The 115,343-nt window shown below is 35.4% G+C and carries 130 protein-coding genes, 3 pseudogenes, 4 riboswitches and 1 other annotated feature (2 of these 138 running past the window's edge); of the genes and pseudogenes, 37 read left to right on the plus strand and 96 right to left on the minus strand.

Annotation, left to right across the window (positions count from 1 at the left end; translation table 11 throughout):
- From sat to ILT06_RS09340, 5 genes are all read right to left on the minus strand, one after another.
- A protein-coding gene (gene sat, locus ILT06_RS09320; protein WP_064476660.1) for a sulfate adenylyltransferase crosses the window boundary here: on the minus strand, window positions 1-380 show its 5' portion. It extends 757 nt beyond the left edge of the window; the window shows 380 of its 1,137 coding nt (coding positions 1-380); the start codon lies at window positions 378-380; the stop codon falls past the left edge of the window.
- Window positions 381-418: 38 nt separating this feature from the next.
- Window positions 419-1,123 (minus strand): phosphoadenylyl-sulfate reductase, encoded by a 705-nt coding sequence (locus tag ILT06_RS09325; protein WP_064476661.1) that lies wholly within the window; start codon window positions 1,121-1,123, stop codon window positions 419-421.
- Between the two features lie 86 nt (window positions 1,124-1,209).
- Window positions 1,210-1,353: a YezD family protein gene (locus tag ILT06_RS09330; protein WP_000116163.1), complete on the minus strand. Its 144-nt coding sequence runs from the start codon at window positions 1,351-1,353 to the stop codon at window positions 1,210-1,212.
- Window positions 1,354-1,425: 72 nt separating this feature from the next.
- Window positions 1,426-1,534: riboswitch (SAM riboswitch) on the minus strand.
- Between the two features lie 117 nt (window positions 1,535-1,651).
- A complete protein-coding gene (gene lysA, locus ILT06_RS09335; RefSeq protein ID WP_064476662.1) occupies window positions 1,652-2,968 on the minus strand; it encodes a diaminopimelate decarboxylase in 1,317 nt (438 codons plus the stop codon).
- Between the two features lie 178 nt (window positions 2,969-3,146).
- Window positions 3,147-3,328, minus strand: a riboswitch (Lysine riboswitch).
- An 89-nt stretch (window positions 3,329-3,417) separates the two neighbouring features.
- A complete protein-coding gene (locus ILT06_RS09340; RefSeq protein WP_001228833.1) occupies window positions 3,418-3,813 on the minus strand; it encodes a DUF3888 domain-containing protein in 396 nt (131 codons plus the stop codon).
- Window positions 3,814-4,066: 253 nt separating this feature from the next.
- On the opposite strand from ILT06_RS09340, the gene ILT06_RS09345 reads away from it, so the two are divergent.
- Together ILT06_RS09345 and pssA are read left to right on the plus strand one after the other, a co-directional pair.
- Window positions 4,067-5,953: an LTA synthase family protein gene (locus tag ILT06_RS09345; protein WP_088048383.1), complete on the plus strand. Its 1,887-nt coding sequence runs from the start codon at window positions 4,067-4,069 to the stop codon at window positions 5,951-5,953.
- Between the two features lie 182 nt (window positions 5,954-6,135).
- Entirely contained in the window at window positions 6,136-6,837 is a 702-nt protein-coding gene (pssA, locus tag ILT06_RS09350; RefSeq protein ID WP_000285422.1) for a CDP-diacylglycerol--serine O-phosphatidyltransferase, read from the plus strand.
- A 29-nt stretch (window positions 6,838-6,866) separates the two neighbouring features.
- Here the strand turns inward: pssA and ILT06_RS09355 are convergent, their stop codons facing one another.
- From ILT06_RS09355 to ILT06_RS32870, 21 genes are all read right to left on the minus strand, one after another.
- Entirely contained in the window at window positions 6,867-7,838 is a 972-nt protein-coding gene (locus tag ILT06_RS09355; RefSeq protein ID WP_048544909.1) for an NAD(P)-dependent oxidoreductase, read from the minus strand.
- A gap of 147 nt (window positions 7,839-7,985) precedes the next feature.
- A complete protein-coding gene (locus tag ILT06_RS09360; protein ID WP_222655027.1) occupies window positions 7,986-8,162 on the minus strand; it encodes a DUF4025 domain-containing protein in 177 nt (58 codons plus the stop codon).
- 67 nt (window positions 8,163-8,229) lie between these two features.
- On the minus strand, window positions 8,230-9,249 hold the full coding sequence (locus ILT06_RS09365; RefSeq protein WP_064476665.1) for a histidinol phosphate phosphatase domain-containing protein: 1,020 nt from the start codon (window positions 9,247-9,249) through the stop codon (window positions 8,230-8,232).
- Window positions 9,250-9,262: 13 nt separating this feature from the next.
- A complete protein-coding gene (gene hisI, locus ILT06_RS09370) occupies window positions 9,263-9,586 on the minus strand; it encodes a phosphoribosyl-ATP pyrophosphatase (protein ID WP_064476666.1) in 324 nt (107 codons plus the stop codon).
- 10 nt (window positions 9,587-9,596) lie between these two features.
- Window positions 9,597-9,902 (minus strand): phosphoribosyl-AMP cyclohydrolase, encoded by a 306-nt coding sequence (gene hisI / locus ILT06_RS09375; protein WP_016088718.1) that lies wholly within the window; start codon window positions 9,900-9,902, stop codon window positions 9,597-9,599.
- Window positions 9,899-10,657 (minus strand): imidazoleglycerol phosphate synthase cyclase subunit, encoded by a 759-nt coding sequence (gene hisF / locus ILT06_RS09380; RefSeq protein WP_064476667.1) that lies wholly within the window; start codon window positions 10,655-10,657, stop codon window positions 9,899-9,901. Before hisF ends, hisI (ILT06_RS09375) begins: the two co-directional genes overlap by 4 nt.
- Window positions 10,651-11,370, minus strand: a complete 720-nt coding sequence (gene hisA / locus ILT06_RS09385) for a 1-(5-phosphoribosyl)-5-[(5-phosphoribosylamino)methylideneamino]imidazole-4-carboxamide isomerase (RefSeq protein ID WP_088048381.1) — start codon at window positions 11,368-11,370, stop codon at window positions 10,651-10,653. Before hisA ends, hisF begins: the two co-directional genes overlap by 7 nt.
- On the minus strand, window positions 11,343-11,972 hold the full coding sequence (gene hisH / locus ILT06_RS09390; RefSeq protein ID WP_000560364.1) for an imidazole glycerol phosphate synthase subunit HisH: 630 nt from the start codon (window positions 11,970-11,972) through the stop codon (window positions 11,343-11,345). The genes hisA and hisH overlap by 28 nt, the downstream gene beginning before the upstream one ends.
- Window positions 11,973-12,557, minus strand: a complete 585-nt coding sequence (gene hisB / locus ILT06_RS09395) for an imidazoleglycerol-phosphate dehydratase HisB (protein WP_001206365.1) — start codon at window positions 12,555-12,557, stop codon at window positions 11,973-11,975.
- Entirely contained in the window at window positions 12,557-13,846 is a 1,290-nt protein-coding gene (hisD, locus tag ILT06_RS09400) for a histidinol dehydrogenase (RefSeq protein ID WP_088048380.1), read from the minus strand. Before hisD ends, hisB begins: the two co-directional genes overlap by 1 nt.
- Window positions 13,847-13,857: 11 nt before the next feature.
- Window positions 13,858-14,493 carry an ATP phosphoribosyltransferase gene (gene hisG, locus ILT06_RS09405; RefSeq protein ID WP_001244476.1) on the minus strand — a complete coding sequence of 212 codons (636 nt, stop codon included), beginning with the start codon at window positions 14,491-14,493 and terminating at the stop codon, window positions 13,858-13,860.
- Window positions 14,469-15,731, minus strand: coding sequence for an ATP phosphoribosyltransferase regulatory subunit (gene hisZ / locus ILT06_RS09410; protein ID WP_064476670.1), 1,263 nt, complete (start codon window positions 15,729-15,731; stop codon window positions 14,469-14,471). Before hisZ ends, hisG begins: the two co-directional genes overlap by 25 nt.
- A 308-nt stretch (window positions 15,732-16,039) precedes the next feature.
- Window positions 16,040-16,621: a 3-isopropylmalate dehydratase small subunit gene (leuD, locus tag ILT06_RS09415; RefSeq protein ID WP_064476671.1), complete on the minus strand. Its 582-nt coding sequence runs from the start codon at window positions 16,619-16,621 to the stop codon at window positions 16,040-16,042.
- The gene (gene leuC / locus ILT06_RS09420; protein ID WP_064476672.1) at window positions 16,599-17,993 is read right to left on the minus strand and encodes a 3-isopropylmalate dehydratase large subunit; all 1,395 of its coding nucleotides are present in this window, start codon (window positions 17,991-17,993) and stop codon (window positions 16,599-16,601) included. Before leuC ends, leuD begins: the two co-directional genes overlap by 23 nt.
- The gene (gene leuB, locus ILT06_RS09425; RefSeq protein ID WP_064476673.1) at window positions 17,993-19,057 is read right to left on the minus strand and encodes a 3-isopropylmalate dehydrogenase; all 1,065 of its coding nucleotides are present in this window, start codon (window positions 19,055-19,057) and stop codon (window positions 17,993-17,995) included. Before leuB ends, leuC begins: the two co-directional genes overlap by 1 nt.
- 77 nt (window positions 19,058-19,134) lie before the next feature.
- Complete coding sequence (gene leuA, locus ILT06_RS09430) at window positions 19,135-20,655, minus strand: 2-isopropylmalate synthase (protein ID WP_064476674.1); 1,521 nt, start codon at window positions 20,653-20,655, stop codon at window positions 19,135-19,137.
- A gap of 1 nt (window position 20,656) precedes the next feature.
- Complete coding sequence (gene ilvC / locus ILT06_RS09435; RefSeq protein ID WP_141669146.1) at window positions 20,657-21,673, minus strand: ketol-acid reductoisomerase; 1,017 nt, start codon at window positions 21,671-21,673, stop codon at window positions 20,657-20,659.
- 20 nt (window positions 21,674-21,693) lie between these two features.
- On the minus strand, window positions 21,694-22,203 hold the full coding sequence (gene ilvN / locus ILT06_RS09440; protein WP_000822948.1) for an acetolactate synthase small subunit: 510 nt from the start codon (window positions 22,201-22,203) through the stop codon (window positions 21,694-21,696).
- Window positions 22,200-23,900 carry an acetolactate synthase large subunit gene (gene ilvB / locus ILT06_RS09445; RefSeq protein WP_222655028.1) on the minus strand — a complete coding sequence of 567 codons (1,701 nt, stop codon included), beginning with the start codon at window positions 23,898-23,900 and terminating at the stop codon, window positions 22,200-22,202. The genes ilvN and ilvB overlap by 4 nt, the downstream gene beginning before the upstream one ends.
- A 73-nt stretch (window positions 23,901-23,973) precedes the next feature.
- Window positions 23,974-24,201, minus strand: a binding site (T-box leader).
- A gap of 17 nt (window positions 24,202-24,218) precedes the next feature.
- Window positions 24,219-25,115 carry a branched-chain-amino-acid transaminase gene (ilvE, locus tag ILT06_RS09450; protein ID WP_064476677.1) on the minus strand — a complete coding sequence of 299 codons (897 nt, stop codon included), beginning with the start codon at window positions 25,113-25,115 and terminating at the stop codon, window positions 24,219-24,221.
- Between the two features lie 141 nt (window positions 25,116-25,256).
- Complete coding sequence (locus tag ILT06_RS32870) at window positions 25,257-25,463, minus strand: hypothetical protein (protein WP_048561401.1); 207 nt, start codon at window positions 25,461-25,463, stop codon at window positions 25,257-25,259.
- 68 nt (window positions 25,464-25,531) lie between these two features.
- On the opposite strand from ILT06_RS32870, the gene ILT06_RS09455 reads away from it, so the two are divergent.
- Together ILT06_RS09455 and ILT06_RS09460 are read left to right on the plus strand one after the other, a co-directional pair.
- On the plus strand, window positions 25,532-25,771 hold the full coding sequence (locus ILT06_RS09455; protein WP_000752504.1) for a DUF3911 family protein: 240 nt from the start codon (window positions 25,532-25,534) through the stop codon (window positions 25,769-25,771).
- Window positions 25,772-25,897: 126 nt separating this feature from the next.
- The gene (locus ILT06_RS09460; protein ID WP_000101010.1) at window positions 25,898-26,137 is read left to right on the plus strand and encodes a YkuS family protein; all 240 of its coding nucleotides are present in this window, start codon (window positions 25,898-25,900) and stop codon (window positions 26,135-26,137) included.
- Window positions 26,138-26,488: 351 nt separating this feature from the next.
- Here ILT06_RS09460 and ILT06_RS09465 read toward each other — a convergent pair whose 3' ends face one another.
- Both ILT06_RS09465 and ytfJ read right to left on the minus strand, forming a co-directional pair.
- A complete protein-coding gene (locus tag ILT06_RS09465) occupies window positions 26,489-26,578 on the minus strand; it encodes a hypothetical protein (protein ID WP_000608225.1) in 90 nt (29 codons plus the stop codon).
- 108 nt (window positions 26,579-26,686) lie between these two features.
- The gene (gene ytfJ, locus ILT06_RS09470) at window positions 26,687-27,154 is read right to left on the minus strand and encodes a GerW family sporulation protein (RefSeq protein ID WP_064476678.1); all 468 of its coding nucleotides are present in this window, start codon (window positions 27,152-27,154) and stop codon (window positions 26,687-26,689) included.
- Between the two features lie 203 nt (window positions 27,155-27,357).
- Here ytfJ and ILT06_RS09475 point away from each other — a divergent pair, with 203 nt between their 5' ends.
- Window positions 27,358-27,750: a hypothetical protein gene (locus ILT06_RS09475; RefSeq protein WP_002007169.1), complete on the plus strand. Its 393-nt coding sequence runs from the start codon at window positions 27,358-27,360 to the stop codon at window positions 27,748-27,750.
- Between the two features lie 33 nt (window positions 27,751-27,783).
- Here the strand turns inward: ILT06_RS09475 and ILT06_RS09480 are convergent, their stop codons facing one another.
- Window positions 27,784-29,127: a TrkH family potassium uptake protein gene (locus ILT06_RS09480; protein WP_000454120.1), complete on the minus strand. Its 1,344-nt coding sequence runs from the start codon at window positions 29,125-29,127 to the stop codon at window positions 27,784-27,786.
- A 993-nt stretch (window positions 29,128-30,120) separates the two neighbouring features.
- Between ILT06_RS09480 and ILT06_RS09485 the strand changes: the two genes are divergently transcribed.
- Entirely contained in the window at window positions 30,121-31,356 is a 1,236-nt protein-coding gene (locus tag ILT06_RS09485; RefSeq protein ID WP_064476695.1) for a dicarboxylate/amino acid:cation symporter, read from the plus strand.
- A 22-nt stretch (window positions 31,357-31,378) separates the two neighbouring features.
- On the opposite strand, the gene ILT06_RS09490 is transcribed toward ILT06_RS09485, so the two are convergent.
- Window positions 31,379-31,534 carry a hypothetical protein gene (locus tag ILT06_RS09490; protein WP_000184929.1) on the minus strand — a complete coding sequence of 52 codons (156 nt, stop codon included), beginning with the start codon at window positions 31,532-31,534 and terminating at the stop codon, window positions 31,379-31,381.
- 136 nt (window positions 31,535-31,670) lie between these two features.
- Window positions 31,671-32,090 (minus strand): MarR family winged helix-turn-helix transcriptional regulator, encoded by a 420-nt coding sequence (locus tag ILT06_RS09495; protein WP_000081442.1) that lies wholly within the window; start codon window positions 32,088-32,090, stop codon window positions 31,671-31,673.
- 162 nt (window positions 32,091-32,252) lie between these two features.
- On the opposite strand from ILT06_RS09495, the pseudogene ILT06_RS09500 reads away from it, so the two are divergent.
- Window positions 32,253-32,683: pseudogene (locus ILT06_RS09500) on the plus strand (regulatory YrvL family protein).
- A 33-nt stretch (window positions 32,684-32,716) separates the two neighbouring features.
- Window positions 32,717-33,304, plus strand: coding sequence for a thioredoxin family protein (locus ILT06_RS09505; RefSeq protein ID WP_002070995.1), 588 nt, complete (start codon window positions 32,717-32,719; stop codon window positions 33,302-33,304).
- Between the two features lie 29 nt (window positions 33,305-33,333).
- On the opposite strand, the gene uppP is transcribed toward ILT06_RS09505, so the two are convergent.
- Window positions 33,334-34,128 (minus strand): bacitracin resistance undecaprenyl-diphosphatase, encoded by a 795-nt coding sequence (uppP, locus tag ILT06_RS09510; RefSeq protein WP_064476696.1) that lies wholly within the window; start codon window positions 34,126-34,128, stop codon window positions 33,334-33,336.
- Window positions 34,129-34,309: 181 nt separating this feature from the next.
- Between uppP and ILT06_RS09515 the strand changes: the two genes are divergently transcribed.
- The 3 genes from ILT06_RS09515 to ILT06_RS09525 all read left to right on the plus strand — a co-directional run bounded on the left by ILT06_RS09515 (window position 34,310) and on the right by ILT06_RS09525 (window position 36,086).
- The gene (locus tag ILT06_RS09515; RefSeq protein ID WP_088048378.1) at window positions 34,310-35,674 is read left to right on the plus strand and encodes an MATE family efflux transporter; all 1,365 of its coding nucleotides are present in this window, start codon (window positions 34,310-34,312) and stop codon (window positions 35,672-35,674) included.
- A 70-nt stretch (window positions 35,675-35,744) separates the two neighbouring features.
- Entirely contained in the window at window positions 35,745-35,918 is a 174-nt protein-coding gene (locus ILT06_RS09520) for a hypothetical protein (RefSeq protein ID WP_000343561.1), read from the plus strand.
- A gap of 18 nt (window positions 35,919-35,936) precedes the next feature.
- Window positions 35,937-36,086 carry a hypothetical protein gene (locus tag ILT06_RS09525; RefSeq protein WP_064476699.1) on the plus strand — a complete coding sequence of 50 codons (150 nt, stop codon included), beginning with the start codon at window positions 35,937-35,939 and terminating at the stop codon, window positions 36,084-36,086.
- Window positions 36,087-36,149: 63 nt separating this feature from the next.
- Here ILT06_RS09525 and ILT06_RS09530 read toward each other — a convergent pair whose 3' ends face one another.
- The gene (locus ILT06_RS09530) at window positions 36,150-36,668 is read right to left on the minus strand and encodes a hypothetical protein (RefSeq protein WP_064476700.1); all 519 of its coding nucleotides are present in this window, start codon (window positions 36,666-36,668) and stop codon (window positions 36,150-36,152) included.
- Window positions 36,669-36,751: 83 nt separating this feature from the next.
- Between ILT06_RS09530 and ILT06_RS09535 the strand changes: the two are divergent.
- Window positions 36,752-37,653, plus strand: a pseudogene (locus tag ILT06_RS09535) (aminoglycoside phosphotransferase family protein).
- 2 nt (window positions 37,654-37,655) lie between these two features.
- On the opposite strand, the gene ILT06_RS09540 reads toward ILT06_RS09535, so the two are convergent.
- The 5 genes from ILT06_RS09540 to ILT06_RS09560 form a co-directional block, all read right to left on the minus strand.
- Window positions 37,656-37,817 carry a hypothetical protein gene (locus tag ILT06_RS09540; protein WP_016088745.1) on the minus strand — a complete coding sequence of 54 codons (162 nt, stop codon included), beginning with the start codon at window positions 37,815-37,817 and terminating at the stop codon, window positions 37,656-37,658.
- 98 nt (window positions 37,818-37,915) lie between these two features.
- Window positions 37,916-38,689: a hypothetical protein gene (locus ILT06_RS09545; RefSeq protein WP_088048377.1), complete on the minus strand. Its 774-nt coding sequence runs from the start codon at window positions 38,687-38,689 to the stop codon at window positions 37,916-37,918.
- Window positions 38,690-38,713: 24 nt separating this feature from the next.
- Window positions 38,714-39,160: a flavodoxin gene (locus ILT06_RS09550; protein ID WP_000041146.1), complete on the minus strand. Its 447-nt coding sequence runs from the start codon at window positions 39,158-39,160 to the stop codon at window positions 38,714-38,716.
- The gene (locus tag ILT06_RS09555; RefSeq protein ID WP_016088748.1) at window positions 39,153-39,329 is read right to left on the minus strand and encodes a hypothetical protein; all 177 of its coding nucleotides are present in this window, start codon (window positions 39,327-39,329) and stop codon (window positions 39,153-39,155) included. The genes ILT06_RS09550 and ILT06_RS09555 overlap by 8 nt, the downstream gene beginning before the upstream one ends.
- Before the next feature lie 226 nt (window positions 39,330-39,555).
- Entirely contained in the window at window positions 39,556-40,725 is a 1,170-nt protein-coding gene (locus ILT06_RS09560) for an amidohydrolase (protein ID WP_098103454.1), read from the minus strand.
- Between the two features lie 328 nt (window positions 40,726-41,053).
- Here ILT06_RS09560 and ILT06_RS09565 point away from each other — a divergent pair, with 328 nt between their 5' ends.
- From ILT06_RS09565 to dltD, 5 genes are all read left to right on the plus strand, one after another.
- Window positions 41,054-41,200, plus strand: a complete 147-nt coding sequence (locus tag ILT06_RS09565) for a teichoic acid D-Ala incorporation-associated protein DltX (RefSeq protein ID WP_000440293.1) — start codon at window positions 41,054-41,056, stop codon at window positions 41,198-41,200.
- Window positions 41,201-41,212: 12 nt separating this feature from the next.
- Window positions 41,213-42,727, plus strand: coding sequence for a D-alanine--poly(phosphoribitol) ligase subunit DltA (dltA, locus tag ILT06_RS09570; protein WP_000770515.1), 1,515 nt, complete (start codon window positions 41,213-41,215; stop codon window positions 42,725-42,727).
- A complete protein-coding gene (gene dltB, locus ILT06_RS09575; protein ID WP_088048375.1) occupies window positions 42,724-43,890 on the plus strand; it encodes a D-alanyl-lipoteichoic acid biosynthesis protein DltB in 1,167 nt (388 codons plus the stop codon). Before dltA ends, dltB begins: the two co-directional genes overlap by 4 nt.
- Before the next feature lie 68 nt (window positions 43,891-43,958).
- A complete protein-coding gene (gene dltC / locus ILT06_RS09580) occupies window positions 43,959-44,198 on the plus strand; it encodes a D-alanine--poly(phosphoribitol) ligase subunit DltC (protein ID WP_000807310.1) in 240 nt (79 codons plus the stop codon).
- On the plus strand, window positions 44,195-45,370 hold the full coding sequence (gene dltD, locus ILT06_RS09585) for a D-alanyl-lipoteichoic acid biosynthesis protein DltD (protein WP_088048374.1): 1,176 nt from the start codon (window positions 44,195-44,197) through the stop codon (window positions 45,368-45,370). The genes dltC and dltD overlap by 4 nt, the downstream gene beginning before the upstream one ends.
- 17 nt (window positions 45,371-45,387) lie before the next feature.
- Here dltD and ILT06_RS09590 read toward each other — a convergent pair whose 3' ends face one another.
- Window positions 45,388-46,485: an NAD(P)H-dependent flavin oxidoreductase gene (locus ILT06_RS09590; protein ID WP_142289429.1), complete on the minus strand. Its 1,098-nt coding sequence runs from the start codon at window positions 46,483-46,485 to the stop codon at window positions 45,388-45,390.
- Between the two features lie 112 nt (window positions 46,486-46,597).
- On the opposite strand from ILT06_RS09590, the gene ILT06_RS09595 reads away from it, so the two are divergent.
- Window positions 46,598-47,518 (plus strand): S66 peptidase family protein, encoded by a 921-nt coding sequence (locus tag ILT06_RS09595; protein WP_088048372.1) that lies wholly within the window; start codon window positions 46,598-46,600, stop codon window positions 47,516-47,518.
- A 27-nt stretch (window positions 47,519-47,545) separates the two neighbouring features.
- Here the strand turns inward: ILT06_RS09595 and ILT06_RS09600 are convergent, their stop codons facing one another.
- The 3 genes from ILT06_RS09600 to ILT06_RS09610 form a co-directional block, all read right to left on the minus strand.
- The gene (locus ILT06_RS09600; protein ID WP_088048371.1) at window positions 47,546-47,944 is read right to left on the minus strand and encodes an SseB family protein; all 399 of its coding nucleotides are present in this window, start codon (window positions 47,942-47,944) and stop codon (window positions 47,546-47,548) included.
- An 85-nt stretch (window positions 47,945-48,029) separates the two neighbouring features.
- Window positions 48,030-48,584, minus strand: coding sequence for a cysteine hydrolase family protein (locus tag ILT06_RS09605; RefSeq protein ID WP_142289428.1), 555 nt, complete (start codon window positions 48,582-48,584; stop codon window positions 48,030-48,032).
- 10 nt (window positions 48,585-48,594) lie between these two features.
- On the minus strand, window positions 48,595-49,008 hold the full coding sequence (locus ILT06_RS09610; RefSeq protein WP_098103456.1) for a carboxymuconolactone decarboxylase family protein: 414 nt from the start codon (window positions 49,006-49,008) through the stop codon (window positions 48,595-48,597).
- Window positions 49,009-49,131: 123 nt separating this feature from the next.
- Between ILT06_RS09610 and ILT06_RS09615 the strand changes: the two genes are divergently transcribed.
- Window positions 49,132-49,584 carry an Lrp/AsnC family transcriptional regulator gene (locus tag ILT06_RS09615; RefSeq protein WP_001175492.1) on the plus strand — a complete coding sequence of 151 codons (453 nt, stop codon included), beginning with the start codon at window positions 49,132-49,134 and terminating at the stop codon, window positions 49,582-49,584.
- A 100-nt stretch (window positions 49,585-49,684) separates the two neighbouring features.
- A complete protein-coding gene (locus ILT06_RS09620; RefSeq protein WP_000707104.1) occupies window positions 49,685-49,867 on the plus strand; it encodes a DUF3913 family protein in 183 nt (60 codons plus the stop codon).
- 29 nt (window positions 49,868-49,896) lie between these two features.
- Here ILT06_RS09620 and ILT06_RS09625 read toward each other — a convergent pair whose 3' ends face one another.
- The 12 genes and pseudogenes from ILT06_RS09625 to ILT06_RS09680 all read right to left on the minus strand — a co-directional run bounded on the left by ILT06_RS09625 (window position 49,897) and on the right by ILT06_RS09680 (window position 59,764).
- Complete coding sequence (locus tag ILT06_RS09625) at window positions 49,897-50,910, minus strand: CPBP family intramembrane glutamic endopeptidase (protein ID WP_222655029.1); 1,014 nt, start codon at window positions 50,908-50,910, stop codon at window positions 49,897-49,899.
- Between the two features lie 194 nt (window positions 50,911-51,104).
- Window positions 51,105-51,881, minus strand: a complete 777-nt coding sequence (locus ILT06_RS09630) for an ABC transporter permease (protein ID WP_088048367.1) — start codon at window positions 51,879-51,881, stop codon at window positions 51,105-51,107.
- Complete coding sequence (locus ILT06_RS09635) at window positions 51,881-52,783, minus strand: ABC transporter ATP-binding protein (protein ID WP_000528799.1); 903 nt, start codon at window positions 52,781-52,783, stop codon at window positions 51,881-51,883. The genes ILT06_RS09630 and ILT06_RS09635 overlap by 1 nt, the downstream gene beginning before the upstream one ends.
- A 14-nt stretch (window positions 52,784-52,797) precedes the next feature.
- Entirely contained in the window at window positions 52,798-53,592 is a 795-nt protein-coding gene (locus ILT06_RS09640; protein ID WP_064476713.1) for a hypothetical protein, read from the minus strand.
- Complete coding sequence (locus ILT06_RS09645) at window positions 53,589-54,287, minus strand: ABC transporter ATP-binding protein (protein ID WP_064476714.1); 699 nt, start codon at window positions 54,285-54,287, stop codon at window positions 53,589-53,591. The genes ILT06_RS09640 and ILT06_RS09645 overlap by 4 nt, the downstream gene beginning before the upstream one ends.
- Window positions 54,284-54,664 carry a GntR family transcriptional regulator gene (locus ILT06_RS09650; RefSeq protein ID WP_000687513.1) on the minus strand — a complete coding sequence of 127 codons (381 nt, stop codon included), beginning with the start codon at window positions 54,662-54,664 and terminating at the stop codon, window positions 54,284-54,286. The genes ILT06_RS09645 and ILT06_RS09650 overlap by 4 nt, the downstream gene beginning before the upstream one ends.
- 216 nt (window positions 54,665-54,880) lie before the next feature.
- The gene (gene nrdF / locus ILT06_RS09655; protein ID WP_048561423.1) at window positions 54,881-55,849 is read right to left on the minus strand and encodes a class 1b ribonucleoside-diphosphate reductase subunit beta; all 969 of its coding nucleotides are present in this window, start codon (window positions 55,847-55,849) and stop codon (window positions 54,881-54,883) included.
- Window positions 55,850-55,942: 93 nt separating this feature from the next.
- Window positions 55,943-56,893: a ribonucleotide reductase large subunit gene (locus ILT06_RS09660; RefSeq protein WP_306461252.1), complete on the minus strand. Its 951-nt coding sequence runs from the start codon at window positions 56,891-56,893 to the stop codon at window positions 55,943-55,945.
- 382 nt (window positions 56,894-57,275) lie between these two features.
- Window positions 57,276-58,403, minus strand: a pseudogene (locus ILT06_RS09665) (ribonucleotide reductase N-terminal alpha domain-containing protein); the annotation flags it as partial.
- Entirely contained in the window at window positions 58,390-58,749 is a 360-nt protein-coding gene (nrdI, locus tag ILT06_RS09670) for a class Ib ribonucleoside-diphosphate reductase assembly flavoprotein NrdI (RefSeq protein WP_000634376.1), read from the minus strand. The gene nrdI and the pseudogene ILT06_RS09665, both read right to left, overlap by 14 nt.
- 476 nt (window positions 58,750-59,225) lie before the next feature.
- Window positions 59,226-59,543: a hypothetical protein gene (locus ILT06_RS09675; RefSeq protein WP_000502200.1), complete on the minus strand. Its 318-nt coding sequence runs from the start codon at window positions 59,541-59,543 to the stop codon at window positions 59,226-59,228.
- 26 nt (window positions 59,544-59,569) lie between these two features.
- Window positions 59,570-59,764, minus strand: a complete 195-nt coding sequence (locus ILT06_RS09680; protein WP_000344283.1) for a hypothetical protein — start codon at window positions 59,762-59,764, stop codon at window positions 59,570-59,572.
- A 244-nt stretch (window positions 59,765-60,008) separates the two neighbouring features.
- Here ILT06_RS09680 and ILT06_RS09685 point away from each other — a divergent pair, with 244 nt between their 5' ends.
- The gene (locus tag ILT06_RS09685) at window positions 60,009-60,587 is read left to right on the plus strand and encodes a GNAT family N-acetyltransferase (RefSeq protein WP_088048366.1); all 579 of its coding nucleotides are present in this window, start codon (window positions 60,009-60,011) and stop codon (window positions 60,585-60,587) included.
- 35 nt (window positions 60,588-60,622) lie between these two features.
- Here the strand turns inward: ILT06_RS09685 and ILT06_RS09690 are convergent, their stop codons facing one another.
- Together ILT06_RS09690 and ILT06_RS09695 are read right to left on the minus strand one after the other, a co-directional pair.
- The gene (locus ILT06_RS09690; RefSeq protein WP_088048365.1) at window positions 60,623-61,225 is read right to left on the minus strand and encodes a histidine phosphatase family protein; all 603 of its coding nucleotides are present in this window, start codon (window positions 61,223-61,225) and stop codon (window positions 60,623-60,625) included.
- Between the two features lie 88 nt (window positions 61,226-61,313).
- Window positions 61,314-61,469, minus strand: a complete 156-nt coding sequence (locus ILT06_RS09695) for a hypothetical protein (protein WP_064476896.1) — start codon at window positions 61,467-61,469, stop codon at window positions 61,314-61,316.
- Window positions 61,470-61,732: 263 nt separating this feature from the next.
- Between ILT06_RS09695 and ILT06_RS09700 the strand changes: the two genes are divergently transcribed.
- A complete protein-coding gene (locus ILT06_RS09700; protein ID WP_001165081.1) occupies window positions 61,733-61,918 on the plus strand; it encodes a YkvS family protein in 186 nt (61 codons plus the stop codon).
- Window positions 61,919-61,973: 55 nt separating this feature from the next.
- Here the strand turns inward: ILT06_RS09700 and queF are convergent, their stop codons facing one another.
- The 4 genes from queF to queC are packed head-to-tail and all read right to left on the minus strand — an operon-like array spanning window position 61,974 to window position 64,352.
- Window positions 61,974-62,471 (minus strand): preQ(1) synthase, encoded by a 498-nt coding sequence (gene queF / locus ILT06_RS09705; RefSeq protein WP_064476718.1) that lies wholly within the window; start codon window positions 62,469-62,471, stop codon window positions 61,974-61,976.
- Between the two features lie 18 nt (window positions 62,472-62,489).
- Entirely contained in the window at window positions 62,490-63,206 is a 717-nt protein-coding gene (gene queE / locus ILT06_RS09710) for a 7-carboxy-7-deazaguanine synthase QueE (protein WP_088048363.1), read from the minus strand.
- Window positions 63,199-63,690 (minus strand): 6-carboxytetrahydropterin synthase QueD, encoded by a 492-nt coding sequence (gene queD / locus ILT06_RS09715; protein ID WP_000368411.1) that lies wholly within the window; start codon window positions 63,688-63,690, stop codon window positions 63,199-63,201. Before queD ends, queE begins: the two co-directional genes overlap by 8 nt.
- Window positions 63,690-64,352 carry a 7-cyano-7-deazaguanine synthase QueC gene (queC, locus tag ILT06_RS09720; RefSeq protein ID WP_000711595.1) on the minus strand — a complete coding sequence of 221 codons (663 nt, stop codon included), beginning with the start codon at window positions 64,350-64,352 and terminating at the stop codon, window positions 63,690-63,692. Before queC ends, queD begins: the two co-directional genes overlap by 1 nt.
- A gap of 93 nt (window positions 64,353-64,445) precedes the next feature.
- Window positions 64,446-64,489: riboswitch (PreQ1 riboswitch) on the minus strand.
- Window positions 64,490-64,696: 207 nt separating this feature from the next.
- Here queC and kinB point away from each other — a divergent pair.
- Complete coding sequence (gene kinB, locus ILT06_RS09725; RefSeq protein ID WP_064476719.1) at window positions 64,697-65,905, plus strand: sporulation sensor histidine kinase KinB; 1,209 nt, start codon at window positions 64,697-64,699, stop codon at window positions 65,903-65,905.
- An 11-nt stretch (window positions 65,906-65,916) separates the two neighbouring features.
- Here the strand turns inward: kinB and ILT06_RS09730 are convergent, their stop codons facing one another.
- The 4 genes from ILT06_RS09730 to ILT06_RS09745 all read right to left on the minus strand — a co-directional run bounded on the left by ILT06_RS09730 (window position 65,917) and on the right by ILT06_RS09745 (window position 69,108).
- Window positions 65,917-66,033, minus strand: coding sequence for a DUF6254 family protein (locus tag ILT06_RS09730; protein WP_000038254.1), 117 nt, complete (start codon window positions 66,031-66,033; stop codon window positions 65,917-65,919).
- 100 nt (window positions 66,034-66,133) lie between these two features.
- On the minus strand, window positions 66,134-66,667 hold the full coding sequence (locus ILT06_RS09735; RefSeq protein ID WP_087979889.1) for a DinB family protein: 534 nt from the start codon (window positions 66,665-66,667) through the stop codon (window positions 66,134-66,136).
- Between the two features lie 139 nt (window positions 66,668-66,806).
- Window positions 66,807-68,501 carry a M3 family oligoendopeptidase gene (locus tag ILT06_RS09740; protein WP_064476721.1) on the minus strand — a complete coding sequence of 565 codons (1,695 nt, stop codon included), beginning with the start codon at window positions 68,499-68,501 and terminating at the stop codon, window positions 66,807-66,809.
- A gap of 160 nt (window positions 68,502-68,661) precedes the next feature.
- Window positions 68,662-69,108, minus strand: a complete 447-nt coding sequence (locus ILT06_RS09745; protein WP_000203340.1) for a MarR family winged helix-turn-helix transcriptional regulator — start codon at window positions 69,106-69,108, stop codon at window positions 68,662-68,664.
- 194 nt (window positions 69,109-69,302) lie between these two features.
- On the opposite strand from ILT06_RS09745, the gene ILT06_RS09750 reads away from it, so the two are divergent.
- The gene (locus tag ILT06_RS09750) at window positions 69,303-70,799 is read left to right on the plus strand and encodes a DUF3149 domain-containing protein (protein ID WP_098103315.1); all 1,497 of its coding nucleotides are present in this window, start codon (window positions 69,303-69,305) and stop codon (window positions 70,797-70,799) included.
- A gap of 29 nt (window positions 70,800-70,828) precedes the next feature.
- On the opposite strand, the gene ILT06_RS09755 is transcribed toward ILT06_RS09750, so the two are convergent.
- Window positions 70,829-71,110 carry an aspartyl-phosphate phosphatase Spo0E family protein gene (locus ILT06_RS09755; RefSeq protein WP_000495533.1) on the minus strand — a complete coding sequence of 94 codons (282 nt, stop codon included), beginning with the start codon at window positions 71,108-71,110 and terminating at the stop codon, window positions 70,829-70,831.
- 373 nt (window positions 71,111-71,483) lie between these two features.
- Here ILT06_RS09755 and ILT06_RS09760 point away from each other — a divergent pair, with 373 nt between their 5' ends.
- Window positions 71,484-72,254: a divergent polysaccharide deacetylase family protein gene (locus ILT06_RS09760; protein ID WP_064476723.1), complete on the plus strand. Its 771-nt coding sequence runs from the start codon at window positions 71,484-71,486 to the stop codon at window positions 72,252-72,254.
- A 67-nt stretch (window positions 72,255-72,321) separates the two neighbouring features.
- On the opposite strand, the gene cbpA is transcribed toward ILT06_RS09760, so the two are convergent.
- The 11 genes from cbpA to ILT06_RS09815 all read right to left on the minus strand — a co-directional run bounded on the left by cbpA (window position 72,322) and on the right by ILT06_RS09815 (window position 84,853).
- On the minus strand, window positions 72,322-72,945 hold the full coding sequence (gene cbpA, locus ILT06_RS09765; RefSeq protein ID WP_064476724.1) for a cyclic di-AMP binding protein CbpA: 624 nt from the start codon (window positions 72,943-72,945) through the stop codon (window positions 72,322-72,324).
- Window positions 72,946-73,069: 124 nt separating this feature from the next.
- A complete protein-coding gene (locus tag ILT06_RS09770) occupies window positions 73,070-73,699 on the minus strand; it encodes a class II aldolase/adducin family protein (protein WP_064476725.1) in 630 nt (209 codons plus the stop codon).
- Between the two features lie 248 nt (window positions 73,700-73,947).
- Complete coding sequence (locus ILT06_RS09775; RefSeq protein WP_222655030.1) at window positions 73,948-76,248, minus strand: NEAT domain-containing leucine-rich repeat protein; 2,301 nt, start codon at window positions 76,246-76,248, stop codon at window positions 73,948-73,950.
- Window positions 76,249-76,678: 430 nt separating this feature from the next.
- Window positions 76,679-77,461 carry a DeoR/GlpR family DNA-binding transcription regulator gene (locus ILT06_RS09780; protein ID WP_000117658.1) on the minus strand — a complete coding sequence of 261 codons (783 nt, stop codon included), beginning with the start codon at window positions 77,459-77,461 and terminating at the stop codon, window positions 76,679-76,681.
- A 40-nt stretch (window positions 77,462-77,501) separates the two neighbouring features.
- A complete protein-coding gene (locus ILT06_RS09785) occupies window positions 77,502-78,686 on the minus strand; it encodes a saccharopine dehydrogenase family protein (RefSeq protein WP_064476727.1) in 1,185 nt (394 codons plus the stop codon).
- A complete protein-coding gene (gene phnW / locus ILT06_RS09790; protein WP_064476728.1) occupies window positions 78,683-79,780 on the minus strand; it encodes a 2-aminoethylphosphonate--pyruvate transaminase in 1,098 nt (365 codons plus the stop codon). The genes ILT06_RS09785 and phnW overlap by 4 nt, the downstream gene beginning before the upstream one ends.
- A 15-nt stretch (window positions 79,781-79,795) precedes the next feature.
- Window positions 79,796-80,590: a phosphonoacetaldehyde hydrolase gene (phnX, locus tag ILT06_RS09795; RefSeq protein WP_064476729.1), complete on the minus strand. Its 795-nt coding sequence runs from the start codon at window positions 80,588-80,590 to the stop codon at window positions 79,796-79,798.
- A 21-nt stretch (window positions 80,591-80,611) separates the two neighbouring features.
- A complete protein-coding gene (locus tag ILT06_RS09800; RefSeq protein ID WP_142289427.1) occupies window positions 80,612-82,369 on the minus strand; it encodes a putative 2-aminoethylphosphonate ABC transporter permease subunit in 1,758 nt (585 codons plus the stop codon).
- Window positions 82,370-83,371: a putative 2-aminoethylphosphonate ABC transporter ATP-binding protein gene (locus ILT06_RS09805; protein WP_064476731.1), complete on the minus strand. Its 1,002-nt coding sequence runs from the start codon at window positions 83,369-83,371 to the stop codon at window positions 82,370-82,372.
- Window positions 83,372-83,395: 24 nt separating this feature from the next.
- A complete protein-coding gene (locus ILT06_RS09810; protein ID WP_088048360.1) occupies window positions 83,396-84,472 on the minus strand; it encodes a putative 2-aminoethylphosphonate ABC transporter substrate-binding protein in 1,077 nt (358 codons plus the stop codon).
- A gap of 228 nt (window positions 84,473-84,700) precedes the next feature.
- A complete protein-coding gene (locus ILT06_RS09815) occupies window positions 84,701-84,853 on the minus strand; it encodes a hypothetical protein (RefSeq protein WP_000240799.1) in 153 nt (50 codons plus the stop codon).
- Window positions 84,854-85,000: 147 nt separating this feature from the next.
- On the opposite strand from ILT06_RS09815, the gene ILT06_RS09820 reads away from it, so the two are divergent.
- Window positions 85,001-85,336 (plus strand): DUF3905 domain-containing protein, encoded by a 336-nt coding sequence (locus ILT06_RS09820; RefSeq protein WP_002070938.1) that lies wholly within the window; start codon window positions 85,001-85,003, stop codon window positions 85,334-85,336.
- 38 nt (window positions 85,337-85,374) lie between these two features.
- Here the strand turns inward: ILT06_RS09820 and ILT06_RS09825 are convergent, their stop codons facing one another.
- The 5 genes from ILT06_RS09825 to phaR all read right to left on the minus strand — a co-directional run bounded on the left by ILT06_RS09825 (window position 85,375) and on the right by phaR (window position 90,583).
- A complete protein-coding gene (locus ILT06_RS09825; protein WP_001204688.1) occupies window positions 85,375-86,724 on the minus strand; it encodes a TrkH family potassium uptake protein in 1,350 nt (449 codons plus the stop codon).
- 23 nt (window positions 86,725-86,747) lie between these two features.
- On the minus strand, window positions 86,748-87,941 hold the full coding sequence (locus ILT06_RS09830; protein ID WP_064476734.1) for an NAD(P)/FAD-dependent oxidoreductase: 1,194 nt from the start codon (window positions 87,939-87,941) through the stop codon (window positions 86,748-86,750).
- Window positions 87,942-88,035: 94 nt separating this feature from the next.
- On the minus strand, window positions 88,036-89,121 hold the full coding sequence (gene phaC, locus ILT06_RS09835; RefSeq protein ID WP_000206842.1) for a class III poly(R)-hydroxyalkanoic acid synthase subunit PhaC: 1,086 nt from the start codon (window positions 89,119-89,121) through the stop codon (window positions 88,036-88,038).
- 82 nt (window positions 89,122-89,203) lie between these two features.
- Entirely contained in the window at window positions 89,204-89,947 is a 744-nt protein-coding gene (locus tag ILT06_RS09840) for an acetoacetyl-CoA reductase (protein WP_000250411.1), read from the minus strand.
- A gap of 153 nt (window positions 89,948-90,100) precedes the next feature.
- The gene (gene phaR, locus ILT06_RS09845) at window positions 90,101-90,583 is read right to left on the minus strand and encodes a polyhydroxyalkanoic acid synthase subunit PhaR (protein ID WP_000566955.1); all 483 of its coding nucleotides are present in this window, start codon (window positions 90,581-90,583) and stop codon (window positions 90,101-90,103) included.
- A gap of 198 nt (window positions 90,584-90,781) precedes the next feature.
- Between phaR and phaQ the strand changes: the two genes are divergently transcribed.
- The 7 genes from phaQ to ILT06_RS09880 all read left to right on the plus strand — a co-directional run bounded on the left by phaQ (window position 90,782) and on the right by ILT06_RS09880 (window position 96,252).
- The gene (gene phaQ, locus ILT06_RS09850; RefSeq protein ID WP_000903018.1) at window positions 90,782-91,234 is read left to right on the plus strand and encodes a poly-beta-hydroxybutyrate-responsive repressor; all 453 of its coding nucleotides are present in this window, start codon (window positions 90,782-90,784) and stop codon (window positions 91,232-91,234) included.
- Window positions 91,235-91,276: 42 nt separating this feature from the next.
- Window positions 91,277-91,801: a polyhydroxyalkanoic acid inclusion protein PhaP gene (gene phaP, locus ILT06_RS09855; RefSeq protein WP_000448584.1), complete on the plus strand. Its 525-nt coding sequence runs from the start codon at window positions 91,277-91,279 to the stop codon at window positions 91,799-91,801.
- Between the two features lie 101 nt (window positions 91,802-91,902).
- Window positions 91,903-92,346 carry a MaoC family dehydratase gene (locus ILT06_RS09860; RefSeq protein WP_001067917.1) on the plus strand — a complete coding sequence of 148 codons (444 nt, stop codon included), beginning with the start codon at window positions 91,903-91,905 and terminating at the stop codon, window positions 92,344-92,346.
- Window positions 92,347-92,493: 147 nt separating this feature from the next.
- Entirely contained in the window at window positions 92,494-92,679 is a 186-nt protein-coding gene (locus ILT06_RS09865; RefSeq protein ID WP_000241212.1) for an alpha/beta-type small acid-soluble spore protein, read from the plus strand.
- Window positions 92,680-92,793: 114 nt separating this feature from the next.
- Window positions 92,794-94,113: a TrkH family potassium uptake protein gene (locus ILT06_RS09870; protein ID WP_088048358.1), complete on the plus strand. Its 1,320-nt coding sequence runs from the start codon at window positions 92,794-92,796 to the stop codon at window positions 94,111-94,113.
- A 38-nt stretch (window positions 94,114-94,151) separates the two neighbouring features.
- Window positions 94,152-94,317, plus strand: a riboswitch (yybP-ykoY riboswitch).
- 90 nt (window positions 94,318-94,407) lie between these two features.
- Complete coding sequence (locus tag ILT06_RS09875) at window positions 94,408-95,202, plus strand: TerC family protein (protein WP_000383306.1); 795 nt, start codon at window positions 94,408-94,410, stop codon at window positions 95,200-95,202.
- A gap of 198 nt (window positions 95,203-95,400) precedes the next feature.
- Window positions 95,401-96,252, plus strand: a complete 852-nt coding sequence (locus ILT06_RS09880; RefSeq protein ID WP_000893044.1) for a formate/nitrite transporter family protein — start codon at window positions 95,401-95,403, stop codon at window positions 96,250-96,252.
- Window positions 96,253-96,279: 27 nt separating this feature from the next.
- Here ILT06_RS09880 and ILT06_RS09885 read toward each other — a convergent pair whose 3' ends face one another.
- The 9 genes from ILT06_RS09885 to ILT06_RS09925 all read right to left on the minus strand — a co-directional run bounded on the left by ILT06_RS09885 (window position 96,280) and on the right by ILT06_RS09925 (window position 104,437).
- A complete protein-coding gene (locus ILT06_RS09885) occupies window positions 96,280-96,546 on the minus strand; it encodes a cyclic-phosphate processing receiver domain-containing protein (RefSeq protein ID WP_316250393.1) in 267 nt (88 codons plus the stop codon).
- Between the two features lie 59 nt (window positions 96,547-96,605).
- A complete protein-coding gene (locus ILT06_RS09890; protein ID WP_098102703.1) occupies window positions 96,606-97,328 on the minus strand; it encodes a prepilin peptidase in 723 nt (240 codons plus the stop codon).
- Between the two features lie 112 nt (window positions 97,329-97,440).
- Window positions 97,441-98,151: a LutC/YkgG family protein gene (locus tag ILT06_RS09895; RefSeq protein WP_000147205.1), complete on the minus strand. Its 711-nt coding sequence runs from the start codon at window positions 98,149-98,151 to the stop codon at window positions 97,441-97,443.
- A complete protein-coding gene (locus ILT06_RS09900) occupies window positions 98,151-99,572 on the minus strand; it encodes a LutB/LldF family L-lactate oxidation iron-sulfur protein (RefSeq protein WP_154131604.1) in 1,422 nt (473 codons plus the stop codon). The genes ILT06_RS09895 and ILT06_RS09900 overlap by 1 nt, the downstream gene beginning before the upstream one ends.
- Window positions 99,573-99,588: 16 nt before the next feature.
- Window positions 99,589-100,308, minus strand: coding sequence for a (Fe-S)-binding protein (locus ILT06_RS09905; protein WP_000869144.1), 720 nt, complete (start codon window positions 100,306-100,308; stop codon window positions 99,589-99,591).
- Window positions 100,309-100,476: 168 nt separating this feature from the next.
- Window positions 100,477-101,166, minus strand: coding sequence for a FadR/GntR family transcriptional regulator (locus tag ILT06_RS09910; RefSeq protein WP_254913065.1), 690 nt, complete (start codon window positions 101,164-101,166; stop codon window positions 100,477-100,479).
- 228 nt (window positions 101,167-101,394) lie between these two features.
- A complete protein-coding gene (locus ILT06_RS09915; RefSeq protein WP_098102702.1) occupies window positions 101,395-102,795 on the minus strand; it encodes a sensor histidine kinase in 1,401 nt (466 codons plus the stop codon).
- Between the two features lie 3 nt (window positions 102,796-102,798).
- Entirely contained in the window at window positions 102,799-103,470 is a 672-nt protein-coding gene (locus tag ILT06_RS09920) for a response regulator transcription factor (RefSeq protein WP_064476740.1), read from the minus strand.
- Window positions 103,463-104,437 carry a YncE family protein gene (locus ILT06_RS09925; protein ID WP_103655957.1) on the minus strand — a complete coding sequence of 325 codons (975 nt, stop codon included), beginning with the start codon at window positions 104,435-104,437 and terminating at the stop codon, window positions 103,463-103,465. Before ILT06_RS09925 ends, ILT06_RS09920 begins: the two co-directional genes overlap by 8 nt.
- Window positions 104,438-104,573: 136 nt before the next feature.
- Between ILT06_RS09925 and ILT06_RS09930 the strand changes: the two genes are divergently transcribed.
- The 4 genes from ILT06_RS09930 to ILT06_RS09945 all read left to right on the plus strand — a co-directional run bounded on the left by ILT06_RS09930 (window position 104,574) and on the right by ILT06_RS09945 (window position 109,835).
- A complete protein-coding gene (locus tag ILT06_RS09930) occupies window positions 104,574-105,689 on the plus strand; it encodes a CdaR family transcriptional regulator (protein ID WP_098102700.1) in 1,116 nt (371 codons plus the stop codon).
- Window positions 105,690-105,805: 116 nt separating this feature from the next.
- Complete coding sequence (gene glcD / locus ILT06_RS09935; RefSeq protein ID WP_064476743.1) at window positions 105,806-107,218, plus strand: glycolate oxidase subunit GlcD; 1,413 nt, start codon at window positions 105,806-105,808, stop codon at window positions 107,216-107,218.
- On the plus strand, window positions 107,215-108,543 hold the full coding sequence (locus ILT06_RS09940; protein ID WP_064476744.1) for a (Fe-S)-binding protein: 1,329 nt from the start codon (window positions 107,215-107,217) through the stop codon (window positions 108,541-108,543). The genes glcD and ILT06_RS09940 overlap by 4 nt, the downstream gene beginning before the upstream one ends.
- Before the next feature lie 464 nt (window positions 108,544-109,007).
- Window positions 109,008-109,835 (plus strand): CAP domain-containing protein, encoded by an 828-nt coding sequence (locus ILT06_RS09945; RefSeq protein ID WP_064476745.1) that lies wholly within the window; start codon window positions 109,008-109,010, stop codon window positions 109,833-109,835.
- A 39-nt stretch (window positions 109,836-109,874) separates the two neighbouring features.
- Here ILT06_RS09945 and ILT06_RS09950 read toward each other — a convergent pair whose 3' ends face one another.
- The 6 genes from ILT06_RS09950 to potD form a co-directional block, all read right to left on the minus strand.
- A complete protein-coding gene (locus ILT06_RS09950) occupies window positions 109,875-110,480 on the minus strand; it encodes a DUF1648 domain-containing protein (protein ID WP_064476746.1) in 606 nt (201 codons plus the stop codon).
- A gap of 91 nt (window positions 110,481-110,571) precedes the next feature.
- Window positions 110,572-111,495, minus strand: coding sequence for an RluA family pseudouridine synthase (locus ILT06_RS09955; RefSeq protein WP_064476747.1), 924 nt, complete (start codon window positions 111,493-111,495; stop codon window positions 110,572-110,574).
- A 100-nt stretch (window positions 111,496-111,595) separates the two neighbouring features.
- A complete protein-coding gene (locus ILT06_RS09960) occupies window positions 111,596-112,012 on the minus strand; it encodes a hypothetical protein (protein WP_000490295.1) in 417 nt (138 codons plus the stop codon).
- A 101-nt stretch (window positions 112,013-112,113) separates the two neighbouring features.
- A complete protein-coding gene (locus ILT06_RS09965) occupies window positions 112,114-114,306 on the minus strand; it encodes an MMPL family transporter (RefSeq protein WP_098102698.1) in 2,193 nt (730 codons plus the stop codon).
- A 110-nt stretch (window positions 114,307-114,416) separates the two neighbouring features.
- Window positions 114,417-115,064, minus strand: a complete 648-nt coding sequence (locus ILT06_RS09970; protein WP_064476749.1) for a phosphatase PAP2 family protein — start codon at window positions 115,062-115,064, stop codon at window positions 114,417-114,419.
- A 59-nt stretch (window positions 115,065-115,123) separates the two neighbouring features.
- A protein-coding gene (potD, locus tag ILT06_RS09975; protein ID WP_064476750.1) for a spermidine/putrescine ABC transporter substrate-binding protein PotD crosses the window boundary here: on the minus strand, window positions 115,124-115,343 show its 3' portion. It continues 830 nt past the right edge of the window; the window shows 220 of its 1,050 coding nt (coding positions 831-1,050); its start codon lies beyond the right edge, outside the window; its stop codon occupies window positions 115,124-115,126.

Genomic DNA, 115,343 nt, shown 5'->3' on the forward strand with positions numbered 1-115,343 from the left:
GCCTCATCCGTCGTTTTATATACAAGTAACGCTTCTTTTTCTTTATCTGGTACAAAAATATCTTCTATTTGAATGACACCATATATATTTCCATCACTGACAAGCTTTACTTCCTCTCCAATTTTTAGACTCTCTGCTACTTCTTCTGTTACCGGTAATGTAATGGGGATACTCCAAACGCTCCCATTAGCTAAACGAATCGTTTCTACGACCGAATCGTAATCTTTCTTTCCTAAAAAACCTGTAAGTGGGCTATATCCCCCTGTCGCTAATAGCTCTAAATCACTTAATGCAATGTTGTCTAGTTGAATTTCTTTTTTAATTTGTGATACGTCATATGTCTCGTCTATTCGATTTATTAATTCGTTTCTTGTACTCATTTTCAGTACCCTCTCTTAGCTTTATTTTCAAATTCATCTTATTGGTAATGAAGACCACATTCTGTTTTCACTTTCCCGGCCCATCTACCATCTCTCGAATTGCCACCCTCTCCTACAGGTAACGTACATTTCTCACACCCAATACTTGGATATCCAACATCATGCAGCGGGTTATACGGCAAGCTATGTTTGTATACATATCGCCACACTTCTTTCCACGTCCAATGAATGAGTGGACAAACTTTAATAGATTGAAAGCGATGATCTTGATTTATAAACTTTGTATGCTTACGTGTTTCTGATTGTTCCCTCCTTAAGCCCGAAATCCACGCTTTTTCCGCTGCTAATGATTTTTCTAACGGTAAAATTTTTCTAATTTTACAACAAAGGTTCGGATTACTTTCCCATAATTTCTCACCATGTAACTTCGCTTGTTCATCAAGCGTAAGTTCCGGCTGTTTTTCTATAATATTTAATGAAGGAAATCGTTCCCGCACTTTTTGAATTAATTCATACGTTTCTCGAAAATGAACATTTGTATCTAAAAATACAACTTTAGCAGATGGATTTACTTGGTTTATAAGATGCAGTAATACCATCCCTTCCACTCCGAAGCTACATGCGTATACAATTTCACTTTTATATTCTTTATAAGCCCAACTTAATACTGATAGCGCGCCTTTCGTTTCATCTTCTTCTGAAAATGAAACATTATTTTCTTCCCACGTTTCATACGTCAACATGTTCTTTCCCCCTGTAAAAGCAAAAAGACGGTTTTAACCTAATATAATAGGTTAAAACCGCCTCTAGTTTTTCTAGTCAGCGCTTTTTACTTTAAACGTACCTTTTCACTTTTCTCTAATTGAATGACTTTCCCATCTTGCACAACAATTGTAATTGAACCATATTTCATATCAGCAAGCATCGCTTGAATTTTCTCAGATACTTCCTCAAAATGTTCCCGTACACTCACGCGAACAGCCCCCCTTTTTATTCATAAAAAAAATCTTTCCCATTTCGAAAAGACTGTTCGGTAATATATTTTACCTTATCTTTCAAAATGGATTCCATTTTGCTGGATTTAGCACCTTGCTTTCTATAAGCAGGTTGCCGAGCTTCGTCGGGCCAGTTCCCTCCGCTTCTCTTGATAAGCTTTGTATTTGTATTTTATCACAATTCTGATTTTTTTCAATCCTAGTTTTCCGATATATTTTAATTATTTTATTTTATAAAAAAGGAATTGCCCATCCGAACAACTCCTTTTTCCTCATTTAAACAAGTTCTTTAATACGTATGCGATCGTTCCCAATAATATTTTCATATGTTTCGCGCTCTACAACAATTTGTGATGTGCCGCCTTTCGCGAAGACGACAGCTGGTCTACGAATCCGATTATAATTATTCGCCATCGAGTACCCATATGCCCCTGTACAAGAAATTGCTAGTAAATCGGCAGCAGCAACTTTCGGTAGAGTAATATCCCAAATTAACATATCTCCACTCTCACAGCACTTCCCAGCAATCGAAACAAGTTCCTCATTCTCATCATTCCCTCGATTCGCTAACATCGCTTCATAACGAGCGTTATATAAAGCAGGTCTTAAATTATCAGTCATCCCACCATCCACTGATACATATTTCCGAATACCAGGAATGTCTTTCACAGATCCGACTGTATAAATTGTCGTTCCAGCATCCCCTACAATACTACGGCCTGGTTCAACCCATATTTCTGGAAGCGGATAATTACATACCGTAAATTGTTCCCTCACCGCACTTGTTACAGCTCGCACATATGTCTCAAGAGTTAATGGTGTATCTGACTCTGTGTAGCGTATTCCGAATCCTCCGCCTACATTTAATACTTTTACTACATAGTTCGCGCGCTCTCTCACTTGTTCTAAAAATTGATGAAGAACTTCAATCGCTCGAACAAATCCAGCCGTTTCAAATATTTGTGATCCGATATGTGAATGAATTCCTAACACATTATAATTTGATTTTTGTAAAGCAAACTCAATTGCTTGCATCGCTTGACCATTTGACACGCCAAATCCAAATTTCGAATCATCTTGACCTGTTGTAATATATTCATGTGTGTGCGCCTCTACTCCAGGCGTTACACGGATTAATATGTTCACAAATTTCCCATGTTGCACTGCTAAATCATGCAAAATTTCTAATTCTAAGAAATTATCTACGACAAAACAACCAATATTCGCCTGCAGAGCCATCACGATTTCTTCTTCTGTTTTATTATTGCCGTGAAAATGAATGCGCGATGCTGGAAATCCTGCTTGAAGCGCAGTATATAATTCTCCTCCAGAAACAACATCTAATGACATATTCTCTTCACGAGCTACTCGGCACATCTCCATGCACAAGAACGCCTTGCTTGCATATGCTACTTGATAAGAGAAACCACTTTCTTTAAACGCACGATGAAACGCACGGCACTTTCCTCGAATTGACTCTTCATCGTATACATAAAGTGGTGTTCCGTATTGTTTTGCTAGCTGCGTCGTATCGCACCCTCCAATTTCTAAGTGTCCTTGCCCATTGATTCGGCTTGTGCCGTGTAAATACATTTGAATTCCTCCCTTATTTCCTCTAAAACTCATAACCCCAATCTTCTATTCATTGCAGCACGCTTTTAGATAGACAAAAAACGCGCGGAACAATGTTCACACGCGTTTCTTATTAGGAAAAATATATAGAAAAAATAAACGAGTTGTTATCTCCTCAAAATAAGAAACCGCATCAACATCTCCAAATAGCTCTCCATAAAATAAATATTATGACAGTACTACATTTATTCAATGCAGTCCCAATATATGAATAAGGTGGTTATTCATATATTTCGGCAATAGTCCCTTTCAACCTATGATCACAGATTCCATTAAATCTCCCATAGCTTACTCTTTCCTATCGCGGCCTCTACCTTTGAGAGTAGATGAGGTAAGTCTATTTAATTTTCAAACATCTAATTGTTGCTATTAACAATACCAAAGGACCATTTTATTTGTCAAACAATTTTTTATATTGTTTTTTTACAGTTTAATTTCGTATCATTTGGTAAGCGCTTTACTGAAATCTTTGACACTTCCCATTCGCCTTCTTCATTATTAAATGTAATCGTTACCTTCTCAAATGGTGGAGCAATTTTCCCAGCAACTCGTTCATACTTCGTTACTTCAATACTTGCTTGAAATAAATATGTACCGCTATACACTTTTTTTAAACTAATAATTTTAGGACATTGATAAGGCTTCAAGCTCCCATATTGTTTTTCAATTGCTTTATTTATTTTCGGAAATAAAACAGAATAAAGGGCATCTTCCATAAGAGGTGCATCATATTGGGCTACCGACACACTCGGTGAAGCAAAAAGTATAACACTACTGCATACTATAAAATATAATAATTTTCGCATTATAACCTCCGTATTATTACACGATTCTTCTGCGCACGATAATTATCATACATAGAAACTCCGTTTTATTGTCTCCCACTGCCCTTTTTCTACTCAATTATTATAAAAAAGTCCACAACTCTCTTTTATTTTCGTATAATGATACTCATAGTATAATAAACATAATAACAAAGGACTGTTCGTATATATAAAATGAGGCGCTAATCAAACCGGCTCACAAGAACTGTCATGCTTTTTAGGAGAGGAGTATATTATGCTACAACGTCTGTTTCCAAAACTGCGATTTGCACTCGTTGCAGTCGTTTTATTATGGATAAAAACATATATTGTGTACAAGCTAGCATTTGATATTAAAATTGATAACTTCTTTGAAGAATTTATGCTTTTTATTAATCCACTAGCTGCGTTACTTTTATTTTTCGGTTTTGCTTTACTTGCATCTAAGCACCGAAACCGCATTATAGTTGGAATCAGTTTTATACTGTCCTTTATTTTATTTGGAAATGCAATGTTTTATGGGTTTTATAACGATTTCGTTACGTTCCCAGTTTTATTTCAAACAAATAATATGGCTGATTTAGGGACAAGTATAAAAGAACTCTTTACGTACAAAACATTACTTTTATTTGCAGATGCAATTATTTTAATGTTTCTTTCACGTAAATTCCCAGCATTTTGCGACAAGACGCCACTTTCTCGCTCTGAGAAGCGAACTTTCTTTAGCGGTGTAACAGCTCTATTAGCACTACAAATTGCCGTTTCAGTTATTTATAAGCCGCAAATGTTCTCACGCTCATTTGATCGTCAAACTGTCGTGAAAAATTTAGGCTTATACACATATCATCTATTTGATATTACACTTCAATCTAAATCTTCGGCTGAACGTGTATTTGCAAGTGGTGACGGGTTCTCTGAAATTAAAAACTATACAGACTCAAAAGATAAGCAAGTTGATAAAAACTTATTTGGAGCTGCAAAAGGTAAAAATGTCATTTTGATTTCAATGGAATCTACACAAAGTTTTGTTATTAATAAAAAAATAAATGGAAAAGAAATTACTCCATTTTTAAATGAATTTATTAAAGATAGTTTTTATTTCGATAACTTCTATCATCAAACCGGACAAGGTAAAACTTCTGATGCTGAATTTATCGTTGAAAATTCACTTTATCCGCTAGACCGCGGTTCTGTATTCTTTACTCACGCAACAAATGAATATACAGCTACACCAGAACAATTAAAAAAATACGGATATTCTTCTGCTGTCTTCCATTCCAACGATAAAACGTTTTGGAATCGTGATGTAATGTATCCTGCACTTGGATATGATCGTTACTTTAATTTAAATGATTACGTAGGCATAGAACAAATGTCTGTCGGTTGGGGATTAAAAGATAAAGAGTTCTTTGAACAATCGATTCCAAAGCTAAAATCTTTACCACAACCGTTCTATACAAAATTTATTACTTTAACAAACCATTTTCCATTTCTTCTAAATCCAGAAGATCAATATGTTGATGAGTTTAATTCGGAAAGTGGTGTTGTAAACCGCTACTTCCCAACCGTTCGTTACACGGATGAAGCTCTGAAATTATTTATTAAACAATTAAAAGAGGAAGGACTGTATGATAATTCCGTTATTGTCATTTATGGAGATCATTACGGTATTTCTGAAAACCATAATGCAGCTATGGCTCAGTTCCTTGGGAAAGACGCTATTACACCGTTTGATTCTATGCAATTACAACGCGTCCCTCTCATTATTCATGTACCTGGTCAAGAAGGAAAAGTCATTTCTAAAGTATCTGGTCAAATTGATATTAAACCAACGCTACTTCATTTACTTGGTGTTAAAACAAATCAATCAGTTGAATTTGGAACTGACCTATTTATTAAAGAAGAAGATCCACTTATGGTAATGCGTGATGGTAGCTTCGTTTCGGAAAACTATGTTTATACAAAAAACATGTGCTATAAACGAAATACAGGTGAAGAAGCGGACATTTCATTATGTCAACCAAATATTGAAAAAGCAAAAACTGAATTGAAACTTTCCGACAAACTCATTTATGGAGACTTATTACGTTTCGACCCTAACAATCGTTATAAAACCGGAACAATGACAACGAAATTTGAATAGCACCAGAAGCAACTTTTATAAAAGTTGCTTCTTTTTTTACTTATTTTTCAAATCATTCCGCTATGAAATCTTTCACAAATTGGGAATTTTTTTCGTATGAGGAAGAAATTTATGGTATGATAAAATAAGTAAAATTTCATAAACTAATTAAGAATTTATTACAGAAAGCAAGGGATCAGATTTTGTATAGAGCAGCTATTCCAAACTTATTTACGCTCGGAAATTTATATAGTGGATTCTTATCAATCGGCTATGCATCTTTAGGATATTATAAATCAGCTGCTATTTTAGTACTTATCGGGATGATGTTAGATAGTCTTGATGGACGTGTTGCTCGTTTATTACGTGTTGATTCACAAATGGGAAAAGAGCTTGACTCGCTGGCGGATGTCGTAACATTTGGTGCAGCACCTGCTGTTCTCATGTATTACACATCTTTCTCCAATTACGGAATCATCGGACTATACATAGCGGGACTATTCCCTCTTTTCGGAGCATACCGTTTAGCACGATTTAATGTAACACCATCTTCTACTTCAATGAAATATTTCACTGGCGTACCGATTACAGCAGCGGGAGGGCTTGTTGCTTTCTTAACATTATTTTCACATACCATTCCAAAAATCGTTCTTATTACAGTATTTGTAACGTTCGCATTTTTAATGGTGAGCCGCATTCGTATCCCAAGTTTAAAAGATGTACCAATTCCACGATATAGCATCATTATTACACTATTTCTAGTTGGAATCATTATAACAATGTACCAAACAGGGTTCGGTAATTTTTCTGTTTTCTTATTCATTGCTATTCCACTATATATTTTGTATATGCTATCTCAATTTCTCAGACAAAGACCGTCTAAAAGAGCAAATAAAGAAAAATAAGAAACCTTCCGATTCCGGAAGGTTTCTTTTTATTTTGTAACTACTACTTTTTGATTTACAGGTGTTACAGGCTCTTCCCCTTTTAATACGGCTAAAATATTTCTTACTGCCATTTCAGCCATCGCATCACGCGTTTCGAACGTTGCATTTCCTACGTGAGGAGCAAGTACTACATTCTTTAATCCTTTTAGCTCTTCTGTAATTTTCGGTTCAAATTCAAACACGTCAAGAGCTGCTCCTTCAATTTCATTCGTTTTTAATGCATGAGCAAGTGCCGCTTCATTCATAATTGGTCCACGTGAAGCATTTACAATATACGCTGTTTTCTTCATCATTTTAAACTGTTCATCATCAATCATATGATGCAATTTCGGATTATAAGCACAATTAATTGTAATAAAGTCTGCTGTTTGTAATAATTCTTCCAATGTTACATATGTTGCTTCCAGTTCACTTTCAGCTTCAGGCTTTCGATTTGGTCCTGTATATAAAACATTCATTCCAAACGCTTTCGCACGCTTTGCAACTGCCTTTCCGATTTCTCCAAGACCAATAATTCCAATTGTTTTACCGTGTACTTCACGGCCTAAGAAAAATAATGGTGCCCATCCATTAAATCCAGTTGTACGACATAATGTATCGCCTTCAGGAATTCTACGTGCAGCTGCTAAAAGAAGTGCAAATGTTAATTCTGCTGTCGCTTCAGTTGATACTTTCGGTGTATTCGTTACCGCAATCCCTTTTTCTCCGGCATACGAGTAATCAATATTATCGTAACCAGCACCGTAGTTTGCAACAATCTTCAAATTAGGTGCCGCATCAATAACTTCTTTTGTCACCTTTGTAGAAAGTAGACTTAACAATGCATCTTTATCTTTTACACGATCTGTTAATTCATCTAAAGAAATTAATGCATCTTTATCATACATTTCTACATCATGATCCTTTAATAGTTCTAATCCGATTGCTGGAATTTTCCCTGCTACTAATATTTTTGCCACTACTAACACCTCTTCTATAAAAAATAAGATATCTCTTATCTTTCATTGTAAGAAATCCACCTATAAAAACCAAGGAATTTGATCATAGTTTTGAAAATCGACATTTTTTCCCCATAAGAAAAGAGGAGATCCATCTCTCCCCTTTTCTTACGCTTTCTCTTGCGATTCTTGTCCAAGCTTTGCATCGATCGTTCCCTCTGCAACTGTATCGCTAATTTGTTCCTCAATAACTGATTGAGATGTAGCATTCGTTTCAGAAGTATAAGCTTGTTGCTGTGCACCTTGTACATCTTGTACATTTTGTTTATTTTGTTGTTTCACCATTTCTTACCCTCCTTCTTATTCTTTCTTATTTTGAACAAAAAGGGTGGTTTTCATCAAAAAATCGTGATCATTTTGAAATTGTTACTTCTTCTTCCAGTAATCTCATCGTTCTTACTCGTTTCGTAAATGTAGCTATGTGAGAAATATCATGATTACGTAACGTCTTTATATTCTCTGCCACATATTTTCCTAAATCATTCGGATAATGAGCATCTGAGGAGAGAGTAACTGGAACGCCATACTTAGCTAATACTTGTAAATATAGCGGACTTGGACACATTTCGCGTACAGGATAGCGATAGTACAATCCTGCATTTATTTCCGTTGCCGTATTTGTTTCTACTAACGCACGCGCAATTTCCTTATAATATGAAAGTTGTTCATTTTCATCTAACCGATAATTAAATACTTTTATGTTATCAAGATGAGCTATAATATCAAATAAATTAGAGCGAACTGTACACTCAACCGTTTTGAAAAACGTATCATATAAAGCATATAAGTCATGTTCTTTAAAATATTCTTTCGTATCTGGATTATCAAATCCCCAGCCATTTAAAAAATGAACAGAACCAATTACATAATCAAAATCTCCTAATGCGAGTAAAGATTGTAATTCTTGTTCACCACCAATAAAATAATCCGCTTCAATTCCAAGTTTTAGCATCACGCCTCGTTTACTCCATCGTTCTTTCGCCTCTTCAATTGTCTTTGTAAAATCATGCAGTGACGCTACCCTTACTTGACCTAACCATTCCTTCTGTAAACGACCAAGCCCTGAATCACTTATATCGACATATCTTTCATAGTATTCTTTCGCTTCATAAAAACGGTATAAATGATCGACAATACCAACTTCTTTTATACCTTTTCGCAAAGCTTCTTCTAAATATAAATCAATCCATTTCGTTGTAAATGGCCCTTCTTTCACACGTCTTTGCAGGTGTTCTTGTGTTTTCACAAGCCATTCCATAGAATGTTTTTCTTCTTTAAGCGGTTCATAATGTTGCAATGCTTCATTTATTTTAGCTAGCCATCCTATTGAATATGGCCCTTCTTCTAAATGAATGTGATAATCCACCTTCATCTACATTTCCCCCTTATAATGTATCTATTTCACTTCTGTCCCCTACTCGCGAAAGCTTCCCATTTCTTTCTGTCACTTCCTCCATAACATCTTCTAATGATATATTTTTTTCAGCTAATAAAACAAAGCAGTGATACAATACATCAACCATTTCTTTCACTAATTCTTTTTTGTCATTATTTTTAGATGCGATAATTACTTCCGTGCATTCTTCACCAATTTTCTTTAAAATTTTATCTTCTCCTTTTGAAAATAAATAATTTGTATACGATTCAGGAAGTGGATTTCCCTTTCGTTCTTCAATTGTTTCAAATAGTAATTTAAAGGCATTTTCCATATGTATCCCCCTATATAATTTTGTAGTGAAAACATGTTTTCTCTCCTGTATGACAAGCAGGTCCCACTTGCTTTACGACAACAACAATTGAATCTTGATCACAATCTAAATAAAGAGATTGCACATATTGGACATTTCCTGATGTTTCTCCTTTGTTCCATAACGATTGTCTTGAACGAGAATAAAACCATGTTCTTTTCGTTTCTAGCGTTTTTTCATATGCTTCTTCATTCATATAAGCTAGCATTAAAACTTCTTTTGTCCCTTCTTCAATTACAACTGCTGGTAATAATCCTTTTGAAAAGTTAGGTTTCATAACCGCACCTCAACATTTGCATTTCTTAATTTTCTCTTTACGTCCTGCACTGTCGCCTCACCATAATGAAAGATGGATGCCGCAAGTGCTGCATCAACTGTTGTCTTTTGAAAAACTTCTATAATGTGATCAACATGACCACATCCGCCTGACGCGATGACTGGTACGGAAACGCTTTTTGAAATTTCTTCTGTTAAACGAAGATCATACCCGTTTTTCGTTCCATCTGCATCCATACTCGTTAACAAAATTTCGCCTGCCCCTAGCTCGGCAACGCGTTTTGCCCATCCGATTGCATCCATACCCGTATCAACTCTTCCGCCGTTCACATAAACATTCCACTTTTCTTCTGCTACTTTTCTAGCATCAATTGCTACGACAATACATTGTGAGCCAAAGTGTTCTGCCCCTTCTTCGATTAGCTTTGGATTTCCCACTGCCGCTGAGTTGATTGAAACTTTATCCGCTCCAGCTCTTAGTAAATTGTACATATCTTTAACACTTGAAATCCCCCCGCCAACTGTAAGAGGAATAAATACTTTCGAAGCTGTTTTTTCTACAACATCTATAATTGTTTTTCGTCCTTCATGCGTTGCCGTAATATCTAAAAATACAATTTCATCTGCTCCCGCCTCATTATATAAAGCGGCTATTTCAACAGGATCACCGACGTCTTGTAACCCTATAAAATTTACACCCTTTACGACTCGGCCCTCTTTCACATCTAGACATGGAATAATGCGTTTCGCTAACATAACTTTGTTACCTCTAGCACTTCTTCTAAATCAATCGTTTTCTCATAAAGAGCCTTACCAATTATGACGCCGTATATATTCATATCATTTAATTTTTTCACATCTTGAATAGATGCCACTCCTCCAGAAGCAATAAGACGAATGCTCACGCTTTTTTGTAGTAACTCCAATTGCTCTAAATTCGGCCCTGCAAGTGTCCCGTCTTTCGAAATGTCTGTAAACACAATCGTTTGAACACCTACATTCTCCATTTGCTTCGCTAAATAAATGTAAGAAATTTCAGACACATCAAGCCAGCCTCTCGTTGCTACGAAACCATTTTTCGCATCAATTCCAACAATGATTTTCTCTTTATATAGAAGAACTGCTTCTTCTAAAAATTCCTTATCATAAAGAGCAGCTGTTCCTAAAATCACTTTATCTACACCTACTGACAATAACTTCTCTACCGCTACAAGTGATCGAATTCCGCCTCCAACTTGCACAGGAATACGTATTGCCTTGCAAATTCTTTCAATAACGAGCAAATTTACTGACTCGCCAGCAATTGCACCATCTAAATCAACAATGTGCAACTTTTTCGCTCCCAATTTTTCGAATATAATCGCTTGCGCAACCGGATCTTCATTCATTACTGTTTCTTTACTAAACTCTCCTTGATAAAGTCTAACGCATCGCCCCTCTTTTAAATCGATAGCTGGGAAGATTTCCATGCCTCTACCACCCCTTTGAAATTTTTCAACATTTGCATTCCAATGTCACCGCTTTTTTCAGGATGAAACTGTGCGCCGTATATATTTCCTTTTGCTACAAAACCAGGTACTTTCACTCCATATTCACTTATCCCATACACAATTTCATTTGGACAATCTGCATAATAAGAGTGAACATAATATACGAAAGAACCGTCCTCTACTCCATTCCAAAGTGCTATTTCTCCCTCTTTCTTTAACTCATTCCATCCCATATGTGGAATTTTATAAGGAACCTTTAACTTTCGAATAACACCTGGCAATAAACTTAATCCGTTACAGTCTTGTAGTTCCTCACTTTTTTCAAATAAAAGCTGCATCCCTAGGCAAATGCCCAGAAGCGGTTTTCCTGAACTCCCGACTTCTTTTAATACACGCACTAAATTTTTTTCTTCCAATACATCCATCGCTTTCGGAAATGCACCTACTCCTGGTAAGATTACTCCATCACTTCTAAAAATCTTTTCTTTATCACCCGTTACGATGTACTCTGCTCCAATATATTGTAATGCTTGTTCCACACTGCGAATATTTCCCATTCCATAATCTATAATAGCAATCAATTACAACATCCCTTTCGTGGAATTTACACCAGTAATGCTGGCATTTCTTTCGACTGCTTCTCTAAGCGCTCTACCAAACGCTTTAAATAACGCTTCAACTTTGTGATGTGTATTGCTTCCGTATAAAATGCGAGCGTGTAATGTAATATTGGCAGCATGAGCAACTGCTCTAAAAAATTCTTCTGTTAGTTCTGTATCAAAATCCCCTAGCTTCGGATTCGTTAATTCTCCTTGAAACACAATATATGAGCGCCCGCTAATATCAATTGCGACAAAACCTAAAGATTCATCCATCGGTACATATGCGGAGCCATAACGGTTAATCCCCTCTTTATTTTGCAATGCTTCTTTCAAACAATTTCCGAGTACAATTCCAACATCTTCAACTGTATGATGCGCATCAACGAATACATCGCCTTCCGCCTCCACTTGTAAACCGAATCTTCCATGCCTTGCAAATAAAGTTAGCATATGATCAAAAAATCCAACTCCCGTTTGTACAGAAACGTTCTTGCCTTCATCAAGCTGTAAACTTAATTTTATTTTTGTTTCTGTCGTCTCACGTATTTGACTGCACTCACGCATTATTCTTCCTCCTCAAATCTTATTTGAATTGCTCTCGCATGCGCATGTAACCCTTCTTTATTGGCAAGTTCTACAATATGATGTTGTACATCTCTTAACGCTTCCTCCGTATAAGACAGAAAGCTTGATTTTTTCACGAAATCATCGACTGATAACGGTGAGAAAAACCTTGCCGTTCCACTTGTCGGTAACACGTGATTCGGTCCTGCTAAATAATCACCGAGCGGTTCCGGTGCATATGAACCAAGAAAGATAGATCCTGCATGTTTCACATAAGCTAGAGCATTCATCGGTTCTTTTATATGTAACTCTAAATGTTCTGGAGCGATTTCATTCGATAATTGTAGCGCCTCATCTAAAGAAGGAACGATAAAGATAGCTCCATTTCTATTTATCGATTCACGTGCAATTTCGCTTCTTGGTAATGTTTCTAACTGTCTTTCTATCTCTCTTTCTACTTCTTTTGCTAACTCTATATTCGTTGTAATACAAATTGCTGTTGCTCTCTCGTCATGTTCTGCTTGTGATAATAAATCAGCAGCGATATATTTTGCATTACCGGTTTCATCAGCAATAACTACAATTTCTGACGGTCCAGCAATCATATCGATATTTACTATTCCGTATACTTCTCGTTTCGCCAGAGCGACGTACAAATTTCCTGGTCCAACTATTTTATCCACTTTTGGAATCGATTCCGTCCCATATGCTAAAGCAGCAATTGCTTGCGCACCACCTATCGTATAAATTTCATCTACTCCTGCAAGGCTTGCAGCAACTAAAATATGTGGATCAATTCCCCCTTGCCTTGGTGGTGTTACCATTACAATTTTTTTCACACCTGCGAGTTTTGCTGGCAATACATTCATTAATACTGATGAAGGGTACGAAGCCGTTCCGCCCGGTACATATACCCCTACATTTTCTAAAGGCCGAATGATTTGTCCTCTAATGATACCTTTACTCGCGCAATCGAATATAGATTGCCTTTTTTGCTTTTCGTGATACGAAATAATGTTTTTCTTCGCCTCTTGTAACGCTTCTAAAAATGAATGTTCTACAAACATACCCGCTTGTTTTATTTCTTCTTCACTTACACGAAACGCTTTAGTCTCCACACCATCAAACTTTTTTGTATAAAAAGATAGAGCCTCATCCGTACTCTTCCTTACATTTCGAACGATTTCACTTACACTTCTTTGAACAGTTTCTTCTATTATATTAGCGTTTTCTCGTAGCAATTTTATTTTCGATAACGCCTTTTGAAAATCTTCACAAACTATCTCCATTACAAGTCCCCCTATTTTCCTGACAAAATTTCTTGCTCCATCATATTTACAATACTGAATATTTCGTCTTTTTTAGTTTTTAATGCAGCCTTATTTACAATCATTCGAGCAGATATAGAACACATTTCCTCAAATACAATGAGCCCATTTTCTTGTAATGTTTTTCCTGTTTCCACAATATCAACAATTGCATCTGCCAATCCAAGAATAGGAGCAATTTCTACAGAACCTTCTATTTTGATAATTTCTACATCCTCCCCTTTATCATGAAAATAGTTAGAAGTAATATGTGGATATTTCGTCGCAATGCGTTTCTTTCGGTAGCTCTTCGGATTATACGTAGGAATAGAAGCAACACAAAACTTACACACGCCCACTCCTAAATCCAACATTTCGTAAATATCTTTCTCATTTTCCATTAAAATATCTTTTCCAACGACCCCAATATCAGCTACTCCATGTTCTACATAAGTAGCAACATCTACTGCTTTCACTAAAATAAATGAGATATCTGTATTTTTACTTTGAAAGACAAGCTTTCGTCCTTTATTTTTGAGCTCCGAACAATCAATCCCAATCTGCTCAAAGAGCGGAATCACATGTTTTTCTAATCTTCCTTTCGTTAACGCAATTTGAATGTTACGCATGAAGTTTCTCCTTCTTTCTGGACTACCCATTTCTCTTTCCATACATATTCCACTAATGATTCGTTCTTTGCCTCAACGACCGTTACTATTTGATTTTTTCTTGCAAATTGAAAGGTGTCGTTTACATTAGAGAATAAGGATAGCTCTACTTTTTTTCCGTTCTTTTGAAGCAAATTTCGTAATCTTTCCGCTTCTGCTAATCTATTTAACTCATAATGAATAATAATATCTATTCCTTTTCGTTCATATGGTTCTTGTTGCTCTTGCAGCGCCTTCACAATTTGATTGACTTGCACCGCGAGTCCAACAGCCGGCAGCATCTCTCCAAAATTTCCAATTAACTCATCATATCTTCCGCCACTAACAATTTCTTCTCCAATTTCATATATATACCCTTTGAAAATAACTCCCGTATAGTAATCTAAATGTTGGATCATACCTAAATCAATTGATATGTAAGATCCATAGCCTAGTTTTTCAATTGCTTCATATATTTCTTTCACTCTTGCAATCGCCATTTTCATTTCATTACTTGAGGCGAGTTTTTCTGCTTCCTCAATCACTTCTAAATTCCCAAATAGCCTTGGTAATTTCTCAAGTAATCTTACTGTTTCATCACATTGATCTAATTTCTTTTCTCTAATAAAATTTGATAGAGCCGCATAATTTTTACTTTCAATGTATGTCCTAAGTACTCTCTCTTCTTCCTCATGAATGGAGAGTTTTTTTACAATACATTTATATAACTGCACTTGCCCAATCTCTATTGTAAAAGATTGCACCTTCACCTTTTGAAGTGATTGAATGACGCTTATGACGCATTCAATTTCAGCTCTTACGTTATCAATCCCTATAATTTCAATACCACTTTGTACAATTTCATTATATTTTCCAGTAAGGGACTCATTCGCCCGAAATACATTCCCGCCATACGTCAGTTTAAGCGGCGTATCCCACCTCTGCGTTCCCATCACTCTCGCTAAAGGAATTGTCATATCTGGACGTAACACGATAATCCGTCCTTTTTCATCAAAAAATTTATACATCTTTTCTTCATCTATCGGTCTATTTTGAAAAGCAAAAACATCATAAAATTCAATTGTAGGTGTCCTTATTTCCTCATAACCTCGCCCTAAAAAAGTACGTCTTAATTTTTGCTCCACTTCTTCAATTAACGTACATTCTTCGAATAAATAGTCTCTCGTTCCATTTGGGTTTGCCCGTTTCCATTTTGTCATCTAAATTCTCACACCTTTCCCTTTCTAATGTATGCCCATTTCATTCACCTAAACCGAAAATAAAAAGAGCCTTGTAGACAAAATACCTACAAGGCTCTTTAGTAGAGTGTAGGTACAACGGGAATAACCCTTGTGCCTACACGTTTTCACGCTAGGTTCAAGGGCTTTATGTATGATGATGTAGTTGTGTAAGCATTTTAATAGATTGCATGATATTCATAATACTTACTCCCTTTCTCCTCTGATTTTTACATAGTATATAATACTTAATTCTGAATGTAAATACATTTTGAACATTCCGTTATTTCTTAATATAAAGTTACTTTCCTTTCATACTCTACAATTTCTTGTTCATATTGCATCGTAATACTAATTTCGTCTAGACCATTTAATAATTTCTCTTTCCACATTTTCTCGATCGTAAAATGAAATCTGTGCGTACTCGTTGTAATTACCTCATTCTCTAAATCTACTTCTATTTGTTCTCTCGCATCCGTTTTGGCAAGTTGTTCTCGCATTTCTTTATCCATTACAATTGGTAACATACCATTTTTCATACAATTCATATAAAAAATATCTGCAAACCCGCCGGCGATAATAACGCGAAAACCATAATCAGCAAGCGCCCACGGAGCATGTTCTCTTGAAGAACCGCAACCAAAATTATCACCTGTAATTAATATACTTGCTCCTTTTCTATTTTGTGCATTAAGCGGAAAATTAGGGTTTTCATGGCGGTTATTATCATAACGCCATTCATCGAATAAATATTTTCCAAATCCCGTCCTTTCAATTCTCTTTAAGTATTGCTTCGGAATAATTTGATCTGTATCAATGTTATCATTCATCAGTACTGCAGCAGTACCTTTATGAATACGAAATGGCTCCATCATAACTCTCCTTTCTAGTATCAACAAAATGACCGTATAACGCAGCTGCTGCCGCCATTGCTGGGCTAACTAAATGTGTTCGTGCCCCTTTTCCTTGTCTTCCTTCAAAATTACGATTTGAAGTCGAAGCACAATGTTCTCCTTCAGGTACTTGATCTGGATTCATTCCAAGACACATTGAGCATCCAGGTTCTCTCCATTCAAATCCAGCTTCTTCAAATATGTGATGTAGCCCTTTTTGCATCGCAGCTTCCCTTACTCTTTTCGATCCAGGTACAACGAGCGCTCGCACACCTTCTTTTACCTTTCTCCCTTTCACAACAGATGCAGCAATTTCTAAATCAGAAAGCCTGGAATTTGTACAAGATCCAATGAAAACATGCTGAACAGGAATGTCATACGTGCTTTGTCCAGGGCTTAATCCCATATAAGAAAATGCTCTTTCGTCATTTGCATCCTGCTTTTCTGGCAATTTTTCATCAATACGAACACCCATACTCGGGTTGGTTCCCCACGTAACGTACGGTGCTAAATCCGTCACATCTATCGTAATATGTAAATCATAAATTGCATCTGAATCTGTATAAAGTTCAGACCATTTCTTCTCGAATGTTTCAAAGTCATTCGGTGCATATTTACGTCCTTTTACATAAGCAAATGTTTTTTCATCTGGTGCTATAATACCAGCCTTTGCTCCTCCTTCAATTGCCATATTACAAAGCGTCATTCTCTCTTCCATCTCCATAGCCTCAATCGTCTCTCCGTAAAATTCCATTACATATCCAGTTCCAACTGCTACACCGTACTTTGAAAGGAAATGCAAAATAATATCTTTTGCGTAAACACCTTTCTGTAATTTTCCTTTTAACTCAATACCCATCGCTTTCGGCTTTCGTTGCCATAACGTTTGCGTTGCCAATACATGCTCCACTTCACTCGTACCAATGCCAAATGCTAGCGCGCCAAACGCACCATGCGTTGCTGTATGACTATCACCACAAACAATTGTTTTTCCTGGTTGTGTAAGTCCAAGTTCTGGTCCGATAACATGAACAATCCCTTGCTCTTCATCCCCGATATCCGCTAACGGCACCTGAAATTGTTTACAATTTTCCCGGAGTGTATCTAGTTGCTGTTTCGCAATGCGATCGGTAATATTCCAAACATCTTTCGTTGGAATATTATGATCCATCGTTGCGAATGTTAAATCAGATCTGCGAACCGTTCGATTTGTAAGCCGCAAGCCTTCAAAGGCTTGCGGTGACGTTACTTCATGAACAAGATGAAGATCGATATATAATAAATCTAATCCATTTTCGTTTGTCGTAACTACGTGTCTTTCCCAAAGTTTATCTAGCAGCCTTTTTCCCATTATCTCCCTCTCCCTACTAACGCTTGCTCTTCCATCTCTTGTATAACTGCCTTCGTAAATGAAGTTGTCGTCTCATCTCCTCCGATATCTACTGTACATTTTCCTAATTTAAGAACTGCAGATATCGCAGATTCAATTGCATTCCCTTCTCTCGTTAATTCAAATGATTGCCCAAGCATCATTGCAACAGAGCGCATCATTGCAATTGGATTCGCCTTATTTTTTCCGGCAATATCCGGCGCTGATCCGTGAATAGGCTCGTATAATGAAGGTCCCTTTTCTGCATGACTTGCTGATGGAAGCATTCCTAATGATCCCGCTAATACTGAAGCTTCGTCACTCAAAATATCCCCAAATAAGTTTTCCGTTACAATTACATCAAACCGTCCTGGATTCCGAATTAACTCCATCGCAGCTGCATCTACTAAAATATGTTCTAGTTCAACGTCTGGATAACGAAGTGCTACTTCTTCCGTAACAGTTCTCCATAGTTTACTAGATTCTAAAACATTCGCCTTATCAATAGATGTTACTTTTTTCTTCCGCTTACTCGCTAATTGAAAGGCATAAGAAACGATCCGTTCAATTTCATGTCGATGATACGTAAGTGTATCTGTTGCTACTTCGTCCGTTCTTTCTTTCGGATAAGAAAAATAAATTCCACCTGTTAATTCACGAACGACAACGAAATCAATTTCATCAGCGTTTTTTAATGGCGATAAATGTGCCGTTGCGCTTTCTACCGTTACAGGGCGAACATTTGCAAATACTCCAAGCCCTTTTCTTAGAGCTAATAATCCTTTCTCCGGTCTTTCCTTCGCGCTATCCCACCTTGGTCCACCAACCGCTCCAAGTAAAACCGCATCACTTGCTAAACAAGCGGCAAGCGTTCGTTGCGGTAATGGTTGCCCATTTACATCGATAGCACTCCCGCCAAAATACTCATCTTGCAAATGAAAATGATGCCCATATAACCTCTCTACCATATGCAATACTTCCTTCGCACTTTCCATAACTTCTGGGCCAACACCATCACCAGCTAAACAAACGATACGTTTTTCCAATTTCAACACTCCTTTTAACTGAATTTTCAGAACTTTAATTTGATAGGTGAGGAAGGCTTCTCTCACCTATCAAACACTTATTTCACAAGCTGGATAAAAGATTTCAATTTCCCTGCTGCATGGACATATGCTCTCGCCGAAGCTTCCAATACGTCTTGTGCAACACCAAAACCTGATACTTGATGCGTTCCTTCTTTTAATTCAACATGAACATGAGCCAGTGCATCTTGACCTTGTGTAATAGATTGTATGCGATAATCCGCCAATTCACATTCTAATCCTAAAATTCTTTGGATTGCATTATAAATCGCCTCAATACTACCAGAACCAGTGGCTGCATCTTCGTATACATTTCCTTCTTCGTCTTTTAGCACAACTGTCGCGCATTGTGTACTATTTGATACAAAATGTACTTGTAGTTGCGTAATGTTATATTGCTGAGCCGCAAATGCTGATTCCCCAAGCATAAGTGCACGTAAATCTTCCTCAGTAATTTCCTTCTTACGATCAGCTAATTTTTTAAAGGCTTCAAACACCGCATCTCGTTCTTCCTTTGTAAATTCATAACCAAGCTCTTTCATTTTTTCTGTAAACGCGTGACGTCCAGAATGTTTTCCAAGTACGAATAGATTTTGAGATTCGCCTACTAGCTCTGGTTCAATAATCTCATACGTTGTCACTTCTTTTAATACACCATCTTGATGAATTCCTGATTCATGAGCAAATGCATTCGCTCCAACAATCGCTTTATTTTTCGGTACAACCATACCGGTTAATCTGCTTACTAATGTACTCGTCGCTTTAATCTCTTTTAGCGTCATAGAAGACTCCGCTTTATAGAGATCTTTTCTAATATGAAGAGCAACTGCGACTTCTTCTAACGCCGCATTCCCTGCTCTTTCTCCAATTCCATTAATTGTTCCTTCTACTTGCAACGCTCCGCCTTCAACCGCAGCTAATGAATTCGCTACTGCCATCCCAAGATCATCGTGACAATGACAAGAGAAAATTGCTTTTTCATATGAAGGAACGGATTCTTGTAAGTATTTAAAAAGAGAATAATATTCTTCTGGATTCGTATATCCAACTGTATCTGGAATATTAATTACATTCGCTCCTGCACGAATTGCAACTTCAACTGCTTCAACTAAAAAAGCTTTTGCTGTTCTTGTCGCATCTTCTGCTGAAAATTGTACTGTCGGAAATAATGATTTCCCGAGTGTCACCGAGCGGTGAATACTATCTAATACATCTTCTTTTGACATACAAAGTTTATATTTCATATGAATATCACTTGTAGCTAAAAATACGTGTAGACGAGGAGATACAGCACCTTTCACGGCTTCATATGCTCTTCGAATATCACTTTCTTTCGCTCTAGCTAAACTCATAACTGTAGCATTTTGAATGGTATTTGCGATGCGTTTTACCGATTGAAAATCCCCTTCGGAAGCTGCTGCAAAACCAGCTTCCATGACATTAATACCTAGTCTCTCTAATTGCCTTGCAATTTGCAATTTCTCTTGTTCATTTAAATTCACTCCTGGTGATTGTTCGCCATCACGTAGCGTCGTATCCATGAACAAAATCTGCTTCATATTATTTAACCCCTGCCTTTACTCGCGGCTGTACAAACGGCATCATTTCACGTAATTTACGTCCAACTACTTCGATTTCGTGTTCATTCTCTTTCTCATTTGTCGCATGGAAATTTGGTTTTCCTGCTTTATGCTCTGCAATCCAGCCTCTTGCAAATGTACCATCTTGAATTTCTGCTAGCACTGCACCCATCGCTTTCTTCGTATCTTCCGTAACAACGCGTGGGCCTGATACGAAGTCGCCCCACTGCGCTGTATCTGAAACTGAATATCTCATATTTTCAAGTCCGCCTTCATACATAAGGTCAACGATTAGTTTTAGTTCATGTAAACATTCAAAATATGCAAGTTCCGGTTGATAACCGGCATCAACTAACGTTTCAAATCCAGCTTTTACTAGTGCAGTTACTCCGCCGCAAAGCACAGCTTGCTCTCCAAATAAATCTGTTTCTGTTTCTTCTTTAAACGTCGTTTCTAATACACCGGCTCTCGTCGCTCCAATTCCATCAGCATAAGAAAGTGCCTTTTCAGTCGCAACTCCTGTTGCATCTTGGTATATTGCAAATAATGCAGGAACAGCTCCGCCTTCAGCAAATGTACGGCGCACAAGATGCCCTGGACCTTTTGGTGCTACTAGAAATACATCTACATTAGTTGGTGGTTTCACTTGATCAAAGTGCACATTAAATCCGTGAGCAAAAACGAGAGAATTTCCTGCCTTTAAATTTGGCGCAATTTCCGCTTCATATACTTCTGGCTGCAGTTCATCCGGTAGTAGAATCATTACTACATCAGCTTTTTCCGCTGCTTCTGCTACTGTATATACAGAAAATCCATCTTCTTTCGCTTTATCCCAAGAGTTCCCTTTTCTTAAACCTACTACTACATCAAATCCGTTATCACGTAAGTTTTGTGCATGTGCATGACCTTGCGAGCCATATCCAATGATTGCTACTCTCTTTTCTTTTAATACATTTACCGTTACATCTTTCTCATAATAAACTTTTGTCATTTTCATTTCCCCCTATATTTAAATGGTTATTGAATTAACATAACTTGCTTATCTTGTTTTTTCATACTACGCGTAAACGCTGTTACACCTGTTCTAGCAATTTCTTTCAAACCATACGGACGAAGTAATTCAATTAATGCTTCTACTTTCTCCTGCGTACCAGTTACTTGCACAACTATGGAATCCTTCCCAACATCTATTACAGCGGCTCGAAACGGTTCAATTAAACTATATAATTCTGCTCTTGCTACTGATGTTGCTACTTTAATAAGTGCAAGTTCTCTTGCGATCATCGCTTCTTCTGTAATATCTGATACTTTCAGAACATCAATTTGCTTATGAAGTTGTTTAATTAACTGTTCCACTTGCTGTTCATTTTCAACGTGTACAACAATCGTCATCCGCGATATGTCCGATGATTCCGTATGACCTACTGAAATACTTTCAATATTAAAATGTCTTCGTGTCATAACACCCGTAATTCGGTTTAACACACCACTTTGATTTCGAACTGTCGCTGTAACAATTCTCTTCACCTTTTTTCCACTCCCTCCATTTGGTGAACACCTTTCCCTGGCGCAACCATCGGCACTACCTTTTCTGATTGAAGTACACGGCAATCAATTACGACTGGTTCTTGTAATTCAATCGCCTGCTGTATTTGCTTCTTTGCAAGAAGTGGATCATCTATACGAACTCCTTTTATGCCATACGCATTCGCAAGAGCGACGAAATCTGGTTGACACGACAGTAAAGAGTGCGAGTATCTTTGATTATAAAATTCATCTTGCCATTGTCTTACCATTCCTAAAGCTTCATTATTTAAGATAAATACTTTAACAGGCAATGAGTGTTCTTTTAACACACTTAATTCTTGCAAGGTCATTTGAAATCCAGCGTCACCTACAATTGCAATAACTAATTCCTCACGCTTTGCAATTTGCGCACCAATTGCTGCTGGAAATCCGAAGCCCATCGTTCCTAATCCTCCTGAAGTTACCCATTTATCAGGAGTTTTGAGCGGATAATATTGGGCTGCCCACATTTGATGTTGCCCAACATCTGTTGTTACAATCGCTTCTCCTTTCGTAATTTCATATAACATATCAATTGCGTATTGAGGCTTAATACTTTCCGAATTCCTTTTATAAGATAGTGGATACTTTTCTTTTCTACTCTTTAATAAAGAGAGCCACTTATGATGATTTTCTTTCCTTCCTTCTGGTTGAAGTAATACTTCCAGCGCTCGCTTAGCACTTGCAACAATTGGAATCTCAGTCGGCACATTTTTTCCGATTTCGGCTGGATCAATATCGATATGCGCAACAGTCGCCTTTTTAGCAAAATAAGCTAAATTCCCAGTAAGACGATCATCAAATCTTGCACCTATATTAATAAGTAAGTCGCATTCATATAACGCCATATTGGCTGTGTAAGAACCGTGCATTCCTCCCATTCCTAGAAAAAGTTCATCATCTGGCGGAAACCCACCAAGACCAAGTAATGTATGCACAACAGGAATTTCATATTTACGAGCAAAACTTGTTAACTCTTTCGAAGCCTTCGCATGCAATACACCTGCTCCAGCTAAAATTAACGGCTTGTTTGCAGCCCTAATTGCTTGTAATAATTTGTTTATTTGGAGTAAATTCGGTTCATAATTAGGATTGTATCCTGGTAAATCCATTTGTACGTCATTACATCGTTCTCCTTGCTCTACTACCATATCTTTCGGAAGGTCAATAACGACTGGGCCTGGTCTTCCTGTTCTAGCAATATGAAATGCTTCTTTAATAATTCGAGGTAAATCTGAAGCCTTTCGCACTTGATAGTTATGTTTTGTCACTGGCATCGTAAGCCCCATAATATCCGCTTCTTGGAAAGCATCACTTCCAATTAATGTCGTTGCTACTTGCCCTGTAAATACAACAAGTGGTAATGAATCAATCATCGCATCTGCTAGGCCCGTAATAACATTTGTAGCACCTGGCCCACTCGTTGCAATGACAACCCCTGGATTGCCAGTAATTCTGGCATACCCTTCCGCGGCGTGAATAGCTCCTTGCTCATGCCTTGTTAAAATATGCGGAATTTCACAGTCATAGAGTGCATCATAAAGAGGTAAAACAGCACCACCAGGATAACCGAAAATTACTTCTACTCCTTCCTTTTCTAACGCTTCTAACAATAGCTGTGCACCAGTTGCCAGTTTCTCTTCCGTTTTTGAAGACATTGTTCTTATAAGCCCCCTTTTTGAAAACTTTTATCAATAAAAAAAATCCTACGTCCACACTCCAGCTATGTGCTGAAGGGACGAAAGATTTCGCGGTACCACCCTTCTTCGCAAGAATACTCTTGCCTCAGTGACCCATAAATGAGTCTAGCTAATAACGGAGCTACCGTCTAAGCCTAGACAAATGCTTCAGCTTAGCACTCAAGGGCGATGTTCGTCGACGTGAACCATCGGTTTTCAGCAACCACCGACTCTCTGTGAGGCTTCACAATCAACTACTCCTCCCTCTCAACGCTTTCTTATTGTTATAAAGAGTTGCTATCCAACTTTATTTTCTTCGTAAATCTTCTCTCCATCTTCTACAACTAACTTTCGGAATTCTTCTAATAAACGATTCGTATGTAGACCTGTTTGCCCTAAACCAATCGTTCTACCATCTACTGTCGTAACAGCAATTACTTCAGCAGCCGTTCCTGTTAAAAATACTTCATCAGCTACATATACATCATGTCTTGTAAATAACTCTTCTCTAACGTCATATCCAAGTTTTTCACCGATTTCTAATATAGCGTTTCGTGTAATGCCTTCTAACGCTCCAGCAGAACTTGGTGGTGTAATTAATTTATTTCCTTTTACAATAAACACGTTATCTCCCGATCCTTCAGCTACGTATCCTTGATCATTTAACATAAGTGCTTCTTGTACTCCAGCTAATTTCGCTTCAATACGAACTAAAATATTGTTTAAGTAATTTAAAGATTTTACTTGAGGCGACAAAACATCTGGACGGTTTCGGCGCGTTGCAACTGTTACAACCGGAATCCCCTTTTCATAATATTCTTGCGGGAATAAAGATAGTTGTTCTGCAATTACTACTACATTCGGTTTCTTACAAGAATCAGGATCTAATCCAAGATTTCCTGCTCCTCTCGATACAACAAGGCGAATGTATCCATTAGATAATTTATTTTGTCGAATCGTCTCAACAACAATATGCGTTACTTCATCTAAAGAATATGGAATTTCTAACATGATGGATTTTGCTGATTCATATAACCGGACAAGATGCTCTCTCAAACGGAAAACATTACCGCTATATACTCTAATTCCTTCAAATACTCCATCGCCATATAAATAACCATGATCATATACTGAAACTTTTGCCTCGTCTTTTGGAACAAATTCTCCATTTAAGAAAATCCATTGCTCGTTCACTGGAAAGCGCCTCCTATGTTCTATGAATTTTTTATTGTTTCCTAGTTTACTCTCCTTTCTAAATAAATCAAGTAAATTTTTAGAAAATTTTTAATTTTTAATCGTACATACATCTTTGATTATATTGATTTAACAGCATTGTTAACGTTTACAAAAAGTCAAAAAATTTTTTTCGTCAATTTCCCCTAAAAAAAATATTTGTTTAAAAGAAGGATTTTCATCAATTGATACGAATCTATTGTATTCAATAAACGGACGTCCGTTTTTATAAATTCGGGAATATATAACGACTTTTGCTGAAAAAGGGGGAAAATAATAAAAATAACGCTGTCTAAAAATAACATTCATATTTTTCGTTTCGTAATCATAATCCTATTTTTAAAAAACAATTTGTCAAAATGAAGGAGGAAATCAATATGGCGTGTGTACAAATTAAAGGAACGAGACAAGAGGTAGTAGAAATGCTTCAACTATTTGATCTAATGGATACGAAAGGTTTTTGTAAATTCGATAATTATGTAGAGGTAGAACCAAATAATAAAGAACATAATAATTTTATTGCTTCAATTGACATTCATTCAAATACTTCTTCTGCCCAAGATACTTTAAACGATCAATTCGTAAGTCAAATGCTTACTGGTGTATATAACGACTAAATAAAGTGATACTTTAATCAAGCTATCCGTAAATAGCAGGATAAATATATGCTTCCTACCGTCTTTGCATAAATATATACGATGTACTAGAGCATACTAGCAACTAGATGGTAGGAGGTGAGAATTATGGCTAGAATTGGCGTTGAAAACTCATTAACAGATGTTCAACAAGCTCTTCAGCAACAGGGACATGAAGTTGTTACCCTGGGCTCAGAACATGATGCACAAGGGTGCGATTGTTGTGTTGTAACTGGGCAAGATTCTAATATGATGGGTATTGCAGATGCATCAATTAAGGGATCGGTAATTGCAGCTCATGGTTTAACAACAGATGAAATTTGTCAGCAAGTTGAGAGCCGCACTTAAAAAAGAAAGAGGACTCCTTTTGAAAAGGAGTCCTCTTTTTTATATTCACCTAACGGGAAAGTAACATATACTGGATGAAAGCCCTACCTCTCTCTCATCATTACGGTTCCACTGACCGCTCCTTGATTCACTAGTATACATATAAAGCCTACAATAATAATTTATAGGGTTTGTTCACAAAAGTTGTTGGTAAGACTACCCGATCTTTCGCAAACTTTTCGTATTACATTTATAAGATTTATTTACTTTATACTAGCTGTAACCGAGACACGAATTAAAATTTTAACACCAATACAATAACTTGTCAACATTTTTTACAAATTAAAAACAGACAGTAACGGTTTGTCTGTTTTAGAATGGAGCTTTTTCTTTTATTACATATACAACAAAACCGCTTACTAACATACATAAGCCAACTACTAAGTTTTTGATATTAATCATAAATTCCTCTCCCTTATTCCACACATCATATATATTTACAGTTCAATTATTCCGATCATCTTAAAGCGCACTTTTTCTAATATATCATAATTCCTAAAAAATGCAAGTTCACTTTTGGCGACCATTTACAAATTTATCTACAGTGCTTGGTACTGTATTTAAAGCCTTTTCAATTAAATGTGTACTACTATTGAGGTGTAATACTTGCACACCGTTAGAACCGACTACTAAAAAAGCAACTGGGCTAATAGAAACCCCAGCCCCGCTTCCGCCTCCAAATGGATGACTTTGCTTGTGCTCTTTATGCTGCCCTTGTCCGTTATTATGTTTTTCGGAAATAAAATCACCTTTAAAGTCACTTCCACCGGCACCAAAACCAAAAGCCACTTGAGATACTGTTAATACTACATTTCCATCAGCTGTTGAAACTGGACTTCCAACAATCGTATTTACATCTACCATTTCTTTTAAATTTGTCATTGCTGTTTTCATTAAATTTTCAATTGGATGTTCCATTATGTATTGCACCCTTTCCTCATTATTCTTTTTTATACTTTCCAAAATAGAGGAAGTCATACTAACTTTTCCTATTTCAAAAAAATAATTCCACTCTTCTAAGTGGAATTACGCCTTGTACAAGCTCGGATAAAGTAAAATTTTAATCAATGAGGTTTTGTTCATCACCCACTAAGTATTAACCCTTACCAATCGGGCGTTTGCGGGCCACAAATAGCGGGATAAAAAAGAAAAAGAGATGCATACTACTATTGAACCTTGTTATGAAAGGAGTCATGACTTTGACTGAGAAATTTGATGAGTATAAAAAAAGAGATAGAATAGATAGTGATTATAGTGACTATAAAGAAGAATATGCAGCTGAGGTTGCACCACAGCGCATTGATTATGATTACGATGAGAAAGATAATAAAGATGATGTAAGATCGTCCGCCGCTGGATCAACTGCTGGCTTTATCGCTCTTGCCTTATCTATCTTATCACTCTTTACCTTCCCAACATTATTTGGTCTTGTTTCTGTATTACTAGGAATTTACGCTTATAATCGCGGAGCTACTGTAACTGGTGGTATCGCTGCGATTGTCGGCGGAATTGCAGCACTCATTGCAATTTTATTCCGAGTAGCACTTGTCGGATTATTGTTCTCCCTTTTTTAAAAAGAAAAAGGTATCTCGCTTATGCGGGATACCTTATCCTGTAAATACATCTTCCGATGGATATTTGATTTTTTGTTTTGCTGGTCGCGCTAAAGAAAAAACAAGTGTTAACGGTCCAATTAATCCACAAAACATAACAAACATAATAATACATTTTCCAAACGCTGATAACTTTGCAGTAATCCCCATCGTTAACCCTACTGTTCCAAACGCTGAAATTGTTTCAAATAGTAACTGAATAAAACTAAAGTTTTCTGTAAGCATTAATACAAATACTGCTGCAAAAATGAGTATTTGACTGGCAACAGCAATGGCTAACGCTCTCGTTACTGTTGACATTTTTATAGTGCGCTGAAATAAAACGATTTCCTCTTTTTTTCTAAAGAAAGAAAGAACGGATGTAACTAAAATAACAAAAGTTGTTAATTTAATCCCTCCACCTGTTGATACACTTCCTGCACCAATAAACATTAAAACCATCGTAAATAATATAGATGATTCTTCCATTCCCCCGTAGTCAACTGTATTAAATCCAGCAGTACGAGGAGTAATACCTTGGAAGAAAGAAGCCCATAACTTTTCATTTAAAGGTAAATTTCCTAACGTCTTCACATTATTATATTCCAATACAAAAATCACAATCATTGCTATAACATTTAACGCTACTGTTCCAACAATCATGATTTTAGAATGAAGTGATAATTTTCGAAAGCTACGACTATACCATATATCAATTAATACGGTAAAACCGAGACCACCTATTACGATTAAAGAGCAAATCCCAATATTAATAATAGGATCTCCTACATACCTTGTTAAATTATCCGGCCATAGAGCAAATCCAGCATTATTATAAGATGCAATAACGTGAAAAATACTATAGTATACACCTTTTCCAAAGCCAAACTCTGGAATAAAGCGAAACGATAAAAAGATGACTCCAATAAGCTCAATACAAATTGAAAATATAAAGACACGCTTTACTAATTTTACAAGACCACCTATATTTGTCTGATTAAATGCCTCTCCGATTAATAATCGATGGCGTAACCCGATTTTTTTACCTAATACCCAAACAATTAAAATGGCAATTGTCATAAGACCTAAACCACCTGTTTGAATTAAAAACATAATAACAATCTCGCCAAACATCGTAAACGTACTTGCAGTATCTACTACCCCTAATCCCGTTACAGTTGCTGCTGACGTTGCCGTAAAGAAAGCATCTACCCAACTAATATGTACTTTCGTTGCGAATGGTAACTTTAATAACAAACCGCCAACCACAATTAAGCAGAAAAAACCTAATGCTAATATTTGTGGTGGATTTAATCGTATAAAACGATTATACAGCCCTTGTCTTTTTGTTACTTCCATATTCACTAACTCCCTTTTCCCCTCATAACTAAAGGCTTATAAGAAACCTTACATAGCGGGATAAACCTTATATTCTTATAATATAGTTGAGCATAATCCTTTTTTTTAAAGATTTCAACTTTTATTTATACTCGAACTCCACTTCATTTTATGACAAGAAACTTTCTATTATATTTATTCGTACTCTACAACTCTCGCAACAATCATTTTATATGTATCATTTCTCAAATTCTCATACCTTTCACTCTATGTTCACACCAAGGTCACTTCTATCTTTTATAGTATATATATCGAAGTTGTTCCTCCCTAATTTATAAGACATTCCCCAGTGTCTTGAACAACTTCCATCCCTAATTAAATTGACATAAATTGTCCCCTTCCTTGACCATCTCTTATGTGATGGTCTTATTTTTTATTTACTCTACCTCTTATCTAAAACTCCCTCTCTCTTTCACTCTATGTTCACACCAAGGTCACATCTATCTTTTATAGTATATATATCGAAGTTGTTCCTCCCTAATTTATAAGACATTCCCCAGTGTCTTGAACAACTTCCATCCCTAATTAAATTGACATAAATTGTCCCCTTCCTTGACCATCTCTTATGTGATGGTCTTATTTTTTGTTTACTCTATCTCTTATCTAAAACTCCCTCTCCCTTTCACTCTATGTTCACACCAAGGTCACTTCTATCTTTTATAGTATATGTATCGAAGTTGTTCCTCCCTAATTTATAAGACATTCCCCAGTGTCTTGAACAACTTCCATCCCTAATTAAATTGACATAAATTGTCCCCTTCCCTAGACCATCTTATGTGATGGTCTACTTTGTTTTCTAACTAGATTCCCCAACTTTTTTGCTTACTTTAGCAAAAGCAATCTATATTTAAACACAAATTTTTATACAAAATATTCAGAAAATAATGTCAAAACAAGTAGTTTTTCGGTACAATTAATGTAGAAAGCAATTTCACAAAAATAAGGGGGGTTTTATTGAAACAAACAAAAGCAATCTTAATTGCATTATTTCTCGGTTTAGTTGTTGGACTCACTTTAAATTTAGCTGCACCATCCATTTTTGAACCATTAAACCAATATGTGTTCAATCCACTTGGTCAATTGTTTATTCGCCTCATTAAAATGCTAGTTGTTCCTGTTGTATTCATTTCTATCGTGCTCGGAGCTGCTGGGCTTGGAGACCCGAAACAACTTGGAAGAATCGGCTTAAAATCAATTTCATTCTTTCTTGTAACTACAGCCGGTGCTATCTCTATTGCAGTTACATTTGCACTGATTATTCAACCAGGATCTGGCGGTAACTTTAAAACAGAAGGGCTTAAATATGAAGGGGCAAAAACCGAAACATCTTTCGTGGATACATTGCTAAATATCGTACCAGATAACCCAGCAAAAGCGATGGCTGATGGAAACATGTTACAAATTATTGCCTTTGCCGTATTAATCGGACTCGGTATAGCTATTTTAGGAAAACGGGTTCAAGGTATCCATTCATTACTTGAACAGGGCAACGAATTAATGATGTATCTTGTTAATCTCGTTATGAAATTAGCGCCAATCGGAACATTTGGATTGCTCGCTTCATCCGTTGGTAAAATGGGTCTTGCAGGCGTCGCTGCGATGTTCAAGTATATGATTGTCGTTATGCTAGTACTTATTATTCACGGCGTCTTCGTCTATGGCGGATTATTAAAGGTATTAGCAAAAGAAAGTATTGTCCGTTTCTTTAAACATTTCGGACCGGTAATGGCAATTGGATTTAGTACATCTAGCTCTAATGCATCTCTTCCGTTTGCGATGAAAACAGCACAAGAAAAACTTGGCGTTCCAAAAGCGATAAGTTCTTTTGTACAACCACTAGGTGCAACGATTAATATGGATGGTACTGCCATTATGCAAGGTGTAGCAACTGTGTTTATCGCTCAAGTATACGGAGTTGATCTTACTATGTCCCAATTAGCTGTCGTCGTATTAACTGCTGTACTAGCTAGTATCGGTACTGCCGGTGTACCAGGTGTTGGACTTGTAATGCTTACGATGGTTTTAAATCAAGTAAATCTACCAGTAGAAGGTATTGCCTTAATTATCGGTATTGACCGCATTCTAGATATGTCAAGAACAGCTGTAAATATTTCTGGTGATGCAATTTGTGCAATGATCGTCGCAAAATCAGAAGAAAAATATAATACAGATCAATCTGCAGCATCTTAAATCAAAAAAGGAGTGAAATGATTCACTCCTTTTTTGATTTACTTCCTTTTTTCGAACGATATTCTTTTCCTTTGTTATCATTACCAGTATCAAATTCCGCACTAAACTCTTGCTGAAATTGTCCTGATTTTGGTGAGCCTTGATTTCCGCTCCCTTTACTACCATTTCGATTTGTCATATTTTTGCCCCCTTCCTTTACTAGTAGTATGTTACATATTTTCTTTTTTATAATCTTTTACATACGAAAGAAGACCTTCCTCATATAAGGAAAGCCTTCTTCTTCAATACGTAAGCGTTTTCTTACTTGTAATGACTTAAATAAGTTTTTTAGAAATAGATATCATTATATTCATTTCTTCTTCTGAAAGCGCGGAGAATCTTTCTTGTAAATATTTCTTTTTCTCCCCTTCCATTTTTGCAACTAAATCTTTTCCTTGCTCTGTAATCTCTAAATATACAACTCTGCGATCTGATGTAGAACGTGAACGGGTTACAAAGCCTTTATTAATTAATTTTTCTGTAACAGCTGTAATATGACTATTCGACACATTTAACTCATTGGCTACACGTGATACCATTTCTTTATTCGTACGATTCAATATTCTAAGGACGATGAACTCATTCCACGGTATGTAACCACCAAATATCTTTCCAATATCATTACGCAACGTGCGGAACATAGCAAAAACATTTGTCGATAGTTCTTCCATTAATTGCTCTCGATTTTGAGACAACTTTGACAGCCCCTTTTATTTCATTTAGTTAAATAAAAACCTTATTAATAATTTTACATGAAATCTTACTTTTTGTCACCTTATTTTCCCATAATTCGTAGTTTTTTAATAGACATTTCATGATACAATAAAGTTGATTTTCCAGAAAAAGGGGATGGAATAATGAATGAAGAAGACAAATTTTCTAATCTCAATCTAAAAGATAAGACTTTGATTATTGGTTTTGTTATTCTGTTTCTCATTATAATTTTTGCATTTATATTCTTTGTATATGTAGGAATCTTTCATATTACAGGTATAGAATATTCATCAAGAACAGCTCTACTACTCTTTTTTTACTTATTCTTTTATTAGATGGTATTACATATTTTATATTTATTTTCTTTAAAGTGCTCTTTCATCCAATGATGATAAATATGCCCAATTGGCTCTCAATCGCTCTGCTCTCCATAATTGAAATTACGTTAGATTGGTTTGTCATACATACCGCCGACGACTGGATAGAGAGTGTACAAATGTCCAACATAGCTGAACTATGTGTCGCACTATTCCTTTACACACTCAATAAATTATTTAGTGATAAGAAAGAGTAAGAATACAAGCTTTTCTATATAAAAATTGGTACAATGAAAACAAATCATACTAAAGAGGTGTTACTTATGAACTTACAACAATGGGCTGATAAAGGTATGTCCTTTGATACATATGTGAATGAAATGAAAGTAAATCAATACGAGCTACTGCACATTTACAATAACTTTTTAATTCCAAATGAATTACTTCCTGTATTAGAAGAACGCCAAAATGATGGCTGGCGTGTTATCGTATTAACAGCTGATTGGTGTGGTGACGCTCTTTTATGCGTACCTGTTATGAAACGAATTTCTGAAGTTGCAAATATTGATATGAGATTATTAATTCGCGATGAAAACTTAGAATTAATGGATCAATATTTAACAAATGGAACAGCACGTGCCATTCCAATCTTTATTTTCATTGATAAAGATGGAAATGAACAAGCCGTTTGGGGACCACGCGCTCCAAAAGTACAAGAGTTAGTAACTTCAATGCGCGCTACATTGCCTGAAAAAGAAGATCCAACATTCGAAGAGAAACAAAAAGAAATGTACGCTAATTTCCGTGCCACATTAGCTGATGATACTTCTCTTTGGGAACATGTAATGGAAAGCATGATGGAAAAAGTAGTAAAATAAAAAAACTGCCGAACTCGGCAGTTTTTTTATTACATAATGAAGAAGAAATAGAATACCGCAGCTAAAATGAAACGGTAGTAAGCGAACGGTGTTAGTTTTACACGACCTAATAATTTTAAGAATGAAACAATTGCAAGCATCGCAACAACGAATGCTGTAATAAATCCTGTTGCAAATAATGGGATATCAGCCGTACTTAATATATCCCAGCTTTTAATTAAATCTAAACCACTTGCAGCTACCATCATTGGTACTGCTAAAATAAATGTATATTCAGCCGCCGCTGTATGTGACACGCGAGCTAATAAACCACCACTTATTGTAGAACCAGAACGAGAAAATCCTGGCCAAAGCGCTAAACATTGGAACATTCCAATTGTAAAAGCTTGCTTATATGTGATTTCATCTAATGTTCTTGCTGTACTTGGTTTCGAAAACTTCTCAGCAACAATCATTAAAATACCACCAGCCACTAAACTGATGACAACTGGGCCTGGCCCAAATAAAACTTCTTTAATCGCACTATGGAACAATACGCCAAGTACGCCGGCAGGAATCATCCCGATAATAATATGTAATAAATTTAACGATGGTCCCTCGGTTACTTTCCCTATACCTACTAAAGACCATAGACGCTTCCAAAATATAACAACAACTGCTAAAATCGATCCCAATTGAATAACAACTTCGAAAACTTTCGCTCTCTCGTCGTCAAATCCAAGTAAATGACCTGTTAAAATCATATGTCCTGTTGATGAAACTGGTAAAAACTCTGTTAAACCTTCAACAGCCCCCATGATTATTCCAATTAACCAATCAGCCACGAGTAGTGCCTCCTTAATAACGAATATGTAATTTTTCACACCTTATCATAATACCTTATCCCCTTTTAAAGTGCATCCTTTTTTTATTGATTGTACATGTTGTATGCGCATATTTCTTTTCTATTTTTTGATTAAATTGTATGATAGTAAGAGTTTGTTTTTTTAGCGGAAAGGGGATTTTATGAAAGAAACTAATTCATTCTCACAAAAATTAAAGCAATTTGTATTACTATTTTTCCCGATTTTCGTAACGCAAATGTCATTATTTGCAATGAGTTTTTTCGATACGACAATGTCAGGGCACGCAAGTCCTATTGATTTAGCGGGTGTTGCTATCGGAACAAGTATATGGCTTCCCGTTAGTACCGGATTAACAGGAATTTTAATGGCTACCACTCCAATTGTTGCACAGCTCATTGGATCCAAGAAAAAAGAGGATGTTCCCCAAGTTGTCATACAAGCAGTATATTTAGCAATTTGTGCTAGTTTCGTGGTCATCCTTATCGGTTTCTTCGCTGTTTCACCTATTTTAAACGGCATGCGCCTGGAAGAACCTGTGGAACGTATTGCGGCAAAATTTTTAAGTATTATTGCAATTGGAATTATCCCTTTATTTACTTACACTGTTTTACGTGGGTTTATTGATGCATTAGGAAAAACTCGCACAACGATGATCATTACATTACTATCATTACCAATTAACGTAGTATTAAATTATGTATTAATTTTTGGTCATTTCGGTTTTCCAAAACTCGGTGGTGTTGGGGCGGCAATTGCTTCTGCAGCAACCTATTGGTGCATTTTAATTATTACCGTTATTATTATTCGTACGAAAGAGCCTTTCGCATCTTTCAATATCTTTAAACAATTATATCGTCCTTCTCTTTCAAGTTGGAATGAATTCTTAAAACTTGGCGTCCCTATCGGATTTGCTATCTTTTTTGAAACGAGTATTTTCGCTGCAGTGACACTTATGATGAGTAATTTTAGTACGACAACAATCGCAGCTCATCAAGCAGCTATGAACTTCGCTTCCTTGTTATATATGACTCCTTTAAGTTTAGCAATGGCAATGACCATCGCTGTTGGATTCGAAGTTGGAGCAAAGCGATTCAATAACGCAAAACAATATGGATTTATCGGGATTGGCTTAGCACTTGCATTCGCCCTATTATATTCAATTCTTCTCTATTTCTTTGATGATGCAATTGCTTCTATTTATACGACAGATATACAAGTTCATCATTTAGCAAAAGAATTTCTTATATTTGCGATTTTATTTCAAATTTCAGATGCAATTGCAACTCCTGTACAAGGGGCACTACGTGGTTATAAAGACGTAAATGTTTCCTTAATTATGACATTAATCGCTTATTGGGTAATAGGTCTCCCTCTCGGTTACATATTAGCAACTTACACTGACTGGGCAGCAAAAGGATATTGGATCGGTCTTATTATCGGTCTAGCATTTGGCGCCACCTTCCTTCTTGTCCGTCTCTTTCAAGTTCAAAGAAAATATACAACAGAAAACCACCGCTCACGATAGAGGGGTGGGTTTCTTTATGCATATTTTTTCTTTGAACGTATAACATAATGAAAAAGAAAGGTGGATACATATGGACGAAAAAGAAAAAAAGCAATCATTCGATGAAGAATTCGCCCCTGAAATTTCACCTGGATATCGGCAAGATGTACATAAGACACCTAAATATAAAAACACTTCTTTTTTAATGGGCATTACCATTTTTGCCGCTGTGTTACTCGTACTCATCATTTTCGTTTATTTTTGATGGAAGGTGGTCTATTATATGAAGAAACAAAATTCCAATCGTTCAAAAAAAACTGTGAAAATAGAAAAAGGGTATGCAGGTGATTCTGTTCTTACTCAAAAACAAGTCGAGCAAGGAAATTTATATATTGCTCAAAAAGAACTTGGTCAACAAAATGAAAACCTTTAGAATCCCTCAAAGAACTGGGGGATTTTTTTATCCGCTATTTGTAGCACTGATTCATGTTTCACTTTATTGTACATACTGTTTTTGTTCTAACACCTTAAATATATTATTAACCTTTACAATTTTCATTTCATAATTCAATTTCATTTCGCTTCTCTTACCATTTTCAGTACCCGCAACGTACGCTGCAGTTTGATAACGAAAACTTTCATCCGTCACTTCACGTATGTCCTCGTTTATAAATTTATACTCTAAATCCCGAAACCGATTTGGATAATAATTTCCTATTAATTGTTCATATCCTCTATTTACAAATAGTTCTTCACCTTTTCGTTTCACATCTTCTTTATTATTAAGCCCAAACACTGATAATTGCTCTGTCACAAAATGTTCTCCTACCTTTTTCATTTCATTATGAGTTAAAGTTTCTATACTTTTGTTCTTTAATTCATTATTTAATCCGTACTGATCAATCAGTTTAAAGCTAGCAAAAACCTCTTCTTTATATGACCAAAACAATCCAAAAGCGATACATAAAGAAGTGATGAATAGTCTTTTCTTCATAATACTCCCGCCCCTCTTCATAATGATAGGTATATTTTAACATATAGAAAGAAAATTCTGATATCATAAAGTGGAATAAGTTAACATAGAAATGAGGAACAATTATGGACTCTTACAAACAATATATAAAAGAAGCTTTGCCTAATCTTTCTATACATTCATATAAACAAAATGAAGAAGGATGGGATAATGTAGCGGTTATTATCAATGATGAACTACTGTTTCGTTTCCCGCGAAAACAGGAATATGCAATGCGAATTCCGTTAGAAAAAGAACTGTGCACACTTCTCTCTTGTTCACTACATGAAATTGAGGTCCCACAGTATCACCTATTATATAGCAATAATGCTGATGCGGTTCCACTTTGTAGTTACTATACACTCATTCATGGTGAGCCGTTAAAACCAGAAATAGTTACTACACTAGAAAAACAAGAGCGGGAAGCACTTATTACACAATTAGCCACCTTCCTTGCGACTCTACATAGTATTCCTTTAAAACGTGTGGAAGCGTTAGAATTCCCTATAGAAAAAAACTGACCTACTGGAAAGAGCTACAAACTAAATTAAATCAGTATGTTACTAACAGTCTTACTTCGTTACAGAAATCATCTTTAAATCGGTTATTCGAAAATTTCTTTACTTTTATCGATACAACCACTTTTCAAAATACAATTATTCACGCTGATTTTACACATCATCACATTTTATTTAATAAGCAGAACAAAAATATTTCAGGGATTATCGATTTTGGTGATGCTCAAATTGGCGATCCTGCTTTTGACTTTGCTGGACTATACTATAATTTCGGACATGAATTTACTACAGCTGTATATAAACAATACAGTACGCTTACTTCACACGATGACCCATTACTCATTCACCGCATCACGAGTTTTTATCAATACAGCCCTTTACTACATAATATTGTTTATAGCTTTGAAACAAAGAATGAACTTGAATTCCTAGCGGGTACAGAACAACTGAAAGTAATACTACAGGGATGAGATTACATTCTCTCCCTATACTCTCTCTCCTCATACATCATTAACTTTTTATCCATTTCAACAATAACTTGATACAGTTGAAATGCTTGTAAAATTTGCAGTTGAATTCCAAAAGGAGCATTCTGTTCTTTTAACCATTGAAATACTTTCGTTTCATCTTTCATTGATTATTCCTCCCTTTATTAAAATCTGCTACAAATATACGGTATATGATGAAAAGCTTTTCATGTCAATAACAAAAAAGGATACAAACTTGTATCCTTTAATGTACGATATTTTTCTTCTGTTTCGCTTCTTTCTTTGCTTCTTCCCTTTGGCATTCACTACGAAACGCACAACTTATACACTCAGAACGAAAATGACGCTCTGTATAATGCTCAGGTTGTTGCAACATTTCTTTCATTCTAGATAAATCAGCCATTCCAGTTATAATATCTTCCTGTTTCGGAATGTACTCATACTTAGTTCCTTCTATTAAATTAATAACTTCAATTTTTCCGGGAAGAATGCCAAAAGCTTTATAACTGAATACTGTCATTAACTTTTGACAAAGAGCAAGCATTTCCTCATCCGCATCGACAACATACTTTTTAATTACAAACGACTCAGTACTCCACTCACCAACTTCTACTGTCAATGACATGTGGACACCTAACTCTTCCATATATGTTTGAAATTTTTCATATAAAAATAACGGCGGTATCTGACTATCATCTCTTTCAACAAACTGTAATAAGTGATCCGTTAGCTTCGCTAACACAATATAATACTCCGTCTTTGAAGCAAACATATTAATCCTTACCTTTTTCCAATACTTTTCTATTAATATTAAAAGTACGATTTTCGTTTGTTGGCCCGCAGGTAGTGTGTAATATTCATTAATAATTCGATTCACAATCATTTGTGCGATTTGTTGCCATTCAAATGAAGAAGGTTCTCTTCTTTTTATATGACGGAAATAAAATTTATGCGGACAACGCATAAAATCATACAAATGATAATCTGTCATCGTTTTGATTGCGATTTTCTCATGCACTTGCTCTTCATCTCCCTTCTGCCATTAAGAAAGGTGTTTTACAAATTCAGCTCCAAACTGTAAACATTTTTCTACATCTTCATCTTCTGGCGTTAATTCTACTTTTAGTCCTTCTAACACAACTGCAGCTCCGCGCTCTTGTAGCTTTTCTATTAAAATGTCAACCGCCACGCCGTATTTCGGATAAGCCGAATCACATGATCCGAATACTGCCGCTTTTTTCCCGGTTAAATCAATAGAATCCATTGCATCATAAAAATCTAAGAAATCATCAGGAAGGTCACCATCTCCCCAAGTGTAAGCACCTAAAATAATTCCATCATACTGTTCTAGTATAGAAGCTTCTGGTGAATCCATAATATCGATAACTTCAATTTCATTTTCTGTTTCACGAATTGCACCCGCAATATGATCAGCCATTTCCTCTGTATTTCCACTCATACTTGCAAAAATCATTACTAACTTACTCAACTGAATCTCTCCTTTTACCTTGTATCTCTTTTTCTGTTGGAAGCGTACTCTTCTCATCTACATATTCAGAACGAATTACATTTCGTTGCCATTCCATATGCTGATCAACATCTTTATTTTTATCTTTTAATCCCCTCCGCAGAAGGTGAAATTTTTTTCTCATTAACATGTCTCATCCATCCTATTGATAATAATTATCAATTTCAACTACCCTTAGATTAATTGACAGTGATTATCAATGTCAATAACTATTTTTTAAAAAATGATTAAAATGTACAAGCTTGTCCGTTAGCTATTCATATACTATAAATGAGCATAGTTCTTTCTCAGCCCTCTCTGACGGAAAGAAATAAAAGCAACTGCGATAGAGCGCAGTTGCCTTTTTTTATACTTTTCTATGATTTTAGTAGTCTTATCGCTGTCTCTAAAAATAATTCCACTCCATAAATTAAAGCTGATTCATCTACATCAAATTTCGGATGATGATGCGGATAACAAGTATCTACCTTTTCATTCCCCGTCCCCAATTTAATGAAGCAACCCGGTGCCTTTCTTAAATATGCTGAAAAATCTTCTCCTCCCATAGAAGGTTCAAGCTTCACAACACGCTCATTCCCAAACAAATGTAGTGCACTTTCTTCTACTACTTTCGTAATATATTCATCATTAATAACCGGATCATATCCGTATCGATACGTATATGTATACTTTCCTCCATGTGCCTTTGTGATTCCTTTCACGATTTGCTCAATTTTCTCTTCTGCTTCTATTCTTAACGCTTGATTAAAAGAACGCACAGTTCCCATTAAAGTTGCTGCATTAGGAATAATATTATCAGCCATTCCCCCATGAAACTGCGTAACTGAAACAACTCTTTGCATGAAAGCACTTGTATTTCTTGATACGATATGTTGTAAATTTGTAATAATCTGCGCTCCGATAGCAATAGGATCTATCGTTTCTTCTGGCCTCGCCGCATGCCCTCCTTTCCCTTGAATTTCAACTGTAAATACGTCTGGTGCCGCCATCATCGGTCCATACGCAATTCCGATTTTCCCGCTCTCCAATCCAGACATAACATGTAAACCTATTACATAATCAACACCATCCATCACGCCTGCCTCAACCATTTCTTGTCCCCCGCCAGGATACACCTCTTCTGCGTGCTGAAAGAAGAGACGAATCTCACCTACGAAATCTTCCTTTATATTTGATAGCACCTCTGCTGTACTTAACAAAATAGCTGCGTGAGCATCATGCCCACATGCATGCATCATTCCTTTATTCACAGACGTATAAGATTTCCTTGTCTCCTCTTGAATTGGTAAAGCATCTATATCAGCTCGAATCGCAACTACTTTCCCTTGTCCCGTCCCTCTTTTAATTGCTAGTACACTATACTTCGTCGGTCTCGTTACTTCTAAAGAAGAAAATGAGCATAATGTTTCATATATAAATTGTGAAGTTTCTTTTTCATGAAATGATAATTCCGGATATTTATGAAAATGCTGTCTCCATTTAATAATGTTTTCTTCTAAAATAAGATCCTTCCACATCCTCTTCATCAGAAATTCCTCCTCTTATGAAACTTTAACAATTCATACATTAACTATGAAAAACTCAAACAAATATTACATTTCTATACATTCTCCCAGACCACTTTTATACATTCACACAATCCACTTCCTATTTACATGTCAAACCCATTACAAATTCATACTGAATGTAATATAATTGCTAAGTTAGGGATTTTCTTTTTTAGTATTTAGTGCTAATATCAGAAAAGAGCCTTTTGACTTATTTTTACCTAAAATGTGGAATTTTGTTTTTTTCACAATAATGTAGGACATGATACCTACAAAGAGCTATCATTTCATTAAGAGAGGGAAAGACATGGAAAGATTAAAAGAGATATGGTCTCGACCACTCACACAATGGGTTGCAAAGACGGTTTATTACCTTGCAATTTTATTTGCATTGCTTTGGTTGTATGGATTCCATGATACAAACACAAGTACATTTATTTACAACGAATTTTAGGGTGGGAACGTTATGAAGTTATTAGAACAAATTGAAAAGTGGGCTATTGAAACGCCTGATCAAACTGCTTTTGTTTGGCGAGATGCGAAAATTACGTACAAACAATTAAAGGAAGATTCTGATGCGTTAGCACATTGGATTTCTTCTGCGTATCCAGATGATCGTTCACCAATTATGGTGTATGGCCATATGCAACCTGAAATGATTATTAACTTTTTAGGATGTGTAAAAGCTGGACATGCTTATATTCCTGTAGATTTATCTATCCCAGCTGATCGTGTACAACGTATCGCTGAAAATTCTGGTGCGAAACTACTTTTATCAGGAACTGAAGTAACAGTAACTGATTTACCAGTTCGCATTGTAAGTGAAGACAACTTAAAAGATATTTTCTTTACTCATAAAGGGAACACTCCAAATCCTGAACATGCGGTAAAAGGTGATGAGAACTTCTACATTATTTACACATCAGGAAGCACAGGTAATCCGAAAGGGGTTCAGATTACTTATAACTGCCTTGTAAGCTTTACAAAATGGGCTGTAGAAGATTTCAACTTACAAACAGGGCAAGTATTCTTAAACCAAGCACCTTTCTCATTCGATTTATCTGTCATGGATATTTACCCATCCTTAGTAACAGGTGGTACACTTTGGGCAATCGATAAAGATATGATTGCACGTCCAAAAGACTTGTTTGCTTCTTTAGAGCAATCGGATATACAAGTATGGACTTCAACACCATCTTTCGCAGAGATGTGTTTAATGGAAGCATCTTTCTCTGAGAGTATGCTACCGAACATGAAAACATTCTTATTCTGCGGTGAAGTGTTACCAAATGAAGTAGCTAGAAAATTAATTGAGCGTTTCCCGAAAGCGACAATTATGAATACGTACGGTCCAACAGAAGCTACTGTCGCTGTAACAGGTATTCACGTTACAGAAGAAGTGCTTGATCAATACAAATCACTTCCAGTTGGCTACTGTAAATCAGACTGCCGCCTTCTTATTATGAAAGAAGATGGCACCATTGCACCTGATGGTGAAAAAGGTGAAATCGTAATTGTCGGTCCAAGCGTAAGCGTTGGATATTTAGGAAGCCCTGAATTAACAGAAAAAGCATTTACTATGATTGACGGTGAGCGTGCCTATAAAACAGGCGATGCTGGCTATGTTGAAAATGGTCTTCTATTCTATAATGGTCGTCTTGATTTCCAAATTAAGCTGCATGGTTATCGAATGGAATTAGAAGAAATTGAGCATCACCTTCGTGCGTGTTCTTACGTAGAAGGAGCAGTTATCGTTCCAATTAAAAAAGGTGAGAAATACGATTATTTATTAGCGGTTGTTGTTCCTGGCGAACATTCATTTGAAAAAGAATTCAAATTAACATCTGCAATTAAAAAAGAACTCAATGAGCGATTACCAAACTACATGATTCCACGTAAATTCATGTATCAATCTTCTATTCCAATGACACCAAATGGAAAGGTAGATCGCAAAAAATTATTGAGTGAGGTTACAGCATGACCGCATATGGATCATTTTATTTTTTCGCTATAGTGGGCATTTTATTAATACCTACTATCATAGCTGGATTAAAAGGTAAAATGTTGCGTAAATATAATGCCGTTTTAACATTAGTCATGCTCGCTATTATCTTCTCGGATAAACCGAAGCAAGCGATTATGTTAGCCGCATTTATTATTTGGCAATATGCCCTGATTAAAGGCTATTTAATTTTAAGAAAACAAAAGAATAGTACATTCACGTTTTGTGTAGCTGTTATTTTATCGATTTTGCCACTTATTTTGGCGAAAGTCGCACCATTTGCACCTGAACTAAAGTTTATTGTATTTCTAGGCATGTCCTATGTAACATTTAGAGCAGTGCAAATGGTATTTGAAGTTCGTGATGGCTTAATTAAAGAACTTTCCTTCTTTAATTTTTGGGAATTCGTTTTATTCTTCCCTGCGATTTCAACGGGACCTATCGATCGTTACCGCAGATTCCAAAAAGATATTCAAAAACCACCTAGCGCTGAAGAATATCAAAATTTACTATATACAGGATTAAACCGTATTTTCCAAGGTTTCTTGTATAAATTTATTATCGCTTACTTAATAAAGCAATATTTTATGGATCCGGCATTTGCTCAGCAAGATACAATCCTATCCAATATGATTTACATGTATAGCTATAGCTTATATTTATTCTTTGACTTTGCTGGTTATAGCTCATTTGTAATTGGTGTAAGTTATATGATGGGTATTAAAACACCAGAAAACTTTAATAAACCGTTCATTAGTCGTAACATTAAAGACTTCTGGAACCGCTGGCACATGAGTTTATCATTCTGGTTCCGTGATTTTATTTACATGCGTTTCGTCTTTTTTGCAACGAAGAAAAAGTTAATTAAAAACCGTTACACAATTTCTTATATCGGTGCATTTTTGAACTTTTTCATCATGGGAATTTGGCATATTACTGGTGAGCATGTGTATCAATACATTATTTATGGTCTTTATCATGCCGCACTGTTTATTTTATTCGATATTTTCGAACGAAAAAACAAGAAGCATAAGTTTTGGCCAAACAATAAATTTACACATGTCCTTGCGATTGTAATTACGTTCCACGTTGTATGTTTCGGTTTCCTAATTTTCTCTGGACACCTTAACAGATACTTTTAATGCACCCTTCTTATACTAGTAAGAAGTTGCACATATAATATATTTCGGATATAAAGGAGATTTTAAAAATGGCAGAATTCAAAGAGCAAGTATTAGATATTTTAGAAGAAGTATGTGAAAACGATATTGTGAAAGAAAACTTAGATGTTCAATTATTTGAAGAAGGTATTCTTGATTCTTTCGCTGTAGTATCTTTATTAGTTGAATTCCAAGAGCGTTTAGATATTGAAGTTTCTATTTCTGATTTTGACCGTGACGAGTGGGCTACACCAAACATGGTTATTAAGAAGTTGGAAGAAATCCGATGAACAAAGCAAAATTTGGTCCGATGCTTTTAGCATTGGCCCTTTTTGCTGTATTCTTACTTATTCCAACGCGCTTCCTACTTCCACTTTTAAGTGATGAAAAAGTAGAACAAGCTGCCACTTCTTTAAAAGAAGAAAAGATTCAAAGTATGATATTACAGCAAAAGATGTTAGCAGACCCGAAATACCTTCCGATGTACGGTTCATCGGAATTCGCACGTATGGATGCTTTCCATCCATCAAATTATTTCAAAGTAAAGCCTGAAGGGTTCACACCATTCCTACTTGGACGCGGAGGAACACAAGACCTTGTACATGTGTTAAACTTTGCATCTACTATGGATCAATTGAAGGATAAGAAAATGGTATTCGTTCTTTCTCCTCAATGGTTTGTACCACAAGGTATTGATGAAACACACTTTGCACCTAACTTTTCAAAACAACAAGGCTATCACTTGCTTTTCAATGATGACTTAAAGCCTGAAATGAAAAAGCAAATTGCAAAACGTTTATTAAACTTTGAGATCGTCAAGAAAGAAACTTTACTAAAAATTTCGCTTGAAGGTATCGTTTATGATGATACAAAGCATAAAGTAAAAGCACTTGCTGCTAAACCTTTCGCTTATATTTATCGTAACATTTTAGATCGTAAAGATTTATTTACAGCAATGTTTAATATTAAACCGCATAAAGAAAAACTTGACCCTTCATTAAAACAAATGAATTGGGACGAGGCTCGTAAACATGCAGACCAAACGGGTGCAGTAGAATCAGGATCTAACGAATATGGTATCGAAGATGATTACTTCAATAGCAAAATTAAGAAGAAATTAAAGCAACGTGAAGGCTACTTAAAAAATGATGCTTATGATCAATCGCCAGAATATGAAGATTTACAAATTGTACTTGATTTATTAAAACAATCTGGTGCAAAACCACTCTTCATTTCTGTTCCTGTAAAAGGTCCTTGGTACGATTACGCTGGCTTCCCGAAAGAACGTCGCGAATTGTACTACAAGAAAGTTCATGAGCAAATTGAGAAAGCTGGCTATCCAATTGCCGACTTCTCAAATCATGAGTATGATAAATACTTCTTAAAAGATCATATGCACTTAGGTTGGAAAGGCTGGGTTTATATCGATGAGGCCATCCAACAATTTTATAAAGCAAACTAATGAAAAGACCACTTGAATTATTCAAGTGGTCTTTTTCTATATATATTTTGTAATTGTTCGATTACGTTCTCTGCTTCTTTCATAACTCGCTCCACTACATGCTGAGCTGATTCTATTCGTGCTAATGATGACGCTTGCCCTGCCCAAAGCGACATGTATTCTCCTTTATTTTGTTTTGCTGCTTCTTGGCGTATTTTAGAGGTTAATACATTTTGCACTGGATACATGGGAAGCCCTTCTTCTTTCCCTTCATGTCTCTCTATAAATTCATTACGAATACCCCGTGCATATTTCCCGGAAAACGCACGGGTCACAGTTGTACTCGTATCTGTACTATGTAAAACTGCTTCTTTATACACATCATGCGTAATACTTTCTTCACTCGTTAAAAAGGCTGATCCCATTTGAACAGCTTCTGCCCCCAATGTAAATGCCGCAACAAGCCCTTGTCCGTTCATTACACCACCCGCTGCAACAATTGGGATATGCGGGACTGCTGCTACTAACTGCGGAATTAATGCAAACGTCCCAATCATAGCGTCCTGTTCTTTCCCAATAAACGTTCCTCTATGCCCTCCTGCCTCACTACCTTGACCAACAATAATATCTACTCCTAATTCAGCAAGCACCCTCGCCTCTCTCACATGAGTAGCTGTTCCGATGACTTTTATTCCTCTTCTTTTTAAGTCACCTATTTCTTCTTTTTCTAACGTTTGAAATGCAAAACTAACGACTGGTACGTTTTCTTCTATTAACACTTGTAATTGTTCTTTATAGCTTTTTGGGAGCTTTATCGCCTCTTCTTCCCCTATACCGAATTCTCTATTCATTCCGCTAAGTAATACCTTTGCCAAGTTTACTTTCTCTTCTTCTATCTGTATCTCTTTCGTTAACAGTAAATTAACACCGAAAGGCTTATCAGTTCGTTCCCTTATTTTATAAATTGCTTCACGAATTTGCTCAGGGCTCATATAGCCTGCTCCAAGCGTTCCTAGTCCTCCACTATTACTTACAGCTGCAACAAGCTCAGGCGTCGTAATCGCACCTGCCATACCTGCTTGAATGATGGGATACTTAATTTGTAATAGATCTATTACGCGACTTGTAAACACCATTTCTCCTCCTATTCCCCTTATATCTTCTTTATTTGACAAACTTTCCCCTTCTTTTACAAGGGTTGAACTTCATAGGAAGCGAATATATTGAAAGGGAAGGAGGCTAAAAACAATGATATATCCAAATGCGTTACAACAAGGTGATACAGTAATGGTTATTGCACCGTCCGGCCCACCAACAATTGAAAATGTATTAAAAGGGGTAACCCTATTACAAGAAATGGGTTTATCTGTAGTAATCGGGAAGAGTGTTTATGAGAAATATGGATATTTAGCTGGAAGTGATCAAGTTCGGCTCGATGATATACATGGAGCATTTACAAATAATGAAGTAAAGGCCATTTTCTGTGCACGAGGTGGTTACGGAAGTGCCCGTCTCCTCCCTCACATTCAATATGAAATCATTCAGCAGAATCCAAAAATCTTTTGGGGATATAGCGATATTACAGCTTTACATACTGCCTTTTCACGTTATGCAAAGCTTGTTACTTTTCATGGTCCAATGGTTGAAGAATTAGGTAAAGGTGTAGATTCTCTTTCTTTATCTTCTTTCAATCAACTATTCCATCCGTATTCAACCATCTTATCTGCTTCAGAATGTATCGTACCTACCTCTCCATGTACAGTTACAGGCACATTGGCGGGAGGGAATTTAACTGTATTAACGAGTATAATTGGCTCACCCTATGAGATAAATACGGCTAATAAACTTTTGTTGCTTGAAGACATTGGAGAAGAACCGTATCGCATTGACCGTATGTTAAATCAACTACTTTTATCTGGAAAGTTTAATGAATGTAGCGGTGTTATTTTTACAAGTTGTCACGACTGCACTCCTTCTAAACCATCTCGATCATTGCAAACAATACTATATGAATTTTTCGCACCATATCATATACCTGTCCTATTCGGTTTACCGATTGGACATATAAGCCCAAACATTGGGATTCCTCTTGGAGCTACAGCGACAATAAATACAAATAATAAAACACTCTCTATTTCTTCTGGCGTAGCCAATCCGTATTCAAATTAAAAAGGAAAAGCGATTCCGCTTTTCCTTTTATTTATAATAATTAAAAATTCGTCCAGATGCGATATCTGCAACTTCTTCTGGAATAAATGTTTTACTTATATCAGTGCCAACATTTAATACTGCTGTAGCATCTTTCTCAATGCTACCAAATAATTCTTTTCCACGTATCGTAATAAGGGGCGTTCCTTCTGGCAACACGTCTTTTACAAATTCCATTTGAGTAAAGAACGGAACGATCCATCTACCCTCTCCTTGGAAATGACGCAAACGAAGTGTTCCTTCTGTTGCCCCGTCCTCTGCTTCTAGTGAACCAGCAACATAAAACTCAGTAGATAAGAGCAATTCATAAAATTCCTTTTGCTTCTGTTTATCGTCCCCTGCTACAACAAGTACTTCTTCTATTCTTTTCACCGGAATTTGCTCCATATGATGCCACCCCTATTTCAAAATGATTGTACTTAGATTATACGAAATATTCTTATTTTTTTCTACATAATTCGCAATTATTTTCTTAAAATAATTTTAATACTTCTTTTGTCGTTACAATCGTTGCAAACTCTTCATGTAAATTTACAAGTGTCATATTGTGAATATCCTCTGCATTATACTCTTTACCATCTAGACCTTTACGGTTAAAAGTAGCCGTTGCATCACTCACTAAATACGTTGTAAATCCTAAATTTCCTGCTATTCGTGTCGTAGTCTCCACACAATGATTTGTCGTTAATCCTACAACCACTACTGCATTACATTTGTTCTCTCTTAATTGCTCTTCTAAATTTGTCCCAATGAACGCGCTGTTAACAGATTTCTGAATAAGCACTTCACCTGGTAATGGCTTCAGCTCTTCTTTAAAGTTCACCGTTTCCGCTCCTTCATAAAACATCGATTGAGCATTTTCTTTATTTACATGTTGAATATGAAAAACTGGTCTTTTCCTTTTTCTCCATTCTGCTAATAACATTCTCATGTTTTCTTCAGCAAAAAGATTATTTCTCTCACCCCAGTATGGTAATTGAAACGCCTTTTGTACATCAATTATGATAAGTGCTATTTGATTAGTCATCATTTTCTCCTTAATTTGGTTGTAGTTGAAATACAAAACCAAGTTGCTGCGACGCAGTAATAAAACAAATATAAGCGCAAAGTTCTACAATTTCTTTTTCCGTCCAATATTGTTTTAATACATGAAACATATTATCATCTATCGCCTTTCGATCATGAACAAATGTATGCGCAAAAGTAACGGCTACACTAATCTCCTCTGCCTTTTGCACATCATCAGGTCTTCCCTTTGCCATGCAGTACGGACATTCATTCCCATACGCTAATGTTCTTCTCACTTGCTCCTTCAACTCTGCTGAAAGTGTTCCTTTATTGTACAGTGTATCCTCTAACGTACTCCACGAATGTAATATATCCAGATTATGGCCTAATAAATTTTGAAACTTTGTAACTCCTACATTTGATAATGAAATTCTCTCCATCATTTCCCCTCCTATTTCCTTCCGTTTTATTGTAAAATAAATAAAGTTCACTTTACATTTCATATGAATCTTAATTTATATTTTCACTTTACAAAAATTATTATTTTACTGGAGGTATATTTACAAATGCAACTAGACCGTGTCGATCGAAAGATTTTAAATGAATTATATAATGATAGTCGCCTTTCCATGCGTGAATTGGCGAAACGAGTAAACTTATCTGCTCCGTCTACTGCAGAACGTGTTCGCAAACTTGAAAGTGAAGGCGTGATTCAAAAGTACACAATCGATATCGATTATAAAAAAGCAGGACTTGTTTTAGATTGTATTTTAGAAATCACTTTAAAAAATGGTGATACAACACGTATGCAACAGTTTATTCAGTCTTATCCATCTGCAAGTTTTTGTTACCGAGTAACAGGAAGCTTATGCTACATTGTAAAAATTTCTGTTCCTTCACTCGTTGAACTTGAAGATTTTATAAATGATGTTTCTTCATATGCAACGACAGTTTCTCATATCGTATTATCAGAAGTATCTCTTACTCCTGATATTGAACATATCTTCCCAGAAGATTAATTTATTTTTATTCATAAAATACAAAAAAACCCCTTACATTAAGAATAAAAATAATATATTATGTATTAAAATACATAAAGTTCGAGAAAGGGGCTTTACATTGAAAATCTGGTTTTATGAAAAAACGGCACAATTAGACGACTTGCTTGGCATTTGGGATAATGTTCCCACTATCCCTCGAATTGGTGAAAAAGTGGAGATTTTAAAAACAGTCCGTATCGTTACAGATATTAAATATGTAAAGAACGGTAATAATTTTCGTGTAGAAATTATTACAAATTAAAAAGTAGCTCTTTAGGAGCTACTTTTTAGTTATCTATCATGCGCTTTCTTTATAACGATTTTATCTTCTTCTACAGATACTGTTACATAATCATTTTCTTCTAATCGAAGCTTATTTACAGCCTCATCTGGTAGCTCTACAGCCATCAGTCTATCTGTTACAATTACTTGACTATACACTTCATTTTCTTGTGATGCACTCACTACTTTTTCCTCATTTATAAAGCGCACTGGTGGCACACCCACTTCTTTTACAGTACACCATTGTTTCCAAATGTAAGGAATTAACCAAAGTAACCCAACAACTGTCAGACCAATACCGATCCATAAATTACTTTGTGCTTGTAATTCAGTAATTGAGATTGCGCTACTCTCTTCTCCACCTATAAATTGCATACTTGTTGCAATTAAATTATTTAGAGCATGTACAGCGATATTCGTCCATATATTTTTCGTCTTTATGTATAAAAGACACATTACAATACCAAACATAAATGCACCAATAACATCAAAATGTCCTAAACCAAAAATAAGTGAAGATATGATTACAGCTTTTTTAATTCCCCATTTATAAGCCATTCGCTGTAAAAAGAATCCCCTAAAAATAACCTCTTCCATAATAGGTGCTAATACACATGCTGAAATGAAAGTAAATATCGTCATATATACGTTACTCGTGTTAATAACATTTCCGTCTTCTAACATAGTAACTAAGAAATTCGGTAACGTATGTGCTAATATGTAAAATTGAATATGAGATATACCAACTGAAAAAATCATTCCCATTATCGTTGCTAATACAATTAATCCCCACGGTAAACGTCCTGGCTTATCAAAAAAACTCTTAAATACAACATTATTTTTATTTGTTTTTACGTATAACCAAAATAACGGAAATACAAAAAATAATGTTATTTGTGAAATAACCTCCATCGTATTCTCAGAAACATTTGATAGACCTAATGGGATCATCGTAAGGAACACCCCTATAATCATCCATCCAAAAAAGCTACGTAGTCTTATACGTGAAAATGCATAGTGCATATAGAACACCCCCAAAGATAGTAAAATAAATGGTGTGATAACTAAATTATAATATGAATATAGTTGAAATTCTTCCTGTTTGTCTCAAACACTTTTGAACAACATATATAGTAATCATTCTTTTCTTTCAATTGAAATCTATGAGAAAGTTATGTAATAAAAATCCCCGTTTTTACAAGCGGGGATTTCTTTTATTATAATACGTCACGTTTTTGGAATAATGCACTTGATGCTACAAGTAATACAACAAAGTATGCAGCTACAAGTAATAATGAAGTTGTAAATGTAAACTCTGTAAATGTTGGTTCCATTCCGCCGCTTACTAGTTTATTACTATCGTACACACTTAAATTTAAATGGAAAAACACTACAAATTTCGCTACACCTTTTGCAAACATCATCAGTACCATATTAATTGCTCCTTGTAAAAAGAAGAGGAACATCGTAATAATTAATGGTAATACAGACTTTCTAAATACGTTTGCTAAGAAAAATGCTAGTGTCGCAAAGAAGAACGGTGAAAGTACTTGATATAAAGTAGATTTCATTACGATTCCTACCGTTAATTCTGTTTTACTACCATCCATTACAATTCCACCAAGAATCATTGCAATTAACGTGCTAGCAAATATGATAAATACTATAGTAAGTAACACTGTAATATATTTAGAGAATAAAACTGTAATTCGTTTTCTTGGACGGATTAATAACTGCTTAATTGTACCTTTTTGGAACTCATCAGTAATCATACGAGAAGCAATCGTAATCCCAAAAATTGTTGCAAACAAAGTAATTAAACCAATCTCTGAACTTGCAAAATCTAAATATGATCCTTTAAATTCACTTCCGTCTCCCCATTTCAGCATCGCTAAAACTCCCAAACTCTCCAATACTGCAATGACACCAATTAAAATATACATACCTTTTTTCGCATGTAACTTTAAAAATTCATTTTGAATTAATTTAAACATTACGCTTTCACTCCCCCTGTAATCGCTAAGAACTCATCCTCTAACGTTTTATTTTGAACAGTAACTCCGTATACAAGAACATCGTCATTCACAAGTTTTTTTACAAGTTGTGGGATTTCTTCTTTCATTACAGATACTGCAATTACATTTCCTTGCGTCTTACCTTTAATGATTTCATTTGCTTTCTGTACTTGATCTACTTCAAACGCTACAACTACTGTCTCATCATGTTTCGCTTGTTCGTGTAAGTTGTACTCTTGCACAAACTCACCTTGCTTAATAATAACGACGCGATCACACATGAGTTCAATTTCACTTAATAAGTGACTTGATACGATTACAGCAATATTCTCTTCTTTCGCTAAACGTTGTAAATAATCACGAATTTGGCGAATACCAGCTGGATCTAATCCATTTGTCGGCTCATCTAAAATTAAGATTTTCGGCTGATGAAGTAATGCCTGTGCAATTCCTAAACGTTGTTTCATACCAAGTGAATATGTTTTCACCTTTTTATGAATCGCGTGCTCTAATTCAACAAGCTTTACAATCTCAGCAATGCGCTCTTTACTAATTGGTGTAATTGCCATGTTCGCAAAATGCTTTAAGTTTTGCATTCCAGTCATATAATCATATAGTTCAGGATTTTCTACGATCGCCCCAATTTGCTCTAGCGCCTTTTCACGCTCCGTGCGAATACTATGACCGCAAATTGTAATATCGCCCTCTGTCATTGATATAAGACCTGTCATCATACGAATTGTCGTCGTTTTACCACTACCGTTCGGTCCAAGAAACCCGTACACTTCCCCTTCACGAACTTCAAATGATAAACCACGGATAATTTCCGTTCCACCAATCTTTTTTCGAACATTCTCTAACTTTACTACTACATTTCCCAATGCTGATTCCTCCTTTAGACTTCTAGTTTTTTATCAATTATGCGACCTGTTATATAAACAAGTAAAACAAATATACCGATTGAAAAAGCAATACTATATAAATTCATAAGACTTTCTGGATATAGTATAAGATTTATATCCACTGATTCATCTATATAAACTAACTTCCTAATAAAAGTAGATGTAGGTGCAAGTCGGCCTAGCATTTCATATATCATATTGATTGCTTTCGTTACTAATAAAAATAAGAAGAAAATAATTACATACTCCATTTTTTTCTTTTTCAAAGAAAATACTTTAACACCAGCTACTGTGAAAAGTAAAACCAACAATATACTTGATAAATTAAATACATATAACACACTACTAAATACTTGTTTTACTATATCTAGCTCAATTGTACTTTCCGTAAATAACATTCCATAGAGTTCTGTACCTTTTATTACTTTCATCGAAATACTATAGACAAATATAGTACCTATCACTTCAAAACACATTAAACTAATTGCCGCATATGACAATATTGCCAAAACAATTTTTTTACCAGATATCGGTGTTAATCGAAATAATGTACTTTCGGTCATTTTGCCAAATGCAGACATCGCCTGCAGCAATACAAGTACCGCAAAAATTATATAAACTAAGAATACTAAGGCAATCGTAATCATTTGCCTTACTTCTCCTGATTCTTGTTTAATATAATTTCCCATACTTACAAAAGCGACAGCTACAATAAATATGAATGACAATAACGAAATGAAAATTTGTTTTTTATTCGCATTGTACATATATATTAAACTGGCCTTCATCTACTAAACACCTCCTTAAACACATCTGTGACAGCTTTTCCTCGCTGAAAGCGTAACTCCTCTACATTTTCATGTAGTACACTCTCACCATCTTTTAAAAAGATTACTTCGTCAAAAATATTTTCCACTTCTCCAATTAAATGTGTTGCAATTAAAATGGTACAATCTTCACGATAAAACTGTAAAATAAGTTCTAATACGTGTTCTCTAGAAACAAGATCAATTCCGCCCAGCGGTTCATCTAGTACGTATAACTTTGCTTTCCTCGAAAATGTTAAAATAATTTGTAGCTTTTCAACCATACCTTTTGATAAAGCTGTAATTCTTTCTTCTAACGGTATTTTAAATTCCGCAATTGTATCTACTGCTTTTTGAATGTCGAAGTCTTTATAAAAATCTCGATAGAAGAATAAAGAATCTTTTACCGTCATCCAATCATCAAATACTGGTTTATCCGACATAAAAGAAACAATTTCTTTCGTTTCTAATCCTACCTTTTTACCAGCGATTGTAATACTGCCTTCGGAAGGATGCTGCAGACCGGCAATCATTTTCAATAACGTCGTTTTCCCACTCCCGTTATCTCCAACGAGTCCTATAATTTTCCCTTCCGTAATCTCTATGTTTAATTCACGGATCACTGCTTTTAATCCGTATCTCTTCCATAAGTTTTCTATTTTTAATAACTCTGTCATTCGCTCTCCTCCCTCTTCTCATGTAATGAAGAACGAAGGATTGTAAGAATTTCTTCTTCTGAAAAACCTAAATTGTCCATTCCATCTATAAAAGAATGAAGTAATTCTTTCGCCATCTCTTTTCGCAGCTCCATAATTTTCTCCCCTTCATTCGTTACATATCGTCCCATTCCTCTACGCGTTACAACAACCCCATCCCGTTCTAGCTCTTGAAATGTACGCTGAATCGTATTTGGATTTACTTGTAATTCACTCGCTAATTCACGTACAGAGGGAATTTTATCACCAGGCAATAAATGTCCTGTTACGATTTCTTTTTTTATGTATTCCATTACCTGAATGTAAATTGGTGTATTTGGAGAAAACTCTATTTTCATTTCTTCCCTCCTTTTGTATCGGTGTACTAGTTAAATAATACACTGATACAAATAATTTGTAAATACTCATTTAATTACAAAAAAGTTCTATCCCTTTGCTGGATAGAACTTTTTAAACAGAACTCGTTATACGAAAATAATAGTGTTATGTAAACAAATTCATAAAGAAAAGCTGTCTTATCAATGAATAAGACAGCTTTTCTTTATAATCGTATATTAAAAATTAAACACGAAGTCATCGTCAGATAACTTTTCAACGTTCGTTGCTTTTACGTAACCATTCCCTTTTACAGAGAAGAAATCATGGTTTTTCGTATCTGTACGTAAACCATTTAAAACGATTGGGTTAATTTCTTCTTCTTCAAACTTCGGCTCAAGTCCTAAGTTCATAAGTCCTTTATTCGCATTGTAACGAACGAAACGATTTACATCCTCTACAAGACCGATAGAAGTGTAAATTTCTTCTGTGTATGCCATTTCAATTTCATATAATTCCATTAATAACTCTTGTGTTTCTTTTTGCACTTCTTGTTGATCTTCTGCAGAAAGTTCTACGAAGAGTTGTTGTGCTAAAATACCGACGAATACGCCGTGAATTGACTCATCACGAATTATTAGGTTAATAATCTCACCACTTGCCGTCAATTTACCTTGACCTGCTAAGTAAAGTGGGTAGAAGAATCCACTATAGAATAAGTAACTTTCTAAGAATACACTTGCTACCATTGCCATGTATAACTCTTTTTTCGTTACTTCAGGCTTTAATAAACGACGATAGTAACTAGTAACAATACCAGCTTTTTTCTCAAGTAATGGATGATTGTCTACCCATTCAAAAATATCATCAATTTCTTCTTCAGTAGCTAACGTTGTGAAAATATGACTGTAACTCTTCGCATGTACTTCTTCCATAGCTCCCATGAAAGCTAATACACTTTTTGCTTGTAAATTTTCAAGATGAACAAGTACAAGAGGCATCCCTTCGCCACCTTGTTTCGTATCTAAAAGTGTTAAACCACCTAATACACGCTTATAAGCAACCTGCTCTTCTTTTGATAATTGTGCCCAAGTATTTTTGTCAGAAGATACCGCGATTTCTTCTTCTGTCCAAAACTGAGCGATGTTTTGCTTCCAAAACATTAAACTAAAATCATCTTCTTTTTTGTTCCAGTTTACCGCACGCATTCAATCGCCCCTTCTCTAAATAAACATGAAAAATTGATAACTAAGCATGAGCAGGGTTCAGAAAACCCTGCTCATGATGTCTCAATTTTTATATTAAACGGTACAAGCTACGCACTCTTCCACGCTTAACTTACGTGTTCTCGTATAATAAAGACTCTTTAAACCTTTTTTATGTGCATAGATGTAGTAACGTGCTAATTCACGTGTTGAAATATCACTATTAACGTAAAGAATTGTACTAATTCCTTGGTCAATATGTTCTTGGATTTCTGCGATTAAATCAATTAATTTAAACTGATTCATATCGTAAGAAGATTTATAGTACCAGAACGTATCTTTTGATAAATACGGCATTGGATAATATGTTGTCGCATTCGCATATGTTCTTGATTCGATTTGACTTACGATCGGCATTACGCTTGAAGTTGCATTTTGAACGTAACTGATAGATTGTGTTGGAGCGATAGCAAGACGGTATGAATTATATAATCCATTCTTCTTCACTTGCTCTTTTAAACTTGTCCAATCTTCTTTTGTTGGAATATGAATTCCTTCAAATAGTTGCTGAACTTTTTCAGTTACTGGGCTGTAATCTGTCGTTTCGTATTTTTCAAAGTATGTGCCATTCGCATAATCAGACTTATCGAAGTCTTTAAATGTTTCGCCTTTTTCTTTAGCGATTTCCATACTTTTCTCAATAGAGTAGTAATTTAACATCATAAAGAATGTACGAGCAAACTCTTTCGCTTCTGCACTTTCATATGCGATTTTGTTTTTTGATAAATATCCGTGTAAGTTCATTGCGCCAAGTCCAACTGAATGAAGCTCATCATTTGCTTTTTTCACAGTTGGTGCATTCGGAATAATCGTCATATCAGAAACAGCTGTTAAAGCTTCCATTCCCGCATGAACGGCTTCACGAATTTCTTTATTTTCCATTACATTTACGATATTTAACGATCCTAAGTTACAGTTAATATCACGACGGATAATATCCTCTGTACCGTAATCATTTATTTCAGAAGTTTCTTGAAGCTGGAAGATTTCTGTCTCGAATGTTCAACCGAGTCCGCTACTCCTCAGTCCGTTGCTCATGCAACTGCTGTATGTCACCATACAGGACAGACTATATCATCACCTACAGCATTACCTGATTAGGTGCTCCGCTTTTCGAACGCCAATCGCTTGCGCTCTACTCCCATAAGGGATAGTCGTTAGGCTTTTACTTATCTTAATCTTTCAGAAAGTCTCTTATTACTTTATGTTGTCCCATAACTCTGCTATACAAAATAATAAGATACATTCTGAAATTTTATATTTTCATTCTAAGATAAGATTTAGCACGGTAGGTTACCTCAAATTTGAGGCTTTCCCCGTTTAACGGAGTTTTCGACTAGCATTTCTACTAGAAGGTGCTACATATTTAACACAAGTTCGACATCTTCACAGTTCCAATATCCTTCAGTGGATGTTGGTTATTTGCATTTGATTTAAACATTAAGTATGGGTAACCAGACTCAAGCTGAATCATAGCAATTTTAATAAGCATATCACGTGCACTAATATCTAGCGGCTTCTTCTTCACTTTCGGATTGCTCATTAATTCATCGTACATTTCATCAATGTCTATATCATCTAAATGCTTTCCGTATTCTTTATACACCGTATAAGGCGCGAAAACATGGAAAGGTTCGTTTTTCTCAGCAAGCTCAAAGAACTTACTTGGAACGATAATTCCGATTGATAGAGACTGAATACGGCTCTTCTCATCGGCATTTATTTTTTTTGTATCAAGGAATTCAATAATATCCCAATGGAAAATGTTTAAGTATACTGCGCCGGCACCTTTTCGTTGCCCAAGTTGATTCGCATATGAAAACGAATCTTCAAGTAATTTCATAACAGGTACTACACCACTTGCAGCGTTATCGATACCTTTAATTTGCTCACCGCGTGCACGTAGCTTAGACAAGTTTAAAGCTACTCCACCGCCGATTTTTGATAATTGCATTGCAGTATTAATGTTAAAGCCGATTGAATTTAAGCTATCGTCCATCTCTAACAAGAAACAAGACACCATTTCTCCTCTTCTGCTTCGGCCCGCATTTAAAAAGGTTGGTGTCGCTGGTTGGTAGTTTTGTTTTACAATCATGCTTGCGAAGTGTTTTGCCTTCGCAACATCACCGCGTCCTAAGTATAATGAAACAATTGCTACACGATCTTCATAGCTTTCTAAGTATTGTTTTTGATCATTTGTTTTTAACGCATAATCTTTGTAGAACTTAGATGCTGCCATATAAGATTGGAACTCGAAGTTTTCACCATAAGCGATGTTATATACCTCTTCTACTTCCTCCAAGCTATACTCGTCCAGAACGTTGTAATAGTAATCATGTTCTTTCATATACTCCATTCGCTCTGCCACGCTATTAAAATGAACGGTATTCTCTCTAGCTTCTTCCATAAAGACTTCTAATGCCTCTTTATCTTTATGAAGCTGATAAAAACCGTCCTGCATTTGCGTGATTTCATTATTCAGTTCAATGTGTCGCAATCTCCCGCACCCTTTCCTTAAAATATTCTACATCGTTATTTGTTCCTGATAACTCAAATTTTGATACAATAGGCACTTCATATTTAGCAGAAATTTTGTCAGCACTTGCACCGAACATGTCTCCCCAGTTACGATTGCCGCTTGCAGATACGCCTTTTAATTTTTCATTATTGCGCTCTAAAAATTCTAAAACACGTTCTGGTACATTGCCAAAACCTGTTGTATACGTAATTAAAACAAAGTCTTCATCTATTACTAGATCTTCACCAATTTGAACGGCCGGCATATTTAATTTGTGAATGAAACGCTTCACGTTTCCTGTCATAGAATCATATGCAACTATCATTTCCGACCCTCCCTCTCCAATCTATACTCTCTGTATGTTGTTTCTTGATTTCTCTATATATTGTATTACGTTTCAAAATAAGACACAAGATATATGTATAAATTCTTTCTTTTTTTAAATTTTACTTTTCGACAAGACAGTCGATTTTTTTCAATACAATGACTATGAAACAACATTCTAAAACTCATGTCAATAAAGTGCTTTTCAAAAAAGTTGTCAACGAATTTAACCTTATTTTTAAAAAAGTTACCAATATATTTTGTCATAAAACGGCAAATGCTGGAGGAATATATTTCTCCAGCATCACGAAAAAAAGAACAGACATGAAACGATAATCTGTTCTAAAAAACGATTACATTTATCAATTTTACTTTATTAAATATTATACATATACTTTCGGTTCGCGTTACATACTAAAAGATAACTATTATAGAAAAAGATTATTATTATGGAAATTCAATTTATTTATGAAAAGATTATTCAGAGTGCTCAATACGCAAAATATCTTTTACAAATATATGATGTGGATTTTCATCTTTATCAATCATTGTACATACAGGAGCTTCTTCATCAAAGTACACAATCATTCCTTCTACGTACTGAAATGTATGTTGAACTTGTACAGTTACTTTAATTTCTACAGCCTCTTCATATGCTCTTTTTATTTTCTGAAGCATTTTTGCCGAACACTTTCGTTTCTCTGGGTACATGACCATCCCCATAAACCTATTGCCGGCTCTATCTTTCCACATATAATCCCAATGCGGTAATATGCCTTGTTTAAAATCGCCCATAATTCTCCTCCCCTATATTCTTCTAGTTACGAACGTGGCGTTTCTGAATATGTATAAATTACTTGTCCGCCGCGCTGCGCGTTTCCAATAATATGTTTAAAATCTTCACGCCCTACTACAACTTTCCTAAACGTATAAAATACATCTTTCGTTGCAACATACTCCTTTATTTCACCATTTTTCAGCTGATCCAAAATTGTATTTGCTAATTGTTCATCCATGTATTTCACCTCTATGCAATATTTTATTTTATCGTATATTCTATAGGTCAACAACTGTAAAATTATCCAGATGCTATACCTTCATTTTATTTTCATTATTCACAAACGATATCACTTTACTATATGTCCACTAAATATCATATACTAACATAGCTACTTCTCTATATCAAACATTTCGACATTCAATTATGCAAAGTTCCATACCACTATGCTACAATATATAAATAGAACTAGGAGGGATACTATGATTCGGAAAGCAAAAAAGACAGATGCGAAGGCAATTGCGCCTTTATTGTATAACGCTCTGCACGAAATTGCTGAAAAAATCACAGGTAGCACTGTTGAAACAGAAGTATTACTAGGACTTGAAACATGGTTCTCAAAAGAGAGAAATCGACTGAGCTACGAAAACTGTTTTGTATATGAGCAAGACGGGGATGCAGTTGGAGTTATTGTCGCTTATCATGGTAGTGAAGCAACAATGCTTGATGCACCAATTGTACATCACTTAAGAGAATTACATAAAGATGAATCGATTACGTTAGAAAAAGAAGCTGAGCTTGATGAATATTACATTGATACATTATCAGTTTCAAGTGCATATGGCGGAAAAGGAATTGGTTCTCAATTAATTGAAGCTGCTGAAATCCATGCAACTGAAAAGATGTATGAAAAAATCGCATTACTTGTTAATTTAGAAAACAAACGTGCCTATTCACTATACGAAAAACTAGGTTATAAAAAAGATCAAATCATTATGCTCGTAGGCGAACCTTATGCACATCTCGTAAAAACATTAAACATCAAAGTTTCTATATCTTAAAAAGAAAGCACACGATTTATATAAATCGTGTGCTTTTATGTTAAATTCGTATTCAATACATTTCCATTCATCGCCTCGTGAAATGTATATGTTGTACATCCCCATGGCTCTCTGTGCAAAATAGGCGTACCAGACCATCCCATCGCTCTCAGCTCCGCACCAACCATTGCATTAATGTAATTATGACCTACAAGAGCAATACTTCCATGTACGAGAGCATAACGGTGTAATAAGTAAGCTGCTTGCCTTGCCCTCTCTCTTACTTCCTTATAAGACTCAACATCTTTATGGTAACCAAGTATCCATAATGTTCGCCCGATAAACATCCATACGTTAGGTTTACATTTCAACCATGTTGGAGCATAAAAACTCGTCGGAATTTCAGCTTCCCTAAAAAGAGAATTTTGCATAAAAGATAAAGAATTCATTAATTCAGCTGCTGACTGTATAGCACACCTTTGATCACTCGTTACAATCAACTTTGCTGCTTCAACCGCTTCCATTGTTTCCATTGGTATAGGTGCTTTTTCTGTTATAGTATGTAAGTCATATCCTTTCATCCATTCATGAAAGGATGTAACCGTCATTGGTTCTATAGTACGATCTAAGCGACCATGACGAATAAAAGAAATCTTCATTCTTTCCACTCTCCATTCATCACTTACGAACTCTATTATGTACTATTTTTAAATATCATACCACGCAAAAAAAGAAAGTTATACACCTTTACATATCCTCGCCACTCTCATGTGTGACCCCAGCATGTATACCATCCATCCCATCAAAATATGTAGTCGTTTCATGATGACGAATCTTTTTTAAATTTATATAAGAAAATACAAATAAAGTTAATGCTATAACACTCCCCACAAATTCAAACATCATTTTACCGCCTCTAATTTATCCCACTTTAGTAGGTTATTGTATATTTTTCATTATACCCCTATATAAAGATGCACGCATTTAAACCGTTCTTTTTTTCTAATAACTTGGAGTTCTTGCATATTTTCTTACAAAATGTGAATATTTTTCGAATTTTTACTTTGGAAACATTTACAAACTAGACAATATGGTTCAAAATAAGAGGAAATAAAAAAAACCAAAATTATTCTTTTTTTGGAAAACTGTAACAAGGAGAGTTGCTTATGCAGATCGCAGAAACTGGAGATATCATTGAATTTAAAGGTGGAATGCAAGGCCGTGTTCAAAAAGTAAATCAAAACTCCGTTATTGTAGATATAACAATTATGGAAAATTTTAGAGAACTAGATATGGAACCTCTTACAGTTGTAAGTCATAAAAACTATACTGTCATTAATCAAAATGCATAATATAATAGAAAGAAAGGATCTGTATGTTATACAGATCCTTTCTTTCTATTATATATTAACGATTATCAATTGTTTCTGGATATAGATCATGGTTCATCATGCGGTAGTCTGCCATTTTTTCATACTTCGTGCCTGGGCGACCGTAGTTGCAGTAAGGATCAATTGAAATCCCTCCACGTGGTGTGAATTTCCCCCATACCTCAATGTAACGCGGATCCATTAATTTAATTAAATCATTCATAATAACGTTCATGCAATCTTCGTGGAAATCACCATGATTGCGGAAACTAAATAAATATAGCTTTAAAGATTTACTCTCTACCATTCTTTGTTCTGGAATGTAGCTAATATAAATTGTTGCAAAATCTGGTTGACCTGTTTTCGGACATAAGCTTGTAAATTCAGGGCAATTAAATTTCACAAAATAATCACGGTTTGGATGATTGTTATCAAATACCTCTAAAATTTCTGGGCTATATTCAAATAAATATTTTGTATTTTGATTTCCTAATAATGTTACATCTTTTAAATCTTCATCTAATCTTCCTGCCATTTTAAACATCCCTTCTCATTATACTCCGCGTTTATTTCCCCATACTAACGCATGAAGCTGCGGCAATACTTTTGCATTATTCATTTCTTTACAGTTAACCGCTTTTTCAATAAGCCACTCATATTTATCTAATAATTTTTTAATCAACATCGCATCATCCACAGTTTTTGTATCATCATTCCCTACTTGTAAGAAGAATGGAACATCTGGATAACGTTCGTGCATCTTAACTGCATACTCAAAGTCATAATCGTCAAATACTACTACCTTTAAACTAATATCTTTTCCTGCTAGTTTCTGAATAACAGCATCTAACTTCTGAAAATCAGTATTCATCGTCGAACTTGGTGGTTTTGGAGAAATCGTTATCTCATCAATTTGAAGTAACCAATCTTGCCATTTACTCCCTTGCGTTTCGATTGCCGTCCGCATTCCATTCTCTTTTAATATAGAAAGAAGAAACTCAATATTTTTCAACAATGCTGGATTTCCACCTGAAATCGTAACATGAGAAAAATTTTCGCCACCAATTTCCACAAGCTCGTTCCAAACGTCCTCTACTGTCATCTGTCTAATTTGTTCCTTAGCCGATCCATCCCACGTAAAAGCAGAATCACACCATGCGCAGCTATAATCACAGCCAGCTGTACGGATAAACATCGTCTTTTGTCCCACAACCATTCCTTCACCTTGAATAGTCGGACCAAATATTTCTAAGACAGGGATCTTACTCATCGAGCATCCACTCCCGTCTTACTTCCGCATAACTAGTCGGCGTCTCGAAAAGACGAACAAATTCAACACGAGCTCCTTTATATTCGTTCGCACGATTATCTTTTAGTAATGCTTCTGCCATCTTTTCATAAATCCAAACGACCATGTTTTCAGCAGTCGTATTCATTGCTGGTAACGTTTCGTTTAAATAACGATGGTCTAAATAAATTTCTATTTCATTCTTCCAAATTTCTTTTATATCTCCAAAGTCAATCGCAAGACCTATTTCATTTACATATCCACTAATCCCAAATACAACTTTATATGTGTGACCATGTAAATTTTTACATTTCCCCTCATAACAGTGTAAATGGTGTGCTGCATCAAATGTAAATTCCTTGCTGACCATTACTCTTTTATTATGATATTTAAGCTGTTTACGCTGAATATCCTTGTCCATTTTTTGCAAATTTTCTACGATGCGAAATCCAAAGAAATTATCCATTAGTTATTTGCTCCTTCGCGTTCTTGTAGGTACGTATCTAATCCTGCTTTACGAAGCTGACATGCTGGACATTCACCGCAACCATCACCAATGATTCCGTTATAACATGTTAATGTTTTTTCTCGAACAAACTCGAATGCTCCAAGTTCATCTGATAATTTCCATGTTTCCGCTTTATCAATCCACATAAGTGGTGTATGAATTACGAACGGATAATCCATGGATAAATTTAAAGTAACGTTTAACGATTTCACAAACACGTCACGGCAATCTGGATAACCACTAAAATCAGTTTCACATACACCCGTTACAATATGACGTGCCCCAACTTGTTTTGCTAATACAGCAGCAAATGATAAGAATAGTAAATTTCGTCCATCTACAAACGTCGATGGCAATTCACCTTCTTCATGTGTAATCTCCATATCCGTTCTCGTTAACGCATTTGGAGCAAGTTGATTTAATAGACTCATATCTAGTACCGTATGTTTAATTCCTAGTTCTTTCGCAATTTCCGCTGCACAATCAATTTCTAGTTTATGACGTTGATTGTAATTAAACGTTACAGCTTCTACTTCTGCAAACTGCTCTATTGCCCAAAATAAACATGTCGTACTATCTTGTCCTCCACTAAAAACAACAACTGCCTTTTCTTTTTTCATTTCACTCATTCTCCTTCTCTACTACGAATAAGAAGAAAGAACGTTCTTGAACTGTCACAATAAAAAAACAAAACAATACCTAAAGATATTGTTGTTTCCATAGTTTTTTATAGAGGGAGTTCGCGAACCTCTCCCGCGCATCGCACGGAATTCCTTCTTTCATTGACAAAGCTTATTGTAACATATTGTATACTACCAGAAAAAATTTCTGATTTTTCCGCTATTTCTCATTTTATTTCTTTCATTTTATAGTATGATTAATTTAATGTGAGAAGAGAGGAGGCATCCCACTGAAACCCTTTATTATTTATCTCTTTTTAAATATATTATTCATTCTTGTTACAATGCTCGTATACCATTTATTTTGGAATCAAAAAGGGAAACGTTCTCCTAAATTAAACTCAGCTATATTTATTGCATTATGTTGCCTCGCAACCATACTATGTATTACTTTCGGAGCAAAAACAAATTATGGATTTCAATTTGATATGCGCCATATCGTATTAATTGTCGGTACATTAACAGGAGGTCCTATTGCTGGTGGATCTATATTAGTTGTATTAAATATATACCGCTTCTTATTAGGAGGAATCGGTGTTTTCCCATCGCTTATCGGTTCTATCCTTCTATTTATTGTCCTACTATTTACATATAAAGTTTTCAATCGAACTTCTAATCGTATAAAAGTAGCACTTGCCATTATCTACAGTCTCACATACGGATTTAGTTGGATACCTTTCTTCCTTTCAAAGGTTACAAATAAGACTGATTATATACCACATATTATTGTGTATGAGTTATGTACGATACTTGGTACGATACTTATTTTATATTTACTACACATATTACAAACTCAAGTTCGTCTTCAAAACGAACTTATGAATGCTGAAAAATTTCATTTAATTGGAGAAATGGCAGCGTCCATTTCTCATGAGATTCGTAATCCATTAACTTCAACAAAAGGCTTTTTACAACTTTTGCAGTCAGATACATGCACTGAGCAAGAGCGAAAATTATATATCGACATAGCCATTAACGGAATCGAACAAGCAAATCACGTTCTTACAGATTATTTAACCTTTGCAAAACCAAGTATTGAAAAAGAACAAACATTACAGTTAGAAGAAGAACTACTACACGCATTAGCGTTAATTACACCTCTTGCTAATTTAGCAAATGTGCGTACTCATTATATAAAGCAAAGCACTTCTTTTTTTATCGCGGGAGAAAAACAAAAACTAAATCAATGCTTGTTAAATGTTTTAAAAAACTGCATTGAGGCCATGCCAAAAGGCGGTGATCTTTATTTCTCATTAGTTCCTGATCATAAGCATATTCAGTTATATATAAAAGATACAGGAGTTGGTATGGATCAAGAACAAGTAAAACGCCTTGGATCCCCTTTCTACTCAACAAAAGAAAAAGGTACTGGTCTTGGAATGATGGTCGTATTCAGTGTTGTGCAAGCTATGAACGGAAAAGTTGATATTATAAGCGAAAAAGGTACAGGTACAACCTTCTTATTAACTTTTCCACTCATACAAAAAACGTGATGAAATACTCATCACGTTTTTTCTGTTCCTTCAACTAATTCAGCAAAGGCTTTCACTTTACCATGTGGTTTTTGATTTTCTTTACGTGCTTTCCACGCGCGCTCTTCTTCTTTCTTTTTCTTGGACATACATTTCAACTCCTTCTGTTCTTTCTCCATGTAGTATTCCAAAATAAGAAAGAAAACTATGCACGCATCAAAAAAGAAGTGGTCTCCCACTTCCTTCTAATTATCGTTGCAAAATTGCGTGTTTCGCCTCTTTTAACTGCGTAAGATGTCTTTGTTCATGCAAATCAAGAAATTGAACCCACTGATACAAATTCAAATCATTAAAAATAGGATGCTTTAATCCATTTTCAAATAAATCTTTTTCATCTATCACACTATGAAGCGCGTGTAATAGCTCTTGTCGTGAATGTTCTAGTAATTGAATTCCTTGCTGTTTTTTCATTAACGTTTCTGTTGGTTGCATTTGCTGAGGAGCTTCTCGTTTATATGTGCGATCGAGCGTAAGTTGGAGGTCTTTAAATGGAGTCGTGTTTCTTTCATTTTTTTGTAAAGCATATACAAGGGCAGACGTAACTGATTGTTCAACTAAATGCAAGTGATGCAAAATTTGAATAATACTCCATTTATCACGGCGTGGCTTTACATTCACTTCTGTATCATTTAACATTTCAATTTCTGATAATAGCGTGCTTCGAGTAGACTGTAATGAGTTCACCAAACTTTCTAAACTCACATCCATATTTGATTGAAGCATACTTCTTTCCCCCCTTTTTGTTGGTGAAAAGAGGTGCTCCTTATTAGAAACACCTCTTTAGTATTCTGAATTTTCTTTTATTATCTCATCATTTTCTCATTATGTCGATGTTAAACATGTGAAAAAAAGCGCATGTTTTTTACAATTTTGTGTCGTCAATCGCATGTAGCCACGCTTCAATTTCTGTAATGACACTTTTCACACAGCCTTCAGCAAATGGTGATGTTAAATTTGCAACTTCTACTAATTCCAAGAATGATTTACTTCCACCTTGTTGGCACAAATTTACATAATCTTCCCACGCCTCTTGTCTATTATCTCTTGCACGTTTCCAAAATTGCAGTGCGCAAATTTGTGCTAATGTGTAGTCGATATAGTAGAACGGCGAGCTATAAATATGTCCTTGACGTTGCCAGAATCCACCGCGCTCTAAATAATCATTATCTTCATAATCACGATGCGGCAAATACTTTTTCTCTATATTACGCCATGCTGTCTTACGCTCTTCTGGTGATGCTTCTGGATTTTCATATACATAATGTTGATATTCGTCAACAGATACACCATACGGTAAAAACAGAAGTGCTGAACTTAAGTGAGAGAAATAATATTTATCTGCATCCTCTTCAAAGAATGACTTCATCCATGGCCATGTAAAGAATTCCATACTCATAGAATGAATTTCACATGCTTCATACGTTGGCCAATTGTATTCTGGAATTTCAAACTTACGGCTTTCATATACTTGGAAAGCATGACCAGCTTCATGTGTTAATACATCAATGTCGCCAGATGTTCCATTGAAGTTTGAGAAAATAAATGGCGCTTTATAATTCTCAATATATGTACAATATCCGCCACCAGCTTTTCCTTTTTTCGCAACTAAATCTAATAAATCATTATCTAGCATGAAATTGAAAAATTCATCCGTTTCAGCCGATAACTCTTTATACATCGTTTTCCCATGATTAACAATCCAATCCGCATCTCCTTTTGGAGTTGGATTACCAGTAGCAAACTCAAAGTTTTCGTCGTAATACGCTAACTTCTCTACACCGATACGTGCTTGTTGTCGTTTTCTTAATTCCGTTGTAACTGGAACGATATAATCAAGTACTTGCTGACGATAATTCGCCACCATTTCCGCATTATAATCTGTACGGTACATTCTTGCATATCCAAGTTCAACAAAGTTTTTGAAACCTAAAGATTTGGCGATTTTCGTTCTCACTTTAACAAGCTCATCATAAATACGATCTAACTCTTCCTCATTCTCAGCTAAAAATCCGTAATATGCTTCACTTGCTACTTTACGTTCACTTCTTTCTTTCCCTTGCATAAATGGAATAAGCTGCGATAACGTTCTTTCTTCTCCTGCAAAGTCAATTTTTGCAGATGCTAATAACTGCGTATATTGTGAAGATAATTTATTCTCTAATTGTAAATCTTTCACAACTTCATCAGAGTATGTTTTCAAATCACACTCCGCTAAAGCAAATAATTGCTTTCCATAATACGCTTCTAATTCTTCACGGAATGGAGAATGAATTAACGCATTATAATACTTTGTACCATAACCTTGTACAACTGGAGAGAATTCATCAAAGAAATCTTGCTCGTCCTTATAAAAAGCATCTGTCGTATCAACAGAATGACGAATGTAACAAAGATTCCCCATTGTACCGAAGTCGTTGCGAATTTCGTTAATTGAATTGATGACTTGTTTTTGTTCTTCTACAGTTTTAGCGTTATCAAACTTCTCTAAAGCAACAGTAAACTTCTCTTTTAATTCTTCAATATTTGGCCGTTTATATTCATAGTCTTTAAATGACATGAACGAGCCTCCTCTCCATTATATGCATCCTTACTATAATTCAATGCTTACTTACAAATCTCCTCTTATTCTTCAGCAAAATACGGCATATTTTGTCATAATTACATGTAAACAAAAAAGCCTTGGATTTCTTTATCCAAAGCTCCTTTGGAACATACTATTATTTTTCATACTTTCCAATCTTTTTTAATAGATCAAGTAATTCATCCTTTTCCTCTTTCGTTAACATTTCAAAAGACTGATGTATAACTTGCTCATGCCCTGGAAAAATAGAAGCAATAAAGTTCTCTCCAGACTCAGTTAATTGTGCATAAATAACACGTCTGTCATTCGGGCACGGAATTCTCTTTACTAGTCCCTTTTTCTCTAGCTTATCTACAACATATGTAATGCTGCCACTAGCAATCAAAATACGCTCACCAATTTGCTGAAGTGGTTGACCGCCTTTATGATATAGCAGTTCTAATACAGCAAATTCAGTTGGATTTAACCCGTTACTTTGTATAGATTTATTTGTAGTATCCATAACAGAACGATGTACACGAGATAATGCAATAAATACTTTTAGAGATTGAGAAATATCTTCTCGTTCATTATTTGATGTCATACAACTTTCAACCCTTCACTTAAATTCTCAGTAATAAAAAGAAAAAACAGCTTAGTACTTCATGTAAATTCCGAATGAGTATTCACTCATTCATTTCCTCTCCCCAAATATATTACGAATGATTCTTGAATAAAAACATGACAATTTTAACATAGTTTATATATAATGATAATAAAAAAGAAGGAGTACCAAATTTGAAAGTCAAATTCCACAGCATAGTTTTATATATATTACTTGTTATCCTACCAACGATAGGGATTGGTGCTACATTTTATTCATATCATTCGTATAAAATGAAGCAGGAAAACAAACTATCTGCTCACACGGTTCTCTTTTTATATAGAGACTATTTAGATCATCACCTTGGTGAAGCAATTTCCGCATTAGAAATGCTCTCAAAGGTCATAGGAACCGAGACTGGAAATATAAATGGAGTTAAACAAATTGTACATGATACAGATGGAAACGATGCACGTTTTTCTGGTTTATACTACGCTACACCAGAAGGAATCATTACAATCGCATCCGAAGGCGACCGACCACCTGTTGATGTCTCAGATCGCAAATATATTCAAGACGTATTGCAAACGAAGAAAACAACTGTATCATCAGTCATTACAGATCGTGTTCTTGGACATCAAGCTATTATGATTGCTTCTCCCATTTTCAATAAACAGAAGGAAATCTCAGGCTTATTGTTAGCAAGTTTACGCTTTGACTACATTTCATCATCTTTAAATGCCATTAAGCCACAATACCATTTTGAAGTAACTGATAAACATGATGTAGTTTTTCTCACCGATGATAATAACGAAACAAGTGATGCGCATTCTAATATGCTTACTACCCCACTCAAAAGATTAAATTGGAAGGTCTCTGTTTCTCCTTTGCCTATCCATCAAAAAACTTTATATCAGTGGGTTGCAATAGAGTGTATAGCTACTTTATTTTTAATGTCTATTTTATTTTTACTTGCTCAATATATGTTGTTAAAACGTCAAACAAAACTGGAAAGACAACAAAATGAACTACAAAAAATTGAATTGGTTGGAACTTTTGCAGCTAGTACAGCCCACGAAATCCGTAATCCTCTTACCGGAATTAAAGGGCTCGTCGCTCTATTAAAAGAGAAATATAAAGATGAACAAGATCAGTTTTATTTTTCCGTCATCGAACAAGAAATAGAACGGATTAATGAAATTGTAAGCGAATTTCTTATTCTTGGAAAGCCAACTGCTATCATTGAACAAACATATGATGTGAGAACTATTCTAAATGAGGTATCATTAATTATTCAATCTGAGGCGAATCTACATAACATTGTATTCCATTTACATTTGCCAGACCATCCTATTCATATCCGTTGCTCAAAAGACCATATGAAACAAGTGGTTTTAAACATTACAAAAAATGCAATTGAAGCCATGAATTCTGGTGACACACTGACCATTTCCGTAACAAACAATGAAACACACGCACAATTGAGAATTACAGATACTGGAAAAGGGATTCCAAAACATATTCAAAAACACCTCTTTCATCCGTTCTTTACTAATAAAGATACTGGAACCGGTCTTGGACTTGTCATATGTAAACGAATTGTAGAGATGTACAATGGGCATATTTTTATTGATAGTATAGAAAACGAAGGAACGACAGTTCATATCGAAATTCCGTTACACCTAGTATAATTATCCTTATCCCAAAAGGGTAATTATACTTATTTCATAAAACCAGCCACAAGCATTCGCCAAAAATTACTTGATTTCCCTTCATACCCAATTTGAAAAATAGGTACCTTAATAATTGATAGCCATTTTGGTGTTTGTTTTTCTTTATAACGCTGGTACTGTAAAATAAGCTTGTCCAATTCTTGACTCACTTGAATTGTCTCCATACTATTTAACCCACTTGTTAAACCTAATTGAATCATTTCTTCACGTTTCATATGAATATCACGTGAAAGCTTTTCTAATGTGTACTTCCTTTTTACGGTAAACATTCATATCCCCCTTATTATACTTCCATGCTTTTAACTACTTAATCATATTTGAATTTGAAGAATCAGAAATTTTAACATTTTCTCCCTGTAATTTACAAATCTTTACCCTCACTTTGAGAATTATTACAAATTATTCTATCTTTGTAAATACATTCGCAATAATAGACATTTTTTTCATCTTCTTTTTTTACAAATACCAATTAAATAGCGGATTCGCTATTTTCTATATACTTTTCTTCGACATTTTTTGTTTAATTTATATAAAAACGCAAAACATAATGATGATTGATAAAGTGAAATTTAATCATTGGGGGATTTTGTTCATTCCTCACTGCTCGCAAATAGCGGGAAAAAATAGAAAGGAAATATTTATATGCGCAAATATACGATTGCATTGCTTATTTTTACTATGTTCTTACCATCCTTCTTGTTTCCTGTTCAAGCAATGGCCCATACAAACAAAGTCGCTATTGTCATTGATGACTTCGGCAATAATATGAAGGGGACTGATAAAATGTTATCACTTCCTATTCCACTGACTGTTGCCGTTATGCCTTTTCTCCCTTCCACAAAGGAAGATGCGATAGCGGCTCATAAGAAAGGGCACGAAGTTATTATACATATGCCAATGGAACCGATTAAAGGTAAAAAAGAATGGCTTGGACCAAAAGCAATTACAACTGATTTAAGCGACGAAGAAATAAATAACCGACTCGAACAAGCGATTCAAGAAGTACCGCATGCAATTGGGATGAACAATCATATGGGCTCAAAAGTGACCGCGGACGAAAGAATTGTACGACTTATACTTGCAGCTTGTAAAAAACACGGTTTATTTTATTTAGATAGCAAAACAAATCCTAAGAGTGTTGTCCCAAAAATCGGGAAAGAATTAGGAGTGCCTATTATTGAAAATCAATTATTTTTTGATGATGTGTATACAGCGGCACATATTTCAAAACAAGCCCAATTACTCATTAAAAAACTTCAAGAAAAACCGATTATGGTAGCTATCGGACACGTTGGACCTCCAGGTGAAATTACATCACGTGTTATAGAAACTTCTATTCCTAACATTCGCGCACATGCAGATTTTATTTTTTTATCTGATTTAGCATTATCTCCACCTCCTGTTTCAAAATAAGATTCATTACTCGCACTAAAAAAGGTACCAATCTGCATATAGCAAATTGGTACCTTTCCTTTTCACCTTAAATATAGTCTACATGACTCACCCTGAATCCTTTTTTCTCTATTTTTTCGATTAATTGCTTTAATCTTTTTTCATTTAACTCATCTGCTATATTTACGATAACGCGGCGAATATACTGATCACCGTTATCTAGCGTAAATAATCCACCGATATTAAATGCTTTCAACAATGTCCCAAGTTCTTTAATCGTTCCCTTACAATCTTGTGTTGCAATTGTTAATATATAACCACCCGTCCGCATACCGAATGAATCTTCAATAACATCAAATATATTGGAATGCGTTAAGATACCGACAAATTCATTATAGTCATTTAACACAGCTAAAAATGGAAGTCGACGAATAACATAAAATGCTCTAAAAAAAGAATCCTTTTCAAAAATAAATGCAGAGGAATCTTCCAGCATATGTTCCGTGCTTAATTTCTCTAATCCGCTATTACACTTCTTTTCTAAAAGATCTACTTTATAAATAATCCCTATGAATTTCTTTTCATCTTCTGCTAATACAGGGATTGCTCGAAATCCCGTTTCATTCATAATGTGCAAAGCCTCTTCACCTGAATCGTTCATTTTGCAAAATGTTACTTGTTGTTTCGGCAGAAAATGGTATTTAACTCGCAAAATATGTTCCTCCTTACATGTCAACATGTAATCTATATATAATAAGGAGACCTATATTTTATGAGTAAAATTACATTTAAAACGCTTTCATTTTTTATTGACTTGTAACGACATCACAAACATTTTATATAACAGAGCTCTTTGCACCTTTTATCATTAACAACTTTACATGGTAATTCATTAAATATTCTATACCCTCTAGCCATTTTTTCGCTTCTTCTGGAGTTTTCCCCCACACAATCATGCCATAATTATGAACAAGAACTACTCCTCCACCTTCAATAAAATTCGGTACATTATTTTCTAATAAATCAGCGAATTTTTTCTCATCTTCTACAATAGGAATTGTCATTTCTGTTATACCTTCTTTTCCAAAAACACGTTCCACGCTACGTTTATCGAATGTTACTTCCCCTGTTTCTCCATATAACTCTGATATTAAATGGCTATCTACAGTCTGCACTTGTAAAATACATTCTGCACTACTTTTTTTATAAATATCCGCATGCATAAATGATTCTGCAGCTGGTTTTTCTTCATTTTCAAATACTGGCTCACACATACAATTAACAACAATAAAGTCTTCTTCTGAAAATAACCCTTTATCTCTTCCCTCAACGTTTACTAAAAAAGTTAACGGCTCTTTTGACGTACAGAGTGATAAACTAATTTTTGTACCATAAAACCAATCACGAAGTGCCAATTCAGATTTCACATCTTTTAATTCATTCCATTTTTTTAGAAAAAATAACATTTCGTCACCCCCGGCATAATATTTATATAATGTTCGAATCCTTTCTATGTAAAAGGAGTATTTTTTGATTATTCTAAAAATTTAATTGAATTATCACATGAGAACGCCTTTTTGTCAATATAGTTTCACAGCTCTTCTTTAAAATGGGCCATTCATATATCTATACTTCTGTCTATTCCCTACTTCATTTTGTACATAAAAAATACGTTATTCTTTTTAAATCAAAGAATAACGTATTTTCTCATCTTTTATTTCTTTATTGCATTATATAAAAACTGTGCATATTGTTCACGTGTTACGAAATCATCACCTAAAAAGTTTCCTTTTCCATTACCTTTTGATATATTATTATCCGCTAACGCTTTCACATATCCTTCTGCCCAATGACCAGTCGGTACATCAGTAAAGTTCACTTTATTATTTCTATCTTCTTTTAACTGAAATACTTTATATAATACTACAGACATTTCGTATCGAGTTAATACTCCATCTGGACGAAACTCCCCAGTACCATCTCCTTGCATAATTCCAGCTTGCGCAACTGTGGCAATATCTTGCTCAAACATATGCCCTTTCGTATCTGTAAATCTCTCTTTCTGCTCTACTTTATTTTCTAATTTCATGTACCTTTGTACTAAAGACGCAACTTGCCCACGAGTAATACTATCCCCAAATCCAAATTGTCCATTTCCATATCCCTTGAAAATATTTTCTTTCGCTAAATAATGAATTGCTTCTTCTGACCAATGTCCTTTTGGTACATCTTTAAATTCTACTACTTCTACTTTTTCATCTTCTTTAGAAGTATTGTCTTCTTTAGAATTGTTGTCCCCTTTACTTTCTACTACATTTTGAATTACAGATCCTGTAAAAAAGATTCCTGTATCCGCAAATGGATCTTTCACTCCAAATTCATATACTTTCTCACCTGGTGTACTCCATTTCACTACACCATTACTATACGTACCACCATCACTCTTCAGACGGATTTTTGTAGATACCTCGCCGTCTTTTTCGTATATAGGTACTTTTACTTCTTTATTTACTTCTGTATCCTCTAAAAAGACTTTTTGGTTTTGAACATTAATATAAGCTTTCTTACTTAGTTCTATTACTGGTCTAACATCGCGGATTTCATTTGCAACAAAACTTAAATATACTAACTTATTCAACTTACTAACTGGCGATAAGTCTGAAATATAATTTGCTTCTAAATCAAGTTTTTGTAAGTTTACTAGATTTGATAATGGAGTAATATCCTTTAACTCATTATTAGGTAAATCTAATTCTGTAAGCTGAGTCATTTTAGCAAGTGGTGTCACATCTTCAATTTGATTTTTACCGATAAATAATTTATTTAATTGATTCATTTGATCAATACCCGATAAATCTTTAACTTTATTACGCGTTAATACTAAATCTTTTAAAGGTAATGAATATAACGGTTTAATATCTTCAATTTGATTACCTGCTAAAGTTAAGTATGTTACATTTTTCAATGCGCTTAATGGAGCAACATTCGTAATTTTATTATTTGCTAAATTCAAGTAATCTAGTTGTTCCATTTTCGCTAATGCTGTTACGTCTTCTATTTGGTTGCCTGATAGATATAAACTTTTTACATTTTTCATTTCAATGAGTGGTGCAACGTTTGTAATTTTATTATTACTCAAATCAAGAGATGCTAAATTATCCATCTTAACAAGTGGTGTTACATCTGAAAATTCATTACCACGCAAAGCTAAATGATTTAATTGCTTTAAATTCGCAAAGAACGATGGATCTGTTATCTTCGCATTCGCAACTGTTAAAGATTTTAAATTTGGCATATATTTTAATGCACTATAATCAAGAATCTCATTCGTGTTTAAAAACAAGTCCTTTACTTGTAATAACTCCTCTTTCGTAATTGGTGTATTTAAATCTTTTCTATTAAATACTTTTTTATTAACAAGTTCTCTTAATTTGTTATCTGTTATCATATTTTGACTATCAATTGGATAATCCGTTTCCGTATTGCCTGAATTAGCGTTATCATCTGGTTTCTCTGTTTCTTTGTCACCTACAGTTGGATCTTTAATTTCAAATTGAACTTGATATTTGTGATCATATCCGATGGCCGGAATAAGTATATGCATTTGCATATTATGCTTCTTCTCAAATTCGCCAATTTCAAATTGGACTACTTTCGTTCCATTTTTCCTCTTATCTTCTGATAAAACTTTCACATCTTGAAATACACCAGGTTGGTTTTTATCCTCTATTCTAAGATATTGAAAATAATCGCTATCTTGTATTGTTACAGTAACGATTTTTTTCCCATCTTCAATTGCTACTTTAGGATTTTTTATGTACTGAGAAACCATAGATGGCTCATCTTTTTGATCCTTATATATTTTAATCTCAGTATCGTATGTACGTTCACTAGCTGCTGCCACCGACTGGTTTGCTTCAGCTTTTAGTGCTGCTAATGCTGGAGTAGAGTATGTAGCAAATGGAATTGCTAATGTTGTGGCTACTACTAGCGCCTTAATATAACTTTTTTTCAAAATAATATCCCCTATCATATATAATTTTTATAATTGATAAATGTTATCAATTACTTACAAAATAAATGATAATGAATCTCATTATCATTGTCAATGATAATATTACATTAAGTTTATATTTCCAAAGATAAAAAATAAAAAACCCTTTAATCAAAGGGCCTTTTTACCTAGCGTATGAAGAATTTCACTTTTTTCTTTTTCATTAATAAAACCAATTTTTTGCAAAATATTTGCATACAATACAAGTTTATTATATATCCGTTCTGACATGCTTCTCCCTTCTTTCCTTCGACCAACTTTTTTTGTATTGGTAAATTATATGAAAGAGATGAGAAAATGTGTCCACTTTTTGCATACATACAAATCTTTTATCCTGCTATTTGCGGACAGTAAAACTCCCACCTCAAAAACAGGTGGGAGTTCAATTTATTTAGCAAATTGTCCATTGAATATTATGCTTTTTGACTTCCTCTTCAAAACTATAGGGCATTTTCTTATCACAAATTACATGTTGAATACGTGAAAATGCTGCTATTCGGTAATTTCCTTTTACCCCTACTTTTGTATGATCACATAAAATATATGTTTTCTCCGCTAATTTCAGCATCGCTTCTGACAGTTTCGCCTTTTCTAATTCAAAACTAGAAACCCCAAAACCAGGTAACAATCCATCAATCGAAACGAATGCTTTATGAAAATGAAATTGCTGGATTACTTGCTGCGAAATAGACCCTGACACACGTGAATGCTTTGGAGACACTTTTCCACCAATAAATAAAACTTCACCGTGAAACATCTTTTTATTAATAGAAGAAATTAATTGTGTAGCTACTGGAAATGAACTTGTTACAATCGTTAAATTTTTACGATGAACAAGATATGGCACCATTTGAAGCGGTGTACTTCCATCATCAATCGCAATCACATCTCCATCTTCCACAAACGTTGCTGCTTTATACCCAATTCTCTTCTTCTCTTCTATATGCAGCATCTCTCGTTCTAGCATTGGTGCCTCTATTCCAGCTCCCGGAAGTTGGACGGCTCCACCATACACTTTCTTCAACTTCTTTTCACGATCCAATTCTTCTAAATAACGACGAATCGTCTCTGTTGATACAGCAAACTCTCTCGCTAACTCTGAAACTTTTACTTTCCCTTTAAACTCTACCTTCTCAAGAATGGTTCGCTTTCTTTCTTCACCTACTACAGACATAGCTTCACCCCATTGATTTCTACCTCATAAACTGCCTTACTTATACAAAGTTATAACTTTCTTTTTCAGTGAAAACTTCTTCATGAATATGAATACCACGCTTTTTTAGTTCATCAAAAATGATTTGTGGATTTACAAAAGCTTCCTCAGGTGTCACAACACCAGCTTTATTTACATTCCCTTTTGCGATTAACTCTGTAGCAATCCCAAATGGAATACCGACGTTTCTCGTATAAGCTCTTAATTTTTCCCATCCTACAACAGAACCATCAGATAACGGGTGTGTATGATATAATACGTGCCTTTGTTTTTCATTATTTTTCACACCTATTACTTCTACATGAAGTGCATAACCGTAAATTTCTGTTTCTTGCCCTTCTTTCGATTGCAATAAATACTTCGAAATACAATCCATAATGCCAATTTCTTTCCCATTTATGTCAACCCGATCATTACGCAATATACCATAATCATATAAAGCACGTACGAGCTGCATATTTTGCTTTGGCCAAGTTCCTCTCGTCTCTATCAGCTTGACGCCTTTATTTTCTAGTGCTTTTGCTAACGTAATCGTTTCAGAATGCGGTATTATATACTGCGTTGCCTTACCATAAGGCGCCGGTAATTCAATTTCTCTTGGACGCGCAAACGGCGGTACTTGCTTAAACTCACCATCTTCATATACTGTACGCAATCGTAAATGTGGATCATATTCATATGTCGTTGTTTCTGTAATTGATGCAGAAAAAGCAATTGGACGGTACGAGCCATGACTTACACGTACTGACTCTACAGTATCTAGCTGATTTGCTGCATGCATTGCCATCATTTGCGTTACACCTGGCGTCATACCAAAACCAGGTAAACACGTTTTTTCATTTTGAGCAAATATAGAATGAAATTCATTTTCTTCACCAAATCCATTCAAATTCACACCGTGACAACCTGCTTCTGCAATACATCGAGTAGACAATCCATTTAACTTAATTGTCGTACCGTCCATTACAATGTCATAACCTTTCATTTTTGCAACCGTATCCTCGTGATTTGTTACATCTACTTTCACAAAATCAACACGAGGATCGTTGAGCCATTCTACTACTTTCAGGCCCTCTTCTTCATTAAAATCAGCTACTGTAATCGCCTCAAAAGATGAAAATTGTACTAAATCTAAAATTGCTTCACGACAAATTTTACCTGCTCCACCTAAACAAAATACTTTCATCCTATAGCAACTCCTTCAGCTATACTATTTACTAAACGATTTATGTCTTCCTCATGTACGTCACCGATATTTCCAATGCGGAACGTATCTACTTTCGAAATTTTACCAGGATAAATAACAAATCCATATTGCTTTAATTCATTATATAGCTGTTGAAATTCAAATCCTTTTTCTGGATAAATGAAGGATGTAATAATAGGCGATTGATATTTTTCATCTACTAGTGGCTTAAATCCGATTTCTCTCATTCTACTCACTAATAGTTTTTGATTGTTATAATATCGATTGTAACGAGCTTCTACTCCGCCCTCTTTTTCTAATTCAAGTAGTGCTTGATAAAAAGCGTGCACAACATGTGTAGGTGACGTAAAACGCCATTTCCCATTTTGATTTTCCATTGTTTCCCACTGATCGTATAAATCTAATGATAATGAACGTGCCTGTCCCTTACATTTCAACAATTCAGCACGCTTTGCAATAACAAAGCCGAACCCAGGAACACCTTGAATACATTTATTCGCACTACTAATTAAAAAATCAATTTGCAACTCAGCGATATCTATTTCAATACCACCAAAACTACTCATTGCATCAACTAGTGTTACTTTTCCATATTGCTTCCCTAATTTACATACATCTACAATTGGATTGATAATACCTGTTGTTGTTTCACAATGAACAACTGCAATATGTGTAACCTCTTTATCTTGTTGCAATATCCTTTCTACTTCTGCAATATTAGTAGGCTCCCACTCTTCTGTTTGACTGACCACCACATCTATATGTAACATCTCTGCCATTTGTACAATTCGCTTACCGTACGCACCATTTGTACATACGAGCAGCTTTCCGTTTTTAGGAATGACAGATCCAATCACTGCTTCAACTGAAAACGTACCGCTTCCTTGCATTAAAACAGTTGTATATTTCTCCTCTTCTTTCGTTGCTAACGATACAAGTTTAGCTCTTACCTCTTGTACCATTGTGTTATATTCAGCATCCCACGTACACCAATCGTATAACATAACTTCTTTTACTGTTTTGGTTGTTGTTAATGGTCCAGGCGTTAATAATAAATAGTGATTTTCAGTCATGATCCTATTCCCCTTTTATGAAATAATAAGTTCTTGTTTCTCGATATGTTCCATTACGTTTTCGAGTTCCTGCATCGTTTCTATCGTAAAGTGCGCCCCATTTTCAACGAAACGATTGCGAACTACTTCTATTTTTTCACGAAGTTCTACCGGATCCATATTCTCCACTTCCTCTTCAGTTAAGCCGAGTTCGCTACTGCCGAGAATTACACCTACTGTCCACATACCAGCATTTCTTCCCTCTTTCATATCTGATACTGTGTCTCCAACTTTTATCATATGATTCATTGGATATACACCAAGCTCCATCGCATTTTTATAGCACATCCACGGATACGGACGACCTGCTGGAACATCATCTGGTGTTACAAGAAAATCCGGTTTATACCCTTGTAGTGCTGCTTCTTTTGCTACAATGTCCATCATTTCTCTCGTATAACCAGTCGTTGAACCAATTTTAATTCCTCTTTCACGTAAAGAAGCAATCACTTCTTTTACTCCATTAATCGGCGACGCATAGCGCGGTAAAATAGCGAAGAGAATCTTTTCGAATTCTTCATACATCTCCTGAATGTCTGCTTCTGTTGGTAATTGTCCGAAAATACGATTCCACTCACTTGCAATACGAGTCATCTCAGTTAATGCTCTAACATGATCAATTTTCAATAATCCCATTGGCTTACGGGCTTCTTCTGCAGTAATTGCAACACCGCGTTTATGGAAAATCTCCATAAATACTTCCAGTGGTGCAAAACATCCGTAATCAACTGTTGTACCTGCCCAATCAAAAATAACTGCTTCTACTTTCATTCAATCCATCACCCTTCTTATTTATCTTTTTTGCCATTGTGACGTTCGGTTACGAAGTGCTTTCGTTCCCCATTCATATACAACTCTCACTACAATATTTGTAACAACAATAAGTACACTCATTGCAGCTGCTGGTGCTACATTTCCTGCATCATCCATATTTACAATTGATACGGCAGCTAGTTTAAAATCAGCTGCATACAGGAATACAACTGCTGAGACAGTTACCATTGAATTTACGAAGTAGTACATTACCATTTCTAAAATGGCTGGTAAACACATCGGTACCGTAACTCGAAAGAATGTTTTATAAAACGGTATCCCCATCGACTGTGAAACAAGTTCAAACTCTCGATCTAATTTCTTTAAAGCTGTCGTTGCCGTAACAAATGTTACAGAATAAAAATGAATGATATTGACTAGTACTAGCACAGCAATTGTTCCGTATAGAGAATGGAACGGGTTCGTTACGGAAAGTCCAAAGATTTGTATTGTTGGTTGACTAAAGAAGAAGACGTAGCCTACCCCAAGTACTAAACCTGGTATCGCTAAAGGAACGATAGAGAAAAAGTAACCTGCTTTTCGGAAAAATTGTAGCTGATCTATTTTCTCAATCGCATAAGCGAACATAAATGTTAAAACCGCTCCAATTACTGCAGTAATCGCTGAAACAATTACGCTATTTTTAAATGCTCCAAGTCCATCTCCTGTTAAACTGGAAAAATTGAAATGCTCAAATGTAAAGCTCATATTATATGGCCATACTTTCACACTTGCAGCAATACCAACTGCCACAAATAATAGAATGATCATAAGCGTTACTACGCTACAATATACGAATGAAATAACATCTCTTTTCTTATTATTTATTATTCTGTAAGGTACTGATTTGGAAGATAAAAGATTCGCCTGCTTTCTTTGCGTAATGCGATCAACTGCAAAGGCAAATATAGCTGGGATTAATAAAATCATTCCGACAGTTGCACCCATCGGCATATTTTGCTGCCCAATTACTTGCTTATATACGTCAGTAGCAAGTACATTATATTGCCCACCAACAATTTTTGGTGCCCCAAAATCAGTGAAACTAAGTGTAAACACAACGAACATCGCACTAATTAATCCGTACTTTACACTAGGTAAAGTAACAGTGAAAAATTGCTTTGCTTTACTCGCTCCTAACATATTAGAAGCTTCATATAAACGATAATCAGAGCCTTGAAAAGCAATTAATAATATAAGAAATGCTTGCGGAAATGTATACATGACTTCAGCCATTACAATTCCTACTGGTCCATATAAAGGGATTTGTATCCCTTCAAACAAACCAAACATTCCTTTCGTTACTAACCCTTGATTACCAAATAAATATGTCAGTGCGATACCATGCATCATCGTAGGTGCGAATAATGGTAACAACGCAATATATTGAAATACACGCTTTCCAAACACATTCGTACGAGTGATCGCATAGGCGTAAGCGAAAGCGAGTGTCACTGCAATAATTGTTGTCGCGCCCGAAATCCATATCGTATTTTGTAATGATTGAACTAGCGTTGGTGTTGTGAAATATTTACTGAAATTCGCAACACCAATGAAAGCTCCATCTTTATCATAAAAAGCTTGTGTAAACAATTGTAATAAAGGTAATACAAGCATGATCAAAAACGCGAGAAGCATACCAATAATTAATAGTCTTTGTATCCACTCTTCTTTACCGATACGTCTCTTAATCTTTTTTTTCGTACTTTCTACCTTGAAATCTTCTAACATCTCCATCTATACAATGACCTTCTTTCCATATGACAACATATGATTTTCTGAGAAAGAGATTTGAATCGGCTTTCCTTTTCTAATTGCGGTTGCTTCTACTTCTGATGCCAATATATCCACTACAATTTTCTCGTTATAAAGATGTGCTTTTTCTTCTACGACTCGCACTTCCGTCCGATATACAGATCCGCGAAATTCCATGTTTTCAACAACCGTTTTAATACCATCCTTTTGTACAACTGTTACATGCTCAGGACGAATTGCATGTTCTTCATTGTTTTTCGAAAAGAAATTAATAGAACCAATAAAATCTGCCACAAACGGATTGGCTGGTCTTTGATAAATCTCCTCTGGTGTGCCAATCTGCATAATTTCCGCATGATTCATTACAACAATTTTATCGGCCATCGTTAATGCCTCTTCTTGATCATGCGTAACCATAATAGTTGTTACTCCTACTTTTTCTTGCAAATCACGCATTTCTCTACGTAACTTTTCACGCACTTTTGCATCTAAAGCAGATAACGGCTCATCGAGTAACAAAATATCCGGAGACAGAGCGAGCGCACGTGCAAGTGCTACTCGCTGCTGTTGTCCACCAGACATTTGAGCAGGATATTTATCTTTTACATTCAGCAAATCTACAAGTTCTAACGCCTCTAACGCTTTCTCTTTTACTTCTGCTTTTCCATATTTTTTTGTCTTTAAGCCGTATTCAATGTTTTCAAGTGCTGTTAAATTCGGAAATAATGCATACGATTGAAACACCATTCCGAAATTCCTCTTTCCAGGAGGTAATGCTGTAATATCTTTTCCATCCACAGCTATACTACCTGTTGTTGCCTCTTCTAGCCCTGCTAAAATTCGAAGCAATGTTGTTTTCCCACAACCACTTGGGCCTAATAAACATACAAACTCATTTTTTTTCACAGTAAAAGAAATATCTTTTAACGCTGTAAATGCATCAAACTTTTTTTGAATGTGTTGAATTGATAAATATTCGCTCATTTTTTCTCTCTCCCACTCACTTACTTACTTTTTCGGTTCTGCTTTTTGGCCAAAATCTTTTTCCCATTTTTCTAAAATTTTGTCACGATTTTCTGCTGCCCACTTAAAGTCATTCTTTTTGTATAACTTTTCTGTCACATCTTTAGGGAATCCATCTGGAAGTTTATAATCATTTTTAATTGTCGCAAATCCATTTTTCTCGAAGTATAACTTCATTACATCATCAGTAATTGCCCAATCCAAAAATGCTTGCGCTAATTTTTCATTTTTTGCATTATCTTTTTTAATAAGTGCGTTCGCTTCTACTTCCCAACCTAATCCTTCTTTCGGCAATACAACTTCAACCGGTGCACCTTTTTGTTTCTCTTTCAAAGCACTATAAACCATTGATACGCCAACTGGATATTCACCTGCGCCTGCTAATTTCGCTGGTTTTGAACCTGAATGAGTATAAGTTGCCATATTATCATGAAGTTTCTTCATGTAATCCCAGCCTTTATCTTCACCCATAATTTGTAACCATGCAGAAACTGTTAAAAATCCTGTTCCAGAAGAAGCTGGATGTGGCATAACAAGCGTTCCTTTATATTCTGGTTTCGTTAAGTCTTCGTATGATTCTGGCATCGGTAAATTTTTCTTCTTTAATTCTTCTTTATTTATAGCAATCCCCGTCATAAATGCCGTATTACCTACCCATTTTTCTGGTTGCTTATCATCTTTAAATTGCGGAAGAACACGATCTGCGCCTTTTGGAGAGTATCCTTTTAACATATCTTTTTTATCTAAAGCTAATAGACTAGACGCTGCTGTTCCCCATACAACATCTGCTTGTGTATTTTTTCCTTCAGCTAGCAATTTCGCTGTAATAACTCCAGTTGAATCACGAACAATGTTCAGTTTCACATCTGGATACTTCTTTTTAAAAGAATCAAGATAAATTGGTACAAGTTCTTCTTCAATCGCTGTGTAAACAGTTAATGATCCAGATAATTTATCATCCTTTACTTTTGCCCCAGCACTTTCTTCTTTCTTTGCACCACACCCCATTAATAACGAAAATACCATTCCAGTTGCTACAGCTTTAAAGATTGTTTTTTTCACTGTCTCTCTCTCCTTTTATAAATCTTATGTACAACTCAAATATAAACAACTAGTGTAAAAGCAGTATTAAACCAACATTAATCTTTTGTTTGTTGTTTGTTTTTGTGTAATACGTTGCTATTTCTATGTTTTTTCGCATTTTTCTGCCAATAATGAACACTAAATTTACAAATAATTAAAAAAACCTTTATAATCCCACAAAAAAATGAGGCGTTTGTAAAAAACGCCTCATTTTTGTTTACCTTTTTTTGAATTACGATTTGCATACTTCGCGCTATTTTCTCCTTCATACTCTAATGCAAATTCTGCATCTGGTAAGCTTTCTTTCGGAGTTTTATTATTGTTGATTGCCGCATTTTGTTTCACTTTTCTTTTTACCAATACATTCACCTGCTCTCAAGAATTCACTTTCTACCCTAGTTTGAAGCAACATTAAATAATTATTACTGGCAAGTGTTAACAAGTACATAAGAGCCGCTAGATGGAAATACTACCTATGAAGAAAGTATTATAAAAGGGGCGATTATTTTGAAGAAGAAAGATAAAATTCAGTCACCAATTTTAGATGAAACGCTCCCGCATCAAATGAATTTCCCATCTTTTAAAGGAACAGGAAAGAAGATGCAACAACCTTTCATAAATCAATATGACGTCGTAATCGGAGACAGTAAATATGATTCCGAGAATAGTCCACTTCACAATTGGACTGATGAAGTAGACCCTGCCATTATGGCTGGAGAAGAATGGATTCATCCTACAAATGATATTGGGTGGATTTCAGAAGAAAATCAAGAGTTGCTAAAAAAAGAAGTGGATAATAAGAATGACGCTTTTATGCATCCGCAATTTGGCATTAACGACTAAAAAACCATTCTACCTCACATAGGTAGAATGGTTTCATACTATCCAATAATAATTCTCTCTTTCGGGTATTTATAGCGAGGTGGCTGTTCTCTTCCCCCACTAGCCAGTATAAATGTTAAAATACCGACACGCCCAATAAACATAAGTACAATGAGTACAAGTTTACCAACAGTTGTTAAATCTGGCGTAATACCTGTCGATAGCCCTGTCGTCCCGAAAGCAGAACACACTTCAACAATTAAACTCATAAGCGGTACATTTTCCGTAATAGATAAAATAAAGAGTGCTGTGGCACATAATAAAATCCCCATCGTCATAACGACAGATGCTTTTAGCACGTCCTCTTCATGTAACTGACGTTTGAAGACTCTGACCGTTCTTCCACCTCTTGCAAAAGTGTATAACGATAATATACTAACAGCAAATGTTGTTGTACGTATTCCGCCCCCAACCGAACTTGGAGATGCCCCTATAAACATTAATATACTCATAAATAAAAGCGTCGGTTGTGACAATTCACGTATATCCATTGTAGCCAGTCCACCACTTCGCGTCGTCACAGATTGGAATAATGTATAAAAAACTGTTTCATGCCATGACTTTCCTGCTAAAAACTGATTTCGCTCTAGTAGAAAAATCATAATTGTTCCAACGATAACGAGTGCAAAAAATGTCGTTGTCGTCAATTTTGTAAACAACGAAAAGCGGAATAGTTGCTGTCTCCTTTTACTAAAGAATTGCTTTACTTCCATTAACACCGGGAAGCCAATCGCTCCTAAAATAATAAGTAACATATGAATCATTTGCACAATATAATCTTTTTTGTACGGAATTAGTGATTGTCCAGTTAAATCAAATCCTCCGTTCGTAGTTGCACTAACAGCGGCAAAGAAACCGTGGAAATAAGCTTCTTGCCAAGTTGGAAAATAAAGTAGAAATCTTGTACCTAATAGTATTGCTCCAATAAGTTCTATCGAAATAATTACAATTAAAATAGAACGCATCAATTCTACAAGGCCTGATAAATTCCCTTGATTATGGTCTGCCATAATGAGTCTTCTTCTCTGCAAACCGATTTTTTTCCCCGTTATAATCCAAACAAATGTACCAAGTGCCATAATTCCTAAGCCGCCTAATTGTAAAATAAGGGCTAACATAATAATTCCTGCCGTAGTAAATGTATCTGAAATTGTAACAACAGACAGTCCCGTAACACTTACCGCACTAACAGATGTAAAGAGGGCATCGATAAATGTCCATTTCACACCAGCCTTCGTAACAAACGGGAAACTAAGCAATATCACCGATACAACTACTGCTAATAAATAAAACAAAACAATAAGTTGTACAGGACGTAATTTTTGTAAAAACTTTTTTATATCTCTCATTCCATCACTTCGCTACCTTTTTTCTATCGATTAAATAAAGAAAAATCTTCACTTTCTTTATTTGTAAATAACTGCTCAAATAATTTGGCAAATACCATTCCATACACAGTTCCATTACCTCCATACGGCAATGCGTAAAATAAATTATGTATCTCTTTGTCTTCTTTTAAAATAGGGAGACCATCATGACTACCGCCAAATGCTGCCGCCCAATAGTACTCTGCCTGTATATTCTTATACTGCGGGAACATCTCTTTTACAATGTTAATAAGGATATCACGCTTATGCAATAATTTCGTATCACCGATTGTTTGAATTTTCATCGCTTCATCTAATCCGCCTACAATAATACGGTTTTGATACGTTCGAAAATATAAGTAAGGCCGTGCTGTTTCCCAAATTAATGATTGTTCATGCCAGCCTTCAAATGAATCTACCTTATTTGTCACCACTGCATATGATGTTTCCACTGTTGTATTTTTTTCTTTCTTTCCGAAAAGTGCTTCATATCCTGTCGCCATAATAATATTCTTTGCTACAATTTGATTTCCTGTTTTCGTGTAACAAATTAAATCATTTTGGCGTTTTTTTATATGTATGGCCTCTGTATGCTCAAGTATAGTAGCTCCCATTTGATTTGCTTTATGCAAAAGGCTATGCGCTAATAAATACGGATTCACTTCGGCATCACCATGCGTATATAACGCTGCTTGTTTTATAAATGAATACTTCTTCTTCATATGTGAATCGGTAAAATATTCAACCGGGAATCCATAATGGCGTAACGTATTATATTCTTCTTGTAAAAACGATACATCCTCATTTCTACTTGCATAATACAAACTACTTCGTGGAATAAACTGGGGATCAATATCGAGAGTCGGTACAACTTGCTCCATTGTTCGTAACGCTTCGTAACATAGCTTATATGCTCGTACCCCTTTTTTTTCACCAAATGTATGGATAAGTGAGGTTAGCGGTTTATCATGAAGAAATTGTAGTAAACCTGTATTAGCAGCTGTGCTACCACATGCGATTGCTCGTTTTTCAATGAGCGTAACACGCATTCCAATTTTCGCTAACGAATAAGCTATATGAGCACCTGCTTCTCCGCTTCCGACTACAAGCACATCACATATCATATCATTTTCTAATGATGGATAACAAGGTATAGAAACTCCTGTATTCCAAAACAACTTACCAGTCATAAGTTTCATAATTATACTCCTAAAATATAAATTTCTCCTTTCTATCTTTTGTTATTTCCCATAAAAAAATCCAACTAACATACGCTAGTTGGATTTTTTATTTTTAATTAGAACGCTCCTCCAGCCAATTTCCAACCGTCGGATATGTTTGTTTTACCGCTGTTCCACCGTAAACGATCGACATATGTCCCGTTGGTAAACATACATATTGTTTATCTGTGCTAGAAATATGATCTAGCAAAGCTTCTACTTGGCATGGCAGGGCAATATGATCACGTTTCGCAGAAATATTTAAGACATTCGCCTTAATATTTGCAAGGTCTACCTTTTGTCCGCGAATAACGAGTTCACCTTTCACTAATTTATTATTTTGATAAAAATCACGAATCCATTGTCTATACGATTCACCTGGGAATGGAATACCGTCACCAACCCACTTTTGAACTAATTTCCAGCTTTCGACGAAGCGCTCATTTTCTGAACGATCGAGTAAAGCAACATATGGACCTACAAAGTTTGTAATTGGTTTTAACATCTTATTTCCGAAATCAATCATTTCTGGCGGAATATTTCCGAATGTATCAACCGCTTTATCTAAATTGAAGTATTTCTCATCTAATAAAGGACCGTATAATCCTGTTTCGGAGAAATCAAAAGGACTTGTCATAAAGATTAAGTTACGAATTGGCATGTGCGGATGAAGTGCTGCATAAATAGAAGTTAGCGTTCCACCCATGCAATAACCAAGTAAAGAAATCTCGTCCGATTTCGCAGTTCTCATTACTTTCTTCACTGCTTTTGCAATATAATCAAACACGAAATCATCAAATTTCAAATGACTATCTTCTAAACCAAATGTGCCCCAATCAAGCATATACACATCAAAACCACGATCTACTAAATATTCCACTAAACTATTTCCTGGAGTTAAATCCATAATATACGGTTTATTAATAAGCGCGTATATTAATAGGATTGGAACTCTCTGTGTTTTTTCTTGTTTTGGAATGTAACGATACAGCTTCGTTTTATTCTTCGTCCAAATAACTTCTTTCGGTGTTAAACCAACTTGTGGTTCTGGTTCGCGTAATAAAACTTCGCTCGCTCTTTTCACACGGCGATATGCTTTACGATATTCTTCTGGGTACAACTCCAATTGCTTTTCCCATTCCGTTACGAATGTAGTCATTTTTCTATCTCCTTTTCGGTCGATTTATTTCTAAAAAAAGAAGTGCATTCCTGCTATGGATATGCACTTTTTTCTTACTTCATTACATGTATAATCCGCCGTTAATGTTTAATTGCTGACCTGTGATATACGCACCGTCACGGCATAGATATACTACACCTTTTGCAATTTCATCAGCTTGACCAAAACGTTTTTTCGGGATTTTCGCAACGATTTTTTGACGCACTTCTTCTGGTACTTCTGCTACCATTTCAGTATCAATAAATCCTGGGCAAATTGCGTTTACAGTTACATTTGTTTTTGCAAGCTCTAATGCTAATGATTTTGTAAATCCTAACATACCTGCTTTTGCTGCAGAGTAGTTTGTTTGTCCAAATCCACCAGCTTGGCCAATAATAGAAGAAATACTAATGATTCTTCCTTCTTCTGCTTCCGATATGTATGGAAGTACCGCGCTTGTTGTATTAAATACACTGCTCAAGTTCACGTCAATTACGCGCTCCCAATCTTCACGATTTAATTTTTTGAATGTACGATCTCTTGTAATACCAGCATTATTAACAAGAATATCAACTTTACCAAAATGATTCACAGCTTCTTCTACAAGTCTGTTTGCATCTTCTACTTTAGAAACATCCGCTTGAACTGCATAAACGTCATGTCCTTCTTTTCCTAATTCATTTACTAAGTTTTCAGCTGCTTCTTTACTGCTGTTATAGTTAATAACTACTTTTGCTCCCTCTTGTGCTAATGCTACTGTAATTGCTTTTCCAATTCCTTTTGCCCCACCTGTTACGATTGCTACTTTGCCATTTAATTGAACCATTTCTTTTCCCCCTTAAATGAATTTGTGAACGATTGTTATGAATCATTTTGGTACTCATATGAATAGAGTCCATATATTAATTATGTTTCGTTGTTTATATATGAAAAAGAGATTCTCCCTTTCCCTTTTGCACGTTATAAACAAACGCTATTATCATTTTTTATTTTCCGGCTTATTCGCAGGTTTTACTTCTTCTTTTGCAGGTACTTGTAGTTTCTCTAGTACTGCATTTTGCTTTTCTAGTAACTCTAAAATTTGATCAACTTTCGTTTCTAGCGTGCGAATATCTTGTTTTACTTTCGTAACATCACGCTTTAATGTAGGAGCTTGTCCTAATGAATCCACTTTCTCTTCTAGAATTTCCTCAATGTTATCAACTTTATTTTCTAAATTGATAACAAGCGTAGCTACTCTAGCGATATCCTCTCTCGTCGGCACATTCACCTGTTCTAAATAATTTTTTGTCGTATCATTTAATGCTTTTTGATAAAACAAATTCAAATCTAGAACGCTGCCCATCCAAGCAGAATATTCTTCTGTTTTAATTGTTTCATTGAGCGCTTTTCCCCAAAATGTTTCGGTTTGTTCATAAGCATTTTTCCATGCTTGCAATGGATCGAATTTTTGATCAATCACTTCGCCTACACTCCCTTTTTCGTTTTTGAAACAATTCAACCTATTCACTATTTTCTAATATTCTGAATAAAACTTCAAGTCTATATTTTATTTTTCTTTATTTTCCAATAAATGTGTTGACATTAAAAACAGATAGGTGTAAATTGCACTTATAAGCAAAAAATTCCATCTAACTGATTCATGAGGTGATGCACAATCATGCTACATAATGAACCAGAACACCCAGAAAGTTTGGAAAAAAACCAAGCGAAACAACCAAACTCCATGCCAAAAAACTTCTTAGTTCCTTTCTTACTTCTCTGTCTAAAAGACTGGAGTCTTCATGGTTACAAACTCATTCAAATGCTAATGGACATCGGCTTTTCTTCTGTTGACCAAGGTAATGTGTATAGAACACTACGCAAATTAGAAAAAGAAAACCTTATTTCTTCTACTTGGGATACAAGCGAAGGCGGGCCAGCGAAACGAATTTATTCTTTAACAGAATATGGAGAGCAATATTTAACAACATGTGCGACTTCTTTTGAACATTATCAAAATATGTTGCGGACGTTTTTTACGTTATACACCAATGCATTCTTTCCATTTTCTACTTCTCCAGAAAAGGATGAAAAGGATTCTTCATCTTCACCTGGTGGTACAGCAGAGTAATCTGCGTTCACAATATGCAAAAAAACATTTGGAGGTCAAACAATGGAAACTAAGCCATACGAATTAGTCGATGCATTTTGGAAAAACTGGTCTCAATCTCTTTCCCTCTTCTCTTCAGCTGGGAAACAATTAGAGCAACTTACTTTAGAAACTTTAAAACAACAACAAGACGCTTTGCATAAATTAACATCAGGAGTAGATGAACTAGAAAAAGAACTACAACAATTCACTGCTCAGTTCAATAACCAATATACAGATTACGTGAAGCAATTAACTGGAAACTCCTTAAATGATCAAATTAACGAGTGGCAAGGAAAATGGAATGAACTTTCTACTCAAATGCACCAACTTACTGTTTCTCCTACGAAAACATCTTTGTCTATTCTTACTCAAACTAGCGGTCAATTTGAAGAAACAACAAAACAATTTATCGAACAACAACAATTACAACGTGACGAGGTTCAAAAACAGTTAGATGTTTTTTTGGGAGAGTTCAAGTCCAAACAACTAGAACTCGCAAAGCAGTTCGAGGAAAACTCAAAAAATTTATTTACTTCCATCAAGTAAGAAAGATGTGGGAGCTAACTGCAGCACAAACAAAACTCTTTCTTCCTCCTACTACATCAAGATGGCTGGCATTTTTCGATATGGAAAAGAAGGAGGCCAAAATGAATCCATTTCAAGAAGCACAAACTGTTCCGGAGCTTCGTTATGATGAGATTCAAGTCGGTGATCAAGCATCCCTTACAAAAACTATTACGGATGAGGACGTTATTAATTTCGCAAAATTAACTGGAGATGTGAATCCTATTCACATTTTAGATTCTTTTGCAAAAACGACAATGTTTAAAGAACGTATTGCTCATGGCATGCTCGTTTCCAGTTTCATTTCGACGATTCTTGGAACGAAACTCCCTGGCAAAAACACGATTTATTTATCTCAAAACGTTTCATTCCGTGCTCCTGTCAAAATTGGTGATACACTTCGCGTTGTGGCAGAAGTCATTAAAAAACGAGACGATAAAAAAATCATTACGTTGCAAACAAACATATATAATCAATCCGGTGATATTGTCGTGGAAGGTACAGCGACAATACTGAAAAAAGAGTAGCAAATTTGCTACTCTTTTTTCTATCCAATAACTTCTAATCACACCGATTACTTCCGCGTATGAGTACGTCGTTTCCACATAAAATAACGTTACCAGTTTAGATAGGTACTTAGCTGAACTGGACTACTTATAAGGATGTGTATCAACATGGTAAAAACAAACAAATTACTAGTTCCAGGTGCAGAACAAGCGCTTGAACAATTTAAATATGAAATCGCACAAGAATTCGGTGTTAGCTTAGGTTCTAATACAGCATCTCGTTCTAACGGTTCAGTTGGCGGTGAAGTAACGAAACGACTTGTTGCTTTAGCTCAACAACAATTACGTGGATAATACTATACCATATGGCTTAGAGGCAGATATTCTCTGCCTCTTTCTATTTTTAACATACATAATCGTGCTTTTTCACATACTAGTAAGAGCAAACTGAAAGGAACGATATGTAACATGAAACGGATTAATATTAGCATGAGTCCTCCCCGTGTTCTTACTTTGTCTTTTATTATGTTATCAATTATCGGTACATGCTTATTAAAGCTACCAATTGCTACAACAACGTCTATTTCATGGCTCGATGCTTTATTTACAACCGTTTCTGCTTGTACGGTTACAGGGCTTGGTGTTGTAGACACAGGAAAAGTATTTACCTTATTTGGCCAATGTGTCATTTTAACGCTTATACAAGTGGGCGGACTTGGCATTATGAGCTTTGCCGTTTTAATTGCGATTATGCTCGGCAGAAAAATTGGTCTTCAAAACCGAATTTTACTGCAACAAGCGTTAAATCAAACGAACATTGGTGGCGTCATTCGTCTTGCCAAAGCATTATTTTTATTCTCTTTTACAGTCGAATGTATCGCTACTTTAATTCTTTCTTTTGAATGGGTACCAAAATACGGGATTGCTAAAGGGATCTATTATAGCTTTTTTCATTCGATCTCTGCTTTTAACAATGCTGGTTTTTCTGTGTGGAGCGATAATTTAATGTCCCATTCTCATAGCATTCTTGTCAATCTCGTTATTTCCTCCCTCATTATTTTAGGTGGAATTGGTTTTACAGTAATCGTAGATATAAAAAGAAAGAAAAATTTTAAAAACCTTACATTACACTCAAAACTTATGCTCTCTTCTACTCTAATCGTCAATATTATTGCGACTGTTTTTATTTTTATATTCGAGTTCCACAATTCCCTTTCTATGAGAGAATTTACCCCATTTGAAGAAGGAATGGCCGCTTATTTCCAGGCGGTTTCAACTCGTACTGCCGGGTTTAATACAGTTGATATTTCTGCATTATCAAAGCCTTCCCTACTATTAATGATGCTCCTTATGTTTATTGGCGCTGGTAGTGCTTCAACCGGTGGTGGAATTAAGTTAACAACATTTTTAATCATGTTTTTTGGGGTGTTTAAATTTTTACAAGAACAAGATGATATTGTCGTTTTTAAAAAATCTATTAAAGATACTCTCATTGTCAAAGCATTGACCATCACTATTATTTCCATTTCATTTATCTTTTTTGCTATTTTAATTTTAAGTATTACTGAGCGAGTTCCTCTATTGATGAGTGCTTTCGAAGTATTTTCAGCATTTGGGACTGTCGGTCTCAGTATGAATTTCACACCACACTTAACTATGATCGGAAAAGCTATTATCCTCTTTATGATGTTTTTTGGGAAGATGGGACCTTTAACATTGGCTTTTTCATTTGCACGTAAAAAGAACCGAAAAATAAAATATCCGAATGAAGATATTTTAACAGGTTGACAACCGTATAAATTATCCATATAATGAGAGTACAATAGCATATCTCCAAAGGGGAGTAGCGTCCAAGAATATTTCTTGGAAACAAAGTCGTCATTACGTAGAACTTAGTTCTTCCGGCTTTGTTGGCATTTTCATTACATATGTCTAGCAAGACCTTTGCCTATTAACGGCAGAGGTCTTTTTTGTATTAATTTCCAAATTCTTCCAAAGTTAATAGGCAGGAGTATGGGGAAACTAAATAGTGGGGAAATTCTTCACTTATTTAGTACTTATAGAAATGAGAGGAGAATGTACATGGATGTATCATTATTATTGGAGTATGGTTGGGTATTACTCATCCTAATTGCACTAGAGGGGATTTTAGCGGCTGATAACGCTCTCGTTCTTGCAATTATGGTAAAACATTTACCAGAAGAAAAACGAAAGAAAGCACTATTTTACGGATTAGCGGGGGCATTTGTTTTCCGTTTCGGATCACTATTTATGATTTCGTTCCTAGTCGACGTATGGCAAGTGCAAGCAATCGGTGCCATTTATCTTATGTTTATCGCTGGTAATCACTTATTTAAAACGTATGTTAAAAAGAATTCGGATGAAGACACAGAAGAAAAAGAAGCAAAGAAAAAACAAGAGAACTTTTGGTGGACTGTATTTAAAGTTGAGGTTGCTGATATCGCCTTTGCAGTTGATTCAATTTTAGCTGCTGTTGCATTAGCAATGACTTTACCAAAAACAGGCTTAGGTACAATTGGTAGTCTTGATACTGGGCAATTCGTTGTTATCTTTGTAGGTGGACTTATCGGATTAATCATTATGCGATTTGCAGCAACTGCTTTCGTACAAATATTAAAACGTAAACCAGGACTTGAAACCGCAGCATTTTTAATTGTAGGTTGGGTTGGTGTGAAATTAGCAATTTATACATTAGCACACCCTGCATTAAATGTAATTCCGCATTCATTCCCAGAATCTACGCCATGGAAACTTACATTCTGGATTGTATTAGTTGGAATCGCAGTTGGTGGCTGGTTCTTCTCGAAAGAAGTAGAAGTAAAAGTAGAAAAGAATTTAGACGAAAAAGCGCTGTAATTACAGCGCTTTTTTTTCCTTCCCCCTCTCAATGTCCAGAAAAAATTCCATTATACTATCTTTTGTAAACGTTTTCTTAATGTATGTATGTCCTTTTTGTGAAACATTGCACAAACTTATTGAAACTAAGAACAATTCCATGTACTTTATTCATATAAGGAGTATTTATAGATGATGTACTAAAGGAGCGTATTACTCATGCTAGAACAAGGATTAGATTATGTTGTCAAACTGGCAAAGAGCAAAAAACAAATGCTAGATACAAACCCGATGCAATATTTCATTCGTGCCGCACTTGCGGGTATTTATATCGGTTTTATTATTGTACTATGTTTTAAATTAGGTAACTTTTTTCACATTGCAGATTCACCAGCAACTTATTTAGCTGCTTCTATGTTTTTCGGAATTGCTCTCGTTCTTATTATATATGGCGGTGCTGAATTGTTTACTGGAAACACAATGTACTTCACTGTAGCAACTTTAAGAAAAGAAACAACGATTTCTGATACACTTCGTAACTGGTTCGCTTGTTATGCAGGGAATTTAGCTGGAGCTTTATTCTTTGCCTTACTATTTTATGCAACTGGAATTTTCGAAGCAATTGATCACGGCCATTTCATGAATAAAGTAGTAGAAGGAAAAATGAATACACCTACAATGCAATTATTCTTTAAAGCAATTTTATGTAACTGGCTTGTATGTCTTGCGTGTTTCTTACCTTCTCAAGTTAAAGGTGATACAGCAAAAATTATGATGATGATGCTACTCGTTTTCACATTCTTCTTATCTGGTTACGAGCATAGCATTGCAAACTTATCACTGTTTGCTCTATCTTTAGTTTCACCGCATCCGGAGACAATTTCTTTTGCAGGTGCTATTCATAACTTAATTCCAGTTACAATCGGTAACATTATTGGCGGGTCCGTCTTTGTCGGTATGGTATACCATTACTTAACAAAGAAAGTACCTGACGTGAAACAAGAAGAAACTGAATTAGTAGCAGCTCAACAAGAAGAAATCATTCCGTTACAAGCACATATGAAACATTAAAAACTCCAAAGTTTTACTTTGGAGTTTTTAGCTCCCCACATATTTAACAACAAGGTGCGGATTAATTTCTCCTTCTTCCTTTCCCTTATTAATTCTCTGTTTCATCTTGTGCATACCGATGACATCATTCGTATGAAGGTGAATTTCATTTACATATAAACCCTCTTTACAAAAAGCCTCTAGAAAATCTAATCCATTTCTTTCCCCCCATCCCATATTAAAATTAAGGGAAAGAATATTCACATCATAATCCCGAACCATGTGCAAAGCACATTCTACTGTAGTGGCGGGCACCTACCCGTACGGACAACTTCTTTGATCATCCATATATACATTCATTTTCTATCCCCTCTCTATTTTATATACGTGACCAACATGTAACATATTGCTCCAAGACTAATAAAAGGACCGAACGGAATTTGGCTCCTCATTTTCATACGTTTTAATACTATACCAACTCCAAAGAAACAAAGACTAAAGCAAGATGCTAAAAATAAGATCATAAAAATCCCTTTCAGTCCCACTATAAATCCAAGTAACGAAAGTAATTTTATATCCCCTTCACCAAGCCCCTCTGGATATATCTTTTGCATGCAATATAACAAAATGAATATAACGCCACTACCAACTATACTATCTGTCCAAGTCACTAACGGTACAAAAATACATTCTAAAATGAGTAAACAGGCAAACCAAGCTAAAATACGATTTGGGATTAACATATATATGTAATCTGTAACTGAAATAATAAGAAGTAGCGAAAATAGCGATAAAATGATGATAAGCTCTCGTTCCACCCCAATCATATATACAGTAAGAAAAAATATCATTCCGGTTACAAGTTCAAATACTACGTACAAAATTGAAATTTTCCTCTTACAATTCGTACAACGTCCCCGTTGTATACAAAATGAAATGATTGGGATCAATTCTTTTGGCTTTAGCACATACTTACAATAATGACAATGTGAACGAGGGGTAATGATAGACTCACCTAGCGGCACTCTCATCGCAATTAACATAAAAAAAGAACCAAACACCATCCCCACTAACAATGCATATAAATAAGTGAACATCCCTTCCTCTCCTTTCCAGAAGAACATAGCAAAAAAAGGAGAGAAATTCTACTTCATATTATTTCTATTCTATTAAAAAAGCAGGCCATTTTCTGGCCTGCTTTCCCCTCTTTTATACGATGAAATATACTGCTTTTAATGGTCCGTGTACTCCGACAACAAGATTCATTTCAATATCTGCCGAGTTACTAGGTCCTGTAATAAAGTTAATACAAGATGCTACTGCCTCGCCATTTTCTACACGTGTGTTCATATCCTGAACAGCTTGTGTAATACGAGGCACAAGTGTTTCACGTGGAATAATAGCAAAGTAAACAGTTGGTAAAAAGTGTAAAGAACGACCTTGACCTTTATGACTTTGTACAACAATCGTACCAGATTCAGCTAAAGTATAATCACTAAATGCGATTCCAATATTCGCTCTTTCTGCGATACGCATATTCTCTTCTTTTTTCTCAGGATCCCATACATTCACTTCAACATTTTGCTTTGGAAGCTCTTCTTTAAATAAAGAAGTCAATCCATAAGAATCAAAACGTTCATCTGCCGATAACATAATAGGTCCCCCGCCGTTTTCCACGATTACTTTTTGAATATCTTCACGTAAACGGTCGTTTGTCGTTTCCACTACAGTTGTATGAATGTTTGTACATTGATTTTTAAATACTTCTAACAATTCTTCTTGTGAATAATCTTTTAGCGTTTCTACATTCACATTACTTTTCCATGCTGGGCGCTTTACGCCTTCCGTTTTCCGCTCACGTCCAAGTTCTTTTGCAATATTATCTAGAAAGGACTCACGGTTTTGAATTAATCCTGTCATTATTTGTCCCCGCCTTTCTTATGATCTTTATACCAATCACGGAATCGTTCTTTACTTGGAGCCGGGAATTCACGAATATCTGTCCAGTTTTTAAGTGGTCCAACACCTTTTAATACACGGTTGCCAGATGTAAATGGACTCATTGCTGCTGGCGCCATTTTTGATCCCATTTTATATAAAGCTGCTGAAGATGCACCCATACTAAACATTTTCATTGCTAATTTTTCTGCAAGTGGTGCACGTCCTTCTTGCTCAACAATTACTTGACGATGTTTTAATAATAAATCATGCAATGGTATTTTTACTGGACAAGCTTCTGTACACGCTCCGCATAAACTAGAGGCATATGGAAGCTCTTTGTAATCATCATATCCGCCTAAAAGTGGTGTTAATACCGCACCGATTGGTCCTGAGTATATAGAACCATACGAATGTCCACCAACGTGACGATATACAGGACATACGTTAACACAAGCAGCACAACGGATACATTGCAATACTGAGCGGAATTCAGATCCAAGAATTTGAGAGCGGCCATTATCAACAACAACTAAGTGGAATTCTTCTGGTCCATCTACTTCCTCTTCTTGAATTGGTCCCGCTACAGTTACATAACTTGTTAATTTTTGCCCTACTGCACTACGACATAGTAAACCAACTAAAACATCTAATTCTTCCATTGTCGGAACCATACGTTCCATACCCATTACTGCAATTTGAGTTTTCGGAATCGACATAACAAGATCGGCATTACCTTCGTTCGTTACTAAACAAAGAGAGCCAGTATTTGCAACTGCAAAGTTACAACCTGTCACACCAATTTCTGCATCCATAAATTTCTCACGAAGTTGTTTACGAACAAACTTTGTCATTTCATATGGATCATCAGAATTTTCATAGCCAAGCTTTTCTTTAAATACATCACGAATTTGCGTTCTGTTTTTATGAAGTGCGGGCGCAATAATATGTGAAGGTGGATCGTTATCTACTTGCAAGATATACTCTCCTAAGTCACTTTCTAACACTTCACAACCAATCTCTTCAAGGGCATGATTCATACTAATTTCTTCAGTTACCATTGATTTTGATTTTACAACTTTCTTCGCTTGTTTCTTTTTTGCAACGTCTTGAATATACTTTGCTGCTTCCTCTTTCGTTTTCGCAAAGTACACATGTCCGCCTCTTTTTGATACATTTTCACTTAACTGCATTAAGTAATAATCAAGATTTTCTAACGTATGTTGGCGAATTTGTTCACCTAGTTCACGCCACTCTTCCCAGTTTCCTAATTCGTCCGCTGCTTTTAAGCGATTCGTATATAAGCGCGTTTGCGCAGAAGATACTGCTCCGCGCATAAAAGAATCTTGAATTCCATCGCCAACGCGATCATTAAATTTTTTCTCACTGATTTTCATAGACATAGCTTATGTTCCCCCTTCATGAGCGACTATTTAGTACCTCAGCAATATGCATTACTTTTATTTCTTTTCCTAAACGCTCAATACGTCCGCCAATGTTTAACAAACACCCACAATCTGCACCGATTAAATAATCAGCACCTGTTTCCATTGCACTATCTACCTTTTCATCTACCATTTGCTCAGAAATTGGAGTCATCTTCACTGAAAACGTTCCCCCAAACCCACAACAATTTTGTTCGTTTGGCAGTTCTCTCACAGTTAATCCTTTTACGTTTGATAATAAAATTCCTGGTGCCTCTTTTACTCCAAGCAGGCGTGTCATATGACAAGATTTATGAATAGTTGCTATCCCTGGTAAGCTTGCACCAACATCTGTCACTTTTAAAACATCTACAATAAATTGTGTAAATTCATATGTTTTATCGGCAACCTTTTGTGCACGTTTAGCCCACTTCGGATCATCTTTAAAAACATGCGGATACTCATGAAACATTGTCGCACAAGAACCAGATGGTGTAACGATATATTCTGCATCTTCGAAAGTTTCAATCATATGTTTCATCGCTTCTTTTGCTGCTTCTACATGGCCGCTATTATAAGCAGGCTGCCCACAACAAACTTGTGCTTCTGGAAATTCAATTTCACAACCTAAACGCTCCAACACTTCAACTGTTGCTTTGCCGACGTTTGTTTCAAACATATCGACTAAACAAGTAACAAATAAAGTAACTTTCATAATTATTAATCCCCCTTTTTACAACTCCACCAACAAACATATGGTCATCAGATGACTAAGGAAAGAAGAAGTAGGCTCAACCATGGCCTACCCTCTCCCCCTTCTAAAGAAAACGCTTACTTAATCTTTCTCTATTTTATCAAAAAATTTGATTTTTAAAAGATTAAATTACGAATTTATATCGTTTTTACCTGTGACAATATGTTCTACATTTGTTAAATGATCTAGCATTGCTTGCTGCGCTAATTCTACATCTTGCTTTAACACTGCATCATATATAACTTGATGCTCTTCTATAAGTCGTTCTGATGTTGTTTGTTCACCATATAAAATAATGCGTCTTGATTCACCAATCGTTTCAGCAATCATCTCTGAAACGTGATTCATGAGTTCAAGCAAAATGTTGTTATGCGAAGACTCCGCAATTCCCATATGGAACTGAAAATCTGCTTTTTCGCCAGCCTTTTCATCTCCAATGCTCTTTGCCATTTCATCTAACCAATGCTTCATATTTTGCAAATTATCTTCCGTACGTTTTGCCGCAGCTGCTCGAACTGCCCCCACTTCAAGCACCTTTCGTACTTCTAATAAGTTCAAAATATCTTCTTTCTTCATTAATAATTTATTGTTTAATGATTTTGTTAATGAAGAAGAATCGAAATTCTTCACATATGTACCTTCTCCTTGTTTCATCTCAATTAAGCCCATTGCTCTTAGCGCACTTAGCGCTTCACGAACAGCAGATCTACCAACTTGAAACTGCTCAGCTAATTGATGTACAGGAAGTAGTTTGTCACCAGGTTTTAACGTACCATTTTTAATCATTGTTAAAATAGCTTCAGATACTTCTTCGTAAATCTTTTTCGGTTTAATAGATTTGTACTCCAGTTAAATCACCTCAGTATCTTCCAAACAACAATTGAAACGATTTATAAGAACTTTGCATCATAACTATTTTAGAACGAATTGGTAAGAAGTACAAATGTTTTGTTCATAAAATCGTCAAATTTTTAATATTTATTTGATATCAATTTATATGTATTCCTCTATTCATTTGTACTCATGAAGAAAAGCATGTCCTTCACGTTAGAACATGCTTTCTTCAACTTGTATTTTCAATTTAATACTAACCGTCGTTCCATGCCCTTTTTCACTTTCAATTCGCCACTGTCCATCATGTATATGAACAATTTGTCTGACAATGGCAAGGCCTAAACCTGTTCCACCATGTTGACGACTTCTCGCTTTATCAACGCGGTAAAAACGTTCACCAAGATTTTCTAAATGCTCTGTTTCAATACCGATTCCTGTATCTTTTATGTTTAATTCACAGTAATCATCTATCTGCCTGAGTGTTATCATAATATCCCCGTTTTGGTTTGTATACCGTATCGCATTATCTAACACGTTATGAAGCACTTGTTGCATGCGATCCTCATCAATCATTACAATGATTTCTGGATTTAAATTTGTTGAAATACGAATTTTCTTTTCTATAAACTTAATCTCATACGTATCTAACACATCTTCAATCAGTTGTGAAAAAACGATAGGTTGTTTCTTTAGCGGAAAATGTTCACCTTCTAATTGTGCTAAATCTAATAAATCATGAACGAGACGCTGCATACGACCCGCTTCTTTATGAATGAGCTGTGTTACTTTTTCCTGTTGTGGTCCCTTCGCTACGCCATCTAAAATAGCTTCACTATATCCTTTTATATAACTAAGCGGTGTTCTTAGTTCATGCGAAACGTTAGCTAAAAATTCCTTACGCTTTACGTCTTCTGTCTCTAAAGAATTTGCCATTTTATTAAATGCTTTTCCTAATCGTCCAATTTCATCTTCAGAAGAAATTGTAATCCGTTCTGAGAAATCTCCCGTAGCCAAATGATTGGCAACTCGTTCCATTTGCGAAAGCGGTCTCGTAATAGCAATAATAATCTTTCTACCAATCCATATTGTCAGTAAAGTCATAGCAAGTGCTAACGGTGCTAAAATAAGGCCCATATCATATATTAAGTCTTTTATACTTTTTAAAGGAATATAAGAATATACAATGCCAACTAACTTTTTATTTTCTAAAACAGGGATGACAACCCCCATAATATTTCGGTCAAAATGTTCCTCATACCCTATCTTTGTCACAGTTTTTCCATCTAATAATGCTTGCCTGTCCCCTTCACTTATAAGAGAATGATGATGCACATCAAAAGGTAAACACGCGCTTAAATCACGCGGATTAGATACGAAAAGAACATCTGAACTAGATATTTGATCAAATGCTCTTACTTTCTCTTCAAAAGTTGCTATTCCTTCACTCTTATCATATTGCGCAGCAAGACGCTTGCCTTCCATTACTAATGAATCTTTTAAATTATCAACGTATAGTTTTTCATACGAGTATAAAGATACAAAATAAAGAAAGGAAACTGTTACACATACTGCACATACTACTGTAAGCCAAAGCTTCTGTACCATCGTAAACATACGTTACACCTCAAATTTATAGCCTACACCCCAAACCGTTTGAATGTAGTTTCCACTTTCTCCAAGCTTCAAACGCATCGTTTTCACGTGCGTATCCACTGTTCTTGTACTTCCCGCATAATCATATCCCCATACCTTTTCCAGCAATTGTTCCCGGCTAAATACTTGTCCCGTATGTTGGCAAAGAAAATAGAGTAAATCAAACTCTTTTACTGTAAGAGAAATCGGCTCACCATCAGCCTCAATCTTCCTACTTTTTTCATTAATAAGGATCGGTCCAAACTGAATCTCCTCTTGTTGCTCTTGCTTTGTATACCGTCTTAACACAGCCTCCATACGAGCAATTAATTCTCCAGGACTAAATGGCTTTACAATATAATCATCTGCTCCCATACGTAAGCCGTTCACCCTATTCCACTCTTCACCTTTTGCTGTTAAAAATATAATTGGTACATCCGACGTTTTTCTAATTTCTTTACAAACTGAAAGTCCATCCATCTCTGGCATCATAATATCTAATACAACGAAATCATAATGATTCGTCTCTAATTTTTTTAGCGCCTCTTTTCCATTTTCAGCTTCTCCCCACTCGTATCCAAAATTATCTAAGTACATTCCAACAAGCTGCCTCATATCACTTTCATCATCTACAACTAGCACCCTATATTTACTCATTGTCCTTCCCTTCCCTCTCTATGAGTTGAAACGGCCCTTTTCCGACTTTAATTGTTTGTTTTATTTTCAAACTCTTCATATCCATGACGCACACTTCATCACTATCATAGCTTGCTACGTATCCTTCTGCTCCGCTCTTCAAAAATGCAAATGGATTCGATCCTACTTCTACAGAAGCAACCTCTTTATACGTGCTAACATCAAACTTTCTAAGCGTATTCGAACCGTGACTTAATGCAAATACATACTTATTATCCTTCGTTATATTCACAGGCATAAACGGAGCATGTAAAGAACGTACCATTTCTCCGCTCTGCAATGAATACACTAATACTTTTTCATTGACTTGATTTCCATCACCATGTCCGCCAATCCATATTTCTTTCCCATCTGGGCTAATTGTCGCTCCCGTTGATGCTGGGGGAATCATAAAGGATTGTATCACTTCTTTTTTCTTTGTATCAATGGTCGTTAGCTTCGTATCATAAAAGTTTAATACAGATAACTGGTTATCGTGCTCTACCATCGTTATTGGTCCTTTTCCTGTTGATACACTCCCTGTCTCTTTCCCTTTTATCGTAAAGAACCTTACCTTTTGAGCAGTTTGATCGGCAGCAAATAATTGTTTTTTATCCTCGGATACAATCACATTTACAATGCCTTTTCCAGTTTTATATTTGTCCACTTGCCTTCCTTCTGCTAGTGAATATACATACATGTACTCTAACTGCTTGCCATATACAAGTATGTCCTCACCGTTTGGAAGTAGTGCAACTCCTGCCATTGGTTCATTAAGTTCCCATGTCGTAATTAACTTTTTAGTTTTTTCATCAACAAAACTGATACTACCTTCTTTTATATTCGTTGTTATAATAACACTTTTCTCTTTAGCAATCGGTGTATATGAACTTCCTTGACACCCTACTAATAGAAATAAAAAACAGAGAAGAAAAACATACTTTCTCAAAAGATTCCCTCCATCTTCGGATGATTTCGTTATAATTGTAAAATAACAAATAAATGTGTGGAAAGTGTGAAATTTCCCTTTCTTACTGCATTTACATATATAATGTACAACAAATAGAATTTGAGGTGTGCAAATTATGCTTTTTCCTGATTTAGCGAATAAAATTGTACGAGAAGTACGCAGACTAATTAAAGAAAATATTATTATCATTAATATACAAGGTGTTATTATCGCGAGTACAGATGTAGAAAGAATCGGCCAATTTCATGAAGGTGCACTCCGATGCGCGAAACAAAAGAAAACTGTCATTATTACAAAAGAAGATGAACGACGTTTGCAAGGCGTAAAGGCGGGTATGAACCTCCCCTTACTATTTCATGACGAAGTAATTGGTGTCATTGGAATTACAGGCGAACCTGAAAACATTTCACAATACGGGGAAATATTACGTAAAATGACCGAACTACTCATTCACGAAAACTACTTTTTAGAACAACTAGAACTTGAACACCGTTCTTATGAAGCATTTGTCTTTGATTGGCTTCAAAATACAGACTGGTCTTCAAGCTTTCTCGATCGTGCAAAAACACTTGGTATTGATTTATATAAGAAGAAACAACTTATTTTGTTCTCTATCGATCAAAATGACACGATGCTTCAGCGTAAGATTTGGCAACACGTACGCAATCTATTAACAAAGGAGCATCTATTTGTTCGTTGGGGAAATGATCGATTCATTTTATTTACAGCCACAAACTCCAAAGAGCAAACGTATCAATTTTTAAAAAGATTAAAACAAGACTGTGAAAATTCGTTTTCTATTCCTTTATATATTGGGATTGGACAATCCGTTACACCAAGCAATATGAACTTATCGTACGAGCAAGCATTACAAGCTCTTTCCGTATCACTTGAAACGAAAAAAATTGTATTTAATGAAGATTTACGTTTAGAAATGTGCTTACAAGATATTTCTGCTGAAACGCGGGAACAGTTTCTAAGGCGCACCATCGAAAACTTACTATCATCTCCTGAGCTTATGCACACTTTACGCTTATTTATTGATTATAACCAATCCTATAAACAAACAGCTGAACAATTACATATACACATTAACACATTGCATTACAGACTTAAAAAGATTGAGGAGCATACAGAACTTGACCCGAAACAATTCAAAGACTTAAACATTTTATACTTCTCGCTCCTCTTATTAGATAATCATACAAAAAATAATGATAAATTAGATTAATCCTTAGATGATTATACATAGAAAGAATCCCCCAATTTTTTATCATTATAATGAAAGCACTGTTACAACGTTTTTTATGATAACTAAATACGTTAACAGTTTGAGGGGGATTTCCAATGTTAGAAAAGCAAATTATTCATTCATTCGTATCCATTGTTGGCGAAGATAATGTAGATACATCCAATATGGGGCGTTTAACGTATAGTTATGATGCCACTCCAAACTTCCAAGCAATGCCTGATGCAGTCATTGCTCCTCGTAATACAAATGAAGTAGCTGAAGTGTTAAAAATATGTAACACTCACAACATTCCTGTATATGTTCGTGGTTCTGGAACAAACCTTTGCGCGGGGACATGTCCACTTGAAGGCGGTATCGTCCTTATCTTCCGCCATATGAATAACATTTTAGAAATTGATGAAGAGAATTTAACAATTACTGTACAAGCTGGTGTAATTACACTTGATATTATTAAAGCAGTAGAAGAAAAAGGTTTATTTTATCCACCTGATCCAAGCTCGATGAAAATTTCTACAATCGGCGGTAACATTAATGAAAACTCAGGTGGCTTACGCGGATTAAAATATGGCGTAACACGTGATTATGTGATGGGTCTTGAACTTGTCTTACCAAATGGCGATATTATTCGCACTGGCGGTAAATTAGCAAAAGATGTAGCTGGTTACGATTTAACTCGTTTATTTATCGGTTCTGAAGGTACACTTGGCGTCGTAACAGAAGCGATATTAAAACTTGTTCCTATGCCTGAAACGAAGAAAACGATGCTTGCACTATATGAAGATATTAATGAAGCTGCACATGCTGTTTCTTCTATTATTGCAAATAAAATCATTCCAGCAACACTTGAGTTTTTAGACCAGCCGACAATTGAAGTAGTAGAAGAGTTTGCACAAATCGGTTTACCAACTGATGTAAAAGCAATTTTATTAATCGAACAAGACGGTCCGCCTGAAGTTGTCAATCGAGATATTGAAAAAATGGCTAACGTTTGCCGCTCTATGAATGCAGTCGATGTTCGCATTGCAAAAAATGAAGCGGAAGCAGATGCGCTTCGGACAGCTCGCCGTAGTGCACTATCAGCACTTGCAAGATTAAAACCTACTACAATACTAGAAGATGCAACGGTACCACGCTCACAAATAGCTCCAATGGTTGAAGCGATTAATGCAATTGCAAAAAAATATAACATTCCTATTTGTACGTTTGGGCATGCTGGTGATGGCAACCTACACCCAACTTGTATGACAGATGCTCGTAATGAAGAAGAAATGCACAGGGCTGAACAAGCTTTTGCTGAAATATTTGAAAAAGCAATTGAACTTGGCGGCACGATTACTGGTGAGCATGGTGTTGGTGCGATGAAAGCTCCGTATTTAGAAATGAAATTAGGTAAAGAAGGTATTGCTGCTATGCAAGGAATTAAACAAGCCTTCGATCCAAATAACATTATGAATCCAGGCAAGATGTTCGCGAAAGACACTCGCAAAAGAGTGGTGGTTGAGCGATGACAACATTAAATAAAGAAAACATTCAAAAGGAATTTAAAGAACGATTAAGTGAAGATGAACTACTAAACTGTATGCGATGCGGTTTCTGCTTACCAACTTGCCCTACTTACATCCAATCTGGATATAAAGAATCACATTCACCACGAGGACGTATCGCATTAATGAAAGCGGTCGTTGACGGTTTAATTGAGCCAGATGAAGATGTTGAAAATACATTGAATGTTTGCCTTGGCTGCCGTGCTTGTGAACCTGTTTGTCCATCTGGTGTAAATTATGGACATTTATTAGAAGAAACTCGTGATATTATAAATCAAAATAAAAAGTTCTCGATGCCAGTGAGAGCCGTTCGTAAAGTCGTTTTTGAAGGGCTCTTCCCGCATCAAAATCGAATGAGAACATTAACAGGGTTAATCGGATTTTATCAGCGTTCTGGTTTACAAACGCTAACACATAAAACAGGGATTATGAAGTTATTCCCTGAAACACTTGCAACGATGGATCTTGTTTTACCAAAAGTCCCTAAAATGAAAGCAATGAAAGATCGTCCTGCATTTTTACCTGCTGAAAGTACGAAGAAGAAACAAGTTGCATTCTTCACAGGCTGTTTAATGGATACGATGTTTTTAGAAACAAATAACGCAACGATGAAACTTCTTCAGTTAGCTGGTTGTGATATCGTTATTCCGAAAACACAAAGTTGCTGCGGTGCATTACATGGGCATGCTGGTGAAAAGAGTGGAGCGAAAGAATTAGCGAAACGAAATATAAAAGCATTCGAAGATTTAAACATCGACTATATTATTACGAATGCAGGTGGTTGCGGAGCTTACCTCGTAGACTACGATCATCTTTTAAAAGATGATCCACAGTGGGCTGAACGCGCAAAGCAGTTTGTTTCTAAAATTAAAGATATTACTGCTATTCTAGTAGAACTAGATTTCCATAAACGGAATGACTTACGACTTCCATCGCAAATTATTACGTATCAAGACTCTTGTCATTTACGAAATGTTATGCGAACATCTTCAGAACCTCGTATGTTACTAGAAGCAATTCAAGGCGCAACATACTGTGAAATGAAAGATGCGGATCGCTGCTGTGGTTCTGCTGGTATTTACAATATTGTTCATTCAGAACTATCCATGGAATTTCTAGATTATAAAATGGACTGTGTACATGAAACAGAAGCAGCAACTATTGTTACTGCAAACCCAGGTTGCCTACTACAAATGAAATTAGGCATTGAACGAGAAGGACTTTCTCATAAAATGAGAGGAATTCACATTGTAGATTTATTATTAGAAGCAATTGAAACCAACTCGTAATAACTCGTAACATACGTAATAATAGGAAAACGGCTATCTCCTTCGTCTATGTAAAGAGATAGCCGCTTTTTTGTCCGCTACAAGATTAAGAATATGTTACTTTATTATAAAAAAGAACAACAGAAACATTACAGTTGTGTAAAAATCAATCCAGTATATTCCTCGAAAAAACGCTCAAATCATTGATACAATAGGATTCTTCATTTTCAATATAGGTACATTTATCCAAAAACCCCCTCTTAAAACGAAGTATAAAAATGCTGAAAATTCCTTTTATACTCTATGTTTCTCTTATTTTTTCCCTTTTCTTCAATTAGGATAAATTAGGTAATTTTAAAGTCTATGAATTTTTTTCCATCTTTTTTCTCACAAATTGTATGCTACGATGAATTTGTCAGTCAGACAGGCTGTCAAAACAAATCGTGTGAAAACAAATTAAAACTTTATATAGGGGGACACACATCATGAAAAAGCGTGTTTTATTATCTGTAGCTGCTGCAACAGCTCTTACTTTAGGAGTATCATCTTTAGATGCACAAGCTGCAACTGTACAACCATCTAACATAAAGGTTCAAAATATTCAGCATTCAAAAGTGATGATGAAGCAAATGAACCAACAAGAATTACAAGCATTCTTACAATCTATGGGCGTTGAGTCATTAGCACAATGGCAACAAGGAAATTTCCAACCAAACTGCTTCATTCCTGGTCAACAACCAACTGAAAATGTTGTAACTGAGCAACCAACAGCTAAGCCAGAAACTCAAAAGCCTGCTGAGCAAAAACCAGTTGAGCAAAAGCCTGCTGAAGAAGTTCAAAAACCAGAAGCTCAAAAACCAGCTGAAAACAACAATACTCAAAAACCTACTGAACAAAAACCTGCTGAGCAAAAGCCTGCTGAAGAAGCAAAATCTTTAAGCGAATTCGAACAACGTGTTGTTGAATTAACAAACGCTGAACGTGCAAAACAAGGCTTACCAGCACTAAAAATCGATACTGAATTAAGCAAAGTAGCACGTGTTAAATCTGAAGATATGCAGAAGAATAACTACTTTGATCATAACAGCCCTACATATGGGTCTCCATTTGACATGATGAAGAAATTTGGTATTTCTTATACATCTGCAGGTGAAAATATCGCTCAAGGCCAACGTACACCTGAAGAGGTAGTACAAGCTTGGATGAACAGTGCTGGACACCGTGCAAATATCTTAAATAACGGCTTCACTCACATCGGTGTTGGCTATGTAGAAAGCGGCAACTACTGGACACAACAATTTATTACGAAGTAAATAGATTAAAAGAGTCTTCTCATAATGAGAAGACTCTTTTTACGTTTCATAACTTTCTATTATGTATGAGTACAATATGTAGAACATAAACAAAATAGAGCCACAACTTATTACACTAAGTAACACATAAAATCCCCATTTCAAGTTCAAAAACAAGGAAAACCATATACTACATGCCATCACTTGAAAAATCCGCCTACTCACTAAACGAATTTTTTGTAATTTGACTGGGTCCTTTTCCGTACTCTTAACTTTTTTAAATCCTTTACTAAGCATAAAAAGAAACAAACTAATTCCAATTGTTAGTCCTGTCTGAAAGGATATCATGCTTCCAAAATTAATAAAGAGAATGAGCAGATGGATAAACAACATAAATAAAGTAATCGTCTTTAGAAATCCACTTATAATGACATGCTCGCCTTCATTAAGCTTATATACATAATGTGAAATAATATACACGAATCCATGTAAAAAAATAATAAGACAAGGAATAAATGCTATAACAACTTGTTTACTCATAAACTCGTTTGGCTCACCATTTTCATTCCAATGTACTGCCATAAGGTTTGGTAAGTATGAATAGAGGCATAGAGTAACTAAAAGACAAGCGAAAAATATTCCTAGTATATATTTATATTTGACCAAGTAATTCTCACCTCTCTTTTCTCTTAACGGCTTCGCTTCTTTTAGAGAAATTCCTGCAAGAATCTATTTTTCTCAAATTTAAACTTACACTTTATGCATTCATTCTTTGAAATTCTTTCATTGTATTATTTAATTTTGTCGGAAATGGTACATCCACTTCGATCTCTTCTTTCGTAATTGGATGCAAGAAATGAATTTTCATCGCATGTAATGCTTGCCTGGACATATATTTCGTTTGTCCACCGTATAATACATCTCCAACTAATGGATTACCATGATAGCTCATATGAACACGAATTTGATGTGTTCTACCTGTTTCTAATTGTAACGTTACGAACGTAGCATTTTGTTTTTTAAAATACTTCTCTACTTTATAATATGTGATTGCTTGGTCCCCCTTTGGAGAAACACGTCGTCTCGTCGCATGATGGCGATCTCTTCCAATAGCTGCGTCAATTGTTCCTTGCTTACCTTTTACTTTCCCTTCCACAAGCGCTGCATATGTTCTTTTAATTTTTCGTTCCATTAATAAACGATCCATAATTGCACCAGCAATTCTATGCTTAGCAAACACGACACCACCTGTCGTATCTTTATCTAACCGATGAATATGACGAATCTTCGTCTCTACACCTTGCATTTGAAAATGAAAAGCAACAAGGTTTGCAAGTGTTCCCGTTCCACCTTTTTCCGCAGGATGCGTATCCATCTTCTCAGGCTTATTTACGATGAGTACGTGATCGTCTTCATATACTACATCTAATTCACCATATTCAGGCTCTACATCGTATTCTTCTTCCATAAACATATGCACTTGTAACTTATCGCCTTCTTTTAAAAGCTCATTCCATCTTCTCTGTTCTCCGTTAACGGTAATACCTTTTTCCATACGAAGCTGATGTAACAACTTTTTCGGTATTTCCCATTCTATTTTTAATAACGAATCAATACTTATGCCATTCCATTTCGCTGGAACAGTAATTTCGCACCATTCGCCCTTCTTCTTCGTTTCCATACTGTATCACCTTATTTCTATTGATTCTCTCATTGTAACGGAAAACACAATTTGATGCACCGTCAAAAATAGAGGACAGTCTTATAGTAGACTGTCCCCCTCACGCTCTACGCCGTTTCATTTCCTGCAATACTTCTTCCGCTTTTTGCTCATACGATAAATCTTTAAAGAAATCCGCCAATCTTTTATAATCATTATACGTATCTAATAAGTCATCAATTTTTTCTACTTTCATCACTTGTTGTTTTTGCTTCATTTTTACTGGATAACGATAGCCCGATACTTCTTGTATTTTGTAATACTCATCCTCTACTTGAATGACCTTTACAAGTTCCTCCTCTTCCGCATCCATCGTATACCCATCAAAATCTCTCAGCAATTCATAAATAATATGAGTCCATTCATCTTTTGGATAAAATCCTTTTTCTAACCGATAACCGACAATGCGATACATATGCCCATCGTTTTCTGCAAACTGTACTGTATCATTTAGCTTAAACTTAAAATAACGAAACATTGCCTTCACCTACTTATATGTAATGTTCTTATCACATACTATTTGCAAAATGTAGGTCTTGCTATTCATAAAAAAATACTCATCTATAAGATGAGTATTTTTTACGATGATTTTTCTCTTTTCTTTCGAAATGGTAACCACCAGTTCCAGTCTCCAAACAATTTCATTAAACTTGGTACAAGCATAAGACGAATAATTGTCGCATCAAGGAATATCGCTAATGCAACGCCAAGCCCCATTTGCCGTACTGGTAAAATATCAGTAAAGGCAAACGCACCAGTTACAACAATCATAATTAACGCAGCTGATGTAATGATTCTACTTGTTGACACAAGTCCTTCTAACGTCGCTTGATCGTTATCTCCTGTTTCTTCATACAGTTCATGGATACGTGAAATAAGAAAGACTTCATAATCCATGCTAAGCCCAAATACGAGACCGAAAATGAAGATTGGTAAGACAAATAGAACAGGACTCGCTTCTAAACCAAAATGCCCACCTTCAAATAACCAAACAACAATTCCTATTGTTGCACTTAAACTAAGTATATTCATAATAATCGCCTTAATCGGAATGAGTATAGATCGGAATGCAAATAATAATATAACAAAGGTAGATCCAAATATAACAGACATACCAATTGCAACTTTATCTTTAATTTCATCTTCTAACTCTTGTTGGAACGTCGTCATCCCACCTAAATAATACGTAACATCTGTTTCTTTATAATTTTGTTTAAAATTACGAACCCACTGTTTAGCAGTTTCAGTACGTGGTTTTGTTTTCAAAAAGATTTCTATCGTCGTCTTATTTCCTTTCGTATATGCTTCAAATATAGGAGCTAGTTTCGCAGCTTCTGGCGACTCTAACATTCCAGCAACTTGATCTGCTTTCATACCAGTTAACCCGTCGTATAAGCTTCTCACTTCATATACTTTCTTATCATCTTTTAACTTTTGAACGACTTCTTCTATCTTTTGTAAACTTTCTTTTTCTTTCATATCTTTTTTCGTCTCTACCACTAACGTAACATCAGCATGTTTTTTTGCCGTTTTATTAAATGCCTCTTCGTACTTCTCATATGCAATTCTTGTATCACTTTGTTTAGGTAGAGCTTCTACGTCAGGGAACTGCAAATTAGCTGTACGTAACGGTAATAAGCAAATAACAATAAATGTTGTAACAACAATAATCATCGCAATTGGATGTTTCATTACAAATTGTGCAAACTTACGCCACGCCTTTGCCGGCGTATGCGCTACTTGATTCTTTTTTAATATTCGTTTCCCAATTAATGACAATAACGCTGGAAGAAGTGTGAGTGAGAATAAAATACTCATAATCACAACAATCATTCCACTAATTGCGACAGACTGAATATAATCGATTTTAAAGAAAAACAAGCCGGATAATCCAACAAATACACATAATCCTGAAAATACGATAGCGCGCCCTGCTGTTTGATATGTAATTGCTATCGCTTCTTTTACCGTTCGCTTTGCAACTTCCTCTCGAAAGCGATTTACAAATAATAGTGCAAAATCAATAGATAGCGCAAGTCCAATCATCGGTGCAACATTTAACACAAAGATAGATAGTTCCTTATCACTACCTATAAAGTATAATATGCCCATCGTACTAATAACACTAAGTGCCCCATTTACAATTGGTAAAATAGATGCTAAAAGGCTACCAAATGAAAATAGTAATACGAGAAATGCAATCGGTAACCCAATCATCTCTGCTACTTTTAAATCATTTTGCGTTCTTTCATTAATCTCTTTATTAATTTTTGGAAACCCTGTAGGCGTTACTTTTAACGCTGCATTACTTTCCTTTTCGATTTTATCAGCAAATTGTAATGTCTTTTCCATTCGTTCCTTATTTGTTTTCCCGGAAAATAAAATTGTCGCATAGCCGATATCATCTTGTAACATTTCTTTATTTTGCACTGGGTGATGGAAAGATTCATATGTCTCTTTCTCTTGTACATTTTTTACAATTCCCTCTACTTGCTTTTGAAATTCCTCATGTGAAGCACCCTTATTTTTTTCAAAAACGAGTAAAAGTGTATCTTGAGACCTCTTAAAATCTTTATCTAAAATTTCTTTCGTTTTTTGATAGTCCCCTTCCGTTTGGAAACCGTCACCACCTAATACTCCTGGTAGCTTTGGAGCAAAAATACCAAGTGCGATCGCAAGCAATAGTAATGCTACAATTACTGTATAACGAAACTGATACAAAAAAGCTCCTAACTTCCCCCACTTATCTACTTTATGTACATTTGTCTTCACACATTTTCACCTACTTTAAATAATTCAATTGTCATTTATACTGTATCACATCTTCGTACAAACAAAAAACGTCTAGAAACACTATAATGATAGTTTTTCTAGACGTTTTTTTATCTCTCTTTATTAAGCCCCAATCTCTCGGTAAGTAAACGATGACAGTAAATCGCTATAATTAACAAAATACCACCTACGCAATAACCAGCTAAAATATCAGTTGGATAATGTACATTTAAAATAACTCTACTTAATCCAATCGATACAATTACGATTCCCATCAAAATCGTTATAACATATTTCCCCGTTACACTCTTCAAATTTGCCGCAATGATATAAGCAAGAAATCCGAATGTCATAATAGATAACATTGCATGCCCACTAGGGAAGCTATATCCAAGCGCATCCAACGCTTCATTTAACGACGGACGCTCTCTTTTCACAATTTCTTTTATCCCTTTATTAACAAGATGTGTTATTAAAATGCCCATTGGATACACGATCATCGCAGCATAATAACGTTTTCTCCAAAAAACAAGTAAACTTATAGCCAGCGTAGTTACAATCCCGATAGCAGAACCTAATTTTGTATAGTGTGAAAAAAATGTAAGCGAACCTTCTGTTTGTAATCCTGTTACTAATGCTCGGACATATGTATCCATCACTGTAACGCCACCCGCATGTACGCGCCAAGCAACAATGCCAAATACAGCAAGTAATAAAACGATACATACTACCTCATATTGATGCAACTTCTTTTTCAAGCGATTTCCTCCTACTATGAAAAAATGCGATTTCTACTTTAGAAACCGCATTTCCTTACTTATTTACCTTTTGTTTTTAACTCTGTCCAGTAACGATCATAGTCTTTTAGCTTATCGTCTACATCAACAAGCCATTCCGTACGATCTAATTCTTCTTTCGTTAAGAAGATCATATGATTATCACGATATTCTTTACTATGAAGAGGATGAGCTTTTTCATTAGGATTACTGTATCCAATTGACTCGTAGTTTTTCACACTTACTTTTTCATCTAATAAG

This window comes from Bacillus sp. 17RED48 (assembly GCF_019837545.1).
GTDB classification, from domain to species: Bacteria; Bacillota; Bacilli; order Bacillales; family Bacillaceae_G; genus Bacillus_A; species Bacillus_A wiedmannii.

Coding starts and splice junctions, on each gene's coding strand:
- ILT06_RS09325 (WP_064476661.1), bottom strand. CDS start 1,123: ATGTTGACGTATGAAACGTGGGAAGAAAATAATGTTTCATTTTCAGAA.
- lysA (WP_064476662.1), bottom strand. CDS start 2,968: ATGTATTTACACGGCACAAGCCGAATCAATGGGCAAGGACACTTAGAA.
- ILT06_RS09340 (WP_001228833.1), bottom strand. CDS start 3,813: ATGCGAAAATTATTATATTTTATAGTATGCAGTAGTGTTATACTTTTT.
- ILT06_RS09345 (WP_088048383.1), top strand. CDS start 4,067: ATGCTACAACGTCTGTTTCCAAAACTGCGATTTGCACTCGTTGCAGTC.
- ILT06_RS09360 (WP_222655027.1), bottom strand. CDS start 8,162: ATGGTGAAACAACAAAATAAACAAAATGTACAAGATGTACAAGGTGCA.
- ILT06_RS09365 (WP_064476665.1), bottom strand. CDS start 9,249: ATGAAGGTGGATTATCACATTCATTTAGAAGAAGGGCCATATTCAATA.
- hisI (WP_064476666.1), bottom strand. CDS start 9,586: ATGGAAAATGCCTTTAAATTACTATTTGAAACAATTGAAGAACGAAAG.
- hisI (WP_016088718.1), bottom strand. CDS start 9,902: ATGAAACCTAACTTTTCAAAAGGATTATTACCAGCAGTTGTAATTGAA.
- hisF (WP_064476667.1), bottom strand. CDS start 10,657: ATGTTAGCGAAACGCATTATTCCATGTCTAGATGTGAAAGAGGGCCGA.
- hisA (WP_088048381.1), bottom strand. CDS start 11,370: ATGGAAATCTTCCCAGCTATCGATTTAAAAGAGGGGCGATGCGTTAGA.
- hisB (WP_001206365.1), bottom strand. CDS start 12,557: ATGCGTGAGTGCAGTCAAATACGTGAGACGACAGAAACAAAAATAAAA.
- hisD (WP_088048380.1), bottom strand. CDS start 13,846: ATGGAGATAGTTTGTGAAGATTTTCAAAAGGCGTTATCGAAAATAAAA.
- hisG (WP_001244476.1), bottom strand. CDS start 14,493: ATGCGTAACATTCAAATTGCGTTAACGAAAGGAAGATTAGAAAAACAT.
- hisZ (WP_064476670.1), bottom strand. CDS start 15,731: ATGACAAAATGGAAACGGGCAAACCCAAATGGAACGAGAGACTATTTA.
- leuD (WP_064476671.1), bottom strand. CDS start 16,621: ATGGAGCCATTTCGTATTCATAAAGGTACTGCTGCAGTACTGATGAAT.
- leuC (WP_064476672.1), bottom strand. CDS start 17,993: ATGGGAAAAAGGCTGCTAGATAAACTTTGGGAAAGACACGTAGTTACG.
- leuA (WP_064476674.1), bottom strand. CDS start 20,655: ATGAAGCAGATTTTGTTCATGGATACGACGCTACGTGATGGCGAACAA.
- ilvC (WP_141669146.1), bottom strand. CDS start 21,673: ATGAAAATGACAAAAGTTTATTATGAGAAAGATGTAACGGTAAATGTA.
- ilvB (WP_222655028.1), bottom strand. CDS start 23,900: ATGTCTTCAAAAACGGAAGAGAAACTGGCAACTGGTGCACAGCTATTG.
- ILT06_RS32870 (WP_048561401.1), bottom strand. CDS start 25,463: ATGAATGTTATTTTTAGACAGCGTTATTTTTATTATTTTCCCCCTTTT.
- ILT06_RS09455 (WP_000752504.1), top strand. CDS start 25,532: ATGGCGTGTGTACAAATTAAAGGAACGAGACAAGAGGTAGTAGAAATG.
- ILT06_RS09460 (WP_000101010.1), top strand. CDS start 25,898: ATGGCTAGAATTGGCGTTGAAAACTCATTAACAGATGTTCAACAAGCT.
- ILT06_RS09465 (WP_000608225.1), bottom strand. CDS start 26,578: ATGATTAATATCAAAAACTTAGTAGTTGGCTTATGTATGTTAGTAAGC.
- ytfJ (WP_064476678.1), bottom strand. CDS start 27,154: ATGACTTCCTCTATTTTGGAAAGTATAAAAAAGAATAATGAGGAAAGG.
- ILT06_RS09475 (WP_002007169.1), top strand. CDS start 27,358: ATGAAAGGAGTCATGACTTTGACTGAGAAATTTGATGAGTATAAAAAA.
- ILT06_RS09480 (WP_000454120.1), bottom strand. CDS start 29,127: ATGGAAGTAACAAAAAGACAAGGGCTGTATAATCGTTTTATACGATTA.
- ILT06_RS09490 (WP_000184929.1), bottom strand. CDS start 31,534: ATGACAAATCGAAATGGTAGTAAAGGGAGCGGAAATCAAGGCTCACCA.
- ILT06_RS09505 (WP_002070995.1), top strand. CDS start 32,717: ATGAAAACAAATCATACTAAAGAGGTGTTACTTATGAACTTACAACAA.
- ILT06_RS09515 (WP_088048378.1), top strand. CDS start 34,310: ATGAAAGAAACTAATTCATTCTCACAAAAATTAAAGCAATTTGTATTA.
- ILT06_RS09520 (WP_000343561.1), top strand. CDS start 35,745: ATGGACGAAAAAGAAAAAAAGCAATCATTCGATGAAGAATTCGCCCCT.
- ILT06_RS09525 (WP_064476699.1), top strand. CDS start 35,937: ATGAAGAAACAAAATTCCAATCGTTCAAAAAAAACTGTGAAAATAGAA.
- ILT06_RS09530 (WP_064476700.1), bottom strand. CDS start 36,668: ATGAAGAGGGGCGGGAGTATTATGAAGAAAAGACTATTCATCACTTCT.
- ILT06_RS09540 (WP_016088745.1), bottom strand. CDS start 37,817: ATGAAAGATGAAACGAAAGTATTTCAATGGTTAAAAGAACAGAATGCT.
- ILT06_RS09555 (WP_016088748.1), bottom strand. CDS start 39,329: ATGTTAATGAGAAAAAAATTTCACCTTCTGCGGAGGGGATTAAAAGAT.
- ILT06_RS09560 (WP_098103454.1), bottom strand. CDS start 40,725: ATGAAGAGGATGTGGAAGGATCTTATTTTAGAAGAAAACATTATTAAA.
- ILT06_RS09565 (WP_000440293.1), top strand. CDS start 41,054: ATGGAAAGATTAAAAGAGATATGGTCTCGACCACTCACACAATGGGTT.
- dltA (WP_000770515.1), top strand. CDS start 41,213: ATGAAGTTATTAGAACAAATTGAAAAGTGGGCTATTGAAACGCCTGAT.
- dltB (WP_088048375.1), top strand. CDS start 42,724: ATGACCGCATATGGATCATTTTATTTTTTCGCTATAGTGGGCATTTTA.
- dltC (WP_000807310.1), top strand. CDS start 43,959: ATGGCAGAATTCAAAGAGCAAGTATTAGATATTTTAGAAGAAGTATGT.
- dltD (WP_088048374.1), top strand. CDS start 44,195: ATGAACAAAGCAAAATTTGGTCCGATGCTTTTAGCATTGGCCCTTTTT.
- ILT06_RS09590 (WP_142289429.1), bottom strand. CDS start 46,485: ATGGTGTTTACAAGTCGCGTAATAGATCTATTACAAATTAAGTATCCC.
- ILT06_RS09595 (WP_088048372.1), top strand. CDS start 46,598: ATGATATATCCAAATGCGTTACAACAAGGTGATACAGTAATGGTTATT.
- ILT06_RS09600 (WP_088048371.1), bottom strand. CDS start 47,944: ATGGAGCAAATTCCGGTGAAAAGAATAGAAGAAGTACTTGTTGTAGCA.
- ILT06_RS09605 (WP_142289428.1), bottom strand. CDS start 48,584: ATGACTAATCAAATAGCACTTATCATAATTGATGTACAAAAGGCGTTT.
- ILT06_RS09610 (WP_098103456.1), bottom strand. CDS start 49,008: ATGATGGAGAGAATTTCATTATCAAATGTAGGAGTTACAAAGTTTCAA.
- ILT06_RS09615 (WP_001175492.1), top strand. CDS start 49,132: ATGCAACTAGACCGTGTCGATCGAAAGATTTTAAATGAATTATATAAT.
- ILT06_RS09625 (WP_222655029.1), bottom strand. CDS start 50,910: ATGCACTATGCATTTTCACGTATAAGACTACGTAGCTTTTTTGGATGG.
- ILT06_RS09630 (WP_088048367.1), bottom strand. CDS start 51,881: ATGTTTAAATTAATTCAAAATGAATTTTTAAAGTTACATGCGAAAAAA.
- ILT06_RS09640 (WP_064476713.1), bottom strand. CDS start 53,592: ATGAAGGCCAGTTTAATATATATGTACAATGCGAATAAAAAACAAATT.
- ILT06_RS09645 (WP_064476714.1), bottom strand. CDS start 54,287: ATGACAGAGTTATTAAAAATAGAAAACTTATGGAAGAGATACGGATTA.
- ILT06_RS09650 (WP_000687513.1), bottom strand. CDS start 54,664: ATGAAAATAGAGTTTTCTCCAAATACACCAATTTACATTCAGGTAATG.
- nrdF (WP_048561423.1), bottom strand. CDS start 55,849: ATGCGTGCGGTAAACTGGAACAAAAAAGAAGATGATTTTAGTTTAATG.
- nrdI (WP_000634376.1), bottom strand. CDS start 58,749: ATGATAGTTGCATATGATTCTATGACAGGAAACGTGAAGCGTTTCATT.
- ILT06_RS09675 (WP_000502200.1), bottom strand. CDS start 59,543: ATGGGCGATTTTAAACAAGGCATATTACCGCATTGGGATTATATGTGG.
- ILT06_RS09680 (WP_000344283.1), bottom strand. CDS start 59,764: ATGGATGAACAATTAGCAAATACAATTTTGGATCAGCTGAAAAATGGT.
- ILT06_RS09685 (WP_088048366.1), top strand. CDS start 60,009: ATGATTCGGAAAGCAAAAAAGACAGATGCGAAGGCAATTGCGCCTTTA.
- ILT06_RS09690 (WP_088048365.1), bottom strand. CDS start 61,225: ATGAAGATTTCTTTTATTCGTCATGGTCGCTTAGATCGTACTATAGAA.
- ILT06_RS09695 (WP_064476896.1), bottom strand. CDS start 61,469: ATGTTTGAATTTGTGGGGAGTGTTATAGCATTAACTTTATTTGTATTT.
- ILT06_RS09700 (WP_001165081.1), top strand. CDS start 61,733: ATGCAGATCGCAGAAACTGGAGATATCATTGAATTTAAAGGTGGAATG.
- queF (WP_064476718.1), bottom strand. CDS start 62,471: ATGGCAGGAAGATTAGATGAAGATTTAAAAGATGTAACATTATTAGGA.
- queE (WP_088048363.1), bottom strand. CDS start 63,206: ATGAGTAAGATCCCTGTCTTAGAAATATTTGGTCCGACTATTCAAGGT.
- queD (WP_000368411.1), bottom strand. CDS start 63,690: ATGGATAATTTCTTTGGATTTCGCATCGTAGAAAATTTGCAAAAAATG.
- queC (WP_000711595.1), bottom strand. CDS start 64,352: ATGAAAAAAGAAAAGGCAGTTGTTGTTTTTAGTGGAGGACAAGATAGT.
- kinB (WP_064476719.1), top strand. CDS start 64,697: ATGCTCGTATACCATTTATTTTGGAATCAAAAAGGGAAACGTTCTCCT.
- ILT06_RS09730 (WP_000038254.1), bottom strand. CDS start 66,033: ATGTCCAAGAAAAAGAAAGAAGAAGAGCGCGCGTGGAAAGCACGTAAA.
- ILT06_RS09735 (WP_087979889.1), bottom strand. CDS start 66,667: ATGCTTCAATCAAATATGGATGTGAGTTTAGAAAGTTTGGTGAACTCA.
- ILT06_RS09740 (WP_064476721.1), bottom strand. CDS start 68,501: ATGTCATTTAAAGACTATGAATATAAACGGCCAAATATTGAAGAATTA.
- ILT06_RS09745 (WP_000203340.1), bottom strand. CDS start 69,108: ATGACATCAAATAATGAACGAGAAGATATTTCTCAATCTCTAAAAGTA.
- ILT06_RS09755 (WP_000495533.1), bottom strand. CDS start 71,110: ATGTTTACCGTAAAAAGGAAGTACACATTAGAAAAGCTTTCACGTGAT.
- ILT06_RS09760 (WP_064476723.1), top strand. CDS start 71,484: ATGCGCAAATATACGATTGCATTGCTTATTTTTACTATGTTCTTACCA.
- ILT06_RS09770 (WP_064476725.1), bottom strand. CDS start 73,699: ATGTTATTTTTTCTAAAAAAATGGAATGAATTAAAAGATGTGAAATCT.
- ILT06_RS09780 (WP_000117658.1), bottom strand. CDS start 77,461: ATGTCTGTAGTAGGTGAAGAAAGAAAGCGAACCATTCTTGAGAAGGTA.
- ILT06_RS09785 (WP_064476727.1), bottom strand. CDS start 78,686: ATGAAAGTATTTTGTTTAGGTGGAGCAGGTAAAATTTGTCGTGAAGCA.
- phnW (WP_064476728.1), bottom strand. CDS start 79,780: ATGACTGAAAATCACTATTTATTATTAACGCCTGGACCATTAACAACA.
- phnX (WP_064476729.1), bottom strand. CDS start 80,590: ATGAAAGTAGAAGCAGTTATTTTTGATTGGGCAGGTACAACAGTTGAT.
- ILT06_RS09800 (WP_142289427.1), bottom strand. CDS start 82,369: ATGGAGATGTTAGAAGATTTCAAGGTAGAAAGTACGAAAAAAAAGATT.
- ILT06_RS09805 (WP_064476731.1), bottom strand. CDS start 83,371: ATGAGCGAATATTTATCAATTCAACACATTCAAAAAAAGTTTGATGCA.
- ILT06_RS09825 (WP_001204688.1), bottom strand. CDS start 86,724: ATGAGAGATATAAAAAAGTTTTTACAAAAATTACGTCCTGTACAACTT.
- ILT06_RS09830 (WP_064476734.1), bottom strand. CDS start 87,941: ATGAAACTTATGACTGGTAAGTTGTTTTGGAATACAGGAGTTTCTATA.
- phaC (WP_000206842.1), bottom strand. CDS start 89,121: ATGACTACATTCGTAACGGAATGGGAAAAGCAATTGGAGTTGTACCCA.
- ILT06_RS09840 (WP_000250411.1), bottom strand. CDS start 89,947: ATGGTTCAATTAAATGGCAAAGTAGCAATCGTAACAGGTGGGGCAAAA.
- phaQ (WP_000903018.1), top strand. CDS start 90,782: ATGCTACATAATGAACCAGAACACCCAGAAAGTTTGGAAAAAAACCAA.
- phaP (WP_000448584.1), top strand. CDS start 91,277: ATGGAAACTAAGCCATACGAATTAGTCGATGCATTTTGGAAAAACTGG.
- ILT06_RS09860 (WP_001067917.1), top strand. CDS start 91,903: ATGAATCCATTTCAAGAAGCACAAACTGTTCCGGAGCTTCGTTATGAT.
- ILT06_RS09865 (WP_000241212.1), top strand. CDS start 92,494: ATGGTAAAAACAAACAAATTACTAGTTCCAGGTGCAGAACAAGCGCTT.
- ILT06_RS09870 (WP_088048358.1), top strand. CDS start 92,794: ATGAAACGGATTAATATTAGCATGAGTCCTCCCCGTGTTCTTACTTTG.
- ILT06_RS09875 (WP_000383306.1), top strand. CDS start 94,408: ATGGATGTATCATTATTATTGGAGTATGGTTGGGTATTACTCATCCTA.
- ILT06_RS09880 (WP_000893044.1), top strand. CDS start 95,401: ATGCTAGAACAAGGATTAGATTATGTTGTCAAACTGGCAAAGAGCAAA.
- ILT06_RS09890 (WP_098102703.1), bottom strand. CDS start 97,328: ATGTTCACTTATTTATATGCATTGTTAGTGGGGATGGTGTTTGGTTCT.
- ILT06_RS09895 (WP_000147205.1), bottom strand. CDS start 98,151: ATGACAGGATTAATTCAAAACCGTGAGTCCTTTCTAGATAATATTGCA.
- ILT06_RS09900 (WP_154131604.1), bottom strand. CDS start 99,572: ATGTCTATGAAAATCAGTGAGAAAAAATTTAATGATCGCGTTGGCGAT.
- ILT06_RS09905 (WP_000869144.1), bottom strand. CDS start 100,308: ATGAAAGTTACTTTATTTGTTACTTGTTTAGTCGATATGTTTGAAACA.
- ILT06_RS09915 (WP_098102702.1), bottom strand. CDS start 102,795: ATGTTTACGATGGTACAGAAGCTTTGGCTTACAGTAGTATGTGCAGTA.
- ILT06_RS09920 (WP_064476740.1), bottom strand. CDS start 103,470: ATGAGTAAATATAGGGTGCTAGTTGTAGATGATGAAAGTGATATGAGG.
- ILT06_RS09930 (WP_098102700.1), top strand. CDS start 104,574: ATGCTTTTTCCTGATTTAGCGAATAAAATTGTACGAGAAGTACGCAGA.
- glcD (WP_064476743.1), top strand. CDS start 105,806: ATGTTAGAAAAGCAAATTATTCATTCATTCGTATCCATTGTTGGCGAA.
- ILT06_RS09940 (WP_064476744.1), top strand. CDS start 107,215: ATGACAACATTAAATAAAGAAAACATTCAAAAGGAATTTAAAGAACGA.
- ILT06_RS09945 (WP_064476745.1), top strand. CDS start 109,008: ATGAAAAAGCGTGTTTTATTATCTGTAGCTGCTGCAACAGCTCTTACT.
- ILT06_RS09955 (WP_064476747.1), bottom strand. CDS start 111,495: ATGGAAACGAAGAAGAAGGGCGAATGGTGCGAAATTACTGTTCCAGCG.
- ILT06_RS09960 (WP_000490295.1), bottom strand. CDS start 112,012: ATGTTTCGTTATTTTAAGTTTAAGCTAAATGATACAGTACAGTTTGCA.